Source organism: Streptomyces sp. NPDC001153 (assembly GCF_053598315.1).
Genome location: NZ_JBSFJZ010000017.1, coordinates 1 through 112,296 on the forward strand (window position 1 = coordinate 1; position 112,296 = coordinate 112,296).

Sequence of the window (112,296 nt, forward strand, 5' to 3'; positions counted from 1 at the left end):
ATAAAACACTCCCCTCGTGCCCGCCCCCACACGCGCCCCGCCTCCCCCCAACGCCCCCCCCTCACCCCACCCCCCACCCCGGGCGGGGGGGGGGCGCCCCCACAACCGGGCCCCCCCCCCCGCCCGTTGAGCAGGACTTCTCGAACAGTCAGGGATTTCGGCTAGGAAACCACCGCCGTGTTCGCCGAGTTGGAGACCCGCCCGGTGCTCTCGTCGTCGCCGACGGCGATGCCGCGCCGCTTGGAGACGTACACGGCGACGACGATCACCACGAGCGCGAGGAGCGCGATCGTGATCCGCACGCCCAGGTTCTTGTCGTTGCCGTAGGAGAACTTGATGACCGCGGGCGCGATGAGCAGGGAGACCAGGTTCATGACCTTCAGCAGCGGGTTGATCGCCGGCCCGGCGGTGTCCTTGAAGGGGTCACCGACCGTGTCGCCGATCACCGTGGCCGCGTGGGCCTCACTGCCCTTGCCGCCGTGGTGGCCGTCCTCCACCAGCTTCTTGGCGTTGTCCCAGGCGCCGCCGGAGTTGGCGAGGAACACCGCCATCAGCGTGCCCGCACCGATCGCGCCGGCGAGGTAGGAGCCGAGCGAGCCGACGCCGAGCGTGAACCCGACGAAGATCGGCGCCATCACGGCGAGCAGACCTGGCGTGGCCAGCTCCCGCAGGGCGTCCTTGGTGCAGATGTCGACGACCTTGCCGTACTCGGGCTTCTCGGTGAAGTCCATGATCCCGGGCCGCTCACGGAACTGCCGCCGCACCTCGAACACCACCGAACCCGCCGAACGCGACACGGCGTTGATGGCCAGTCCGGAGAAGAGGAAGACGACCGCGGCGCCCGCGATGAGGCCGACGAGGTTGCTGGGCTGCGAGATGTCCAGGGACAGACTCATCGGCGCACCCGGCCCGGTGAGTTTCGCCCCGACGTCCTGCACGTTGGTGGTGATCGCGTCGCGGTACGACCCGAACAGCGCCGACGCGGCGAGGACAGCGGTGGCGATGGCGATGCCCTTGGTGATGGCCTTGGTGGTGTTGCCGACCGCGTCCAGGTTGGTGAGCACCTGTGCGCCCGCGCCCTCGACGTCGCCGGACATCTCGGCGATGCCCTGCGCGTTGTCGGAGACCGGCCCGAAGGTGTCCATGGCGACGATCACGCCGACCGTGGTGAGCAGGCCGGTGCCGGCCAGCGCGACCGCGAACAGCGCGAGCATGATCGACGTACCGCCGAGCAGGAACGCGCCGTACACGCCGAGCCCGATGAGCAGCGCGGTGTAGACGGCGGATTCCAGGCCGACCGAGATGCCGGACAGGACGACGGTGGCCGGTCCGGTGAGGGAGGTCTTGCCGATGTCCCGGACCGGGCGGCGGTTGGTCTCGGTGAAGTAGCCGGTCAACTGCTGGATGACGGCGGCCAGCAGGATGCCGATCGCCACCGCGACCAGGGCGAGGATCCGCGGATCGCCGTCCTTGCCCCTGATCGCCGCGTCCGTCACGCCGTGCAGAGCGGAGTACTTCGAGGGCAGGTAGACGAAGACCGCGACCGCGACCAGGGCGAGCGAGATCACCGCGGAGATGAAGAAACCGCGGTTGATCGCCGTCATGCCGCTGCGGTCGGCGCGCCGCGGGGCGACCGCGAAGATGCCGATCATCGCGGTGATGACGCCGATCGCGGGCACGAGCAACGGGAAGGCGAGTCCCGAGTTGCCGAAGGCGACCTTGCCGAGGATCAGGGCGGCCACCAGGGTCACGGCGTACGACTCGAAGAGGTCGGCCGCCATGCCCGCGCAGTCGCCGACGTTGTCGCCCACGTTGTCGGCGATGGTCGCGGCATTGCGCGGATCGTCCTCCGGAATGCCCTGTTCGACCTTGCCGACCAGGTCGGCGCCGACGTCGGCGGCCTTGGTGAAGATGCCGCCGCCCACACGCATGAACATCGCGATCAGGGCGGCACCGAGGCCGAAGCCCTCCAGCACCTTCGGCGCATCGGCCGCGTACACCAGCACCACGCAGGAGGCGCCCAGCAGGCCGAGCCCCACCGTGAACATGCCGACGACGCCGCCCGTGCGAAATGCGATCTTCATCGCGGTGTGCGAGACGGTGGTGAGATCCTTTTGCGGTTCGCCCGGTCCCGGGGTGGCTTCCCGGGCCGCCGCGGCGACCCGTACGTTGCTGCGCACGGCGAGCCACATGCCGATATAGCCGGTGGCCGCCGAGAACGCCGCACCGATCAGGAAGAACACCGATCGTCCGGCACGCTGATTCCAGTCGTCCGCGGGCAGGAGCATGAGCAGGAAGAAGACGACCACGGCGAATGCGCCGAGCGTGCGCAACTGCCGGGCGAGGTACGCCTTCGCGCCTTCCTGGACCGCCTCGGCGATCCGCTTCATGCTGTCGGTGCCCTCGCCCGCGGCCAGCACCTGACGCACCAGGATCCCCGCGACCACCAGTGCGGCGAGCGCGACCGCCGCGATGACGGCCACGATGATCCGGTTGTCGCCGGTCAGAACTGCGGCTGCGAGGGATGTGGGATGACCCGATTGAGGGGTAGAAAGCCCCGCCATTCGTCCTCCTTGACGCTTGGGCTGAGCTCAAGATGTGGGGATTCTAGGTACCTCAGTGTGATCTAAACAGGGCGCGGTAAACGGAATTCGCCTCCGCCGACCCATCAGTAAATGATCGAGATCCCACCCGACCACCCGAATGGAGTAATGCCTCCGAGGCATTTTTAATGATCGTGAATTTATTCACGAATTCGGGATGTGCGCCTTGCGCTGGAAAAACACCGAGGGCCCTGCTCGGCAGGGCCCTCGTGAGGTGGTGCGGCGCGGCGTTCAGACCAGCGCCGTGGCCGGCGGTGTGGTCGGCCAGGTCATGCGGATCAGGCCGCCGTCGTGTCCGGTGGTGACCTGGACGTCGTCGACGAGGCCGCTGATGACCGCGAGGCCCATCTCGTCCTCCTCGACCTCCGCCTCGCCATCCTGCGCGGCGCCGGGCGTGTCGCCCGGGGCGGCGTGCGGCGCCTCGTCGCCGACTTCGATGGAGAACTGTTTCTCCTCTTCGATCAGCGCCACCTTCACGGGCGCGCTGATGCCGCTGCTCTGGTGCAGTCCGACGGCGCGGGAGCAGGCCTCGCCGACGGCGAGCCGGAGCTCGTCGAGGACGGCCTCGTCCACTCCGGCCCTGCGTGCCACCGCGGCCGCCACCAACCGGGCGGTCCGGACGTGCTCGGGCAGCGCGCTGAAGCGGAGTTCGACGGTGGCCATGCATCCCCCTCGCGACTACGGGCGTGCGGTCGGGGGCAGGGCCGCCGGGAGCCCGCACCCCTGATGTGCTTCTGTGCCCCGGGCCGCTTCAGGGCCCGGGACGGAACCGGTCGACGCCCCGGCCGCCGGCGCGGCGGACCGGACGCCATCGGCCGGCGTCCGGGCTCCGAAGGGAGCCCGGCGCCGGTCACCGCTCCAGGGTCAGTCGGTGGCCGCCACCGCTTCCTCGACCGAGGTGTGGATCGGGAACACCTTGGTGAGGCCGGTGATACGGAAGATCTTGAGAATGCGCTCCTGGTTGCAGACCAGGCGCAGCGAGCCCTCGTGGGCACGCACTCGCTTCAGGCCGCCGACCAGCACGCCGAGTCCGGTGGAGTCGAGGAAATCCACGCCCTCCATGTCGACGACGAGGTGGAAATTCCCGTCGTTCACCAGCTCGACCAGCTGCTCGCGCAGCTTGGGCGCGGTGTATACATCGATTTCGCCACCGACCTCGACGACCGTACGATCGCCGACGGTACGGGTCGACAGGGACAGGTCCACGGATCCTCCAGCACCTTGCTATCGAGCGGTCGCCCTTAAGGACACCTCGGCTTGCGGCCCCAGGGACGCAACGCCAGCCGCGATGGCATTCAATCACTTACCGGCAGGTGTGCACGACGCCTTGACTCCATTGTCCGTCACGCCAGTGACACACTCGGTGCCGATGGCCAAGAATCACCGATCCGATCGATCCCCGGCGGACCCGGCGTCCCGCCCGTCTCCGGGCGCGGTTCTGGACCGGCTCGCCTCCGGGCCGAGCCGGGCTGCGCGCATCACTCATACGGAGCACTTGCCCCCGCGCGCGGGCCGCCATGCCGTCTGGCCTGACCGAATCCGGTCCGAGGTGATCGCGGCCGTCCAGGCGTGCGGCATCGAACACCCCTGGGCGCACCAGGCGCTGGCCGCCGAGCACGCCCTGGACGGTGACTCGGTGGTCGTCGCCACCGGCACCGCCTCCGGAAAGTCCCTCGCGTACCTCGTGCCCGTCCTGTCCACCCTCCTGGACGGCTCCGAGGCTCCGAACGGCCGAGGCGCCACCGCCCTGTACCTCGCGCCCACCAAAGCGCTCGCGGCGGATCAGTGCCGTTCGGTGAAGGAACTTTCACAACCGCTCGGCACCTCGGTGCGCCCGGCCGTGTACGACGGCGACACCCCGTTCGAGGAACGGGAGTGGATCCGCCAGTACGCCAACTACGTCCTCACCAACCCCGACATGCTGCACCGCGGGATACTCCCCTCCCACCCGCGCTGGTCCTCCTTCCTGAAGGCCCTCAAGTACGTCGTCATCGACGAGTGCCACACCTACCGGGGCGTCTTCGGCTCACACGTCGCCCAGGTGCTGCGTCGGCTGCGCCGCCTGTGCGCCCGCTACGGCGCCTCGCCCGTCTTCCTGCTGGCCTCGGCGACCGCCGCCGAGCCCGCCGTGGCCGCCCGCCGGCTGACCGGCCTGCCGGTGCTCGAGGTCGCCGACGACGCCTCCCCGCGCGGGGAGCTGGTCTTCGCCCTGTGGGAGCCCCCGCTCACCGAGCTGCACGGCGAGAAGGGCGCGCCCGTACGGCGTACCGCCACCGCCGAGACCGCCGATCTGCTGACCGACCTCACCGTGCAGGGCGTGCGCTCGGTGGCCTTCGTACGGTCCCGGCGCGGCGCCGAGCTGATCTCGGTGATCGCCCAGGAGAAACTGGCCGAGGTCGACCGCGCCCTGGTCCGGCGGGTCGCGGCCTACCGCGGCGGCTACCTCCCCGAGGAGCGCCGCGCCCTGGAACGCGCCCTGCACTCCGGTGAACTCCTCGGCCTCGCCGCCACGACGGCCCTGGAACTCGGCGTGGACGTCTCCGGCCTGGACGCGGTGGTCATCGCCGGCTACCCGGGCACGCGCGCCTCCCTGTGGCAGCAGGCGGGCCGCGCGGGCCGCTCCGGACAGGGCGCGCTCGCCGTGCTGGTGGCCCGCGACGACCCGCTGGACACCTTCCTGGTCCACCACCCCGAGGCCCTGTTCGCCCAGCCGGTGGAGTCCACCGTCCTCGACCCGGACAACCCCTACGTCCTCGCCCCGCACCTGTGCGCCGCCGCCGCGGAACTCCCGCTGACCGAGGAGGACCTGGACCTCTTCGGCCCTGCCTGTGCGGACGTGCTGCCGCAGCTGGAGGCCGCGAAGCTGCTGCGCCGGCGGACGAAGGCCTGGCACTGGACACGCCGGGAGCGGGCCGCCGACCTGACCGACATCCGCGGCGCGGGCGGGCGCCCGGTGCAGGTCGTGGAGTCCGGCACCGGTCGCCTGCTCGGCACGGTCGACGCGGGCGCCGCGCACTCCACGGTCCACGAGGGCGCGGTCCACCTCCACCAGGGCCGCACCTACCTGGTCCGCCGGCTGGACCTGGAGGACTCGGTCGCCCTGGTCGAGCAGGCCGATCCGCCGTACTCCACGGTCGCCCGCGACACCACGTCGATCTCCGTCCTGGAGACGGACACCGAGATCCCGTGGGGCGCGGGCCGCCTGTGCTACGGCTCGGTCGAGGTCACCAACCAGGTGGTCTCCTACCTGCGCAGACGCCTCATGACCGGCGAAGTGCTCGGTGAGACCAGACTCGACCTCCCTCCTCGTACGCTGCGCACGCGCGCGGTGTGGTGGACGGTCACCGAGGACCAGCTGGACGAGGCCCGGATCACCCCGGAGATCCTCGGCGGCTCCCTGCACGCCGCCGAGCACGCCTCCATCGGCCTGCTCCCCCTCTTCGCGACCTGCGACCGCTGGGACATCGGGGGCGTCTCGGTCCCGCTGCACCCGGACACCCTGCTGCCGACGGTCTTCGTGTACGACGGCCACCCCGGCGGCGCGGGCTTCGCCGAGCGCGCCTTCCACACCGCCCGCACCTGGCTCACCGCAACCCGCGAGGCCATCGCCTCCTGCGAGTGCGAGGCCGGCTGCCCGTCCTGCATCCAGTCCCCCAAGTGCGGCAACGGCAACGACCCACTGCACAAGAGGGGGGCGGTACGGCTCCTCACGGTGCTGTTGCGGGGGGCACCGGAGGAGAAGCCGGCGGAGCAGCCGACGGGCGTGTCGGCTGTTCGGGAACAGCCGGCGGAGGGGCTGGCTCCGGCGGAGCAGCCGACGGAGGAGCCTGCTCCGGGGCCGGCACCGCGGGGTTGAGCGCGTGCGGCGCGGGGCTCTCCGGCACGAGGGGTCCGCGATGGGTGCGGGCTCCAGCGCGGGGGCTTTCCGGCGCTGGGTCTCCCGGCGCGGGGCCTCCCGGCGCGAGGACTTTCCGACGCTGGGGCTCCCGGCGCGGGGCCTCCCGGCGAGGGAGCCCGGCACGGGGCTCCGGGCACGGCTCACCTCACGGTGCCGCTTCGAGCCCCGCTCCTCCCGGTACTGCGGCTTCCAGCCCCCGTCCTCGCCCGTACGGCGGCTTCCGGCACCGGTCCTCCCCGTACGACGGCTTCCGGCACCGGTCCTCCAGGTACAGGGTCTTCCGGTGCCGGTGCACCGGACGCAGGGGATTTCCCGCGCTGAACCTTCGGCACTGATCCGCTCGGCACCGGTCCCGCCGGCCCCGCTCTGGCCCTGGCCTCCGCCGCGAACGGCCCTCTTCCCGAGGCCGCCGTCACGTCCGAGGTCTCGCCGACGACCGTGCACCGGACCAGCCGTACCCCCTGGGCCGCCGCCACCCGCTCGGCCCGCGCGCAGGCCGCCGCGCCGCCCTGCTCCCAGTGGGCCGCCGCCGCGAGCGCCGCCAGATCCGCGCCGCCGGCCGCCCGGTGCCGGACGACGACGGCCTGCCCCAGCGCGAGCACGGCGCCGAACACCGCGCACAGCACGGCCATCGCCCCCAGACTCCACACGGTGGCGGACCCCCGGTCCGAGTGGTGCCGTTCCCTCGCCCCACAGCCCCTCACTGCTCCGCCTCCCCGGTCGCCGCGGTCTCCTCGGCCGGTGCGACGGCCTGCTCCCGCAGCTCGAACGGCAGTCCGCTCAGCACCGGCGGTCTGGCCACCACCGTCACCCGTACCTGGTCGCCCTCGCGACCGACCGTCACCCGGGCGCCGCGCGGCGCGGCCTGCCGGGTCACCGTCACCACGGCGTCGGCCGGGTCCTGACGGGCGGCGGCCCGGGCGCCGATGCGGGCGGCGTCCACGCACTGGATCTGTGCGGCCACCACGAGCAGCCCCCAGACCAGTGCCATCGTGAACGCCACCAGCACGCACAGCACCACGGCCGCCTCCGCGGTCACGAACCCCCGGTCGGCTCCTCGCTCACATCCGCGCACTGAGGGCCTTCTTCACGATGTCCTGCAGCTCCGCCCGGACCTGGCCGCTGGTGACGACTTCGTAGAGCAGCAACGCGAAACCGACGGCCGCGATGATGCCCATCGCGTACTCGGACGTCACCATTCCGGCGTCCCCGCGGCCCTTCCGCCGCAGCCGTACCGTCGCTTCCTTGGTCTTCCTGTGCATTCCAGCCCCCTTGGGATTCAGGTCTTTCGTGGTTCTCCGCGATTGCTCGGCTCGGTGGCCGCCTGGGCTCGTTCGCTCTCGTACGCCTCACCTGCCTCCCATCACGCCGCCCGCGAGTCCGATCACGACGGGCAGGACGCCCACCGCGATGAAGGCGGGCAGGAAGCACAGGCCCACCGGGGCGGAGATCAGTACGGCCGCGCGCCGGGCCCGGGCCGTGGCGGTGCGGGCCCACTGTGCGCGTGCGTCGGAGGCGAGGCGGGCGGCCGGACCGGCCGCCGGGAGCCCGGACTCGTCGGCCCGCTCCAGCAGCCGCGCCAGCGCTGCGGCACCTGGCAGCTCGGCCAACCGCCGCCAGGCCTGAGCCGGTTCACCGCCGAGCCGCACCTCGGCCGCACCCCGCGCCAGCGCCTCCCCGACCGGCCCGTCGAGCGCCTCCCCCACCGCCTGTGCGGCGATCACCGGTGCGGCTCCGGCCGCGACACAGGCGGCCAGCAGATCGGCGGCCAGCGGGAGTTGGCGTGTGGCGGCGGCCGTGTCGACGGGCTCCGCCCGGCCGGCGGCCGCCTCCCGGCTCCGCCACCACCACAGCACGACTCCGGCGCCCAGCCCCAGCACGGCGCCGGTCACACCGCCGACCAGGACCCAGGCACCGCACATCGCCCCCGCCAACGGCAGCCACCGCCGCGCTACGCCCGCCGACGCGAACCGCCGCCTGGGCACCGGCACTTCGAGACCGAGCAGCTCGGTCACCCGTCGCCGTGCCCGACGCCTCCTGCGGACCAGCTCCAACCGCCGAACCGCCCAGCCGAGGACCAGCACAGCACCCCCGGCCGCCCCCAGCCTGTGGACAACTTCCCCGCTCATACCGCCCGCTCTCCCCACACGTCCCAGCCGACCCGCCCCGTCACGCACCTCGTCCCGCACACGCCGCTCCGCTCCCCCGCTGACCGCTCCCGCTCCACACGCCCTTGACAGCACGCTTCCTCGCACGCTCCCGCCCGCCTGTCCCGCCACGTCGCCCGGTACGGGACGCCCCCATTGCCCACGCCTTGGCCCGCGCATACCGCCCCGGCCGCCAGGCCCCGCACCCCCCGACTCCCCACCACCGCGCCACACCTGCCGGCCCGCCACCAGTTCCCGGACGTCCCGGCCCACGCACCGCAGTTCGCTCCCCACCCCGGATGCCCTGGCCGGCGCATCCCTCGCGCGCCCGCCCCGAAGACCACCGCGTGCCCCCTCACCCCGCTCCCGCTCCCGCTCCCGCTCCCCGCACGATCCGCACGGCCCACCACATCCCGGCCACCTCGAAGGCGGACCCGATCGCCAGGCAACCGAGGCCGGCGCCCGTGTGGAGCAGGACGTGGAGCGGGGCCGCGCCCATGGCGGAGCCGAGGAGCAGGCCGAGCGCGGGGAGCACGGCGAGCAGCACCGTGGTCGCCCGGGCACCCGCCAACTGGGCGCGCAGATCGGCACGCTGGTCCCGCTCGGCGCGCAGGGCCGCCTCCAGCCGGTCCAGGCCCGCCGCGAGCCCGGCGCCCCGGTCCACGGCCACCCGCCAGCACGCGGCGAGCCCGAGCAGCCCCTCGGCGCCCGGCTGCCGGGCCGCCGCGGTGAGCGCGCCGGGCACGTCACCGCCGAACCGCGCCGCCGCGACCACGGCCGCCTGCGCCTCGGCGAGTCCGCCGGAGTCCCGCGCCGCACGCAACAGCGCCTCGCCCGGCTGCCGTCCGGCGCGCACCTCCCCGGCGAGCGCCCCGCACAGGGCGATCACCGCGTCCGCCCGCCCCTCCCGGACCTGCCGGGCCTGCCGGGCCAGCCGCACCCGGCGCAGCACCGGCACCCCGGCCGCCCCCGCGACGACCGGAATCACCGAGGCCCCCAGCAGCCCCAGCAGCAGGCCGGCCGCCGGCGCCCACCACTCGACTCCCAACCGTCCGCGCAGCCTTCGCAGTTCCGTTAGGGCCCGGTCCCAGGAGGGTGGGCCGCTCGTCACCGCTCCGCCGCCCGCGAGCAGCAGTCGCGCCCGCCGCATTCCGTAGTGCCGCCCGCTCAGCAGCCAGGCCAGCGCGCCGAGACAGATCAGCGCCGCGCCCATGGACGTCTCACCGATCCCGCCGATCACTTCCGTCACCTCTCTCACTCGCCCTCTCGGTTGCTCTCTCAGTTGCCTTCTCAGTTGCTCTCTCGGTCGCTCTCTCGCCGGTCTGTCTCACTGAGCCTCGAACTCGTCATCCGCACCGAGCAGTTGGCGCAGCCGCTCCCAGCCCCGCTCCCGTACGAAGGCCCGCTCGCCCCGGCGCAGCGCCGGCACCGTCCGGACCAGCCCCGTGGCGTCCCGCTCCAGCACGTGCACCTCGGCGATCCGGCGCCGCCCGGACCGGTCCCGTACGAGGTGCAGGACCACGGAGAGCGCGGCCGCGAGCTGGCTGTGCAGCGCGGCCCGGTCGAGCCCGGCGGCCGTGGCCAAGGCCTCCAGGCGGGCGGGGACGTCTCCGGCGGCGTTGGCATGGACGGTGCAACAGCCGCCCTCATGGCCCGTGTTGAGGGCTGCGAGCAGGTGCACGACCTCGGGTCCGCGGACCTCTCCGACGACCAGCCGGTCGGGCCGCATCCGCAGCGCCTGCCGGACGAGGTCCTCCAGGGTGACCAGGCCCGCGCCCTCCTGGTTGGCGGGCCGGGTCTCCAGCCGGACGACATGCGGGTGGTCCGGGCGCAGTTCGGCCGAGTCCTCGGCGAGCACGATCCGCTCACCCGCCCCGACCAGCCCCAGCAGGGCGCTGAGCAGGGTCGTCTTGCCGCTTCCGGTGCCGCCGCTGACGAGGAAGGACAGCCGGGCCGTGAGCAGCGCCCGCAGGATGCGGTCGCCGCCGGGCGGCACCGTGCCTGCCTCGACCAGTTCCTCCAGCGTGAACGCCCGGGGCCGTACGACCCGCAGGGCCAGGCAGGTGCAGCCGACGGCGACCGGCGGCAGCACCGCGTGCAGGCGGGTGCCGTCGGGCAGCCGCGCGTCCGCCCACGGCCGGGCGTCGTCCAGCCGGCGTCCGGCCACCGCGGCCAGTCGCTGCGCGAGGCGTCGTACGGCCGCCGCGTCGGGGAAGGTCACCGGGGTCAGCTCCAGGCCGCCGCCGCGGTCGACCCACACCCGGTCGGGAGCGGACACCAGGACGTCGGTGACGTCCGGGTCGGCGAGCAGCGGCTCCAGGGGGCCGGTGCCGACGAGTTCGGACCTCAGCTGCCGGGCCGCGCCGAGGACTTCGGCGTCGCCGAGCACCCGGCCCTGTTCGCGCAGGGCCTGGGCCACGCGCGCGGGGGTGGGTTCCGCGCCGCTCTCGGCCAGCCGGCGCCGGACGCCGTCGAGCAGGGCCGCGCCGTCCGCGCGGTCGAGTCCGGGGAGGGTCATCGGCTGCCTCCGGCCTCGGCCAGCGCGCGCTCCCAGAAGTTCGTACAGAAGCGGGCGAGCGGGCCGCGTCCGGTCGCGCCAGGGGGTTTCGCGCCGCCCCGCGGGCCCAGCAGCGGCGGGTCGACCGGTACCTCGCCGGCCAGCGGCAGGCCGAGCAACCGAGCCACCTCCTGGTCGTCCAGGCCCGGCGCGTACGGCCCGCGTACCACCACGCGCAGGTCGCGGACGACCATGCCGACGGCGGAGGCGACCCGACCGGCGGCCGCGACCGCACGCAGTTCGGCGGGGACGACAAGCAGTGCCAGGTCGAGCTGGGCGAGGACTTCGGCGACCCCGTCGTCGAGGCGGCGGGGCAGGTCCACCACGACCGTGCCACCGCGTCGGCGGGCCGCGGCGAGGACCGCGCGCACCGCCTGCGGCGGGACGGCGACGCAGTCCCCGCGGTCCCAGCTCAGCACGCGCAGGGAGTGCAGTTCGGGCAGCGACTCCTCCAGGGCGCCGCCGCCGACGCGGCCGCGCGAGGCGGCGAAGGCGGGCCAGCGCAGTCCGTCGACGCTCTCGCCGCCGAGGAGTACGTCGAGTCCGCCGCCGAGCGGATCGGCGTCCACGAGGAGGGTGCGCAGTCCCTCGCGCGCGGAGGTGACGGCGAGCGCGCACGCGAGCGTGGAGGCGCCGGCCCCGCCCCGGCCGCCGATCACCCCGACGGTGAGGGCCGGGCGGCCGACTCCCTCGGCGACGTCGGCGATGCGGTCGACCAGCCACTGCTCGCCGTCGGGAAGCATCAGGACGTGGTCGGCACCGATCTCCACGGCGCGTTTCCACACCCCCGGGTCGTCCTGGTCACGGCCGACCAGCACCACTCCGCGCCGGCGCGTGGCCCCGCCGACCCGGCGGACGGCGTCGTCGCCGACCAGCACCAGCGGGGCCAGCTCCCAGCCGTCGCCGTGTTCGGGGACGCCGTGGTGGACCTCGGGTGTGGCGCCGGCGGCCGCGCACAGGCGCAGCAGGTCGTCCAGGAGTTCGGCGTCCTCGGTGACGATGAGCGGCCTGCCCGGCCGGTCCGGGGAGCCGGGCGGCGGGTCGTGGGTGACGGCTGCGGTCACGGGTGTTCCCCCTTCGCTGCGTGGGCCGCGCAGCCCCTGCGGCCACGCGATTCCCAAAGGTGTGAAGAACCGGCAAGCGGCCCCCCATATGCACGGCCGACAGAAACCGGCCATAGGCGCTCCGGCAATCGGAACCGGCCATGAACTCGCCGTGGCCGAGCGCGCTGGAATCACGGTGCAGCGGTCCGCGAAATCATGTGGATCTTGGTCGAAAACTGTGGACAAGTCAGGGGCTGTGAATATCGCCGTCACCCATACCGGTGACCTCTGTACCGATCCCTGTGCGACTTCCACAGAGCAGCGCGGCGATTACCCGGAGTAACGGATCACGGGCGGGCCGAAGCGGCGGCCGTGGCGGTGCCGTACCGACCCCGCGGTCGCGTGAACAATGAGGAGGAGGGTAGAAAACCCATCCGGACATGCGACGACCCCCGCCGGGGGGGAGAGCGGGGGTCGTCCCCACGGCCGACTCGGGGGGGGAGGAGTCGGACCGGGTTAGCACGGTCGCGAACGATCCGTGACTTCCATGGTGTACCCGAGAGCCCTCTCAGGCAAACCCACACGCCCCACCTTACGCCGAATGGTGGGCGCCTATGCTCAGGGGCGTGGAAAACCACTCCTTGCCCCGCGCGGCAGCCTTCTTTGACCTGGACAAGACGGTCATTGCGAAGTCGAGCACGCTCACCTTCAGCAAGTCCTTCTACCAAGGCGGGCTGATCAACCGCAGGGCCGCACTGCGCACCGCATATGCCCAGTTCGTCTTCCTGGCCGGCGGCCTGGATCACGACCAGATGGAGCGCATGCGCGAGTATCTGTCCACCCTGTGCCGCGGCTGGAACGTGCAGCAGGTGCGGGAGATCGTCGCCGAGACCCTGCACGACCTGATCGATCCGATCATCTACGACGAGGCCGCCTCCCTCATCGAGGAGCACCACACGGCCGGCCGGGACGTGGTGATCGTGTCGACCTCGGGCGCCGAGGTGGTCGAGCCCGTCGGCGAACTGCTCGGCGCCGACCGGGTGGTGGCCACCCGCATGGTCGTCGGCGAGGACGGCTGCTTCACCGGGGAGGTGGAGTACTACGCCTACGGCCCGACCAAGGCCGAGGCGATCCGGGAGCTGGCCGCGTCCGAGGGCTACGACCTCGACCGCTGCTACGCCTACAGCGACTCGGTGACCGATCTGCCCATGCTCCAGGCGGTCGGATACCCGCACGCGGTGAACCCGGACCGTGCCCTGCGTCGCGAGGCACTCGCGCGCGGGTGGCCGGTTCTGGAGTTCCGCCGGCCGGTCCCGCTGAAGAAGCGGCTGCCCTCGTTCTCCGTCCCGCCCCGCCCGGCGCTGGTCGCGGCGGCGGCCATAGGAGCGGCGGCCGCGACCGCCGGCCTCGTCTGGTACACCAGCCGGCGCCGGAGCACCGCCTGACCCGCGCCCGTTTCACTCCCGTTTGATACGGAAAGTAAAGAACCACAGGCAGGGGTTCCGCTTCCTCCCGGCTCGCGGTACAAAGACCTTAGGCCCGCGAGACCACAGGACATCCGAGAGGATCACCTACCACTACGCAGTTGGCCCACGGACCTCGCATGAACACCGGGCACCCACGCGACGTCGACCCGTCGATTACGGGCCAGCAGCACCAGGTGACGGGCAAAGTCCCCGACCTGATGGGCACATATCGAGGACGCTTGGTAACCCGGTGAGCATGCCAGCGGCGGTACGAGACGACTCGTACCGCCGCAACCGTTTCAGGGACCGCTTCTCAGGCCGCTCCGCGCTGCAGCGCCTCGCACACCGCCGTCGACTCGCGCGCACCCAGTTCGATCGCCCGGCCGCAGTGCGCGATCCAGGCCGCCATGCCCTCGGGGGTGCCGGAGACGTATCCGTCCAGCGCCGCCAGATAGGAGGCGCGGCCCAGTTCGGCGTGGCCGACCTCGGCCGGGCAGATCGCCTTCGGGTCCAGGCCGCTGCCGATCAGCACGATCCGCTCGGCCGCGCGCGCGACCAGTCCGTTGTGGGACGCGAAGGGCCGTAGCGCGAGCAGCTCGCCGTGCACCACGGCGGCCGTGACCAGCGCGGGCGCGGACGACCCGGCGATGATCAGGTCCGCGAGCCCCTCCAGTCGGCCGGAGACCTCCGCCGCGTCCGGCAGCGGCAGCTCGAGCAGCGGTTCGTCCACCGTCTCGCCGGCCTGGCGCGGCCTGCCGACCTCGTCGTCGTTGCTCGCCGCGGCCACCAGGTGCAGCCGGGCCAGCACCCTGAGAGGCGACTGCCGCCAGATGGACAGCAGCTGCCCCGCCTCCGCCGACAGCCTGAGGGCCGCGCCCATGACGCGCGCCTCGGCATCGCCGCCGAAGTCGGTACGCCGCCGTACCTCCTCCAGGGCCCAGTCGGCCCCGGACAGCGCCGCGGAGCCGCGGGCAGCGCGCAGGGCCGCCTCGGAGGTGATCTCGGCGCTGCGGCGCCGCATGACCCGGTGCCCGTAGACCCGGTCCACGGCCTTGCGCACGGATTCCACGGAGTCGGCCACGCCGGGCAGCGAGCCCAGGGCCGCGAGCGGGTCGGCGTTCGCGCCTGTCGTACTCATGAGTACGACACTACGCACCCCGTCGGCCGACCCCTCGAAGGAGTGGTCTTCTTCACTTCCGCCTGACACGTACAGCTATCGACCGACTACGCTTGGTGAACATGAAAATTGCTTTCGTCGGGAAGGGCGGCAGCGGCAAGACCACGCTCTCCTCCCTCTTCATCCGCCACCTCGTGGCGGCCGGCGCCCCGGTGGTCGCCATCGACGCGGACATCAACCAGCACCTCGGGCCCGCACTCGGTCTCGACGAGGCGGAGGCCGCCGCGCTGCCCGCCATGGGCGAACGGCTGCCGCTGATCAAGGACCATCTGCGCGGCAGCAACCCGCGCATCGCCTCCGCCGCCACGATGATCAAGACGACCCCGCCCGGCGAGGGCTCGCGGCTGGTCCGGGTGCGGGAGCCGAATCCGGTCTACGACGCCTGCGCGCGGCCGGTGGAACTCGATGGCGGCGCCGTCCGTTTGATGGTCACGGGCCCCTTCACGGACGCCGACCTGGGGGTCGCCTGCTACCACTCCAAGACGGGAGCGGTGGAGCTGTTCCTGAACCACCTCGTCGACGGCCCCGACGAGTACGTGGTGGTCGACATGACCGCCGGTTCGGACTCCTTCGCCTCCGGCATGTTCACCCGCTTCGACATGACGTTCCTCGTCGCCGAGCCGACCCGGAAGGGGGTCTCCGTCTATCGCCAGTACAAGGAGTACGCCCGCGACTTCGGCGTGGCCCTGAAGGTCGTCGGCAACAAGATCCAGGAACAGGACGACATCGACTTCCTGCGCGCGGAGGTCGGGGACGACCTGCTCGTGACCTTCGGCCGCTCGGACTGGGTGCGCGCCATGGAGAAGGGCCGGCCGCCCCGTTTCGATCTGCTGGAGGAGGCCAACGCCCGCGCCCTGCACACCCTGCAAGCCGCCACCGACGCCACCTACGAGCTGCGGGACTGGGAGCGCTACACGCGCCAGATGGTGCACTTCCACCTGAAGAACGCCGAGGCGTGGGGCAACGAGCGGACCGGGGCCGATCTGGCGGCGCAGGTCGACCCCGCCTTCGTGCTCGGCGAAAGCCTCGGCACGGAGGTCACAACCGCCGTGTGACGCCTACGGCTTCGTGTGGCACTTGCGGCTTCGTGTGACGGCTAGGGCCTACGGGCGGCGCCTACGACCTACGGGTGACGCCTACGACCTACGGGTGACGCCTACCGCGTGACCGCCGGCGCCCCGGGCACGCCCTTGGGCGCCGGGGCCGGGCGGCCGGAGAGGAAGGTCGCCCAGCCCTGCCGGGGTACCTCACCCACCTCCAGGGTGCGCAGCCTCTCCAGGGTCTTCGGGTCCTGGGCGTCCAGCCAGTCGACCAGCTGATGGAAGGAGACACAACGCACGTCGGGCTTGTTGCACACCTCCCTCACGGTGTCCTCGACGGCACGCATGTAGGTGCCGCCGTTCCAGGACTCGAAGTGGTTGCCGATGATCAGCGGGGCGCGGTTGCCGTCGTAGGCCCGGTAGAAGCCCTTGATCAGGCCGTCTCGCATCTGGTCGCCCCAGTAGTCGAACTTGTCCGGGTCGCCCTGGGTCTTGGTGCCGGACTGGTTGACCATGAAGTTGTAGTCCATGGTCAGCTGCTCAAAGGTGTGCCCGGGGAAGGGCACCAGTTGCATCGACAGGTCCCACAGGCCGTCCTTCTTCTTGGGCCAGACCTGGTTGTTCACCCCGCTGGAGTCATAGCGGAAGCCCAGCTGGCGAGCCGCCTTCATGAAGTTCTTCTGGCCCTCCAGGCAGGGGGTGCGGGCGCCGATCAGCTCCTTGTCGTAGTCGAAGGGCAGCGGGGCCGACCCCTTCATGCCGGTGTTGGTCTTCCAGGTCTTCACGAACTGCTTGGCCTGGGCGATCTCGCTCTTCCACTCGTCCACCGACCAGGTGCCGACCCCGCCGTCGGGCCCGCAGAAGTGGCCATTGAAGTGCGTGCCGATCTCATTGCCCTCGAGCCAGGCCAGCCGGGCCTGCTTGACGGTGTCGGCGATGCCCTTCTCGTCGTTGAAGCCGATGTCGGAGCTGCCCGGCTCATGCTGCGGCGGCTTGTACAGCTCGCGCTTCTCCTTCGGCAGCATGTACACACCGCTGAGGAAGTACGTCATGGTCGCGTGGTTCTCCTTGGCGACCTCGCGGAAGTGCGAGAACAGCTTCTGGCTGTCCTCGCCCGCGCCGTCCCAGGAGAACACGACGAACTGCGGGGGCTTCTGACCCGGCTTCAGCCGCTCGGGCCCGGGCAGATGCGGCTGAGAGCCGGTGTAGGCGGTGGATCCGTCACCGATCAGCCGGAGCACGCTCTGGGGCGCCGGGGCCGCCTTCTGCGGGCCGGGCGCTCCTTCCTTCGAACCGTGGGCGCCGGTCGCGCAACCGGCGAGCGACGAGGCACAGGCCGCGACGACCATGGCGCCGACGGCGATCCTCTGGGTGGCGGCCATGTTCCGCCCACCTTCTTCCTTCTCTCAGGCAAAGGCCGACGAGGGCCGTTTTCTGGTGATGTGCCGGGCTTGGACCGGCAGTGCGGCCAAGGTCGCATGAGCCCGAGAAGGAATTAGTACGACAAGCCGATCAAATGATTAGTTCACCCATGCAAGGGATTGACTGGTCCATTTGCCATGAAAAGTTATGTATGTCCTTTACGGAGGATTACGGTTCCTTTACCAAGCGTTGCTCCATCCCGCCGCCCCGGAGGAGACGGGACCATGTCTGCCTGCGCACCCCCGCACACCCAGCGCCCACACCCGGACCCGCACCCGCCGCACGGCCCACCGCCGAGCCGCCGGCCCCGCTTCCCCGTGGCGGGCGCCGACCTGTCGGCGGCCGTCGCGGTCTTCCTGATCGCTCTGCCCCTGTCCCTCGGCATCGCCCTGGCCACCGGTGCCCCGCTCCAGGGCGGCCTCGTCGCCGCCGCCGTGGGCGGAATCGTCGCCGGCCGGCTCGGCGGCTGCCCGCTCCAGGTCAGCGGCCCGGCCGCCGGACTCACGGTGGTCACCGCCGACCTGATCCACCGCTACGGCTGGCGGGCGACCTGCGGCATCACCGTCCTCGCCGGAGCCGCCCAACTCGGCCTCGGCTGCCTGCGGGTGGCACGCGGCGCGCTCGCGGTCAGCCCGGCGGTGGTGCACGGCATGCTCGCCGGTATCGGCATCACCATCGCCGTCGCCCAGCTGCACATCGTCCTCGGCGGCAGCCCCGACAGCTCCGTCCTCACCAACCTGCGGGCGCTGCCCGCGCAGCTGGCCCACCTGCATCCGGCCGCCGTCTCGATGAGCGCGCTGACGCTCGCCCTGCTGCTGGCCTGGCCACGCCTGCCCGGCCGCGCCGGCCGGATGCTCGGACGCGTACCGGCCGCCCTCGTCGCCGTCGCCGGGGCCACCGCCACGGCGGCCCTCACCGGCCTGGCCCTGCCCAGAGCCGACCTGCCGTCCTGGCGCAGTCACGCCCTGGCCGGGCTGCCCGAGGGCCCGGCGCTGGGCCTGGCCGCCGCCGTGCTCACCACCACCCTGGTGTGCAGCGTGCAGTCGCTGCTCGGCGCGGTGGCCGTGGACAAGCTGGTCGCGGCCCGACCCGACCCGCTCCCCCGGGCCGGCCGCTCCCACCTGGACCGGGAGCTGCTGGGCCAGGGCGCCGCCAACGTGGTCTCCGGGGCACTCGGCGGACTGCCGGTGGCCGGGGTGGCCGTGCGCAGTACCGCCAATGTGAACTCGGGTGCCGTGAGCCGGAACTCCACGATGCTGCACGGCGTTCTCGTAGTAGTCGCCGCGCTGCTGATGGTCCCGGCCCTGGAGGAGATCCCGCTCGCCTCCCTCGCCGCCCTGGTCATGGCCATCGGTATCCAGATGGTGTCCCTGCACCACATCCGCACGGTGACGCGCCACCGCGAAGTGCCGGTCTACGCCGCGACCACACTCGGCGTGGTGCTCCTCGGCGTCCTGCAGGGCGTGCTCCTCGGGGTCGCCGTGGCGGTCGCCGTCGCCCTGCACCGCCTCGCCCGCACCCGCATCACCCATGACGAGAAGGGGGAAGTCCATTACGTAAGGATCCGAGGTCAGTTGACCTTCCTCGCGGTGCCCCGGCTCAGCCGGTTCCTGCATCTCGTACCCCAAGGCGCCCACGCCGTCGTGGAGTTGGACGGTTCGTTCATGGACCACGCGGCGTACGAGTCACTGCAGGACTGGCGCAGCTACCACACCGCGCGCGGCGGTACGGCCGAACTGCCGGGTCGGCGCGGCGGAATCCGGACCGCCGAGCCGCCCCCGACCACCGAGCCGAGCCCAACCGCAAAGCAAACCGCGCCCACCGATGCGCCCCAGACCGCCGGGCCAACCCCGTACGCCGGACCGGCCCTTACCGCCGGGCCAACCCCGTACGCCGGACCGACCCCTGCCGCCACGCAGACCCCGCCTACCGGACCGAGCCCCTCCACTTCCACCGGGCCCGCCCCGTCCGCCGCCTGCCGGTGCCGGCCCTGGACGCCCTGGCGCACTCACCGGGCCTGCTTCCCGGAGGCCGTCGCCGCCCCCGACGGACGGGAGGCCGGACATGAACTGGTCAGTGGGATCGGCTCGTTCCAGCGCAACACCGCACCGCTGGTGCGGGAGGAGCTGGCGCGGCTCGCCCGGGAGGGCCAGCGGCCGGCGCAGCTCTTCCTCACCTGTGCGGACTCCCGGCTCGTCACGTCGATGATCACTGCCAGTGGTCCCGGCGACCTGTTCGTCGTCCGCAACATCGGCAACCTGGTGCCGATGCCGGGCGAGGAGCACGGCGACGAGTCGGTGGCGGCCGCCGTCGAGTACGCCGTGGACGTACTGAAGGTGCGGTCCATCACGGTGTGCGGGCACTCCGGGTGCGGGGCGATGCAGGCGCTGCTGAGCGCCGGGCCCGGGGGTACTGCGACGCCGCTGAGGCGGTGGCTCCGGCACGGCCTGCCGAGCCTGGCCCGGATGGCCGACGACCGGCGCACCCGGCCACGGCTGGCCGGGCGGGCACCAGCCGACGCGGTGGAGCAGCTGTGCCTGACCAACGTGGTCCAGCAGCTGGAGCACCTGCGGGCGCACGCCCCGGTGGCCCGGGCGTTGGCCGGGGGCCGGCTGGCGCTGCACGGGATGTACTTCCACGTGGGCGAGGCGCAGGCGTATCTGCTCGGTCGAAGCGGGACGGTGTTCGAGGACGTGAGAGAGGGCGGGAGAGAGGACGGGAGCGCTACGGAAGAGTTGCGCAGTCCGTTGTGAACGATCACCCCGAGACAGGTCTAAACCAATTTGGCCGCGGACTCTTGTCACCGGACCCCCGCGTCTGATGAGCTGTGGCCTGGGACACAACGGACACCCTTCGAAAGGGAGATGTCGTGAGTAACGAAAGCCTGGCCAACCTGCTCAAGGAAGAACGCAGGTTCGCGCCCCCCGCCGACCTGGCCGCGCATGCCAACGTCACCGCGGAGGCGTATGCACAGGCCAAGGCTGACAGGCTCGGCTTCTGGGCCGAGCAGGCCCGTCGGCTGACCTGGGCCAAGGAACCGACCGAGACGCTGGACTGGTCGAACCCGCCGTTCGCGAAGTGGTTCAAGGACGGCGAGTTGAACGTCGCCTACAACTGCGTGGACCGGCATGTGGAGGCAGGGCACGGGGACCGTGTCGCCATCCACTTCGAGGGCGAGCCCGGCGACAGCCGCTCGATCACCTACGCCGAGCTGAAGGACGAGGTCTCCAAGGCGGCCAACGCCCTGCTGGAGCTGGGCGTCCGCAAGGGCGACCGGATCGCCATCTACATGCCGATGATCCCGGAGACCGCGATCGCGATGCTGGCCTCGGCCCGGATCGGCGCCGCGCACTCGGTCGTCTTCGGCGGCTTCTCGGCGGACGCGCTCGCCACCCGCATCCAGGACGCGGACGCCAAGGTCGTCATCACCGCCGACGGCGGCTACCGGCGGGGCAAGCCGTCCGCCCTCAAGCCCGCCGTGGACGAGGCGATCGGCAAGGTCGACAACGTCGAGCACGTGCTCGTGGTGCGCCGTACCGGCCAGGACGTGGCGTGGACCGAGGGCCGGGACGTGTGGTGGCACGAGCTCGTCGAGCGGCAGTCCGCCGAGCACACCCCGGAGGCGTTCGAGGCGGAGCACCCGCTGTTCATCCTCTACACCTCCGGCACGACCGGGAAGCCGAAGGGCATCCTGCACACCTCCGGCGGCTACCTCACCCAGACGGCGTACACCCACTGGGCGGTCTTCGACCTCAAGCCGGAGACGGACGTGTACTGGTGCACGGCCGACGTCGGCTGGGTCACCGGCCACTCGTACATCGTGTACGGCCCACTGGCCAACGGCGCGACCCAGGTCATGTACGAGGGCACGCCGGACACCCCGCACCAGGGCCGGTTCTGGGAGATCGTGCAGAAGTACAAGGTCACGATCCTCTACACGGCGCCGACGGCGATCCGGACGTTCATGAAGTGGGGCGACGACATCCCCGCCAAGTTCGACCTGTCCTCCCTGCGCGTCCTCGGCTCGGTCGGCGAGCCCATCAACCCCGAGGCGTGGATCTGGTACCGCAAGAACATCGGCGCGGACGCCACGCCCGTGGTGGACACCTGGTGGCAGACCGAGACCGGCGCGATGATGATCTCGCCGCTGCCCGGCGTCACCACCGCCAAGCCCGGCTCCGCGCAGACGCCGTTGCCCGGCATCAGCGCGACCGTCGTCGACGACGAGGCGAACGAGGTGCCCGACGGCGGCGGTGGCTACCTGGTGCTGACCGAGCCGTGGCCGTCGATGCTGCGCACCATCTGGGGCGACGACCAGCGGTTCATCGACACCTACTGGTCCCGCTTCGAGGGCAGGTACTTCGCCGGTGACGGCGCGAAGAAGGACGACGACGGCGACATCTGGCTGCTGGGCCGGGTCGACGACGTGATGCTCGTGTCCGGGCACAACATCTCCACCACCGAGGTGGAGTCGGCGCTCGTCTCCCACCCCTCGGTCGCCGAGGCGGCCGTCGTCGGTGCCGCCGACGAGACCACCGGCCAGGCGATCGTCGCGTTCGTGATCCTGCGCGGTACGGCCGCGGAGACCGAGGCGCTCGTCGGCGAGCTGCGCGACCACGTGGGCGCCACGCTCGGCCCGATCGCCAAGCCCAAGCGGATCCTGCCGGTGGCCGAGCTGCCCAAGACCCGCTCCGGCAAGATCATGCGCCGTCTGCTGCGGGACGTGGCCGAGAACCGCCAGCTCGGTGACGTCACCACGCTGACCGACAGCACGGTCATGGACCTCATCCAGGCCAAGCTGCCTGCGGCGTCCAGCGAGGACTAGGCGCAACGACGGCAAGGGCGCCCGGTGATGACACCGGGCGCCCTTTTTCGTTCGTCTCACTAACCTCTGGCGTCAAAATACAGTAAAATGGCGACTTCAGGGTGTGCCGGGAAGTCTGGTCGGCGACGCCGTCGGCGACCCCGCGCGACGGCGTGATCATCGCCGTACGACCCGGAGGTCCCCGCCGTGGCCGCGCCCAGCACCCGTAAAGCCCCCCGGAAGGCACTCGGACGCCTCTCCCTGCCCGAGCGGGCCTTCGTCGTGGACGCGCTGCGGACCGAGACCGTCGGCGGTGTCCTGCTGCTGCTCGCCGCCGTGACGGCGCTGATCTGGGCGAACGTCCCCGCCCTGCACCACAGCTACGAGTCCGTCAGCCACTTCCGCCTCGGCCCCGGCGCGCTCGGCCTGGACCTCTCGGTGGCGCACTGGGCCGCCGACGGCCTCCTCGCGGTGTTCTTCTTCGTCGCCGGCATCGAGCTCAAGCGCGAGCTGGTCGCCGGGGACCTGCGCGACCCCGCAGCGGCCGTCCTGCCCGTGGTGGCCGCGCTGTGCGGCATGGCCGTACCCGCGCTCGTCTACACCCTCACCAACCTCACCGGGCACGGCTCGGCACAGGGCTGGGCGGTGCCCACCGCCACCGACATCGCCTTCGCGCTCGCCGTCCTAGCGGTCATCGGCACCTCCCTGCCCAGCACCCTGCGCGCCTTCCTGCTCACCCTCGCCGTGGTCGACGACCTCTTCGCGATCCTGATCATCGCGGTCTTCTTCACCGACCGGCTGAACTTCGCCGCGCTCGGCGGGGCCGCCGCCGCACTGGCGGTCTTCTGGCTGCTGCTGCGCAAGGGCGTACGCGGCTGGTACGTGTACGTGCCGCTCGCTGTGGTGATCTGGGCGCTGATGTACAACAGCGGCGTGCACGCGACCATCGCCGGTGTGGCGATGGGCCTGATGCTGCGCTGCACCACCCACGAGGGTGAGCAGCACTCGCCGGGAGAGCACATCGAGCACCTGGTGCGGCCCCTGTCCGCCGGGCTCGCCGTGCCGATGTTCGCGCTGTTCAGCGCCGGGGTGACGGTCTCCGGCGGGGCGCTCGGGGACTTGTTCACCAAGCCGGAGACGCTCGGCGTGGTGCTCGGGCTGCTCGTCGGCAAGGCACTCGGCATCTTCGGCGGCACCTGGCTGACCGTCCGCTTCACCCGCGCCTCCCTCAGCGAGGACCTCGCCTGGGCCGACGTCTTCGCGGTGGCCACCCTCGCCGGCATCGGCTTCACCGTCTCCCTGCTCATCGGCGAACTCGCCTTCGCCGGCGACGCCGTCCTCACCGACGAGGTCAAGGCGGCCGTCCTCACCGGATCGCTCCTCGCGGCGCTGTGCGCGACGGTGCTGCTGAAGATGCGCAACGCCCGGTACCGCAGGCTGTGCGAGGAGGAGGAGCGCGACGAGGACCTCGACGGCATCCCGGACGTCTACGAGCAGGACGAGCCGGCCTACCACCTGCGCATGGCCGAGATCCACGAGCGCAAGGCCGCCGAACACCGGCGGATCGCCGCCGAGAAGACCGCCGCGGCGCGCCACGGGCTTCAGGAAGTGCCGGGCGGGGCAGGCGAGGAGGACGACCGTCGGGCATGATCTGACGAGACGGTACAAAACAAGACGGCCACACGAGCGGGCCCGCCGGCCGCGTACGACAGCGCTACGACGGCAGTACGACAGCGGTACGACGGCACGGCACGCCCGCGGCACGAGAGACCTCGTAAGGGAGAACGCGATGAGCGCACCCGACGGCAGCCCGGTCGGCGCCGAACGCAGCATCGGCCAGCTGTTCGCCTCGGCGACGACCGAATTGTCGGCGCTGGTGCACGACGAGATCGCCCTGGCCAAGGCCCAGCTGAAGCAGGACGTGAGGCGCGGCGCGGTCAGCGGCGGCGCGTTCTCGATGGCGGGCATGGTGCTGCTGTTCTCCCTGCCGATGCTCAACTTCGCCCTCGCCTACGGCATCCGGACCTGGAGCGGCTGGAACCTGGCGATCTGCTTCGTGCTGTCCTTCGCGGCCAACGTGCTGGTCGCCGGTCTCCTCGCACTGATCGGCACAGTGTTCGCGAAGAAGGCCAAGAAGAGCCAGGGTCCGCAGAAGGTGGCCGCCTCGGTGAAGGAGACGGCGGGCGTGCTGCAGAACGCCAAGCCGCACCCGCGCGCGGAGCTGCCCGAGGACCGGGCCCCCGCGGCCATCGAGACTGTGGCACGCTCGTCGTCATGACGGACCCCGCCCCCTCGGTCGTACGGATCGAAGGTCCCTGGACCCACAAGGACGTCGCCGCCAACGGCGCGCGCTTCCACATCGCCGAGCTCGGCGACGGCCCCCTGGTCCTGCTGCTGCACGGCTTCCCGCAGTTCTGGTGGACCTGGCGGCACCAGCTGGTCGCGCTCGCGGACGCGGGCTACCGGGCGGTGGCGATGGACCTGCGGGGCGTCGGCGGCAGTGACCGCACGCCCCGCGGGTACGACCCGGCCAACCTCGCGCTCGACGTCACCGGCGTGATCCGCTCGCTCGGCGAACCGGACGCGGCGCTGGTCGGCCACGACCTGGGCGGCTATCTGGCGTGGACGGCGGCGGCGATGCGGCCCAAGCTCGTACGGCGGCTCGCGGTCGTCTCGATGCCGCATCCGCGGCGCTGGCGCGCGGCGATGCTGCGGGACGCCCGGCAGACGGCCGCCAACTCCTACATCTGGGGTTTCCAGCGGCCGTGGCTTCCGGAGCGTCAACTCGCCGCGGACGGCGGTGCCTTGGCGGGCCGGCTGATCCGGGAGTGGTCCGGGCCGCAGCCGCCGGAGGAGGCGGCGGTGGAGACCTATCAGCGGGCCATGTGCATCCCGTCGACGGCGCACTGCTCGATCGAGCCGTACCGCTGGCTGGTGCGCTCGCTGGCCCGCCCGGACGGCATCCAGTTCAACCGCAGGATGAAGCGGCCGGTGCGGGTGCCCACGCTCCATCTGCACGGCTCGCTGGACCCGGTGACACGTACCCGCAGCGCGGCGGGATCGGGCGAGTACGTCGAAGCGCCGTACCGCTGGCGCCTGTTCGACGGCCTCGGCCACTTCCCGCACGAGGAGGACCCCGCCGCCTTCTCCACGGAGCTCGTCAACTGGCTGAAGGATCCCGAGCCGGACCGGTGACGGTCACCCGTACCGGTGACGGACACCGGTGACCGTGCGGTGACGGTTCGATGCGTGGAGTATCCGGTTCCTGGACAGTTGTCCCTCGAACGGCCACATGCCTGCCGCATACGCCAATTGGGCGGCGCTCAGGCGGTTATCGACCTTCGGGCAGGGGCACACGTCGGGGTATGGGCTGGACGCACGACTACAGTGACGCACCCCGCAACCGCCGCTCCGCCGCCGGTGTGGGCGCGCCTCAGCGAGGCAACCCGCAACTCGCCGAAGGGGACCTCCGCGTGGGGATCCCGCGCATCCTGCGCCGCCGGGCCCGCTGGGTCTCGGTGCGTCTGCGCCACCCGCGCGGCTGAACGGCGCCCCGGCCGGCCGGGGCTCACAGTGCGCAGCTGTCCGTACCGACCTGCTCGTTCGCCGTACGTCCCCGCTGGATGTCGGGCTGGATCTCGTCCGCCGTGAGGGCGTAACCGGTCTGGGCGTCGTCGAGGGACTTGGCGAACACCACGCCGTAGACGTGGCCGTCCGGGGTGAGCAGCGGGCCGCCCGAGTTGCCCTGGCGGACGGTGGTGTACAGCGAGTAGACGTCGCGGCGGACGGTGCCGCGGTGGTAGATGTCCGGGCCGTTGGCCGTGATGCGCCCGCGCACGCGCGCGGCGCGCACGTCGTACGAGCCGTTCTCCGGGAAGCCCGCGACGATCGCGCCGTCGCCGCCGGCCGCGTCCTGCCCGGAGAACCGCAGGGCGCTCGCCTTCAGGTCGGGTACGTCGAGCACGGCGATGTCGCGCTTCCAGTCGTACAGGACCACCTTGGCGTCGTACTTGCGGCCCTCGCCGCCTATCTGCACGGTGGGCGCGTCGACGCCGCCCACGACGTGTGCGTTGGTCATGACCCGGCGGCCCGCGAAGACGAAGCCGGTGCCCTCCAGGACCTTGCCGCAGCTCTGGGCGGTGCCGGTGACCTTGACGATCGAGCGCTGGGCGCGCACGGCGACCGGGCTGTTCGCGAGGGCCGGGTCGGGCGGCTGGACGTCCTTGATCGGCTCGTTGGCGAACGGGCTGAAGACCTGCGGGAAGCCGTTCTGCGCGAGCACGGAGGAGAAGTCCGCGAACCAGGTGTCGGCCTGCGCGGGCAGCGCCCGGGAGACGCCGAGCAGCACCTTGGAGCCGCGGACCTCCCTGCCGAGCGTCGGCAGGGTGGTGCCGGCCAGGGCGGATCCGATCAGCCAGGCCACCAGCAGCATGGCGACGACGTTGACCAGGGCGCCGCCCGTGGCGTCCAGGGCGCGGGCCGGGGACCAGGTGATGTACCGGCGCAGCTTGTTGCCCAGGTGGGTGGTCAGGGCCTGGCCGACGGAGGCGCAGACGATGACGACGACCACGGCGACCACGGCGGCGGTGGTACCGACGTCCGCGTTGCCGGTCACGGCGTCCCAGATCACGGGCAGCGTGTACACGGCGACGAGGCCGCCGCCCAGGAACCCGATCACCGACAGGATGCCGACGACGAAGCCCTGGCGGTAGCCCACGACCGCGAACCAGACGGCCGCGACCAGCAACAGGATGTCCAGCACGTTCACGGGATCACCCTGTCATGACCGCCAGTCGAGTGGGACCTTCTTCTCTCGGTCCCAGGGGCGCTCCCAGCCCGCGAAATGCAGCAGGCGGTCGATCACCCCGGCCGTGAAACCCCACACCAGGGCCGATTCGACCAGAAATGCGGGGCCTCGATGGCCGCTGGGGTGGACGGTGGTGGCGCGGTTCGCGGGGTCCGTGAGATCCGCCACGGGGACCGTGAAGACCCGCGCCGTCTCGTTCGGATCGACGACGCCCACCGGGCTGGGCTCGCGCCACCAGCCGAGCACGGGCGTGACGACGAAACCGCTGACCGGGATGTACAGCGCGGGCAGCACACCGAAGAGCTGGACGCCGGAGGGGTCCAGGCCGGTCTCCTCCTCGGCCTCGCGCAGTGCGGCCCTGAGCGGCCCGTCGGTGTGCGGATCGCCGTCCCCGGGGTCGAGCGCGCCGCCGGGGAAGGACGGCTGACCGGCGTGCGAGCGCAGGGAGCCGGCGCGCTCCATCAGCAGCAGCTCCGGGCCGCGCTCGCCCTCGCCGAACAGGATCAGCACGGCCGACTTGCGGCCCGAGCCGTTCTCCGGCGGCAGGAAGCGGCTCAGCTGGAGCGGCTCGATGGTCTCGACGGCCCGCACCACGGGCGCCAGCCACTCGGGCAGCCCCTCCTTGCTGAGTGTCACCGCGCCGCCCCGCGTCTCACTGGCCCTCGCCATCGCCACCCCCGTCGCTCTGCCTGTCCAACGCACGGGGACCCCGAGATCGTTCCGTCACGCGGCCCCCAGTGGCGGGGCCGGCCTGCCGCCCGCGTCGAGGTAGGCCTGCGGGGGCTTCAGCCGCTGGCCGGGGAAGCCGCCCTTCTCGTACTTCAGGAGCTTGCTCGCCTTCTCCGGGTCGGTCTCGCCCTCGCCGTAGGCCGGGCAGAGCGGGGCGATCGGGCAGGCGCCGCAGGCGGGCTTGCGGGCGTGGCAGATACGGCGGCCGTGCCAGATCACATGGTGCGACAGGTCGGTCCACTCGCTCTTCGGGAACAGCGCGCCGACGGCCGCCTCGATCTTGTCCGGGTCGCTCTCCTCGGTCCACCGCCAGCGGCGCACGAGCCGCTGGAAGTGTGTGTCCACGGTGATTCCCGGTCGCCCGAAGGCGTTGCCGAGCACGACGAAGGCGGTCTTGCGGCCGACGCCGGGCAGCTTGACCAGGTCCTCCAGCCTGCCGGGCACCTCGCCGCCGAAGTCCTCCGCGAGGGCCTTGGAGAGCCCCATGACGGACTTGGTCTTCATCCGGAAGAACCCGCAGGGGCGCAGGATCTCCTCGACCTCCTCCGGGTTGGCGGCGGCCAGGTCCTCGGGGGTCGGGTACTTCGCGAAGAGCGCCGGGGTCGTCTGGTTGACGCGCAGGTCGGTGGTCTGGGCCGACAGCACCGTGGCGACCAGCAGCTGGAAGGGGTTGTCGAAGTCCAGCTCGGGGTGGGCGTACGGGTACACCTCGGCGAGCTCGCGGTTGATGCGGCGGGCGCGGCGGACCAGGGCGGTCCGGGACTCGTCCGCCGGCGGCTTCACGGCGACCTTCTTGACGGGCGCCGCCTTCTTCACGGCCACGGCCTTCCCCGTCGCCACGACCTTCTTGGCGGGGGCGACCTGCTTGACCGAGAGCGCCTTCTTCGCCGAGGCCGCCTTCTTGGCCGGCCCGGCTTTCTTGACCGGCGTGGCTTTCTTGGCCGAGGCCGCCTTCTTGCCCGGCGTCGCCTTCTTGCTCGGCGCGGCCTTTTTTGCCGTTTTTCCGGTTTTCTTACTGCCGCCGGAGCCCTGTTCGCCCACGGCGGAATCGCGACGTACTACCACCCGCTAAGCCCCCTTGGCCTGTGCTCTCACCGGCGATTTGGACACCCGGCCAGCCTAGAGCCCGGCACCGACATCCGCCCCGGACCCGGTGGATCGGCCCCCGATTGGACCCCTGACGCTTACCTCGGGACACCTGTGCGGCATCCTTGTGACAGATCACACTGTTTGGACCGTCCGGCAAAATGGGGAACACGGTCCCCTGGCACTCGGGGGAGCAAGATCCCCTGAGCAGGTCGACAAGGAGAGAACTCAGTGGACGACGTTCTGCGGCGCAACCCGCTCTTCGCGGCTCTCGACGACGAGCAGGCCGCGGAGCTTCGCGCCTCGATGAGTGAGGTGACCCTCGCACGCGGCGACTCCCTGTTCCACGAGGGCGACCCCGGGGACCGGCTGTACGTCGTCATCGAGGGCAAGGTCAAGCTGCACCGCACCTCCCCCGACGGCCGCGAGAACATGCTCGCCGTCGTCGGCCCCGGCGAGCTGATCGGCGAGCTGGCCCTCTTCGACCCGGGCCCCCGTACGGCGACCGCGACCGCCCTGACCGAGGTCAAGCTGCTCGGTCTCGGCCACGGCGACCTCCAGCCCTGGCTGAACGCCCGCCCCGAGGTGGCCGGCGCCCTGCTGCGCGCCGTCGCCCGCCGTCTGCGCAAGACCAACGACGCCATGTCCGACCTGGTCTTCTCCGACGTCCCCGGCCGCGTGGCGCGCGCCCTGCTGGACCTCTCCCGCCGCTTCGGCGTGCAGTCCGAGGAGGGCATCCACGTCGTCCACGACCTCACCCAGGAGGAGCTGGCCCAGCTGGTCGGCGCCTCGCGCGAGACCGTGAACAAGGCCCTGGCGGACTTCGCCCAGCGCGGGTGGCTCCGCCTGGAGGCGCGGGCGGTCATCCTGCTGGACGTGGAGAGGCTGGCCAAGCGCTCGCGCTGACGCCAGGCCGTACGACCCCGGGGTCCGCTTCCCGCGAACCGGGCCCCGCTGTCGTTGCCGCGGATGGCTGCCGATGCCCGCCGCGCCGGAAAACGCGCCGCACAGCCGCCTCACAGACGGCATGGTTGCCCCATGGCTGAAACGATCCGCCGGCCCGGACTCGACGACCAGGGCTGCATCGCGCGCGAAGGCTCCCTCGCGCGCGTGCCCGGCGTTTTCCGCCCCGTCGTGGCCGTGGCGCGCGACGGGCTGCTGGAGCTCTTCGGGACCCGGCTGCACAGCGCCTACCTGTACGGGTCGATCCCGCGCGGCACCGCGCGGGAGGGCCTGAGCGACCTGGACCTGCTCGTCGCACTCCGGGACGTCCCGGCCGACGCCGACCGGGACGCCGTACGGGCGCTCGGTGAGGCGGTGGACAAGGAGTTCCCGCAGATCGACGGCGTCGGCACACTGCTGTACGGCAGGGACCGGCTGCTGAGCGACCTGGAGCGGTACGACCTCGGCTGGTTCGTCGCCTGTCTGTGCACCCCGCTGCTCGGTGAGGACCTCGCCGAGTACCTGCCGCGGTACCGCCCCGACTCCCTGCTCGCCCGCGAGACCAACGGCGACCTGGCACTGTGGCTGCCCCGCTGGCGGAAGCGGATCGCGGACGCCGAGGACACCGAGGAGGCCCGGCGCCCCCTCGTGCGCTTCATGTCCCGGCATCTCGTGCGCACCGGCTTCACCCTGGTCATGCCCCGCTGGAACGGCTGGACCAGCGATCTGCACGAGATGGCCGAGGTGTGCGGCACCTACTACCCCGAGCGGGCCGCACAGCTGCGTGCGGCGGCGCGGTACGGCCAGGAACCCGTCGGCGATTCGGAGCTGCTGCGGTCGTACGTGGACGACCTCGGACCCTGGCTCGCCGACGAGTACGCGCGCGTGCACGGCGTGAAAGCCCCGCGACCGGAGGAGTGACGCCGAAGGACGGACGAAGGACCACCCGAGGCCCTGCTGTGAGGCGAGTCACAGCGCGGGACTGTCACGTGGTGCCGATCCCGAGTGCCTCAGTGCCGTCCGACGAGAGGAGCCGGGGCTGCCCCTGGCCGAGGACGCCTTCACCGAGCACCGTCCGCTGCTGTCCACCATCGCCTACGAGATGCTGGGCAGCGCCGCCGACGCCGAGGACGTGCTGCAGGAGAGCTACCTGCGCCGGCGGGAGGTCGATCCGGCCACGGTCGGCCACGCGCGCGCGTACCTGGTCCGTACGGTGACCCGGCAGGCACTCAACCACCTGTGCGCGGTCAGGACCCGGCGCGACGAGTACGTCGGCGCGTGGCTGCCGGAGCCGATCCGCACGCAGCCCGAGGTCGGCGAGGACGTCGTTCTGGCCGAGTCGGTGTCGACGGCCGTGCTGCTGGTCCTGGAGACGCTGAACCCGACCGAACGCGCGGTGTTCGTCCTGCACGACGTGTTCGGCTACCCCCACGGTGAGATCGCCGCAGCGATCGGCAAGGCCGAGGGCACCGTCCGGCAGATCGCGCACCGCGCGCGGCCACGTCCACGCGCGGCGCCGCCGCTTCGAGCCCGACTCCGCCGCCACCGGGGAGATCGTCGAGCGGTTTCTGCGGTCGGCCGCGGGCGGTGACGTGCAGGCACTGATGGATTTACTCGCGCCCGATGTCGTGGTGATCTCCGACGGCGGCGGAAAAGCCGTCGCCGCCCGCCGTCCGGTCACCGGTCCCGAGGACGTCGCCCGGTTCGTCCTCGGCGTGTACCGCACCGGCGCGGCGGCCGCCCGGGTGGAACCGGCCCGCTACAACGGCATGCCCGCGGCCCGGTTCCCTCACCGGCGGCGCGCTGGACTGGCTGGTGGCGTTCGAGATCCGGGATGGACGGATCACCGGCCTGTACGGCATCCGCAACCCGGACAAGCTGGATCGCGCCGACGTGGTGCGCCCGCTCGGCAGAGGAGCACGCGACACAGGAGCACCTACGGCGTCGGCGCGATCCGCAGCCACCTGTGGCTGATCGGCTGGTTCCGGGAGCGCATCACCCGATACGAGCCGCCGTACGTCACGGAGTACATCGTGGAGCGCAGCGTGCCGCCCGCCCGGCACGAGCTCGGCCGTATGACGTTCACCGAGGCGGACGGCGGCACCCTGGTCCGGTGGACCACCCGGGCGGAGATCCCGCTGCCCCTGCTCGGCCCCGCCCTCACCCGGTTCCTGGCCCGCCCGGTGATCACGCGCACCTTCGGCAACATCCTCGACGCCGCCGAGAAGGCGCTCGCCGGCTAGATCAGGCCGTGCTCTCCCAGGTAGTCCAGCTGGGCCCGTACCGACAGCTCCGCCGCAGGCCACAGCGAGCGGTCCACGTCGGCGTACACGTGGGCGACGACCTGGGCCGGGGTGCGGTAGCCGTCCTCGACCGCCGTCTCCACCTGGGCGAGCCGGTGGGCGCGGTGGGCGAGGTAGAACTCGACGGCTCCCTGGGCGTCCTCCAGGACCGGCCCGTGGCCCGGCAGGACGGTGTGCACGCCGTCGTCCACGGTCAGGGACCGCAGCCGGCGCAGGGAGTCCAGATAGTCACCCAGACGGCCGTCCGGGTGCGCCACGACCGTCGTACCGCGCCCCAGGATGGTGTCACCGGTCAGTACGGCCCGGTCGGCCGGGAGATGGAAGCACAGCGAGTCCGCGGTGTGCCCGGGCGTCGGTACGACCCTCAGCTCCAGGCCGCCCACAGTGATCACGTCACCGGCGGCCAGGCCCTCATCACCCAGGCGCAGCGCCGGATCGAGGGCACGCACGCGCGTGCCGGTCAGTTCCGCGAACCGGGCGGCGCCCTCGGCGTGGTCGGGGTGGCCGTGGGTGAGCAGGGTGAGGGCTATGCGCCTGCCGGCCTTCTCGGCGGTGTCGACGACGGTACGCAGATGGCCCTCGTCCAGCGGGCCCGGGTCGATCACCACGGCGAGATCGGAGTCGGGCTCGGCGACGATCCAGGTGTTGGTGCCGTCCAGGGTCATCGCGGAGGCGTTGGGCGCGAGGACGTTGACGGCCCGTTCGGTGGCGGGGCCGGACAGCACGTGGCCGCGGGGCTGGCCCGGCAGCGTGCTTGCGTCGGTCATGCGGGGCCTCCACCCGTCGTCTCGGCCGTCGTCGGAGCCGTCGGAATGTGCTTCGTGAACTCCTCGTGCCCCGGCCAGGACAGGACAATCTCGCCGTCCTGGAGGCGGGCGCGGGCCAGCACCGGTGTCATGTCGCGTCCGGGGGCCGCCGCGAGCGTCTCGGCGGCGGTGGCGTACGGCAGCAGCTGGCGCAGGGTGGCGATGGTGGGCGGCATCATCAGCAGCTCGCCCTTGTCGTAGCGGGCGGCGGCCTCCGCGGGGCGGATCCACACCGTGCGGTCGGCCTCCGTGGAGGCGTTCCGGGTGCGCTGGCCCTCGGGCAGGGCGGCCACGAAGAACCAGGTGTCGTAGCGGCGGGCCTCGAACTCCGGGGTGATCCAGCGGGTCCACGCGCCCAGCAGGTCCGAGCGCAGCACCAGACCGCGGCGGTGAAGGAACTCGGCGAAGGACAGCTCGCGCGCGACCAGCGCGGCCCGGTCCGCCTCCCAGTCCTCCCCGGTGGTGTCGCCGACGACCGACTCCGCGTCGGGGCCGGCGAGCAGGACGCCGGCCTCCTCGTACGTCTCCCGTACGGCCGCGCAGACGATCGCCTGGGCGCCCGGCTCGTCGACGCCGAGCCGCTCGGCCCACCACGCGCGCGTGGGGCCCGTCCAGCGCACCAGACGCTCGTCGTCGCGCGGGTCGACACCGCCCCCGGGATACGCGTACGCGCCTCCGGCGAAGGCCATGGAGGCGCGTCTGCGCAGCATGTGGACCGCGGGGCCGTCCGGTGTGTCCTTCAGGAGCAGCACCGTGGCCGCACGCCGGGGGGACACCGGGGTGAGGGCGCCGTCCGCGAGCGCGCGGATGCGGTCCGGCCACTCCGGGGGGTACCACTGACCGTTCGCCATGGGCGGAGGCTATCCCGTGTAGGGCGAATGTTCGAGAGGTGCCCGAGGTCAGAGGCGTTCCGGTGGGTTCCGGTGGGTCACTGGGCGAGTTCCACCTGGATCTCGACCTCCACCGGCGCGTCCAGCGGCAGCACCGCGACGCCGACCGCGCTGCGGGCGTGCACGCCCTTGTCGCCGAGGACCTCGCCGAGCAGTTCGCTGGCGCCGTTGACGACACCGGGCTGCCCGGTGAAGTCGGACGCCGAGGCGACGAACCCGAGGACCTTCACCACGCGCGCGATGCGGTCCAGGTCGCCGACCACGGACTTCACGGCGGCCAGCGCGTTCAGCGCGCAGGTGCGGGCCAGGTCCTTGGCCTCCTCCGCCGTGACCTCGGCGCCGACCTTGCCGGTGACCGGAAGCTTGCCCTCGACCATCGGCAGCTGGCCGGAGGTGTAGACGTACAGACCGGACTGCACGGCCGGCTGGTACGCGGCCAGCGGCGGTACGACCTCCGGCAGGGTCAGGCCCAGTTCGGCCAGCCTGGCCTCGACCGCGCTCATGCCTGCTTCTCCCGCTTCAGGTAGGCCACGAGCTGCTCGGGGTTGTTGGGCCCGGGCACGACCTGGACGAGCTCCCAGCCGTCCTCGCCCCAGGTGTCCAGAATCTGCTTCGTGGCATGGACGAGCAGCGGCACGGTTGCGTATTCCCACTTGGTCATGGGGCCGACTGTAGCCGCTGTGGCCGGTGGGGCAGGCGGCCGACCGCCGGCGGCGTTGTCCACAGGCCGGGCGGCCGGCTGTGACCTGCGTTATCCACAGCCTCCCGCGTGAGTGTCGAGCGGACTGGTTAGTCTCGAAGGCGTGAGCAGGCTCCAGGTCGTCAGCGGCAAGGGCGGGACCGGAAAGACGACGGTCGCCGCCGCACTGGCGCTGGCCCTCGCGACCGAGGGGAAGCGGACGCTTCTCGTGGAGGTCGAGGGCCGGCAGGGCATCGCCCAGCTCTTCGAGACGGAGGCGTTGCCGTACGAGGAGCGGAAGATCGCGGTCGCTCCCGGGGGCGGCGAGGTGTACGCCCTCGCCATAGACGCCGAACTGGCCCTTCTGGACTACCTCCAGATGTTCTACAAGCTGGGCGGCGCGGGCCGGGCCCTGAAGAAGCTCGGCGCGATCGACTTCGCCACCACCATCGCACCGGGCATCAGGGACGTCCTGCTCACCGGCAAGGCGTGCGAGGCCGTCCGCCGCAAGGACAGGAGCGGCCGGTTCGCGTACGACTACGTCGTCATGGACGCTCCGCCGACGGGCCGCATCACCCGCTTCCTGAACGTCAACGACGAGGTGGCGGGCCTGGCGAAGATCGGGCCCATACACAATCAGGCGCAGGCGGTGATGCGGGTGCTGAAGTCGCCGGAGACGTCAGTGCACCTGGTGACGCTGCTGGAGGAGATGCCGGTCCAGGAGACCTCCGACGGCATCGCCGAACTGCGCGCGGCACGGCTGCCGGTGGGCCGGGTCATCGTGAACATGGTCCGGCCGGAGGTGTTGGACGCGGCCGAACTGGAACTCGTACGGACCGTGGAGCGTTCCTCCGTTGCACAGGCGTTGTCGGCGGCCGGTCTGGGCGGGGCCCGGCGCGGCGGGAACGCGGAGAAGCTGGTGCACCCGCTGCTGGACCAGGCGGCGGAGTACGCCGAGCGGCACGCGCTGGAACAGGAGCAGCGCGCGGTCCTCGGCGAGCTGGGCCTGCCGCTGGGCGAACTGCCGCTGCTCGCGGAGGGCATGGACCTGGCGGGCCTGTACGAACTCGCCACCGAGCTGCGGAAGCAGGGGTTGACATGAGTCCGGACCCGGCCGAGGCACCGGAAGCACCCGACGCACCCGGGACAGCGCAGACGGCCGTGGGCCCGGCGAAGGCGGCGGGGCCGACGAAAGCCACGGGCCCGGCGAAGACCGCAGGACGGGAGAAGGCCGACAGGCCGGTGAAGGCCGGCGGGTGGGAGAAGGCCCACGGTCTCTCCCCCGCGCGCGTGCTGGACGTCGACCGGCTGCTGGACGACCCGAAGACCCGGATCGTGGTGTGCTGCGGCTCGGGCGGGGTCGGCAAGACGACGACCGCGGCGGCCCTCGGCCTGCGGGCGGCCGAGCGGGGCCGCAAGGTGGTCGTGCTGACCATCGACCCGGCCCGCCGGCTGGCCCAGTCGATGGGCATCGACTCCCTCGACAACGTCCCGCGCCGGGTGAAGGGCACCGAGGGCGAGGGCGAACTGCACGCCATGATGCTCGACATGAAGCGCACCTTCGACGAGGTCGTGGAGGCGCACGCGGACCCCGAGCGGGCGGCCACGATCCTGGCGAACCCCTTCTACCAGTCGCTCTCGGCGGGCTTCGCGGGCACGCAGGAGTACATGGCGATGGAGAAGCTGGGCCAGCTGCGCGCGAAGGACGAGTGGGACCTGATCGTCGTCGACACCCCGCCGTCCCGCTCGGCGCTGGACTTCCTGGACGCGCCGAAGCGGCTGGGCTCCTTCCTGGACGGCCGGCTGATCCGCCTCCTCACCGCCCCCGCCAAGCTCGGCGGACGCGCGGGCATGGCCTTCCTCAACGTCGGCATGTCGATGATGACCGGCACGCTCGGCAAGCTGCTGGGCGGTCAGCTGCTGAAGGACGTGCAGACGTTCGTGGCCGCGATGGACACCACCTTCGGCGGGTTCCGTACGCGCGCGGACGCCACGTACAAACTGCTCCAGGCGCCCGGGACGGCGTTTGTCGTGGTCGCGGCCCCGGAGCGGGACGCGTTGCGCGAGGCGGCGTACTTCGTGGAGCGGCTGGCCGCGGAGAAGATGCCGCTGGTGGGCCTGGTGCTGAACCGGGTCCATGGCAGCGGCGCCGGCCGGCTGTCGGCCGAGCGGGCGCTCGCCGCCGCCGAAAATCTTGAGGACTCCCGCATTGTGGATCAGGGGGGCGGGAAAGCTGGACTTCGTAACTCTCCCGACTCATACGGCAGTTCGCGATCTCCCGCATCCGAGGCCGCAACCGACACCCCGGCTTCCGAGGAAGGCTCCCCCGCCGATACGGAGCGCACCGTCGACCGGCTCACCGCGGGCCTGCTGCGACTGCACGCCGATCGCATGCAGCTGCTCTCGCGCGAACAGCGCACGCGTGACCGTTTCACCGCCCGTCACCCCGAGGTGGCGGTCGTCGAAGTAGCCGCGCTGCCCGGCGATGTCCACGACCTCGTCGGCCTGCGGGACATCGGCGCCCGGCTGGCTGCGGGCGCGACGGGGCGGACGGAGCTGCCGTAGCACGGCCAAGGCCCGACGGCTGCGGGGCCGCATGGCACCGGGCGTGGTGCACGGTCGTACGTGCGTGGGTGGCACACGCGCGGCCGGACGTGCACAAGGCGTGCACGGACAGCGGAACTACGCGTGCACGGACAGCGTGAGTCACCTGTGCGGACGGCGTGGGTGTGCGTACGCAGGAAGGGCGTCGGCGGCTCACGCACGAACGCGAGGCCGTGCCGGCCACCGGTTCAGCGGGCGAGGCACAAGGCGGACGGCACCACGAGTCCGGTCGTGGCTTCCCCAGGCGTAGGCCGGACCGGCGCTTCCCGCGCCCCGTCGTTCCCGTGCCGCTTCCCGCACCCCGGCGGCATGGATCCACTCGGCGTCCCCGGGCCTGTGCCCGACCCTGTTTTCCGTGGCGCGCGCCAGAAGTCTCCCGCGGCGTGTGCCAGAGCGGACCGGATCGGGGCCTTGTGCCCCAGGGATGTGCCGGAGGGAACGCCCTCCGCCTCCTCAGCTCACCGCCGCGTAGTTCTCGTACACCTCGTCGTTGTCGAGGGGCACGATGCCCGTCCCCCGCTCGTACTCCGAGCGGGCGGTCTCCAGGAGCCTGCGCCAGGAGGTCACGGTGGGCCGGCGGCGCAGCAGTGCGCGGCGCTCGCGCTCTGTCATGCCTCCCCACACGCCGAACTCGACGCGGTTGTCCAGCGCGTCGGCCAGGCATTCGGTGCGTACCGGACATCCGGTGCACACCGCCTTGGCCCTGTTCTGCGCTGCTCCCTGAACGAACAGTTCATCCGGATCGGTAGTGCGGCAGGCAGCCTGCGCACTCCAGTCGGTTACCCAGCCCATACCGGCGCCGTCCTCTCCCGAATCGAGGCTCCCCCACGGCGGCAGCGGCATATTCACCGCCGCCAGTTGAGGACGTTACGGAAGGTGGGCACAGCGCAACACCCCCTTCGGGCCCAATCTTGAATGGCCCGAACGGACTATGGGTTAACGGCAGATCACCCGCGGGAGTGAGCTGACGACATACGCGACCATCCCCGCAAACCGGGGCAGCTGTGGTGCGCCACAACGGGCGCCGGGTGACACACGAGGCGGATTCGGACACGTCCCCCTCAGGAGCCGGTCACGTCCCCGCGCCAAAAAACGGGCTACGCCCGGAACGATTCGGGGTCGCCGGACGTATTGATACGTGGCCGCACTGCTGTGACAGTTGAGAGCAGCTTAGGCCAAGGCCTGCGCGCGTGTCCGGCGAATGGAAACGTAGGGCGTCGCCCTTTGCCGTGCCGTGACGCGGCCGCTCTTTCGGAACGCTCATCAGTACGGATTAGGCTGCCCCCATGCCAAAGAAGCGCTCGGGCGCTGGTCTGTCGCCAACGCAGCAGGCCGCCAAGTTCCTCGGTGTCAGTGTGCTCGCCGGAGCCGTGATGGCGGGCATCGCGCTGCCCGCGGCCGGCGCGCTGGGCCTCGCGGCCAAGGGCACGGTGCAGAGCTTCGACGAGATCCCGGCCAACCTCAAGAGTCCCCAGCTCAGTCAGCGCACCACCATCCTGGACAACCAGGGCCAGCAGATCGCGAGCGTCTACTCCCGCGACCGTACGGTGGTGGACCTCAAGGACATCTCGCCGTACATGCAGAAGGCGATCGTCGCGATCGAGGACGCGCGCTTCTACCAGCACGGCGCGATCGACCTCAAGGGCGTCCTGCGCGCCCTGAACAAGAACGCGCAGGAAGGCGGCGTCGCCCAGGGCGCCTCCACGCTCACCCAGCAGCTGGTGAAGAACTACTTCATCGAGGAGGCCGGCGACGACCCGACGAAGGTCGCCCAGGCCACCCAGCAGACCCTCGGTCGCAAGATCAAGGAACTGAAGTACGCGATCCAGATCGAGGAGAAGCTCGGCAAGAAGAAGATCCTCGAGAACTACCTGAACATCACCTTCTTCGGCGAGCAGGCCTACGGCGTCGAGGCCGCCTCCCAGCGCTACTTCTCCAAGCACGCCAAGGACCTGAACCTCCAGGAAGCCGCCCTGCTGGCCGGCATCGTGCAGTCCCCGAGCCGCTACGACCCGGTCAACGACGAGGCGGAGGCCACCAAGCGGCGCAACACCGTGCTGCAGCGGATGGCGGAGCTCGGCGACATCTCCCAGAAAGAGGCCGACCAGGCCAAGCAGACGCCGCTCGGACTGCACCCGAGCCAGCCCAAGAACGGCTGCATCACCGCGGTCAAGGGCGCCGGCTTCTTCTGCGACTACGTCCGTGACGTCGTCCTGAACGACCCGGTATTCGGCAGGACCAAGCAGGCCCGGGCCAAGCTCTGGAACCAGGGCGGCCTGACGGTCCGCACGACGCTCGACCCGCAGGCGCAGGAATCGGTGCAGACGTCCATCAAGAACCACGTCTACCAGTCCGACGCGGTGGCGACGGCCGCGACCATCGTCGAGCCCGGCACCGGCAAGATCCTTGCCATGGGCCAGTCCCGTCCGTACGGCTTCGGCGCGAACGAGACGCAGATCAACCTCTCGGTCAACTCGGACATGGGCGGCGGCGCCGGCTACCAGCCCGGTTCGACGTTCAAGCCGATCGTCGCGGCGGCCGCGATCGAGGGCGGCAAGCCCCCGACGCAGAAGTACCCCTCGCCGTACGAGATGCCGTACCCGAGCCCCGTGCAGGCGTGTGACGGCAAGCTCTGGCGCAACGATCCGAACAACCCCGCCAAGCTGCAGAACGAGAACGAGTCGGAGCACGGCCCGTACGGCATGAAGGAGGCGACCGCCAAGTCGGTCAACACCTACTACGTGCAGCTGATCAGCGACATCGGCATCTGCCCGGTCACGGAGATGGCGAAGAAGATGGGCGTGCGGCGCGCGGACGGCCGAGCGATCGACCAAGCCCCCTCCATCGCGCTCGGCACCCAGGAGATGTCGCCGCTGACAATGGCGAACGCGTACGCCACCTTCGCCTCGCGCGGTATGTACTGCACCCCGGTCGCCATAGAGTCGATCACCCAGAAGGTCGGCAGCGAGGTGAAGTCCCTCCAGGTGCCGAAGTCGACCTGCTCGCGTGCGATGTCGGAGAAGACCGCCGACACCATCAGCACGATCCTCAAGGGCGTGGTCGAGGACGGTACGGGTCAGCAGGCCGGCCTCGGCGACCGCCCGAGCGCGGGCAAGACGGGTACGACGGACGAGCGCTACGCCGCCTGGTTCGTCGGCTACACCCCGAACATGGCGGGCGCGGTCTGGGTCGGCGACCCGGCCCACAAGCGCCAGATGAAGAACATCACCATCGGCGGCGTCTACAACGAGAAGGTCTACGGCGGCCAGGTCCCCGGCCCGATCTGGCGCGACATGATGACCGGCGCGCTCAGCGGCAAGCCCGTGGAGGACTTCCACCTGATCGACATCCCCGACGACAACAAGGGGGACGGTCAGGGAAAAGGACACGGGGGGAACGGCGGGGGGAAGAACGGGGACAGCACGGGCGGGATCGGCGGACTGATCGGCGGGCTGACGGCCGGGGGAACGACAGTCGGCGGCACCACGGGTGACACGACCGGCGGCCCCTTCCCGACGCCGACCATCTCCCTCCCGGGCAACTTCATCCAGGGGCAGGGGAACGGCGGAATCAATGGGAACGGAAACGGGGGCGTGCGGGGGTAACCCCTGATGTGAGTACGACCTGATGTGAGTACGGCGGCGGGGCCGCACCCCTCGGTTCGATCGAGGGGTGCGGCCCCGCCGCCGTACATATCGCCCCGTGGAGCCCAGGACATATCTGCCCGTAGTGGCCCCGGGGTGCCCCGGGACATGTCCGCCCTTGGCGCCCGGGGCACATCTGCACGTGGCGCCCGGGGTCGGGTCAGCCCTGGAGCAGCTTCTTCACCGCCGCGGCCACGCGGCCGCCCTCGGCCTGGCCGGCCACCTTGGGGTTCACGATCTTCATGACGGCGCCCATGGCCCGCGGTCCCTCGGCGCCGGCCGCCCTGGCCTCTTCCACGGCCTGGGCGACGATCGCGTTCAGTTCGTCGTCGGACAGCTGCTTGGGCAGGTACTCGGCGAGCACGTCGCCCTCCGCCTTCTCCCGCTCGGCCTGCTCGGCGCGTCCGCCCTGCGCGAACGCCTCCGCGGCCTCCCGGCGCTTCTTCGCCTCGCGGGTGATCACCTTGAGAACCTCGTCGTCGGAGAGCTCCCGCTTCTCCTTGCCCGCGACCTCCTCCTTGGTGATCGCGGCCAGCGTCAGCCGGAGCGTCGAGGAGCGGAGCTCGTCGCGCCCCTTGATCGCGGCGTTGAGGTCGTCGTGCAGCTTCGACTTGAGCGTGGTGGTCATGGGACCGATTGTCGCAGGTGTGCTGCGGTAAACGCCCGTTGATTTAAGGGGAACGCCCGTCGACCGACAGGCATCGGGTCTCGTCGGTGTCTGCGCGTCTGACACGATGGACGTATGCGCGCGCGATACGGAGTACCCCTGGGAATCATGGCGGCAGGCGCCGCCGGTCTGGCGTACGCGGCGGGCTTCGAGGCCCGCTCCTTCCGCCTGCGACGGGTGACGGTCCCCGTCCTCCCACCGGGTATGCGTCCGCTGCGCGTGCTCCAGGTCTCCGACATCCACATGGTGAGCGGCCAGCGCAAGAAGCAGCGGTGGCTGCGGTCGCTGGCGGGCCTGCGCCCGGACTTCGTGATCAACACGGGCGACAACCTGTCGGACCCGGAAGGGGTCCCCGAGGTCATGGACGCCCTGGGCCCCCTGATGGAGTTCCCGGGCGCGTACGTCTTCGGCTCCAACGACTACTACGGCCCCCGACTCCGCAACCCCGCCCGCTACTTGCTGGAGAAGACGAGCGGTCGGCACGGCCTGAACGGCAACCCGCCGGCGGTCGGCGTCGTCCACAACCCGTGGGAGGACCTGCGCGACGGCTTCGACGGGGCGGGCTGGCTGAACCTGACGAACACCCGGGGTGTCCTGAAGGTCGAGGGCGTGTCGATCGAGCTGACGGGCCTCGACGACCCGCACATCAAGCGCGACCGCTACGCACGGGTGGCCGGCGGCCCCTCGGCGACGTACGACTTCTCGATGGGCGTGGTGCACGCGCCGTACCTGCGAGTGCTGGACGCGTACGCGGCGGACGGCTACCCGCTGGTCCTGGCCGGCCACACGCACGGCGGCCAGCTGTGCATCCCCTTCTATGGCGCGCTGGTCACCAACTGCGACCTGGACACGGACCGGGTGAAGGGCCTGTCCACCCACACGGCGGACGGCCACACCTCCTACCTCCACGTCTCGGCGGGCTGCGGCACCAACCGCTACACCCCGGTCCGCTTCGCCTGCCCGCCGGAGGCGACGCTGCTGACGCTGGTGGAGCGATAGAGGAGCCGGGCCGGTCGCACACCACTCGGGCACCCGGAGATGCCTCGGTACCACTCGGGTGTACTGCACTCGGGGGTGTACCCGACCGCGGTCGTATCCCCATCGGGTCGTAACCCACCGGGCTTGTAACCCACCGGGCTCGTAACCCGCCTGCGGTCGTAACCCACCGCGGTCGTATCCCCATCGGGTCGTAACCCACCCGGACTACGCCACATGGCCCCGCCCCTCCCCCGCTCCTAGCGTGAGGGCATGACCGCCCCGATACCCAGGGAGATCCCGGACCTGCCCGCGGTCCCGGCCACGCCCCTGCTGCTGCCCTCCCCGGTCCCGGCCACGGCCGTGGTGGCGCCGGTCCGCCGCCCCATGGTCGCGCTCTTCCGCCTCCTGACCGCCCTGGCGGCGGCAGGGGGCGTGGCCCTGGAGCTCCTGCTCGGTACCCCGGCCCGCATCCTGAGCTACTTCGGCGTCCAGGCCGGCCTCCTGCTGGCCGTCGTCATGCTCCTGTCGGCATCACGGGCCCTGCGCGCCCGCCGCCCCCTCCCCTCCTCTGTGACAGGCGCCATACTCCTCTACGCCGTGATCTCGGCCCTCGTCTACCACCTGCTGCTGGCCCACACGACGCCCCCGTTCTCCATGACCGGCGCGACGACGGCCCCGGTGCGCTGGCACGGCCAGTGGGCGACCCTCCAGATCCTCCACACGCTGGTACCGGCGGCGGCCGTGCTGGACTGGCTGCTGCTGACGCCCTCGGCCCGCCTGCACCTCCGCCAGGCGGCCACCTGGCTCCTGTACCCCCTGGCCTACCTGGCCTTCTACCTGATCCGAGGGGCCTTCCTCGCCCCCACGAACCCCTCCCGCTACCTCTACCCCTTCCTGGACGCGGCCACCCACGGCTACCGCAGCACCCTGGCGAACGCCCTCCTGCTGGGCCTCGCGATGTACGCCCTGGCCGTCCTCCTCGTGGCCCTGGACCACACCCGCCCGACCCCGGTCCGCCGCCGCGTCTAAACCGGATTTCGTCTACAGCCACCGGTGGGCTAAAGTAAACGTCGTCGCCGCGAGAGCAGCGACATCGGGGTGTAGCGCAGCTTGGCAGCGCGCTTCGTTCGGGACGAAGAGGTCGTGGGTTCAAATCCCGCCACCCCGACGCTGGTCAGAGGCCGCATACCAAGATTGGTATGCGGCCTCTGACGTGCTCGGGGGGCCAAACAGGGGGCCAAAGACTTCCGATCAAGCCTCGTAGGCGGTCGCCTGGCGCCGCTGGGCAAAGATCACGTCCATGGCTTCCGCGCCCTCGGTGATGACCGGCCGGAGCTGCTTCCGGTAGACCGCCTCCATGGTCGCCTGACTGCTGTGCCCGACAAGCTGCGCGATGCGACCTTGGACCCACTGCTCGGAGGCGCTTACGCACGCCCGGGTACGCGGCGCGCCACCTCGAGCGAAGAACCGCACGCCTGCCCTCAGTGCGCTGGTCGGCTCGTGGGGGCGGAGGCGCAGGTGCGCGGTGCGAGCCGGGGAGCGGGCTCGGCGCTCGCCGGTGGGAGGCCGGTGAGGGCCATGTGTCCCCCGTGCGCTACGGTGACTCGTTTTTGTCGCGCACCTAGGGGGGTTCGATGCGGCGAATCACAGCAGCCGCGAGTGTCGTCACCGTACTCGCGTCACTTCTCCTGGCCGGCGCCTCGACGGCGTCGGCGGCCACCGGGTCACTCACCGTCACGACGCTGGACCGGAGCGGCAAACCGGTCTACGCCCAAGTGGAGGTCTTCAACCCGAAAACGTTCGACTTCCGCATCATCGAAAGCAACAAGGCGACGTCGCTGCCCGACGGCAGCTACGAGCTCGTCACGTCTTTCGGTGATGCCGGAGACGAGCGTGCCACCGTCGGCGGTCACAGTGTGACGGTCTCCGGGTCCACGAAGACCACGTTCGACGCCCGGCAGGGCCGCCCGGTCAATGTCTCGCTCAGCCCGAACCCGGGCACCGGATACGACCACACGGTCAGCGCGTACGTCTGCACCTCCGACAACGGCCCGGCGAACATGGGCACGTCGGCGCCGGCGGGTGACCTGTACGTCATCCCGACGAGCAGCAGGGCGTACGAGCTGTCCTACGGCACCACGTACCAGCCGCAGTCGGCGACCGGCGGGGACTTCTGGCTGGCGTCCGCCACGCACACGGGCGGCGTGCCGTCCGGGATGTCGGCGACGCTCAAGCAGTCCGGGCTGACGGCCCTGAAGGTGTCCGCCCGTTCGGGCCCCGACAGCGGACAGGCGCGGTTCTCGTTCGACTACCAGGCGACGACGAGCACCGACAGCTGCTCGATGTCCACGAACTCACTCCAGTTCCAGCGGGAGCTGCCCAACTACTTCACCGCTCACCTCCCGCCCGGCCAATGGGAGGTGGGCCAGCAGAGCCACGACTTCGTCTTCGACGGGTTCCACAACTACGTGGCCGGCAGGACGACCTCGCTGACCCTCGGCCACGCGGTCTGGGGCCCCGGCGGACGGCTGCCCAACACCTGGTACCACCAGCTGTACTTCGGGTCCATCAACCCGTTCGCAGACCCGACCCTCCCGGATGGCGGAACGCTGGGCACCGGCACCGTGACGCTGACCCACGCGGGCAGGACGCTCTACTCGCACACCTACGCCCACTCGGACGGCATCGACGCGCATCCGCGGATCCCCGAGGCGGGCTGGTACACCGTCAGTGAAGTCGGCCGACGCACCCTGCCGTCCGGTTCGCTGTCGACCACGTCCAGCCTCACCCTGCACTTCTACGCGGACCCCAGCAAGAACGACCAGATCCGGGACTACATCACCCGGTTCTGGCCCGACGCCCTGAACACCAGGAACCAGGCGGCCCCTGGGTCAATCACGACCGTCGTCCTCGGCATGCAGCGCAACGGCACCGACGACGGCACAGTGAGCCAGCTGTCGGACAGCGTGAAGTCCGTGCACGCCTGGTACACCACCGACAACGGCACCACCTGGCACGCCACCACCGCGAAGCCGTCCGGCGGCAACTGGACCATCGCCGTCCACAACCCGGCCTCCGGCCGCGTCGGCCTGCGCTCGACGGTCACCGACACCCACGGCGACAGCTCGACGACCACGGTGTACAACGCGTACGCCGTGAGCTGAAGGCCACCACCTCCCGCTGCCACACCGGCGGCCCGCCCGAGGGATTTCCCCGGACGGGCCGCCGCCCGGCGATCGGGGCAGGAGCAGGAGCAGGAGCAGGAGCAGGCCAGGATCGAACTCCTCGAGCGGGTGTCGAGGACCGACGTCATTCCTCGCTGTGCTGGGCGAACACCTGCTGCTGTTCGTCCCGCCAGTTCCAGTTGGCCGGCCGGGAGAAGGGCAGGCTTCGGGCAAGGCCGGAGAACTGGTCGGATGGCTCCCGGCTGGCCTTGTTCACCACGATCGCGGAGAGCATCGGTGCTCGTCCGTCCTCGTTGCGGTGGAGGCAGACATCCTTGAGCAGGTAGGTCATGACTCCGCGGTGAGGCGGGACGGAGTCGAAGCCCTGTGCCGCCAACTCGGCGCTCAGCTCCCCGTACGTGATGGTCTGCCCCTGCCGGGCCCGCTTCCGCAGGATCTCCACGGCCGCTTCGACCGCAGCCGGGTACTCCGGGTCCTTGATCTTCATTGCCCCTCCCCCATCGCCTGGACACTGCCCCGCCTGCGCAGCGTACCGGCGCGTGCCGGCCATGCTGCCCGGCGCAGCTCAGGCCGCGCCGACAGCGTCCCCGTCTGCGGACCATCGGCGCAGGTGAGCGGTACGGCGGCCCGGTCATCCGACCGGCGCGGCCTGCGCGCTTGCGGCTCGACGAGGCCGTTGCGGATCAGGGCCCGGTGGACCGTGCCGGGATAGCGTTGAGGTCATGGCCGTCGATGTCCTCACCGAGACCGTGATCGCCCGTCCCTGTGCGGAGGTCGCCGCCTACGCCGGGGATCCGACCAACGCGCCCAACTGGTACGCCAACATCGTCTCGGTTCGCTGGCGGACGTCACCGCCGCTCGCCGTGGGCTCGAAGCTCGACTTCGTCGCCCGCTTCCTGGGGCGCACCCTGACCTACACGTACGAGGTCGTCGAGCACTCCTCCGAACGACTCGTGATGCGCACCGCGCAGGGGCCGTTTCCCATGGAGACGACCTACACCTGGCAGCCGGTGGACGCTGACCACACCCGGATGACGCTGCGCAACCGCGGCGAGCCGTCCGGCCTTGCCAAAGTGAGCGCACCGATGATGGCTGCGGCTGTGCGGCGGGCCAACGTCAAGGATCTGGCCGCATTGAAAGGGCTGCTGGAAGGCGCCCACGCCTGACGACTGCAACCGACGCTCACCGGCTGGCTGCACTCCGCCCCCGAATCACTGTCGCCGGAACTCCTGATCGCCACGGTGCGGGACAGCGGGATGCGGGCCTCGTGGGCGTAGCGCCGCAGCAGACGTGCCTTGGCCGCACGGTCGACGATGTCACCGACCAGCCGCCCGGTGAACCTCCCGTCCGCGACCTCAAGGGTGTTGGCGGCGGCGAAGTCGAGGTCCAGGAGTTCCGTGAGGTGATCGGTCACCTGCGTGAAGCCGCCGGACACCACACCGACCCGGTGGCCGAGCCGCCGCAGGCTGCGCACCAGGGTGCGGGCGCCGGGCGTCAGCCGTACCTCGGAGCGCACCTGGTCCACCACCGAGGCGTCGAGACCGGCGAGGAGGGCCACTCGCGCACGCAGTGACTGGGCGAAGTCGAGCTCTCCGCGCATGGCCGCCTCGGTCACCTCCGCGACCTGCGGGCCGCATCCCGCGTGGCGGGCGAAGAGATCGACGACCTCGTCCTGGATGAGTGTCGAGTCGACGTCCAGTACGACGAGACGGCGGTCGTGGGGGGAGCGCGGACCGGCCGTCGTGTGCTCCATGCGCTCGACGGACAGACCCGTGCCCTCCTGACCGGCGAAGGGGGACAGTGCGGCGCGCAGCGTGCCCGTGTCCGTGCCGGACACGACGAACTCGACCGCGGACACGGGTGCGGTGGCGGCCCCGGTCAGCGGGGTGATGCGGTCGAGACGGCCGCCCGCGTCGGTGATCCGGCGGCAGATCGCGGCCGCGGTGCTCGCGCTGAGCCGCTGGGCCACTACGGTGGCGCGGCACCGTGACGTCCGCAGCGATGGCGGACTCCCGTGGCCGGAGGACACTTCGGCGTACAGCTCACGTGCCGCCGCCCAGTCCCGTACGGCGGTGCGCAGCAGGCCCTCGGCGTCCGTCCGTACGGTCAGGACGCGGGCGGACAGGGCGACGTGCTCGCGGGTACGCACCTTCTCGAGGTCCATGACGGTGGTCCCGAACGCGGCCAGACTGCTGAACAGGCTTGCCGCCATGTCGGCCTGGTCCCGGCCGAAGACACTCACGAGCAGGGTGGAGCCGGGCGGGGCACCGTTCGGGGACAGGGGCCCGGCGATGAGGTCTGACATGGGCTTGTCGTCCTCGCGATCGAGTCAGGCCGCCGCGGCCGGGCGCGCGGCGAGACGGCGGGCGGGGAGACGGGAGGACGGGGGACGGTGGTGGTCGGCGAAGGCGCGGCCGGCCACGTCGACCAACCGCCGCGCGAGCGGATCGGCTCCCTGCACGGGGTGGACGAGCGACAAGGGCACCGTCGGCGCGCCGTAGAGCGGGATGAACCGCACGGCGGGGTGCAGCCGGCGGCGCAGCACCAGCTCGGGGGCCACCCCGATGCCCCGTCCCGCCGCGACGAGTTCGAGCCACTCGTCGAAATTGCTGCAGGAGACCGTCGCCGACGGACGGTTGTCCTCCGGCCAGTCCTCCGTGGTGATGATGCCGCTCACCGTGTTCATCACCAGCGGCTGCTCGGCGAGTTCGGCCCAGGCCAGCCGCTTCCGCCGGGCCAGGAGCGAACCGACCGGCACCGCCGCGACCTGGCCCTCCTCCCCGAGCCGCACCACCCGCATGCCCGGCGTGCCGGCGTCGCCCCGCAGCAGTGCCACGTCGACGACACCGTGGCCGACCCCGGCCAGCCGCTCGTCGTTGCGCACCAGCGAGACGGGAACGCCGGTCTCCGACTCGAACCGCGCCATGGCCTCCTGCACCCAGCCGTCGGGCAGCAGCCAGGTGAATCCCAGCCGCAGCACGGCGTCGTCGGTGTGGCGGGACAGCGCGAGTTCGAGACGAGGGATGAGTTCGTGCAGCTCGGCGCGCAGTTCCTGGCCGGCGGGGCTGAGCCGTACCATCCTGGTCGTGCGGTCCAGCAGGCGGACGTTCATCGCCTGTTCGAGGCGGACGATGCTCCGCGTGAGACTGGGTTGAGTGGTCCCGAGGGTCGCGGCAGCCTGGGTGAAGCTGAGCGATTCGGAGACCGCGAGGAAGGCTCGCAGATGGCGGATCCCCACATCCGTCCAGGCCAACGCCAACTCCTTGTCCTTGTGGGTGCGATGAGTTCCGTGATGGCGCAGATGACCCAAGGAGACTAGGAGCCGGGCACGGACGCGGGAGAGTTTCCTCTTCCAAGGATTCCCGTCGTACTTCCCTGTGGGCGTGCGCGGTGTCCACGTCCACCACCGTCGCCGCCGTCCTGCTGCTCGGCGGGCTGACCTTCGCCGCCGGCTGGACGACCGCGGGCGGCCGGACGGACGCCCTCCCCGTGATCGTCTTCGGCGGCGCGCTGACCCTGTGGATGGGGGCGGTCGGAGCCCTGGTCAAGGACCTGTCCGACGTGCGCGGAGACGCCGCGGCCGGGCGGCGCACGGCGCTGATCCGCTGGGGCGAGCGGCGGGCGAGGGTCGTCTGCGCGCTCAACCCCGTGGCGCTCGGGCTCGCCTACCTGACGACCGCCGCCGCCGTCGTACCGTCGCTGCTCGTCTCCGCCGTGATCCTGTCGGCCGGGGCGCTGGTGACGGCCCACCTGGTGCGCACCACCTCCTCGGACGCCCCCCGTAGCCGCAGCCGGCTGCCCTACCGCGCGTTCATGCTGACGCAGTACGCCACCTGCCTGGTCCAGCTCACCACCGAACTGAGCTGAACCCCGGCCGTCGTCGAGTGCGGCCGCAGGGGCGGCCGCCGCTCCGACCGCCGACCGGCTGCCAGGTGTACGTGGCCGCGCACGGCCGCGGCATCCGGAGGCGGACCGGTCGTCCCCGCCGTCCGCCGTCCCGCCTGTCCCCGGGGCAGGGGCGCATGGCACACTCGGGCGACGGCGGCATTTACACGGCCGTAGAAGTTCTGCGCGACCGCAGAAGATGAGCGGGAGAACGACAGACCGATGAGCGCCCACACACAGGGACGCGGCCCCAGGCGGGCCAACGGAGTGCGCGAGGCCGAGTTCCTCTGCCTGCTGCAGCGGGCCGAGGACGCGCTGACCCCCGGGGAGGTCGCCGAGCGGCTCGGGGGCGAGCTGACCTACAGCAGCGTGGTGACGATCCTCACCCGCATGCACGGCAAGGGCCTGCTCAACCGCGCCCCCCGCGGCAGGGCCTACGCCTACGCCCCCGTCACCGACGACGCCGGCTTCGCCGCCCGCCGGATGCGCACCGTGCTGGAGGAGCGCCCCGACCGCGAGGCCGTCCTCGCCCGCTTCGCCGACGAACTGTCCCACACCGACGCCGAGTTGCTGCGCCAGCTGCTCGGCCCCGACCAGCACCCCGGCCAGTAGGTCCGGCAGGCACAGGAAGGGTCCGCCCGGAATGCACGTCGCCGTCTATCTGCCGCTGCTGCTCTCGCTCGTCGCCCCGTTCGGCGCCCGCCCGCTGGCCGAACGCTGCGAACCCCGGCTCGCCACCTGGCTGCTCACCGCCTCGGCCCTGGTCCTGGGCGCGGCGAGCACGATCTCCCTGGGCCTGCTGGCCGTGGTCGGCCTGATCCGCGTACCGCAACTCGCCGCCCTGGGCCACTGGTCCGCCGGCACCGCACAGCACGAAGACCCCGCCGCGCTGTCCGTCTCGCTGATCGCCGGCCTGCTGCTCGGCGGCGCCGTGCTCATGGCGGCGCGCATGCTGTGGCGGCGGGCCCGCTCACTGGCCGCCGCCGCGTGGGAGGCCGCCTGCATGCCCGCCCGGGACGGCCTGGTCGTCGTCCCCGACGACGCCCCCGACGCCTTCGCGATCCCGGGGCTGCCCGGCCGGGTCGTCGTCTCCACCGGCATGCTGCACCGCCTGGACGCGTCCGAGCACGACATCCTGCTCGCCCACGAGCGCGCGCATCTGACCGCCCACCACTACGCCTTCGTCGCCCTCGCCCAACTCGGCGCCGCCGCCAACCCCTTCCTGCGCCCCCTGGCCACCGCCGTCACCTACACCATCGAGCGCTGGGCCGACGAGACCGCGGCCGCCTCGACCGGTGACCGCAGGCGGGTCGCCCGCACGGTCGGCAAGGCTGCCCTCGCCGCGCACCGCACGCCCGCGCTCGCCCGCGTCGCCGGTGCGGCCCTCGGCATCCTCGGCCGCCGCGGCCCCCTCGCCAAGGCCGGCCCGGTCCCCCGCCGCGTCGCCGCCCTCCTGGCTCCGCCGCTGGGCCGCCACCCGGCGCTCACCGCGGCGACCGCGGCCGTCCTGACCGTGGCGACGCTCGCCACCGTGGAGGCCGCCCACGACTTCCACCTCCTGCTGAGGACGGTCGGCGTCTCCTGACGGCCGACCGAGCACCTCGATTGTGTACCCCGTGGTGGTATGCCGACGTGCCCACGGAGCCCTCTCCCACCTCCCTCCCCCGTTCGGCCCGCTCCCCGCGTTCCCGCTCCTGCGCTCCCGTAAGGTGAAGCCGTGACCCTCGCGCAGCCCGCCGCCGGCACGGCCGGGGCCCGCATCCGTCAGTCGGTGCGGGCCTCCGTTCTGGTCGCCGTCCTGCTCGGGCTGTTCCTCATGCACGGCGGCCCGGCCGCGGCCGCGGGCGGCTGCCACGGGACCATGCCGGACACGGACACCGCCGTCCCGCACACGGCACCTGCCCAGCCGGCCGCGCACATGGACGCGATACGACCGGCGACCGCGATGACGGGCGCACCCCCGGACAAGGGCCGAACAGCAGCCGCGATGACGGCCGCGCACCCCGCCGGCCACGCCACGGCCGCGGTCGCCAAGGACGCTCCGCGTACGGACGAGGCCATGCGGGGCGCGTTGTGTCTGGCCACGACGCCCCGGTCCGGGATGCCGTCGCCCCCGATCGCCGCGAGCGCCCTCGCGATCCCGGCCGCCGTCCTGCTGCCGTGGGCCCGGCGGGGTTCCCACGGCACCCGTCGCCGGGGTCCACCGGCCGGCGGGCGTCCCCTTCTGCTCCAGGTCTGCATCGCGCGGACGTGAGGAGACCTCCGGGACACGGCGGCCCCCGTCGCCACGGTCCCGCACGGCTCCTCCACGTTCACCCGCGCCGGCTCACGGCGCCCACCTGGAAAGACACCCCATGTCCCAGCGTTTCCGCACGTCCCGCCGCGCCCTCGCGGCGGCCGCCGCCACCGCGGCGCTCACCCTGACCCTCGCCGCCTGCGGCTCCGGCTCCGACTCCGGAAAGGGCCACGGCTCCGCCATGGCCGGCATGGACCACAGCGCCTCCCCCTCCCCCTCGGGCTCGTCCGACGACATGGCGTCGATGCCCGGCATGGGCGCCGCGTCCACCGGCAACGGTCTGGCCGCCGCCAAGGACGGCTACAAGATGACCTCCACGACCGCCACCCTCCCCGCCGGCAAGGCGGCCGACTACCGCTTCGCCATCACCGGCCCGGACGGCAGGCCGGTCACCGGCTTCGCCGTCGACCAGACCAGGCGGATGCACTTCTACGCCATCCGCTCCGACCTCAGCGGCTTCCAGCACCTGCACCCCACCATGGCCGCGGACGGCACCTGGACCGCACCGCTGGCCGCGCTGCAGCCGGGCACCTGGCGGCTGTACGCCTCCTTCACCCCGGACCACGGCACCGGCAAGGGCAAGGGCTTCGTGCTCAGCCGCACCGTCAAGGTGCCCGGCATGGAGATGACCTCGTCCCTGCCGAAGGCGTCCGGCACCGCCACCGTCGACGGCTACACCGTCACGGTGAAGGGCGACCCGATGGCGGGCATGGCCCACCAGCTGACCGCCACCGTCACCAAGGACGGCAAGCCGGTCACCGACCTCCAGCCGTACCTCGACACCTACGCCCACCTGACCGCCTTCCACCAGGGCGACCAGGCCTTCGCCCACCTCCACCCGGAGACGAAGGCCGACGGCGACCACGGCGGGCCGTCCCTGACCTTCCACGCCGAGTTCGCCCGGTCCGGGAACTGGCGGCTGTTCCTGCAGTTCCAGACCGGCGGCAGGCTGCACACCGCGGCCCTCACCCTGCACGTCGGCTGAACCGACGGTGCGCCCTGGCCGCGACCGCGGCCAGGACGCACCACCCCGCTGCCCGCGGGTCAGTGCCCGCTGATCGCGAGTTCGTAGTCACCGATCAGGTCGCCGAGCAGGGTTCCGGCCATCAGGTCACTGGTGACGTGAACTCGGGGGGGCGGGGCGAGGGTCACGGTCGATGTGCCGTGCTGAGGAGCGAGCGGCCCGCCCGGCACTGGCAGGGCTGCTCCCGTGTGCGGCGGCAGCGGACTACAGGCCCACATCCCGGCCCCGGATGTCCTCCAGGGACTCACGGCGGACCAGGAGGCGGGCGAAGCCGTCGCGTACGGCGACCACGGGCGGGCGGCCGACCAGGTTGTAGCCGGAGGCCATGGACAGGTGGTAGGCGCCGGCCACGGGGACGGCGAGCAGGTCACCGGGGCGGGTGTCGGCGGGCAGTTCCGCGTCGGCGGCCAGGACGTCCCCCGCCTCGCAGTGCCGGCCCACCACGGTGACCCGGGCGCGCTCCGCCGAGCCGGGCCGGCCGATCAGGCGCGGTGCGTACCGGACGCCGTACAGGGCCGGGCGCGGGTTGTCGCTCATGCCGCCGTCCACGGCCACGAAGACCTGGCCGCCCGTGTGCTTCACGGACAGCACGCGGTACAGCGCGATCCCGGCGGGGCCCGCGATCGCCCGGCCGGGCTCGATGATCAGGCGCGGCACGGGAAGTCCGGCCGTGGCGCAGGAGTCGGCGAGTTCGGTGCGGACCTTGCGGGCCAGTGCGGTGAGGTCGAGCGCCGCCTCGCCGGGGCGGTAGGCGATGCCGTGGCCGCCGCCGAGGTCGAGTTCGGGCAGCACCAGGCCGTGCTGCTCGTACAGGCGGGCCATCAGCCCGACCATGCGGCGTACGGCGACGAGGTAGGGCTTGACGCTGGTGATCTGCGAGCCCAGGTGGCAGTGCAGACCGGTGAGTTCGAGCTGTGGCTGGTCGAGTATGCGGGCGATGGCGTGCTGGGCGTGGCCGTCGGCGATGGACAGGCCGAACTTCTGGTCGTCGGTGCCGGTGCGGATCTTCTCGTGGCCGCCCGCACTGATCCCGGGCACGACCCGGACCATGACCCTCTGGTGGCCGTCCGGCCCCACGGCGGCGGCGAGCCGCGCGATCTCGGCGGGGCTGTCGATGACGATCCGGCCCACGCCGAGGCGCAGGGCGGTGTCCAGGTCGCGCGGGGACTTGGCGTTGCCGTGCAGCACGATCCGCTCGGGCGGAAAGCCGGTGGTGACGGCGAGCTCGAGTTCACCGGCGGAGCAGACGTCCAGGCCGAGGCCCTCCTCGTCCGTCCAGTGGGCCATGGCTCGGCACAGGAACGCCTTGGCCGCGTACAGGACTTCGGCGTCCGGGAAGGCGTCCCGGTAGGTACGGCAGCAGTCGCGGACCTCGGCCTCGTCCAGGACGTAGACGGGGGTGCCGAAGCGGGCGGCGACCTCGGCGAGCGCTACGCCGCCCACGGTGAGGTCGCCGTGAACCGGTTCGGCGGTGGAGGCGGGCCACACCAACAGGTCGGCGGCGGTGGCGGGTTCGTGGACCGTGGTCATCGTCGTCCTCCCCTCTCAGGCTGCGAAAGCGGGTGCCGGGGCGGACACCGGCCCGGGAGCGGGCGCGGTGAACTGGGGGTCCACCGTGAGGTGGGTGACGCCCAGCGGGGCGGTCAGGGCGCGCAGGGCCGGCTCGGCGAGGCGGATCCAGGCCTGGCCGGCGCCCAGGGTGGCGGCCAGCCGGCGCGCGGAGGTGAAGCCGACGGCCGTACGGTCGCCGAGCGGCGTGCGGAAGAGCCGGGCCGTACACCCGGCGGGCCCCGGCCGGACCGGAACGTACAGGGGTCCGGCCGGGAACGGATCGGAGGGCTCGGGGTCTTCGCCGTAGCGGAGTTCTGCCATGGGGTGCCTCCCGGAAGGCAGTGAGCGAGGTTCTGGAATGCCCCGGACGCGGGGAGGCGGACCGGGGCGCGGTGTCGACGGTATGCCCGGTTCCGGGGCTCCCGGGACGAGCCCTGACGTGACGCTGACGGCGATCCGGCGGGCCTTGACGGCACGCTGACGCCGCAGGTCACGGGCGGCGGAGGGGCCGTCAGAACGGCGTCAGGAACAGGCGTGCGCCCTGTTCGGGAGCTCCGGGGCGAGGTGTGATGGAAGGGATTTCCAAGGAGGAGCCGATGTCCGAGTACCGCCCGCCTTCGGCCACCCGGGTCGTGGTGGGAGTCAGCGGCTCACTGGGCGGAGCGACCGCCCTGGGCCGGGCCGCGTACGAGGCCAGGAGCCGGGGCGCCGAGCTCTGGCCGGTGCTGGCGTGGGAGCCGCCGGAGGGGGACGCTCTCTCCCGCAGGTTCCCGTCCACGACCCCCCTGGCCGAAGAATGGGAACGGCTGGCGTGCGAGCGGCTCGTCAGGGCGCTGCGCGAGGTGTTCGGCAGCACGGACACCGGGCTGCCCGGGCAGGCGCTCGTGGTACGGGGCGCCCCCGGACCGGCGCTGGTGCGGACCGCCGACCGCCACGACGACCTGCTCGTGGTCGGCGCCGGACAGCGGGGCCGGCTGCGCCGGGCACTGTGGCCGTCGGTCAGCCGCCACTGCCTCGCCCACGCCACGTGCCCCGTCCTCGCGGTCCCGCCGTCGCCGCTGCAGGCGGAACTGACGGCGGTACACCGGCGGAACGCCTGGGGGCTGCGGCTGAACACGCGGCACCTGGAGCGGGAGTTGCACAGGGTGCCGCCGGAGTCCTGAGGCCGTCGGGGGGAACTGTGCAGCCGACGGCACCGCACCTCCCCGGGGGCGCGGGGCTGTGCCGATGTGCGGCCCCGCCGCGTGGGCGCGACCAGCCCACCACTACCGGCGGCCGTCCGACAGGACAAGCCCCCCGGACCGTCCGCGCTGCGGAGCAGTCGGCACCGCGAGCACCATGGTGAGCCCGCCCCCCGGCGTGTCCTCGGCGACCAGCGTCCCGCCGACCGCCTCCGCGAACCCCCGGGCGACGGCGAGGCCGAGCCCGACACCGACCCCCCGCGGAGCGTCCCCGTACCGCTGGAAAGGCTCGAAGATGCGGTCCTTGGCCTCGTCCGGAACACCCGGCCCGCGGTCCACGACCCGCACCTCGACCCGGTCGGCGAGGGCACTCGCCGAGACCAGGACCCGCTCCCCCGGCGGGCTGTACTTGACCGCGTTCTCCACGACGTTCGCGACCGCCCGCTCCAGCAGGCCCCGGTCGACGTACACCATCGGCAGGGTCTCGGGGATGTCCAGTTCCACGCTGTCCTCGGGTACGCCGCCCAGCGCCATGGGCACGACCTCGTCCAGGTCGCTCTCGCGGATGATCGGGGTCACCGTGCCGGTCTGCAGGCGGGACATGTCCAGGAGGTTGCCGACCAGGTGGTCGAGCCTGTCCGCGCCCTCCTCGATGGCCTGCAGCAGCTCCGCCTGGTCCTGCGCGGACCACTCGACGTCGTCCGACCTGAGCGAGGTCACCGCGGCCTTGATGCCGGCCAGCGGGGTGCGCAGGTCGTGGCTGACGGCGGCCAGCAGGGCGGTGCGGATGCGGTTTCCCTCGGCCAGTTCCTTCGCCCGGTCGGCCTCGCTCTGCAGCCGCTGCCGGTCCAGGACCACGGCGGCCTGCGCGGCGAACGCGGCCAGCACCCGGCGGTCGGCGGCGGGCAGCACCCGGCCGCGCAGGGAGAGGGCCATGTGGTCGCCGACGGGGACGTCGACGTCGGCGTCCACCGGGATCTCGGCAGGCCGGGGTCCCACACTGCCGGCGCAGGTCCAGGGAGCGGTCTCGCCGCTGCGCTCCAGCAGGGCCACCGACTCCATGCCGAAGGTCTCGCGGACCCTCTCCAGCAGTGCCTCCAGAGTGGTCTCGCCGCGCAGGACGTTGCCCGCGAGGAAGGACAGGATCTCCGACTCGGCGCGCAGCCGGGCGGCCTGGTGGGTGCGCCGGGCGGCGAGGTCCACCACCGAGGCCACGGACACGGCGACCCCGACGAAGATCGCGATGGCGACGATGTTCTTCGGGTCGGCGATCGTGAGGGTGTGGACGGGCGGGGTGAAGTACCAGTTGAGCAGCAGGGAGCCGACCACCGCGGAGGCCAGCGCCGGGAAGAGCCCGCCGAGCAGGGCGGCGGCCACCGTCAGCGTCAGGTACAGCAGCATGTCGTTGGCGAGGCCGACATCCGGGGTGGCGCTGGTGAGGAGCCAGGTGAGGAGGGCCGGGCCGATGACTCCCACGGCCCAGCCCCAGATGACCCGGGAGCGGCCGAGGCGGGCGCCGCGCGCCACCGGCAGTCCGCGGCCCTTGCCCGCCTCGTCGTGCGTGATGAGGTGCACGTCGAGATCGGGACCGGACTCGCGGGCGACCGTGGCGCCGACGCCGGGCCCGAAGACGTACTGCCAGCTGCGGCGACGGGAGACGCCCAGCACGATCTGGGTGGCGTTCACGCCCCGCGCGAAGTCGAGCAGGGCGGCCGGTATGTCGTCGCCGACGACCTGGTGGAAGGTGCCGCCCAGGTCCTCCACGAGGGTGCGCTGGTCGGCGAGTTCCTTCGGGGAGGCCGAGGACAGGCCGTCGCTGCGGGAGATGTAGACGGCCAGCACCTCGCCGCCGGCGCCCTTCTCCGCCAGCCGCGCGGCACGCCGTATCAGGGTGCGCCCCTCGGGGCCGCCGGTCAGACCGACCACGATCCGCTCCCGCGAGCCCCAGATGGTGGACACCCGGTGCTCGCGCCGGTACTCGTTGAGGTACTCGTCGACCCGGTCGGCCACCCACAGCAGCGCCAGCTCGCGCAGGGCGGTCAGGTTCCCGGGGCGGAAGTAGTTGGACAGGGCCGCGTCGACCTTGTCGGGTTTGTAGATGTTGCCGTGCGCCATCCGGCGGCGCAGGGCCTGCGGGGACATGTCGACCAGCTCGATCTGGTCCGCGCGGCGTACGACCTCGTCCGGGACGGTCTCCTGCTGCCGCACCCCGGTGATCGACTCGACCACGTCGCCGAGTGACTCCAGGTGCTGGATGTTGACGGTCGAGATCACGTCGATCCCGGCGGCCAGCAGCTCCTCCACGTCCTGCCAGCGCTTGGCGTTGCGCGAGCCGGGGATGTTGGTGTGGGGCAGCTCGTCCACGAGCGCCACCTGCGGGCGGCGGGCGAGGACGGCGTCCACGTCCATCTCGGTGAAGACGCTGCCCCGGTAGGTGAGTTCCCGGCGCGGCACCTGTTCCAGCCCGTGCAGCATCACCTCGGTGCGCGGCCGGTGGTGGTGTTCCACGAAGGCGACCACGCAGTCGGTGCCCCGCTCGATACGGCGGTGTGCCTCCGACAGCATCGCGTAGGTCTTGCCGACGCCGGGTGCCGCGCCGAGGTAGATCCGGAGCCTGCCACGTGCCATGTCATCCCTCGAAGCGGTAGCCCATGCCGGGCTCGGTGATCAGATAGCGGGGCTGGGAGGGGTCCGACTCCAGCTTGCGGCGCAGCTGGGCCATGTAGACCCGCAGGTAGTTGGTCTTGTTGCGCTGCGAGACGCCCCAGACCTCCTGGAGCAGCTGTTTCTGGGTGATCAGCCGACCGGGGTTGGTGACCAGGATCTCCAGCAGGTGCCACTCGGTCGGGGTCAGCCGTACGTCCCGCCCGTCCCGTACGGCCTTCTTCGCGAGCAGGTCCAGGGTGAAGTGCTCGGTCTCGACCAGTGTCGTCTCGGGGACCAGCGGTGTGTCCTCGGTCCGGCGGACGGCGGCCCGCAGCCGGGCGAGCAGTTCGTCCATGCTGAACGGCTTGGTGACGTAGTCGTCCGCACCCGCGTCGAGGGCGGCCACCTTCTCGTCGGAGGCCTGCCGGGCGGACAGGACCAGGATCGGAACGCGGCTCCAGCCCCGCAGGCCCTTGATGATGTCGACGCCGTCCATGTCGGGCAGGCCGAGGTCCAGCAGCACCGCGTCGGGCTGACGCGAGGCGGCGAGCCGCAGGGCCGTGGCGCCGTCGGGGGCGGCGTCCACGCCGTAGTGACGTGCCTGCAAGTTGATGACGAGGGCCCGTACCAGCTGCGGGTCGTCCTCCACCACGAGCACCCTGGTCATGGGTGTGTGTCTCTCCTGTCATGCCTGCGGGAGTCGGCACCCTCGGATGCCGACTCCCGTCGCGGATCGCGTAAGGCCGTCACTTCGTGGCCACGAGGTCCTTGAGCGCGATGTTGAGCTCCAGGACGTTCACCCGCGGCTCGCCGATGAAGCCCAGGGTGCGGCCGGCCGTGTGGTCCCTGACCAGCTTTTCGACCTGGGCGACGGGCAGGCCGTTCCTCGCGGCGACCCGGTGCACCTGGAGTTCGGCGTACTCCGGGGAGATGGCCGGGTCCAGTCCGGAGCCGGAGGAGGTGACGGCGTCGGCGGGGACGTCGGCCGGCTTCACCGTGTAGCCGGGAACGGAGTTGTCCTTGACGACGGCGTCCTTGGCGGCGAGCACCTGGGCGCAGAGCGTCTTGTCCGCGGGTGTGTCCGGGCACTTGCCGTTCACCGCGCCGCTGTCGGCGGACAAGTTGGTGGCCCCGGACAGGATCAGCTGGTACCGCGTGTTGACGGAGTTGGTGCCGAGCCCGTTCTGCGGGCGGCCCTGGAACCACTTCAGGTCCGGGTCCGGGCTGGTCTGGCCCTTCTTCAGCGGCAGGTTGTACGACTGCCCGATCAGCGACGAGCCGACGACCTTGCCGTCCGCCTTGATCTCCGAGCCGTTCGCCTTGCCGCCGAACAGCCCCTGGGCGATGCCGGTGACGACCAGTGGGTAGATGACGCCCGTCACCAGGGTCAGCACGAGGAGGGCCCTGAGGCCCGCCCCGAGCAACCGGACGGTGTTCGTTACGGAGTTGTTCATGGTGATCAGCACGCCTTTGAAGAGTCACAGCCCGGGGATGAGGGAGATGAGCATGTCGATGATCTTGATGCCGATGAAGGGCGCGATCAGGCCGCCGATGCCGTAGATCCCGAGGTTGCGCCGCAGCATCTTGTCCGCGCTGACCGGCCGGTACTGCACGCCCTTCAGGGACAGCGGCACCAGCGCGATGATGATCAGCGCGTTGAAGACGACCGCGGACAGGATCGCGGAGTCCGGCGAGGACAGGTGCATGATGTTCAGCTTGTCCAGGCCCGGGTAGACCGCCGCGAACAGCGCCGGGATGATCGCGAAGTACTTCGCGACGTCGTTGGCGATGGAGAACGTCGTCAGCGCACCGCGCGTGATCAGCAGCTGCTTGCCGATCTCCACGATCTCGATCAGCTTGGTCGGGTTGGAGTCGAGGTCGACCATGTTGCCGGCCTCCTTGGCGGCCGACGTACCGGTGTTCATCGCCACGCCGACGTCCGCCTGCGCGAGCGCCGGGGCGTCGTTGGTGCCGTCGCCGGTCATCGCGACCAGCTTGCCGCCGGCCTGCTCGCGCTTGATGAGGGCCATCTTGTCCTCGGGGGTGGCCTCCGCGAGGAAGTCGTCGACGCCCGCCTCCTCGGCGATCGCCTTCGCGGTCAGCGGGTTGTCACCCGTGATCATGACGGTCTTGATGCCCATGCGGCGCAGCTCCTCGAACCGCTCCCGCATGCCCTCCTTCACGACGTCCTTCAGGTGGATGACACCCAGGACGCGGGCGCCCCTGTCGTCGTGGACGGCGACGAGCAGCGGGGTGCCGCCGGCCTCGGAGATCCGGTTGGCCATGCCGTCCGCGTCCTCGGCGACCGTGCCGCCCTGCTCCTCGACCCAGGCGATCACCGAGGCGGTCGCGCCCTTGCGGATCTTCCGGCCGTCGACGTCCACACCCGACATACGGGTCTGGGCGGTGAACTCGATCCACTCGGCGCCGACCAGCTCGCCCTGGTGCCGCTCGCGCAGCCCGTACTTCTCCTTGGCCAGGACGACGATCGAGCGGCCCTCTGGCGTCTCGTCCGCGAGGGACGACAGCTGGGCCGCGTCCGCGACCTCCGCCTCGGTGGTGCCCTTCACCGGCACGAACTCCGCCGCCTGACGGTTGCCGAGGGTGATGGTGCCGGTCTTGTCCAGCAGCAGTGTGGAGACGTCACCGGCGGCCTCGACCGCACGACCGGACATGGCCAGCACATTGCGCTGCACCAGCCGGTCCATGCCCGCGATACCGATCGCGGACAGCAGGGCGCCGATCGTGGTCGGGATCAGGCAGACCAGCAGGGCCACCAGCACCACCATCGTCAGGTGCGTGTGGGCGAAGTCCGCGAACGGCGGCAGGGTGGCCACCGCCAGCAGGAAGACGATGGTCAGCGAGGCGAGCAGGATGTTCAGCGCGATCTCGTTGGGCGTCTTCTGCCGGGCGGCGCCCTCGACCAGGTTGATCATCCGGTCGATGAACGTCTCGCCGGGCTTCGTCGTGATCTTGATGACGATCCGGTCGGACAGCACCTTCGTACCGCCGGTCACCGCGGACCGGTCGCCACCGGACTCACGGATCACCGGAGCCGACTCACCCGTGATCGCCGACTCGTCCACCGAGGCGACACCCTCGACGACGTCACCGTCACCGGGGATGACATCACCGGCCTCGCAGACCACCAGGTCACCGATGGTCAGCGCGGTACCCGGCACCTGCTCCTCGGAGCCGTCCGCGAGCAGCCGGCGGGCCACGGTGTCGGTCTTGGCCTTGCGCAGGGTGTCGGCCTGCGCCTTGCCCCGGCCCTCGGCCACGGCCTCCGCCAGGTTGGCGAAGATCACCGTCAGCCACAGCCAGGCGCTGATGGTCCAGCCGAACCAGTCGCCCGGGTGCTGGAAGGAGAAGATCGTGGTCAGCACGGAGCCGATCCACACCACGAACATCACGGGGGACTTGACCATCACCCGCGGGTCGAGCTTGCGGCAGGCTTCCGGCAGGGACTTCAGCAGCTGCCTGGGTTCGAAGAGGCCCGCTCCGACACGGCCCTCGGCGGGCTTGTGCCCGGTCGGCGCGTCCGTGTGGGGCGCAAGGGTGGGAGTGGACATGGAGTCCTCTTGCTTCTTGATGTCGGTCGTCATGACGCCAGCCCCTCGGCCAGCGGACCCAGCGCGAGGGCCGGGAAGTAGGTCAGACCGGTGATGATCAGGATCGCGCCCACCAGCAGACCGGTGAACAGCGGCTTCTCGGTGCGCAGGGTGCCCGCGGTCACCGGTACCGGCTTCTGCTCGGCGAGGGAGCCGGCCAGCGCCAGCACGAACACCATCGGCAGGAAGCGGCCGAGCAGCATCGCGAGTCCGGTCGTGGTGTTGTACCAGTCGGTGTTCGCGTTCAGCCCGGCGAAGGCCGAACCGTTGTTGTTCGACGCGGACGTGAACGCGTACAGCACCTCGGAGAACCCGTGCGCACCGGAGTTGAGCATCGAGTGCGGCGGGGTCGGCAGCGCCATCGAGGCCGCCGTGAACACCAGCACCAGGGCGGGGGTGATGAGGATGTAGCAGGCGGCGAGCTTCATCTCGCGGCCGCCGATCTTCTTGCCCAGGTACTCGGGCGTACGGCCGACCATCAGACCGGCGATGAACACCGCGATGACCGCCATGATCAGGATGCCGTACAGGCCGGAGCCGGTACCGCCGGGCGTGATCTCGCCCAGCATCATGCTCAGCATCGTGATGCCGCCGCCGAGGCCCGTGAAGGAGGAGTGGAAGGAGTCCACCGCACCGGTCGAGGTGAGCGTGGTCGCCACCGCGAAGATCGACGAGCCGCCGACGCCGAAGCGGACCTCCTTGCCCTCCATCGCCCCGCCGGCCGCCTGCAGCGCCGGGCCGTGGTGGGCGAACTCGGTCCACATCATCAGCGCGGTGAAGCCCAGCCAGATGGTGAACATCGTGGCGAGGATCGCGTAGCCCTGCTTCACGTTGCCGACCATCACGCCGAAGGTGCGGGTCAGCGAGAAGGGGATGACGAGGATCAGGAAGATCTCGAAGAGGTTCGTGAACGGGGTCGGGTTCTCGAAGGGGTGGGCGGAGTTGGCGTTGAAGTAGCCGCCGCCGTTGGTGCCGATCTCCTTGATGGCCTCCTGCGAGGCGACCGCGCCGCCGTTCCACTGCTGCGAGCCGCCCATGAACTGACCGACCTCGTGGATGCCGGAGAAGTTCTGGATGGCGCCGCAGGCGACCAGGATCACCGCGGCGACGACCGACATCGGCACCAGGATGCGCAGCGTGCCGCGCACCAAGTCCGACCAGAAGTTGCCCAGTTCACCAGTGCGCGAGCGCGCGAACCCCCGAACGAGAGCCACCGCAACGGCGATACCGACGGCCGCCGAGAGGAAGTTCTGCACGGCCAGACCGGCGGTCTGCACGACGTGACCCATGGTCTGCTCGCCGTAGTACGACTGCCAGTTGGTGTTGGTCACGAAGGACACGGCCGTGTTGAACGACTGCGCCGGGTTGACCGAGGAGAAGTGCAGCGAGCCGGGCAGCACGCCCTGCAGCCGCTGCAGCAGGTAGAGGAAGAGGACGCTGACGGCGGAGAAGGCCAGCACACCGCGCAGGTACGCGGGCCAGGTCATCTCGGTGTCAGGGTTGGCACCGATGGCCTTGTAGATCCACTTCTCGACGCGCAGGTGCCCCCGCGAGGAGTAGACCTTGGCCATGTAGGTGCCGAGCGGGATGTAGGCGAGGGCCAGCGCGCCTATCAGGGCGGTCAGCTGGAGTACGCCTGCAAGTACGGGACCCATGTCGTGTCTCAGAACCTCTCCGGGAAGATCAGGGCGAGGACGAGATAGCCCAGCAGGGCGACGGCCACGACCAGTCCGACGACGTTTTCGACGGTCACAGCTTCGTCACCCCCTTGGCGACGAGAGCCACCAGCGCGAAACCCGCGAGCACGGTGACGACGAAGGCCAGATCGGCCATCGCGAACTCCTGGAGTGAGGTTCGGTTGAAACGGACGTGTACGAGGAAAGCGCCTGTCTGGCCGGATCCGGTCACCCGTTGACGACCCTCTTACGGCCACGCTCACGGCTTTGACGGGTCCCTTACGACCGCTGATCCGTACCGGTCGGTAAGCAGGTGTGACAGCCGGTGACCCGTCTCACAGGCGGAAGCGCAGCCGGCAGATCACCGCGTCCGTCTCCCGCCGCACGGCGTGCGCGACGACCGCGCCCCGCTGGTTCTGCAGCATCCGCTGCCACAGCCGCTCCGGCTCCGCCTCCGGGATCAGCACGGTGACCCGGGTGCCGGGCTCGGCGGCGGCCACCTCACGGACGTACTCGGCGATGGGGCGGCCCAGGCTGCGCCGCGCGCAGGACAGCCGCACGAGGGGCACACCGGGGTCCCATTCCGCCCAGGACCGCTCCAGCGCGTGCAACTGGGTCCGGTCCTCGGGGTCCGGGTAGCACACGGTCACCGCACGGACCTCGTCACCGAGCGAGGCTGCCGCCGACAGGGCCTCCGAGGTCAGCCGGGACAGGGACGACACGGGAACGACCACCAGCGAGCGCTCGCGGTACGGGGCCTGCGGGATACGGCCGAGTCCGAGCCGCTCACCGATCCGGCCGTAGGCGCGGTGCACGGTGGTGAAGCCCAGCACCAGCAACGGCAGAGCGACGACGATCAGCCACGCCCCCTCGGTGAACTTGCTCGCCGTGACGACGACGGCCGCGACCCCGGTCAGCACCGCACCGAAGCCGTTGAGCAGCGCCTTCCCGCGCCGGCCGGAGCCCCGCTCCAGGCGCCAGTGCCGCACCATCCCCACCTGGGCGATCGTGAAGCCGACGAACACACCGATGGCGAACATCGGCACCAGGGTGTTGGTGTCGCCGCCGGAGAAGACCAGCAGCGCGGCGGAGACGACGGCGAGCGCGAGGACGCCGTGCCGGTGCACCTGGCGGTCGGCCTTCAGGGCGAAGACGTGCGGCGCGTAGTTGTCACGGGCGAGCAGCTTCAGCAGCACCGGCAGCCCGCCGAAGGAGGTGTTCGCCGAGAGCGCCAGCAGAATCATCGTCGCGAACTGGATGACGTAGAAAGCCCAGTTGTGGCCGAGCGAGGCGTCCGCGAGCTGGGCGAGGACCGTCACGCCCTCGACCGGCTGGAGGTGGAAGCGCCCGATCAGCACCGACAGGCCGATCAGCATCAGCCCGAGCACGGCGCCGAGGGCGACCTCCGCGCGCTGGGAACGGCGGACCCGCGGGACGCGGAAGGAGGGGACGGCGTTGGCGATGGCCTCGACGCCGGTCAGCGCGGAACACCCCGAAGCGAAAGCTTTCAGCAGGAGCAGGACACCGACGCTCGTGGCGTTGTCCGCGACGACCGAGGCATGCCCGGCCGCGGTGACCGTACTCACCGGAGCCGACCGCAACAGGCCCGCGACGATGAGTACGAAGATCGCGCCCACGAAGACGACCGTGGGCACGATGAACGCCTTCGCCGACTCCACGATCCCCCGCAGGTTGACCCCGGTGATCAGCGCGAGCACGGCCAGGCACAGCCACAGCCGGTCGCCGTAGAGGGCGGGGAAGGCGGAGGTCAGGGCGGCCACACCCGCCGTGACCGCGACGGCGACGTTGAGTACGTAGTCCAGCACCAGCGAGGCGGCGGCCACCAGGCTGGTCCGCGCCCCCAGATGCGTCTTCGCCACGGCGTAGGAGCCGCCGCCGTCCGGGAAGGCCGCGATCACCTGCCGGTAGGAGGCCACCAGCACCGCCAGCAGGGCCGCGATGGCGAGCGTGACCGGCAGCGTGAAGCCGAGCCCGTGCGCGCCCGCGGCGGCGAGCACGAGGACGATCGCCTCCGGCCCGTAGGCCACCGACGCCATCGCGTCCAGGGAGAGTGCCGCGAGCCCCGTGACGGCGGTCAGCCGGTGGCGCTCGCCGGTATCAGGCGGCTCCTCGCCGGCGGGGACGGCATCCGGCTCGGTGGTCAGGACGGACATGGGCGCGTGCTCCTATCGTGCTGCGACCGCGCACGAGGACTGAAGTGTGCGCGGGTGCACCCAGGTTCCGGCCGTTTCCCACCGCGTCCGACCGGTCCTTGCGGCATCTTCGCGCTCAACCGGCCCGCCTTGACGCGATCTTGACGGGTCGCGTCGTCAGAGCCGCATCAAGGTCCGCCGTTGTGCTTCCCCGGGTCACTACCGTCGGCGCCATGGGACGCCCTGACGCACCGGGTGAGGCGGCGACCGACCTGGACTGGACGCGGGAGCGGTGGAGCGCCGTCCGCTGCGCCGGCGCACTGCTCACCCTGCTGTTCCTGATCGACTGGGGCTCCGGCCGGACCGCCCTGTGGCGCGCCGCGCTCTGGTTCGCCCTCTCCGGGCTGCTCTTCGTCGTGCTGTGTCCCGCCCGGGTGTCCGCCGGCGGCGGCTGGCTCGCCTCACGCCGGCTGCTGCGCGAGCACCGGGTGCGGACGGAGCTGCTGGTGTCGGTCCGCTGCCTGGACGGGGTCTCCCCACGGCTGCTGCTGCGCGACGCCCTCGGCGGCCGCGTCGAGATCGACCCCCAAGTCCTGGTGCGCAACCCCCGGTTGTGGCTCCGCCTGGACGAGGGCGCGCGGAAGTCGGCGGCCGACGGCCTGCTGCTGTGCGGCACGACCGCCCTGGGGAGCCTCACCCGGCGTGTGGACCGCGAGACCGCCCGTGCCGTGTTCCGGGCCTCCGGCCTGGAGTGAGTCACGCTCCTCCCACGTTCTGCTCGGCCGGTTCGGCGCCGGCCGGCTGTGCCGCGAACGGCAGCGACACGACCATGGTCAGGCCGCCGCCGGGGGTGTCCTCGGGGCTCAGGGTGCCGTTCATCGCCTCGGTCAGGCCGCGCGCGAGGGCGAGGCCGAGGCCGAGGCCCGTGGTGTTGTCGGTGTCGCCGAGCCGCTGGAAGGGCTCGAAGAGGCGGTCGCGGCCGTCGGCCGGGAGACCGGGCCCCCGGTCCACCACCCGCAGCTCCACCCGCCCGGCCAGGGCACTCGCGGTGACCAGCACCTTCTTCCCGGGCGGGGTGTGCCGGGCGGCGTTGCCCACGAGGTTGGCGATCACCCGTTCCAGCAGCGGGGGGTCGGCCAGCACCGCCGGGATGTCCTCCACGTCCGCCACCTCGACCTCCGGCACGTCCGCCAGCGCCATGGGCAGCACCTCCTCCAGGGAGGTCGCGCGCAGGTTCAGGGTGAGCGCGCCGGCCTCCAGGCGGCTGAGGTCGAGCAGGTTCTCCACCAGGCGGTTGAGCTTGGCCATGGACTCGTCGGCGGTGGCGAGGAGTTCGTCGCGGTCCTCCTCGGAGAAGGCGACGTCCCGGCTGCGCAGGGACGTGACGGCGGCCCACCCGGCGGCCAGCGGGGTGCGCAGGTCGTGGCCGACGGCCCGCAGCAGCGCCGTACGCAGCCGGTCGGCGGCCTTCACCGGCTCCACCTCGGCCGCCGCCTCGGCCAGCCGGGCCCGCTCCACCGCGGAGCCGACGTGCGCGGCGAACGCGGCCAGCACCCGCCGCTCGGAGGAGGAGAGGGTACGTCCGCGCAGCGCGAGGAAGGCACCGGCGCCCGCCGGAACGGCCGTCACCGCGGGCGTGTCGGGCGGCTCGTCCACCAGGTCCGCCGACTCCATGCCGAAGGTCTCCCGGGTCCGCTCCAGCAGCGCCGGGATGGTCGCCTCGCCGCGCACGATGCTGCCGGCCAGCGACGACATGGTCTCCGCCTCGGCCGTCGCGCGGGCCGAGCGGCGCGACAGGCGCAGGGACCGGTCGACGACGGCGGCGACGGTGGCCGCGACGACCGCGAACACCGCGAGGGCGAGCAGCGCGTTGGGGTCGTCCAGGGTGAAGGCGCCGATGGGCGGGATGAACCAGTAGTTGAGCAGCAGGGACGCCGTCACCGACGCGATCACCGCGGAGGCGACCCCGCCTATGCAGGCCACGCCCACCACGGCGAGCAGGAACAGCAGGGCCTCACTGGTCAGGTTCAGCGTGCCGCGCAGCTGGGCGAGGACGGCGGTGAGCAGGACCGGCAGCACCAGTCCGGCCACCGGGCCCGCGATCAGCCGGGCCGTCGACAGCGTGCGGCGCCGGGACGGCAGCAGGGTGCCGCGCCCTGCCCGCTCGTGGGTGACCCGGTGCACGTCGATGTCGCCGGACAGCTCGGTCACCGTCTCCCCGGTGCCGGGCCCGGTCAGGAACCGGGCCAGCCGCCCCCGCCTGCTGGTTCCCAGCACCAGCTGGGTGGCGTTCTCGGCGCGGGCGAACTCCACCAGGGCGGTCGCCACGTCGTCGCCGACGACCGAGTGGTAGCTGCCGCCGAGGTCCTCCACCAGCCGGCGCTGCCGGGCCAGTGAGGCGTGCGAGACCCCGGCCGCGAGACCGTCGCTGCGGGCCACGTGCACCGCGAGCAGATCGCCGCCGGCGGACCGGTCGGCGATGCGGGCGGCCCGCCGTACCAGCGTGTCGCCCTCCGGCCCGCCGGTCAGGGCCACGACGACCCGCTCCCGGGTCTCCCACACTCCGCCGATGCCGTGCGCCGAGCGGTACTCCTGCAGCGCCTCGTCCACCCGGTCGGCCGTCCACAGCAGCGCCAGCTGCCGCAGGGCCGTCAGATTGCCGGGCCGGAAGTAGTTGGCCAGCGCGGCGTCGATCTTCTCCGGGGCGTAGATGTTCCCGTGCGCCATGCGCCGGCGCAGCCCCTCGGGCGGCATGTCCACCAGCTCGACCTGCCCGGCCCGCCGTACGACCTCGTCCGGCACCGTCTCGTGCTGCGGCACCCCGGTGATCTTCTCGACCACGTCGTTGAGGGACTCCAGGTGCTGGACGTTGAGCGCCGTGATCACGTCGATACCCGCGTCCAGCAGCACCTCGATGTCCTGCCAGCGCTTGGCGTTGCGGCCGTCGCCGGGGACGTTGCTGTGGGCGAACTCGTCCACGATCGCCACCTGCGGACGGCGCGCCAGCACCGCGGCCACGTCCATCTCCTCGAAGCCCCCGCCGCGGTAGGTGCAGGCGAGGCGCGGGACGGTCTCCAGTCCGTCGAGCATCGCCTCGGTGCGCGGGCGCCCGTGGCACTCCGCGAACCCCACCACCACGTCCGCGCCACGGGCGGCACGGCGGCGCCCCTCGTCGAGCATCCGGTAGGTCTTGCCGACCCCCGGGGCCGCCCCGAGGTAGACCTTCAGTCGTCCGGGCCGTACGTCACTCATCGCCGCCGACGCGCTCCGCTCACCATCCAACTCCCCTTCACGGGAGGGTTCCTGCTCCCAAGGAAGCCGCTTCGAAGGGCGGCCGGTGCGCGTGTTAGCGGTTCCTTGGCGCCGGTCCGGTGGACCTTGACACTGTCTTGACGTGACCTGGCCCGATACGGTGAGGGCAGGTGTGCCGGGAAGTCTGGTCGGCCGGGAGCCGGAGCGGCTTCCGCAACTCCAGGGGGACGGCATGCGCAGCGTCGGTACGGTTCTCGCCCTCGTGGTCCTCGCCACGGTGGTCGCCACCTTCGCGCGCCGCTGGCGCATCCCCGCCCCCTCCCTCCTCGTGGTCGCCGGCCTCGCCGTGGCGCTGCTGCCGGGCACCCCGCAGATCCAGATCAGCCCGCAGATCATCGGCCTCGTCGTGCTGCCCCCGCTGCTGTACGCGAGCGCCGAGGACATGCCCTGGCGGGAGCTGCGGGCGGTGTGGAAGCCGGTCGGGATCCTCGCCATCGGCCTGGTGCTCGCCTCCGCGGCGGCCGTCGCCGCGGTGGCGGTGCTGGTCACCCCCCTGTCCTGGCAGATGGCGTTCGTGCTGGGCGCGGTGCTGGCCAGCACCGACCCGGTGGCGGTGACCGCGCTCGGCCGCCGGCTCGCCCTGCCGCCCCGGGTCCAGGTCCTCGTCCAGGCGGAGAGCCTGTTCAACGACGCGACCTCCCTGGTGCTGGTCCGGGTGGCGGCGGGCATCGCCGTCGCCGCGGCCGCCGCCGACTGGGGCGCGGCGAGCGGCGAGTTCTTCCTGCTCGCGGGCGGCGGCACGGTGATCGGGGCGGCCGTGGCCGCCGTGGTCACCCTGATCCGGCGCCGCACCGAGGACCCGGTGCTGGAGACGGTGATCGCCCTGGTCACCCCGTACGCCGCCTACCTGCTGGCCGAGGTGGCGCACACCTCCGGGGTGACCTCGTGCGTGGTGGCCGGGGTGGTGCTGGGCGGCCGGGGCGACCGGCTCACCAACGCACGCATACGGCTCCAGCTGCACGCGGTGTACGGCACGGTGGTGTTCCTCCTGGAGAGCGTCGTCTTCAGCCTGATAGGGCTGGCCCTGCCCTCCCAGGTACGGGCCCTGGCGGACGGCGACCGGGCCTGGCCGCTGTACGCCCTGGCCGTCGCCGCCACCCTCGTCGCCGTACGCCTGCTGTGGCTGGCGCCCCTGTCGGCCGTGGTGCAGCGCAAGGGCGGGGCCGGCCGGCTGAACTGGCGGGTGCCGGTGGTGCTGACCTGGGCGGGCACCCGCGGGGTGATGCCGCTGGCCGCCGCGCTGTCCATACCCGAGGTCATGAGGAACGGCGGTCCGCTCACCGACCGGCCGCTGGTCCTGGTCCTGACCACCTCGGTCGTCGTGGTCACCCTCGTCGTCCAGGGTTTCACCCTCGCCCCGGTCGTCCGCGCCTCCGGCATCGCCCTGGAGCCCGCCCACACCGCGCGCGAGGAGGCCGAGGCCCGCTCCCACCTCGCCCACGCCGGCCTCGCCCGCCTGGAGGAGCTCGCCGAGCTGGAGGTCGTACCGGACGTCGTCCTGGACCGGCTGCGCCGCGGCCTGAACGCCCGCCTCGACGACGCCCGCGACGGCCTCGCCCGGACCAACGGCACCGGGGGCGTGGCCACCGAGTCCGCCGACCGGGTCTACCGGCAGCTGCGGCGCGACCTGATCGCCGTGGAGACCGGCGAACTGCAGCGGCTGTACGACGCGCATGCGATCAGTGACACCACGCGGCGGCGGCTGCAGCGGGCGCTGGACCTCGAGGAGGCCCGGCTGTCCGATGTGTGAGCGGCTCACCTGAACTCCGCCGGCCTTGGGCGCAGGCGGCCGGTTGCGTGTCGTACGTCGACGGGGTCGCGCCGGGGGCCTGAAGCTGCCGGGACCGCGCCTGCCGCTGCTCCGTGCGGTCCGGCGCCCGGGCAAGCCCCGCGCCCTCGGGGAACCCGCGGTGCCCTCGGCAGCCCGGTGGGCAGCCGCCGCCTCGGTGCCTGACGGGCGCCGGATCCCCCGTACGGCGCAATCGCTCCCCGCGCGAAGGCGGAGCCTCGAACCCCGATGTCCGGCCAGCGCTCGCCGCCGGTCCCCGCACAGGCTCGACAGCCCGGCGGCATGACCCATGGGCCCGCGCGGCACCGTCTGCTTACGCTGGTGCCGCCGTCGCGTGATGGCCGGAACCTCACGCTGAGCCGCACGTCGGGAGCACGCCGATGGCCACCTCCGAACACGCTCCTCATACCGGTCGGCTGCGCGCCTGGATGCTGCAGGGCCTGTCCGACATGGGCAGGGCCGGGGGCCACACCGGCCCGCACGCCGAGCCGGAGCCCCCGCACCGGGGCCAGCACTGGTACCGGGTGATGTGCCTGACCGGTGTCGACTACTTCTCCACCCTCGGCTACCAGCCCGGCATCGCGGCCCTGGCGGCCGGCCTGCTCTCCCCCGTCGCCACCCTGGTCCTCGTCGCCGTCACCCTCGCCGGCGCCCTTCCCGTCTACCGCAGGGTGTCCGAGGAGAGCCCGCACGGCGAGGGCTCCATCGCCATGCTGGAGCGGCTGCTGTCCTTCTGGAAGGGCAAGCTGTTCGTCCTGACGCTGCTGGGCTTCGCCGCCACCGACTTCCTGATCACCATCACCCTGTCGGCCGCCGACGCCTCCACCCACCTCATCGAGAACCCGCACCTGACGAGCACCCTGCACGGCCTGCAGATGCTGATCACGCTGCTGCTGGTGGCCCTGCTGGGCGCGGTGTTCCTCAAGGGCTTCCTGGAGGCGATCGGCGTCGCGTTCGCCCTGGTGGTGGTCTACCTCGCCCTGAACGCGGTGGTCGTGGCGGCCGGCCTGTGGCACGTGCTCACCGCCGGGCACGTGGTCACCGACTGGACCAGCGCCCTGACCGCCGCGCACGGCAACGTCTTCGCCATGATCGGCGTGTCCCTGCTGGTCTTCCCCAAGCTCGCCCTCGGCCTGTCCGGCTTCGAGACCGGCGTCGCGGTCATGCCCCACGTCCAGGGCGATCCGGGGGACACCGAGGAGAAGCCGAGCGGCCGGATCCGGGACACCAAGAAGCTGCTCACCACGGCCGCGCTGATCATGAGCGTCTTCCTGATCACCACCAGTTTCATCACCACGGTGCTCATCCCGGCCGCCGAGTTCAAGCCCGGCGGCAAGGCCAACGGCCGCGCGCTCGCCTACCTCGCCCACGAGTACCTCGGTGGCGCCTTCGGCACGGTCTACGACCTGTCGACCATCGCCATCCTCTGGTTCGCCGGCGCCTCCGCCATGGCCGGCCTGCTCAACCTGATGCCGCGCTATCTGCCCCGCTACGGCATGGCCCCGCAATGGGCCCGCGCGGTGCGCCCGATGGTCATCGTCTTCACCCTGGTCGCCTTCCTGGTCACCTGGCTCTTCGACGCCAACGTCGACAAGCAGGGCGGCGCCTACGCCACCGGCGTGCTGGTCCTGATGTCGTCCGCGGCGATCGCCGTGACCATCGCCTCCCACCGGGCGGCCCAGCGCGGCTGGACCGTCGCCTTCGCCACCGTGTCCGCGGTCCTGCTCTACGTCACCGTGGCCAACGTCATCGAGCGCCCGGACGGCGTGAAGATCGGTGCCTGCTTCATCGTCGGCATCATGCTCGTCTCCTTCCTCTCCCGGCTGGCCCGCGCCTTCGAGCTGCGCGTCACCCATATCGAGCTGGACGACATGGCGGAACGGTTCATCCGCGACATGTCGCACCGCCGCATCCGTTTCATCGCGAACAAGCCCGGCCGGCGGGACAAGACCGAGTACCGCGACAAGGTCGAGCAGATCAGGGCCGACAACGACATCCCGGCCTCGGAGGACTTCGTCTTCGTCGAGGTCACGGTCACCGACCCCTCCGAGTTCGAGGCGGGCCTGAACGTGCGCGGCGAGGTCCTGCACAACCGCTACCGCGTGCTGACCCTGGAGTCCTCCTCGATCCCCAACGCCCTCGCCGCGCTCCTCCTGCACGCCCGCGACGCCACCGGCTGCACCCCGCACATCTACTTCGAGTGGACCGAGGGCAACCCCTTCGCCAACTTCCTGCGCTTCTTCCTCTTCGGCCAGGGCGAGGTCGCCCCGGTCACCCGCGAGGTCCTGCGCGAGGCGGAACCGAACCGGCCCCTGCGCCCCCGCGTGCACACCGGCTGAGGAACGACTGCGCCGACCGGCGTCAGGATTCCGTCAAGATGCACCCGTACGGCGCTAGGACCCCGTATGCAGCGGCCGCCGCAGCCCGCACGGCCGCCTAGCGTCGGCCTCATGCGACGGAGCGGACCGCCAGGCTCGGCCGGCGACCGCCACTGGCGCGGCAGCGCCCGGCTGGCGCTCACCTGCGCCCTGACCTTCTGCGCCCTGTGCCTCCTGGTCGACTGGGACGCGGGCAGCCTGACCCCCCTGCGCGCCCTGCTCTGGGTCACCCTGTCGGCCGCGGTGTGCGCCGTCCTGCTCCCCCAGCGGGTCAGCGCGGGCCCCGGCTGGCTCGCGGTCCGCACGCCCTGGCGCCGGCACGTGGTCCGTACGGACGCGCTGGTCTCCGTACGGCAGTACGACGGCGTCTCCTCCCACCTGGTCCTGCGGGACGTCCACGGCCACCGCCTGGAACTCGACCCCCGCATCCTCGCGGCCAACCCCCTGCTCTGGCACGAACTCGACACCGGCGTCCACCGCTCCCTGGAACGCGGGACGCTGCGCCGGGGTGCGGAAGTCCTGTACCGCCTGGGCCGGCGCATCGACGACGAGACGGTGCAGGCGGTGCTCCGGGCCTCGGGGCTCTCCTGACTGACCGGCCGGGGCCCCCGCCCGGCGGGGATTTAGGCTTCCTTCTGTACAAGATTCGCTTCGGCTGTGAGGGACGCCGCGTTGAACTTCTGGTCGATCTATCAGCATGGCTTCGCCCGAGTCGCCGCGTGTACGGGCCACACCGTCATCGCCGACCCGCCCGCCAACGCCGAGGCGGTCCTGCGCCACGCGCGCCGGTGCGCCGAGGAGGGCGTCGCCGTCGCCGTGTTCCCCGAGCTGTGCCTGTCCGGGTACGCGATCGACGACCTGCTGCTGCAGGACGCGCTGCTCGACGACGTCGAGACGGCGCTCGCCACGATCGTCGCCGAGTCGGCGGACCTGCTGCCGGTACTGGTCGTCGGCGCCCCGCTGCGCCACCGCGACCGGATCTTCAACTGCGCGGTGCTCGTGCACCGCGGCCGGGTCCTCGGCGTCGTACCGAAGTCGTACCCGCCGAACTACCGGGAGTTCTACGAGCGCAGGCAGATCGCCGCGGGCGACGACGAGCGTGGCGGAACGATCCGGCTCGGCGGCGCGGACGTGCCGTTCGGCGTGGACCTGCTCTTCGCGGCGGCGGACGTGCCCGGGCTCGTGCTGCACGCGGAGATCTGCGAGGACATGTGGGTGCCGGTGCCGCCGAGCGCGGAGGCGGCGCTGGCCGGGGCGACCGTCCTCGTCAACCTCTCGGGCAGCCCGATCACGGTCGGCCGGGCCGAGGACCGCAAGCTGCTGTGCCGCTCGGCGTCCTCCCGCTGCGTCGCCGCGTACGTCTACGCGGCGGCCGGCCTCGGCGAGTCGACCACCGACCTGTCCTGGGACGGCCAGACCCTGATCTACGAGAACGGCGCGCTGCTGGCCGAGACCGAACGCTTCCCGCTGGGCGAGCAGTACGCGGTGGCCGACGTGGACCTGGACCTGCTGCGGCAGGAGCGGCAGCGGATGGGCACGTTCGGCGAGAACCGGCGCACCCACGCCGCGCGCACCGGCGACTTCCGGACGGTGTCCTTCGAACTCGCCCCGCCGGCCGCCGCCGACCTGGGCCTGCGCCGCCGCGTGGAGCGCTTCCCGTTCGTCCCGGCCGACGCCGAGCGCCTCGCCCTCGACTGCTACGAGGCGTACAACATCCAGGTCGCGGGGTTGCAGCAGCGGCTCGCGTCGATCGGCGGCCCGAAGGTCGTCATCGGTGTCTCCGGCGGCCTGGACTCCACGCACGCGCTGATCGTCGCCGCCCGCGCGATGGACCGCGCCGGGCGCCCGCGCAGCGACATCCTGGCCTTCACCCTGCCCGGCTTCGCCACCAGCGACCACACCAAGGACAACGCCCACCGGCTGATGCGCGCCCTCGGCGTCACCGCGGCCGAGCTGGACATCACGTCGACCGCACGGCTGATGCTGAAGGAGATCGGCCACCCCTTCGCCTCCGGCGAGCCGGTGTACGACGTCACCTTCGAGAACGTCCAGGCGGGCCTGCGCACCGACTACCTGTTCCGGCTGGCCAACCAGCGCGGCGGCATCGTGCTCGGCACCGGCGACCTCTCCGAGCTGGCGCTCGGCTGGTCGACGTACGGCGTCGGCGACCAGATGAGCCACTACAACGTCAACTCCGGCGTGCCCAAGACGCTGATCCAGCACCTCATCCGCTGGGTCGTCGGCAGCGAGCAGTTCGACGAGGAGACCGGCAAGATCCTCACCGCGATCCTCGACACGGAGATCAGCCCCGAGCTGGTGCCCGGCGAGGAGATGCAGTCCACGGAGTCGAAGATCGGCCCGTACGCGCTGCACGACTTCACCCTCTTCCACGTGCTGCGCTACGGCTTCCGCCCCTCGAAGATCGCCTTCCTCGCCTGGCACGCCTGGCACGACAAGGAGTCCGGCGCCTGGCCCCCCGGCTTCCCGGAGGCCGAGCGCGGCACCTACGACCTGGCGCAGATCCGGCACTGGCTGGAGGTCTTCATCCGCCGCTTCTTCGCCTTCTCCCAGTTCAAACGCTCGGCCATGCCGAACGGCCCGAAGGTCTCGGCGGGCGGCTCCCTCTCCCCGCGCGGCGACTGGCGTGCCCCGTCGGACGGCACGGCGCAGGCGTGGCTGCGGGACCTGGAGCGCTTCGACTCGAAGGAGACGAAGGCTTAGGCGCCCGGCGTCAGTTGTTCCAGGTCTCGTCGTACGGGTCGTGCGGCACCGGCACCGGTGTCGCCGAGGTGACCTTCAGATAGGGGATGGGGCCGTTGTTGACGGGGTCGCGGGCCAGGCGGGGACTGTAGGTGCCGGTGACCTCCAGCCAGGCGTCCGGCCGCAGGACCGGCGGCAGGGTGCCGGTCAGCGCGACCTTCACCGGCTGGGCGTCCGCCGCACAGCAGTTGAGGGCCATGCGGACCAGATACGGCGCGCCCGAGTGGTCCAGGGCGAGGAAGCCGGTGACGCGGACCTGGCGGCCGTGCAGGGAACGGCCGTGGTCGTAGGCCGCGCGGGAGGCGTAGTCGACCACGGAGAGCGGGGCGGGGTCGGCGGCGGGCAGCTTGCCGTAGGTGTACGGCTTCTGCAGGGCCGTGCCGGAGCGCAGGGCGCTGTAGGAGCCGAGGGCGGGCGGGGCGACGAGGATGAGGGCGAGCAGGGGGAGCAACAGCAGCCAGGAGACGCGGGGTTCGGGGTGGCTGTGGCCGTGCTCCCCGGTGGCGGCCCTGGCCCGCCGGCGCTCGTACCAGACCGTCGCCAGCGCAGCCAGGACGAGGACCGCGCCGGAGGCCAGCAGCAGCGGTTGCAGGGCCGCCTTGACGTAGCGGAGGTAGAGGTCGGTGCTGCCCGCGTGCAGCAGGGCGGCGCCGAGCAGGAACATGACGGCGGCCTGGGACTGGCGGTTCACAGGAGCACCGCCGAGGTCACCACGGCGCCCGCGACGGCCAGCACGAAGGTGGCGGGCGCGAAGCGGAGGGCGAAGGTACGGCCGAAGGTGCCGGCCTGCATCGCGAACAGTTTGAGGTCGATCATCGGGCCCACCACCAGGAACACCAGCTTGGCCGTCAGGGAGAACTGGGTGAGGGAGGCCGCGACGAACGCGTCCGCCTCCGAGCAGATGGACAGCAGTACGGCGAGCACGGCGAGGGCGAGCACGGAGAAGACGGGGTTTCCGGCCGCCGCGCGCAGCCAGTCCGCGGGGGTCGCCGCCTTCAGCGTGGCCGCGGCCATCGCCCCGAGCACCAGGAAGCCGCCCGCGTGCATGGTGTCGTGCCGTACCGAGCCCCAGAACGCCTCCCCCTTGGTCGCGCCCTCGTGCGCGCCGTGGGCCGGGGGGCGCAGCCAGTCGGTGCGGCCCAGGCGCTGCCACAGCCAGCCCATCGCGCACGCCACCAGCAGGCTCGCCAGGAACCGGGCGAGGACCATCGCCGGATCGCGGGGGAAAGCGACGGCGGTGGCGGTGAGGACGATCGGGTTGATCGCGGGGGCGGAGAGGAGGAAGGCGAGGGCCGCGGCCGGGGTGACGCCCCTGCGGACGAGGGCGCCCGCCACCGGGACCGACGCGCACTCGCAGCCCGGCAGGATCGCCCCCGCGACCCCGGCGACCGGCACGGCGAGGGCGGGGCGGCGCGGCAGGGCCCGCGCGAAGAAGGACGGCGGCACGAACACCGCGATCGCCGCCGACAGCAGCACACCGAGGACGAGGAAGGGCAGTGCCTGGACCGTCACCGCGACGAACACCGTCATCCAGCTCTGCATCAGCGGGGTGCCGAGGAGCCCGCGGATCGGGGACTGGGCGAGCACCGCGAGGAGCAGGGTCAGCGTCAGCACGAGCGGGGAGCTGAGCCTGCGGCTCTCCCCGCCGCCCGGATCGCCGGCGGGGCCGGTCTCCGCGCCGGGCGGGGCGTCTTCCGTGATGGCCACGTGCGATTACCTCCGGCTGGCTGTCCTGGTTCGCTCCCTCCCCTTCGGTACGCGAGTCGTCCCCAGGGTGTTCACACCGTTGCTGGAACCACTCCTCTCCTTGGGGCAGTCTTTTCCCTCGTGGGGAGCGTTCCGTATCAAGGTGGGCCCAGGGCCCCGCACATGGTGGTGTGCGGTGACGACGGGCTCGCGCACCGGCTGGCCGCCGAGTTGCGCGGAGTCTACGGCGAGCAGGTCACCCTCGTGGTACCGCCGAACGGGCGCACCGCCAGACCTCCGGTGGTCGGACGAGCCCGGTCCGCTTCGGCCGCGCTGTTCGACCGCGTGGTGAACGCCGCGGTCGGCCGCGGCGGCAACGGACCCGGCTCGGGGCCCGGCTCCGGAGCCGGATCCGGCTCCGGCTCCGGCTCGACCGCGACGGCCACGAGCACCGGCGGAGCCGGAAGCACCGCCGGCGGCGGCAACGGCGGTGAGGCCGAAGGGGTGCTGGAGGCCGCCGAGATCACCGAGTCCGTGCTCGCCCGGGCCGGAGTGGAACGGGCCGCCGCGCTCGCCCTCGTCTTCGACGACGACGAGACCAACATCCGGGCCGCGCTGACCGCCCGTCGGCTCAACCCGCGGCTGCGGCTCGTCCTCCGGCTCTACAACCGGCGGTTGGGCCAGCACATCGAGGAACTCCTCGACCAGGCGGCCGCGTTGGCCACCGGTGACGGCGAGGGCGGCACCGACGCGTCCACCACCGTGCTGTCCGACGCCGACACCGCCGCGCCCGCGCTGGCCGCCACCGCGGTCGCCGGCACCAGCAAGGTCGTCCAGACCGAGGGGCTGCTGCTGCGGGCCGTCGAACGGCCGTCGGCGGGCACCGGACTGTGCACGCTCGCCCTGCTCTCCCCGCCGGGCGCGGATCCCGAGGGCGGCGCGGACCAGGAACCCCGGCTGTTGCCGGACGACGACGAGGTGGGGCAGGCCGCCGGGCGGGCGGCCGTGGTGCTGGAGCAGGTGTCCTCGGCGGGCGGCCGGGAGTCGGCCGCGCCGGGACGCGGCGGCGTGCCGCCGCTCGCCTCGCTGTTCTCCCGGCGGCTGCGGTGGTCGCTGGCGGGCATGGTGGCGTGCGTGCTCGCGCTCGCCGTCGCGCTGTGGGTGGTCACGCCGGGGATCCACCCGCTGCGGGCCTTCTACTACACCCTCCTCGACCTGTTCGCGATCGACAACCCCGCCCTCGGGGCGCCGCTCGCCCGGCAGATCCTCCAACTCCTGTCCGGACTGGTCGGGTTGCTGCTGCTCCCGGTGCTGCTGGCAGCCGTGCTGGAGGCGCTGGGCACCTTCCGCACCGCCTCCGCCCTGCGGAAGCCGCCGCGCGGTCTCGGCGGGCATGTGGTGCTGCTCGGGCTCGGGAAGATCGGCACCCGGGTGCTGATCCGGCTGCGCGAGCTGAACATCCCCGTCGTGTGCGTCGAGTCCGACCCGGACGCGCGGGGCCTTGCGACCGCGCGGCGGCTGCGGGTGCCGGTGGTGCTCGGGGACGTCACCCAGGAAGGGGTGCTGGAGTCCGCGAAGATCCACCGGGCGTACGCCCTGCTCGCGGTGACCAGCGCGGACACCACCAACCTGGAGGCCGTGCTGTACGCGCGGAGCGTACGGCCCGATCTGCGGGTGGTGCTCCGGCTGTACGACGACGACTTCGCCACCGCCGTGTACCGCACCCTGCGGGCCGCCTACCCGCACGCCCTCACCCGGAGCCGGAGCGTCACGCATCTGGCCGCGCCCGCGTTCGCCGGGGCGATGCTGGGCCGGCAGGTGCTGGGCGCCATCGCGGTGGAGCGGCGGGTGCTGCTGTTCGCCGCGGTCGATGTCGCCGGGCACCCCCAGCTGGAGGGACGGACGGTACGGGACGCCTTCCGGGCCGGGTCCTGGCGGGTGCTGGCTCTCGAGGGGCGGACGGACACGGCACCGGACCATGTGCTGGACAAGGGGGACCGGGTCGTCGTCGCCGCCACCCGCAGAGGCCTCGCGGAACTGCGCTGACCCTCGGTCAGAAAGCCCCCAGGTGCCGGGCCGCGAAGTCCGTCTCCAGTCTCACCTGCTTGATCCGCTCGTCCACCACCAGGGAGCCGTGCCCGGCGTCGTAGCGGTACACCTCGTGGATCGCGCCTCTCGTCTCCAGCCGCTTGACGTAGTTGTCGATCTGGCGGATCGGGCAGCGGGGGTCGTTGACACCCGCCGAGATGTAGACCGGGGCCTTGACCGCGTCGACGTAGGTGAGCGGGGAGGAGGCCTCGAAACGCTCGGGGACCTCCTCGGGGGTGCCGCCCAGCAGGGTGCGGTCCATGGCCTTCAGCGCCTCCATCTCGTCGTGGTACGCGGTGACGTAGTCCGCGACGGGCACGACCGCGATGCCCACCGTCCACGCGTCGGGCTGGGTGCCGAGGCCGAGCAGGGTGAGGTAGCCGCCCCAGGAGGCGCCGGTGAGGACCAGCCGGGCGGGGTCGGCGAGGCCGGAGGAGACGGCCCAGTCGCGGACCGCGGCGACGTCCTCCAGCTCGATCAGGCCGACCCGGTGCCTCAGGGCGTCGGTCCAGGCGCGGCCGTAGCCGGTGGAGCCGCGGTAGTTGATGCGGATCACCGCATACCCCTGGTCGACCCAGGCGGCCGGGCCGGCGGCGAAGGAGTCGCTGTCGTGCCAGGTCGGGCCGCCGTGCAGGTCGAAGACCGTGGGCAGCGGGCCGGTGGCGCCCGCCGGCTTCTGGATCAGGGCGTGGATGCGGCCGCCGGGGCCCTCCACCCACACGTCCTCCACCGGCACCGACGGCGGGCAGGCCATGCCGGGCGGGTCCAGGACGATGCCGCCGGACGTCGAGCGGACCGCGGGCGGCTCGGCGGCCGAGGACCACAGGTACTCCACGCTGCCGTCGGGGCGGGCGGTGGCGCCGGAGACCGTGCCGGGCGGGGTCGGGATGCGGGTCAGCTCGCGGCTCGCCAGGTCGTAGCGGAACAGCTCGCTGCGGGCCTCGAAGCCGTGGGCGACGAGGAGGGCCGAGCCGTCCGGGTACCACTCGGCGCTGACGTCGCCAGGCAGGTCCAGGGCGAGGTCGGTCTCCTCGCCCGTCGCCACGTCCCACACCAGCGGCTCCCAGCGGCCCCGGCGCTGATGTCCGATGAGCAGCCGGGTTTCACCGTCGACCGGCGCGAAGCCCAGCACCTCCAGGCCCAGCTCCTCGGTGCCGCCCTTGGTGTCGTCCAGCTCGGCGACCGGCGTGCCGTCGGGGCGGAGCACGCGCAGCGCCGCGTGCATGGCGTCGCCGTGCTCGGTGTGCTCGACGGCGATCAGGGAGCCGTCGTGCGAGAGGCCGCCGACGCCCGCCGACTCGCGGTGCCGGTAGATCTCGACCGGGTCCTCGCCCTCGCGCGCGAGATGGATCGTCGTGCCCTCGTCGTCCGTGGAGCGGCCGACGACCGCCGTGCGCCCGTCCCGGGACAGGGCGAGCCCCGCCGGGTAGGACGGATCGAGGCCCGGGACGGCGGGCTCGTCCTGCCCTCCCTCGAAGGGCTGGCGGCGCCAGATGCCGAACTCGTCGCCGTCCTTGTCGTCGAACCACCAGATCCAGGCGCCGTCCGGAGAGAGCTCGCCGTCCGTCGTGCCGTTCGGCCGGTGCGTCGCCTGCCGCTGCCCGCCCGTCGCGCGGTCCCAGGCATACAGCTCGTACGTGCCCGTCGCGTTCGACACGAACAGGGAGCGGTCCGGTGCGTCCTCCGCCCAGTCGGGCAGCGACACCCGCGGCGCCCGGAAGCGCTTCTCCCAGTCCGGCATGCCGGCCGTGTCCCGCTCGCCCGGCCCGTTGCTCTCACTCATAGCCCCAGTCATGCGCCCATACTGCCTGGCCGCGCCGACAATTGGGTGGCGGGTGTGCGCAGCCTGTGGATAACTTTCCGATCATGAGCACGCAGATCGACCACCACTCCGCTCCCGACGGCTGGCGCGAGGACAACCGGGCCCTGTGGGACGAGCGCGTCCCCGTGCATCTGGCCGGTGAGTACTACGACCTCGACGGCTTCCGCGCCCACCCGGACGTCCTGCGGGACTTCGAGACGGCCGAGGTCGGCGACGTCACCGGCAGGACACTCCTCCACCTGCAGTGCCACATCGGGACCGACACCCTCTCCTGGGCCCACCGGGGCGCCGCCCGCGTCGTCGGCCTGGACTTCTCCGCCCCGGCCGTCGAGGCCGCCCGCTCCCTCGCCGCCGAACTGGGCCACGGCCCGGAGCGCGCCGCCTTCGTCACCAGTGACGTGTACGACGCGGCCGACGCCGTGCCCGAGGCCGCGTACGACATCGTCTACACCGGGCTCGGCGCGCTGTGCTGGCTGCCCGACATCCGCCGCTGGGCGCGGACGGCCGCCTCCCTCGTCGCGCCCGGCGGGTTCCTGTACCTCGCCGAGTTCCACCCGATCACCGAGACCCTGGACGACGCGACGGGCACGCGGATCGTGCGGGACTACTTCCGCCGCGACGCCCAGGTGTGGGACGAGCCCGGCACCTACGCCGACCGGGACGCCGTCACCGTCCACAACCGCAGCGTGGAGTGGCAGCACACCCTCGGCGACGTGGTCTCCGCGCTCGCCGCGACCGGGCTGCGGATCGAGTTCCTGCACGAGCACGACGTCTCCCTCTTCCCGCGCTTCGAGAACTTCGAGGTCCGCGACGGCTACCACCGCTTCCCGGCCGACCACCCGCGCATCCCGCTGGTCTACTCCCTCAAGGCGAGCAAGGTCCGCTGAGAGCGGGCAAGGGCCGCCCCGCGGGCCGGCGCCCGGCCGCGGCGCCGTACCGTGGAGGGCGTGTACCGGTTTCTGCTGACTCCCCGCTGGTGGGGCATCAACGTCTTCGTGCTGCTCGCCATCCCGTTCTGCGTCTTCATGGGGTCCTGGCAGCTGAGCCGGTTCGAGGGGCGGGTGCAGGAGCACCGCAGCGCGACCGAGCAGGCCGCGTCCGACCAGCACGAGACCGCGCGCCCGCTGGAGTCGATGCTGCCCGTCGACAAGGCCACCTCCGGCCGCCGGGTCACCGCGAGCGGGCACTACGGCACCCAGCTGCTGGTGCCCGGCCGGCAGCTCGACGGCAGGAACGGCTTCTACGTCCTCACCCTGCTGCGCACCGGCTCCGGCAAGGCGCTGCCGGTGGTGCGGGGCTGGCTGCCGGGCAAGGCGGAGGCGGCGAAGGCGCCCGCGCCGCCGGGCGGTGAGGTCACCGTCACCGGCGCGCTGCAGGCCTCCGAGACGCCCGGGGACAACGGGGTCAGCGCGGCCGGCGGGCTGCCGGCGGGGCAGACGGCGGCGATCAGCACGGCGTCGCTGGTGAACCTGGTGCCGGACAGGCTGTATGACGCCTGGGTGACCCTGGACAGGGCCGACGCCGGGATGAAGGCCGTGCCCGCGACGGCGCCGGACGGCACCGGGCTGGACCTGAAGGCCTTCCAGAACCTCGGCTACACGGGGGAGTGGTTCGTCTTCGCCGGGTTCGTGGTGTTCATGTGGTTCCGGCTGGTACGGCGAGAGGCCGAGGCGGCGCGGGACGCCGCACTGGGCCTGGTGCCGGAGGAGACACCGCAGCCGGTGACCAGTAGCTGAGCGCGAGCGCCCCGGAGGGGTTACGCCCCCGCCAGCACCCCGGTGTAGACGACCGTCCCCGCGCACTCGCCCGTCACCGTCGCCGTGACCGCAGGGGAGCCGCCCTGCGCGGTGTGCGTGATCTGTACGCTGCCGTCGGCCGCGCCGCCCCCGGTCATCAGCTGGGGCGTGGTGCCCGTCGAGCCCCCGCTGTCGGCCGAACCGCCGGTGGCACTCGCGCCCTGGGTCGGCGACGGGTCCGGGGTGGGGCCGCCGGTCTGGGAGCCGCCGGTGGTGCTGGTGCCACCGCCGGTGGTGGGGCAGGTCGCGGACGGCACGAAGGCGAACTTCTCCTCGTACGCCGCGCCCGGCCGCAGGACCAGCCCGGTGACCTCCAGCGAGGGGTCGGGCAGTCCGGTCGCCGCGTCCCCGTCCACATGCCGGGCGGTGCCGATCTTGGCCGGGTCGGCCGCGCCCACCGCGGTCGGGGTGATGGTGCCCGCGCCGGCGACGGTGCAGGCGGCGGAGGAGACGTTGACGACGCGGAAGGTGCCGTAGACCACGCCCGCGGTGTCGGGGGCGACGGCGGTGCCGGTGGCCGAGCCCAGCTGGCCCGTCGTGCACAGCGGGACGCCGCTCGAGGCGAGCGTGGAGGACGGGTTGGCGCCGCCGGTGACGCCGCCGGTGCCGCTGCCGCCGCCCTTGCCCTTCGTCCCGGACCTGCCGGGCTCCTGGCCGGGCTTGGCGGTCGTAGCGCCGCCGTCCTTCCTGCCGCCCGTGTCGCCGCCCTTGTCCTTGCCCTGCCCGGTGCCGCCCTGGGCCTGGGAGGACTGGCCGGCCATGGCGGTGTCGGGGTCGGTGCCGCCGGACTCAGAGACGTGCACGAGCGCGGGGATCGCGGTGCCGATGAACAGGGCCGCGGCGGCCATGCCTACGGCGGCCTGCCGCTTGCGGGCCCGCCGCGCGGGCACGGCCCGGCGCAGGTGCTCCAGCGTGCCGGTGCGTGGCTCCAGGTCGTCGACGGCGGAGTGCAGCATCCGGCGCAGGGCCGACTCGTCGGCACCGAGGCCGTCGAGATCCTTCCCGGTGCCGTCGAGCTCGAACCCGTCCGGATCGGCGCCGGGACCGTCCTGGCCCGGGCCGCGCCCGTCGGGACCCTGGTCGAGGCCCTCGGGGTCCTTCTCGTCGGGGCCGTGGTTCACAGTTCCGTTCCCAGCGTGCGATTGCGTGTCTTCTTGCTCATGCCGCCTCGTCGGCTCGTGCCAGGCGAAGGGCTCGTGACGTCGGTGGGAATGGCGTTCATCCGCATCGCCCCCTTCGGCGCGCGCGCTCATGCCGGTGTCCCCATGGCCACCCGCAGCGCGGCGATGCCCCGCGAGCCGTACGCCTTCACCGAGCCCAGCGAGATCCCGAGGGTCTCGGCGACCTGGGCCTCGGTCATGTCCGCGAAATAGCGCAGGACCAGGACCTCGCGCTGGCGGCGCTGCAGGCCCTTCATCGCCTTGATGAGGTCGCGGCGCTCCAGCTGGTCGTAGGCGCCCTCCTCCGCGCTCGCCATGTCCGGCATCGGCTTGGAGAGCAGCTTCAGGCCGAGGATGCGGCGGCGCAGGGTGGAGCGGGAGAGGTTGACGACCGTCTGCCTGAGGTAGGCGAGGGTCTTCTCTGGGTCGCGGACGCGCTTGCGGGCCGAGTGCACGCGGATGAAGGCCTCCTGGACCACGTCCTCGCAGGAGGCGGTGTCGTCCAGGAGCAGCGCGGCGAGGCCGAGCAGCGAGCGGTAGTGCGCCCGGTAGGTCTCGGTGAGGTGGTCGACGGTCGTACCGGCGGCCGTGGTCGCGGCGGTCTCGTCGGAGCCGTCACGCTGACCGGGTATGCGGGCGGGCCGCGCTGCGGGCATGGGCGCGATCACCGGCATGCCGCCGGGCGTGCGGGGCCGGAGAGCCGCACGGGGCGGCCGGAGGGCCGCCACGCCGCGGGCCGCGCTGAGTTCGAGTACCTCTGCCACGCCAGTTGGACACGTCTCCCCCCGCCAGGGTTGTACGTGCCGGGCGTCACATGTGCGACAACCGGCCGAGCCTCAAGTGACGTCATGCGCCCCGCTCTTCCCCTATGTCTGATATGGGCGGGTGTCCCCACACCCGGCCCGATCACGGCGTCCCCACGCCCGAAGAGTGACCGCAAAGACGCTCCCCGCCCTCCGCACGGTTGCGGGGACGGGGAGGAAATCCTCTGTTGCCTTGAGCAATGGTTCAAGTGGTTTGGACCATGTATCCGGGCCACACTTCTTACAGGGATCCTACAAAGCTCCTGCAAGTCCGGGGTCAGCGGTCGGCCCACTCCGCCGCGACCAGCTCCGCGATCTGCGCGGTGTTCAGCGCGGCCCCCTTGCGGAGGTTGTCGCCGCACACGAAGAGTTCGAGCGCGGTCGGGTCGTCCAGGGTCCGCCGCAGCCGGCCCACCCAGGTCGGGTCGGTGCCCACGACGTCCGCGGGGGTGGGGTACTCGCCGGCCGCCGGATCGTCGCACAGCACCACGCCGGGCGCGGTCGCGAGGATCTCGCGGGCGCGGTCGACCGTCACCTCGCCCTGGAAGCGGGCGTGCACGGTCAGGGAGTGGGTGGTGATCACCGGGACGCGTACACAGGTCACGGCGACCGGCAGGCGCGGCAGCCCGAGGATCTTGCGGGACTCGTCGCGGACCTTCATCTCCTCCGAGGACCAGCCGTCCTCCCTGAGCGACCCGGCCCACGGCACGACGTTCAGCGCGACCGGCTCCGGGAACGGCCCGGTGTCCTCCCCGACGGCCCGCCGTACGTCGCCGGGCTTGGTGCCCAGCTCGGTCCCGGCCACCAGGGACAGCTGGGCCCGCAGCGCGTCCACCCCGGCCCGCCCGGCACCGCTCACCGCCTGGTACGACGACACCACCAGCTCGCGCAGCCCGAACTCGGCGTGCAGCGCGCCCAGGGCGACGATCATCGTCAGGGTCGTGCAGTTGGGGTTGGCGACGATCCCGCGCGGGCGGACCCGTACGGCGTGCGGATTGACCTCGGGCACCACGAGCGGCACCTCGGGATCCAGCCGGAAGGCGGCGGAGTTGTCGACGACCACCGCGCCGCGCGCGGCGGCGATCGGCGCCCACTGCGCCGCGACCTCGTCCGGGACGTCGAACACGGCGATGTCGACCCCGTCGAAGGCCTCCTCGCTCAGGGCCACCACCTCGACCTCCTCCCCGCGCACGGCCAGCTTGCGGCCGGCCGAGCGGGGGGAGGCGATCAGGCGGATCTCGCCCCAGACGTCCGCGCGCTGGGACAGGATCTGGAGCATGACCGCGCCGACGGCTCCGGTCGCTCCCACGACCGCGAGCGTCGGCCTGCCGGTCATCGTCGTACGCCTCCGTACGTCGTGGAGACGGTCATCGGCCGGTGCCGCCGTAGACGACGGCCTCGTCGGTGTCGGAGTCGAGCCCGAAGGCGGTGTGCACGGCGCGCACGGCCTCGTTGACGTCGTCGGCGCGGGTGACGACCGAGATACGGATCTCGGAGGTCGAGATCAGCTCGATGTTCACGCCCGCGTCGCTCAGCGCCTCGAAGAAGGAGGCGGTGACGCCCGGGTTGGTCTTCATGCCCGCGCCGACCAGCGAGATCTTGCCGATCTGGTCGTCGTAGCGCAGCGAGTCGAAGCCGATGCCCGACCGGCTCTTCTCCAGCGCGTCGATCGCCTTGCGGCCCTCGGTCTTCGGCAGCGTGAAGGAGATGTCCGTCAGGCCCGTGGAGGCGGCGGACACGTTCTGCACGACCATGTCGATGTTGATCTCGGCATCGGCGATGGCCCGGAAGATCGCGGCGGCCTCACCCGGCTTGTCCGGCACGCCGACGACCGTGATCTTGGCCTCGGAGGTGTCGTGCGCGACACCGGAGATGATGGCCTGCTCCACCTGCTTGTCCCCAATCGGCTCACTGCTGACCCAGGTGCCCTGCAGCCCGCTGAAGCTGGACCGGACATGGATCGGGATGTTGTAGCGGCGGGCGTACTCCACACAGCGGTGGAGCAGCACCTTGGAGCCGGAGGCCGCGAGCTCCAGCATGTCCTCGAAGGAGATCCAGTCGATCTTCTTCGCCTTCTTCACCACACGCGGGTCGGCGGTGAACACGCCGTCGACGTCGGTGTAGATCTCGCAGACCTCGGCGTCGAGCGCGGCGGCGAGGGCGACGGCGGTGGTGTCGGACCCGCCACGCCCCAGCGTGGTGATGTCCTTCTTGTCGGCGCTGACGCCCTGGAACCCGGCGACGATCGCGATGTTGCCCTTGTCCAGCGAATCCCGGATCCGGCCCGGGGTGACGTCGATGATCCGCGCTTTGTTGTGGACCGAGTCGGTGATGACGCCTGCCTGGCTGCCGGTGAAGGACTGGGCCTCGTGACCCAGGTTTTTGATCGCCATCGCCAGCAGGGCCATGGAGATCCGCTCTCCGGCGGTCAGCAGCATGTCGAATTCTCGCCCGGCAGGCATCGGAGAAACCTGCTCGGCGAGATCGATCAGCTCGTCCGTCGTGTCGCCCATCGCGGAAACGACGACGACAACCTGGTTGCCGTTCTTCTTCGCTTCCACGATCCGCTTGGCGACGCGCTTGATGCCCTCGGCATCGGCTACGGAGGAGCCTCCGTACTTCTGCACGACAAGGCCCACGTGCGCTCCTCGCTCGGTTCGTTTGTGTCGGCTCAGTCTAACGAGCGCCCGAATTCCACCACCGTGCTCCCGCATGGTGAGACATCCGGTCGTCCGTGTCCGGCACCTGCCCAGCCGTCGCCGGACCACGCGGGAAAGTGCCCCGCGTCACAGTCGCCACTGCATTAGTTTTCCACCACAGCGGTGTGACATACGGGGGCGACATGACGGAGACGCTGCTCGCGGCGATCGTCCTGCTGGGCGGATGCGTGCAGTGGCTGACCGGGATGGGCTTCGCCCTGGTCGCCGTACCCGCCCTGGTCCTGCTGCTCGGCCCCGCCGACGGGGTGGTGCTCGCCAACTGCGCCGCCGGCGCGATCAGCGTGGTGGGGCTGGCGGGCGGCTGGCGCCGGGTCCGCCCCGCGGCGATGGTGCCCCTGTGCGCCGCGGCGGCCTGCACGGTACCTGCGGGCGCCTGGATGACCCGCCAACTCCCCCGCCCGGTCCTGCTGTTGGTGATGGGCGCCCTGGTGACGGCGGCGGTCCTCCTGGTCATGCGCGGCGCCCGGATACCGTCCCTGCGGGGCGGCAGGGGAGCGGTGACGGCCGGCGCCCTGGGCGGCTTCATGAACGCGGCGGCGGGCGTGGGCGGCCCGCCGGTGTCCCTGTACGCCCTCAACGCGGGCTGGACGGTACGGGAGTTCGTGCCGAACGCGCAGTTCTACGGCGTCGCCGTCAACGCCTTCTCGATCGCCGCGAACGGCGTGCCCCGCCTGCCCGGCGCGCAGTGGGCGGCCGTCTGCGCCGCGCTGACGACCGGCGCGGCGATCGGCCACGCCATCGCCGGCCGCATCCCGGAGCACCGGGCCCGCCACCTGGTCCTGCTGCTGGCCCTGGCGGGGGGCGCGACGGCGATGACGAAGGGGGTGTGGGGGGTGTGGCTCAGTCGCTGAACTCCTTGAGCGGCTCGGTGTCCAGGGTGATGTTCACGGGGTCGGGGAGCTTGACGGAGGCGCCGAAGGGCAGCTTCTCCTCGTGCCGGTAGCGGCCGTCCTCGGGCTGGTTGAACACCACGACCGAGCAGTCGTCACGGTCGATGAGGAGGTAGACGGGGATACCGGCGGCGGCGTAACCGTCGGGCTTCTCGACGCGGTCCCGGCGTGCCGTGTCGGAATCCCAGGAGGTGATCTCCACGGCCATCAGCACGCCGGTGGCCTCCGACCACTCGCCCTTGCCCTTGAGGCTGCCCTTGGGCACCAGTACGCCATCGGCGCGGGCCCGCCCCTTGCGATACGCCTCGGTCTTGAGTCCCCGCTCGGGATGGAGCCGCAGGTCCGGTCGCAGCTGCATGCAGCGTTCCAGGAGCCACATGTAGATCTCGCTGTGGTTGCCGTCCGGCATGGGCTTTACGACGACCTTCCCGTTCACGAACTCCAGCCACACGGTCTCCGGGGCATGGCGTTCCAGCTCCTCGAACTCCTCGGCAGTCATCTGCGGCCGGTCCTCGGTCCTGCGGCTCATGGCGTCGCCTCCTCGACTCCATGGTGCCCTGACCGGCGCGTCCTGCACGCTCATACGCCGCCCTTCCGCAGCGCCAGGCCACCGGGAGAGCGCAGACCGCCCGCCGCTCGGACCCGGGCGGCCCACTCATGCACTTCCTCGGCGCTGGGGAGCGGCCTCCCCAGAAACTTCTCCGGCAGCTGCGGGATGCGTTCGCCCTCTGGCGTCTCCAGACCCAGCTCCACGCGGCACTCCCGGCACAGTCCCTGGATGATCTCCGCGGTCCGCTCGTCCGCGTCACAGGTGCCGCAGACCCGGACCACCCGGTCGATGCGGGCGCGGAGCGGCGCCTTCTTCTGGCGCACCTTCGCCTTCTTCGGCGGCATGCAGTTCTCCAATCGCTTGCCAGCGAATCCGCCCGGGTTGGTCACTTCGGGCGGAAGTCCTTCGGTGAGGGCACGGGTGATGTCCTCCGGCGTCGAGCCACGCGACAGCCACTCCGCGGCAAGCGCTTCGAGAGACCGGCAGTCCCGTTCGGACAGCGGCATACGGCGGTCAGCGTCGCGAAGTCCGGCGAGGGTGCGGTAGGCGTCGCTGTGCTGTGGCTCGGCCGGCTCCACCGGCTCCCTCTCGTGGATCTCCTCCTCGGCCTCCTCGGGCCGGGCCAGCCCGGACCGGTAGCCGTCGGTCACGATCCTGCCGTTGCGCGACCGTGCGAACTCTTCCCACCAGGCCGCCGACCTGGGCGTACGCGACCAGTACGTACGCGTCACCCAGCGCATGGCGCCGTCTTCGACAGTGATGTGCTCCCGGATCCGATGCAGGTGTCCGGCATCGGTCAGCAGCGCCATCGCAGCGCGCGTCGCCTGCTGGCCGTACCGCGGGTGTTCGGCGGCGATCGCCTTGTAGCCCATCGCGTGGCCGTCTTGGAGGTGGTCGATGAAGACCGCGAGGTCGCGTTCACGGCCGTCCAGGTGTGCGAAGTCCGCGTCCGCGTCCGGGTTTTCGTCACCGGCGGAACGCTTCCCGTAACCCGTTTTGGCCATGGGGTGGGACGGGGACGGCAGGACGGGGCTAGGGTGGGAGTAAGCCACGATCGAGCTGCTTTCGATCCGTAGGTCCAGGCCCCGGAGCCGGTGTTGGCGCACCGACCGGGGCCGATCTATTTGCCGCGAACCTAGAGGCGCTTTACGTTCCGGCGCAAGCTGATCACGGAACGTCACCCATTCGGGGTAAGCCGCCTTAACTCAGGTACAGGCTTGGTTGGTTGGGAGGTTTTCACCCAGCCCAGAAACCCAGAAAAGGGCTCGAAGCCCGAGGCTCAAGCCCCGGGCTGAAGTGCGGAGATGAACGCCGACCAGGCGGGGGCGGGGAGGCGGATCTCCGGGCCGGTGGGGTTCTTGGAGTCGCGGATGTAGATGCGGGTGGCGAACGCGACTTCGACGCAGTTGCCGCCCTCGTTGTCGCTGTAGCTCGACTTGAACCACGTGAGCTGGTCAGTCATGGCGATCCACCATCCGCTCGATGAAACGGGACGACTCAGCGGGGCTGAGAGCCTGCGCGCGGATCATGCTAAGCCGCCCGGTCACCCGGCTGACAACCTCCGGATCGGCCGAAAGTTCGCTCGCGAGCGGACCTTCCGTGAAGGCGAACCGGTCGTGGTCACGGACCTCCAGCAGAACCATGGGGCCCAAGTGCGCGTCACTGAGCGCCCGTTCGAACGGCAGCACCTGCACGTCGACGTTCCGTAGACGGGACACCTTCAGCAAATGGCGCAGTTGGTCGTCGTCGACGAACGGCCCGCGCAGCACCGCCTCATGGAGAATGAAGCTGAGGGCCACCGGCGGCTTCCTCTCGGTGAGTATCGCCTGCCGCTCGATCCGCGCAGCGATCCGCTCCTCGACCGTCTCCTCGTCCAGAGGTGGGTAGCGGCTCTCGATCAGAGCACGTGCGTAGGCCCCCGTCTGCAACAGGCCGGGCACAAGCATGGTCTCGTACGACCAGAGACCGATCGCCTCCCTCTCCCGCTCCATGAACTCCTGCGCCCTGGGCGGGAACTTCTCCCTGCTCAAGTAGTCCTTCGCCGCGCTCAGCATCCCGTCCGCCCGGCACAAGTCGTCCGCCACGTCGAGGACTCGGGGCGTCGGCATGCGCACCCCCTGCTCCATCGCCTTGATGGTGTCCGGGGAGTAGTTCGACGCGGCGGCCAACTCCTCCCTCGAGACATTGGCCTTCGTGCGCCAGCGTTTCAACTGGTTGCCGCTGAAGCGCCACATGGGCGGCGACTGGGTCACCGTACGCACCTCCGACCGGTACACCTCGGCGTGTAGCAGCTGGGTCACTACCGAGGGTAGCCGCGTCGAAGCCACTGTGTGACCATGACGAACGGAATTCACCGGCCCGCCTGGGTCCCCCTCCGCGGGCACCGGCTGCGCGTGGCCGGCGTGCACTTCGACGCCGTGCGGATCGAGGGGAGATGGGGCGAGGCCGTCGCCGACTGGCTGATCGAGCGGGGCGATGGCGACGCGGGGCCCGTCGTGTGCGCGGGCGGCAGCGGGACGCGGTGGGTGTACTTCCTGCTGGCGCCCGGCGTCGTACACCGCTACGACTGGCCGCTCGGCGTGCAGTACTTCGGGCGGCGCGCCGAGCGGGCCGTCACGTACGTCGGCGTTCCGGCACTGGACGGCGACACCTGGCCGCTGCGCTGGTACAGCGAGCCGACGCCGACCGCGCCGTACGTCGACGCGGCGGCGCTGCTCGCGGTCACTTCGCCGACCGCGACCCCAGTTGTCCGCCGATCTCCTCGGCCATGACCCGGCCCGCCTCGAACTCCAGGGTCTCGTCGCCCATCGTGGCCTGGTCGGTGTCGAGGCCGTCCAGTTCCTCGAGGGGCTGGTTGAGGCGGACGTGGATGAGGACCGACTGCAGGGCGCGCAGGACGGCGGAGGCCGTGGGGCCCCAGTTGGAGAAGTAGGAGAACTGCCACCACCACAGGGCCTCCGTGGTGCGGCCCGCGCGGTAGTGGGCCATGCCGTGGCGGAGGTCGGTGATGACGTCGGCGAGGTCGTCGGAGATCCGGGCCGGCACGGGAGCCTTGCGGGGCTCGTACGGGTCGAAGACCTCGGAGTAGACGTCGACCGGCTCCAGGAGGCGGGCCAGGTTCTCGCGGAGCCCGTCCACGTCCGGCTCGGGGCCCAGGTCGGGCTCGTAGCGCTCCTCGGGGACGAGGTCCTCGTGGGCGCCCAGCCGGCCGCCGGCCAGCAGGAGCTGGGAGACCTCCAGGAGGAGGAAGGGAACGGTCGAGCCGGGCTCGTCGCCCCTCGCCACCTCCGTGACGGCCACCAGGAAGCTCTCGATCTGGTCCGCGATCTGGACCGCGAAGTCGTCCGGGTTCCGACCGGTCGCGTGCAGTGTGGCGTCAGACATCTAGGAGTCGTCTCCCCTCGAAGGCGCGGCCGAGGGTGACCTCGTCCGCGTATTCCAGGTCGCCACCCACCGGGAGGCCGCTGGCCAGGCGGGTGACCTTCAGGCCCATGGGTTTGATCATGCGGGCGAGGTAGGTGGCCGTGGCCTCGCCCTCCAGATTGGGGTCCGTCGCAAGGATCAGCTCTGTGACCGTACCGTCGGCCAACCGCGCGAGAAGTTCTCGTATACGCAGGTCGTCGGGACCGACACCCTCGATCGGGCTGATGGCGCCGCCCAGGACGTGGTACCGGCCGCGGAACTCCCTGGTCCGCTCGATGGCCACGACGTCCTTCGGCTCCTCCACCACACAGATGACGGAGGGATCCCGGCGCGGGTCACGGCAGATGTTGCACAGCTCCTCCTGCGCCACGTTGCCGCAGGTCGCGCAGAAGCGGACCTTCGCCTTGACCTCCAGGAGCGCCTGCGCGAGCCGCTTCACGTCCGCCGGCTCGGCCTGCAGGATGTGGAAGGCGATCCGCTGCGCGCTCTTGGGACCGACGCCGGGCAGCCGCCCCAACTCGTCGATGAGGTCCTGGACCACGCCTTCGTACACCGGACTGCCCTTCCCTAAGACCTTTCGGTACGTACCGTAGTTGGCCCGGCCTCAGAACGGCAGACCGGGGATGCCGGTGCCGCCGCCGAGACCCTGGGCCAGCGGGCCGAGTTTTTGCTGCTGCAGCGTCTGGGCGTTCTCGTTCGCCGCCTGTACGGCCGCCACGATCAGGTCGGCGAGGGTCTCGGTGTCCTCCGGGTCGACCGCCTTCGGGTCGATCTTCAGCGCGCGCAGCTCGCCGGCGCCGGTCACCGTGGCCCTCACCAGCCCGCCGCCCGCCTGCCCGTCGACCTCCGTGTTCGCCAGTTCCTCCTGCGCCCGCTGCAGGTCCTGCTGCATCTTCTGGGCCTGCTGGAGCAACTGCTGCATGTTGGGCTGGCCACCACCGGGGATCACGATCAGCTCCTCTTCGTTCTTCTCCTTGAGCACGAGCCTACGTGGTCCACGCCCCCGTCGCCCCGCCACTCTTTCGAGTGAGAAACGCGGCAGCCCTATACCTGATCAAGGCCCTCTTCCGAGCGGAAAAGCCGGGAAAGCTCCCTCTTCGCCACCCATTGGGCGGTAGGAAGGGTGCCGCGCGTCGGCATGGAATCGGCATGTGAAGCCACAGGGAAGCGACATAGGGAGTCACGCAGCGTGACCGGGCGTGCATCAGGGATCAGCAGGGATCAGTAGGGAGTGCCGGGTGGGTCAGCCGGAGATGCAGCCCGAGGGTCCGCCTCAGGACGGGCGGGGCGAGGGTGCGGCCGGGCTGCGGCCGGGCGATCTGACCGGGCGGGCCTTCCCGCTCGGGGACTGGGGCGAGCCCGCCGAACGGCTCGACGAGCTGTACCGATGGGTGGAGCGCGGGGCACTGCACACGGCGTCCTGGTATCTGCGGGACCGGATGTGGAAGCGGCGCGGCGCCCGGATCCTGCGCTCGGGCGCCGCGGCGGGCGCGGTGGCCGGGGCGGCGCTCCCCCTGCTGGACCTCACCGGGGCGGCCCACGGGGTCGCGCCCTGGGGCTGCCTGGCGCTGCTGCTCGCCGTCGCCTGCGTCGGCATCGACCGGTTCTTCGGCGTGACGTCCGGCTGGATAAGGGACGTGGCCACCGCGCAGGCGGTACAGCGGCGGCTGCAGGCGTTGCAGTTCGACTGGGCCTCCGAGAGCATCCGGGAGGTGCTGGGCCCGGCGGAGGGCACGGCGAGCGAGGCGGCCGAGCGGTGCCTGGGGGTCCTGCGGCGCTTCGCGGAGGACGTCACGGAACTGGTGCGCACGGAGACCACCGACTGGATGGTCGAGTTCCGCACGGGTTCCGCGCCGCTGGGCATGCAGGCGGCGGTGGCGTACGTGCCACGGCAGGAGGCCGCGGGCCCGGCGGGCCGCTTTCCGCTGCCGCCCGCGAACGGGACCCGGCCGAACATGCCACGACAGCGGCCGCCGGAGCCGCGGTAACGGTCCGCGGACCTCACCGCCTGGGGTACGTCACTGCCTGGTGTACGTCACTGCTTGGTGTACGTCAGGCTCTCCCCGCCGCCCGCCTTCGTCCGCTTCAGGCTGCCGTCCGGCAGCAGGGTGACCTCGGTGGCCTCGCCCGGAGTGCAGGAGGAGGCGGGCTCACCGCTGGTGACGGTGGACGGCCCGATCTCCAACGGCCCGTCCGCACCGGGCTGTTGGGCGAGCTTGGCGTCGAAGACACAGTGGTACGTGCCACCGCCGTCCGCCGGCCCGTCCGCGACCAGCGTCAGCACGCTGTCGCCCACCTGGCCCTGCCGGATGGTCAGCCGGCGGGTGTTGGTCCCGCCGGCGTTGTCGATGGTCGTCTCCCAGGTACCCAGGTAGGCGGCCGGAACCGCCCCGTCCGCGGGGGTGGAGGCCGAGGCGGAATCGGTCGGCGTCGGCCCGGCCGTGGTGGCCGCACCCGAGGTACCGGAGGTGCTGACGGTGGGCGCGGGGCTGACGGTCCCGCCGCCCTTGTCGTCGTGCCCGCCGTTCCTCATCAGCGCGTACACCGAGCCGCCCGCGCCCAGCGCCACCACCAGCGCGACCACGACGAGCAGCGCGGTCGACCGCCCGCTCCGCCGCTCCGGCTCCCGCACCCCACCGACGGGCGGCGGCCCGTACGGCGGCGTGGACCCGAGCCCGCCGCCATAGGGGGCGTACGGCTGCTGGGCCCCGCCCCACGCCCCGGCACCCTGCTGCGGATAGCCGTAGGCACCGCCCGACGGCGCGTACGGCTGGGGCTGCGGATGCTGCTGCGGATATCCGTACGCCCCCGGCGCGGCCCCGAACCCCGGCACCGCCGGCGGCGCCCCCGGCGGCGGAGTCCGCCCCGCCACGACGGTCGGCAGATGATTCACACCGCCCCCGCCCCCAGGCTGCCCCACCGCCCCCGGCCCACTCCCGTCATCGGCGACGGCAGCATGCTCGGGCGACACGACCCCGTCACCGCTCCCGGATGCGGCACCACCCTCAGCCGCCGGCGAGTCCGCCCCACCAGGGCCACCCGCACCCGACGACGCTGCCTGCACGGCACCCGAAGACGAACCCGCAGACGAACCCGCACCCGCCCCCGGCGGCGAACCCGCCCCCGAAGCCGTGGAGCCGTCCCCCTCCGGATCCTCGACCTCCAGCAACTGCACGGCATGCCGGCCGAGTTGCGCGACCAGCGCCCCCGGCAACCAGGGATCCCGGGACCGCCCCCCGGCCACGGTGTCCTCCGCCCCCGTCCGCTCCAGAATGGCATCCAGCGACGGCCGGGCCCCCGGGTCCTTGCGCAAGCAGTCCCGCACCAGGTCGCCGATCCCCTCCGGCACGCCCGCCAGATCCGGCTCCTCCTGGGCGATCCGGAACATCAGCGCGTGCACCCCGCTGTTGGCGGTCCCGAACGGCAGTGCCCCGGTCGCCGCGTACGCCAGCACCGACCCGAGGCAGAAGACGTCGCACGCCGAGGTGATCCGATCCCCCCGCACCTGCTCGGGCGCCATGAAGCCCGGCGACCCGACCAGCGACCCGGTCCGGGTCAGTCCCTCCCCGCCCAGCGAGGTGGTCTCCAGCGCCCGGGCGATCCCGAAGTCGATGACCCGGGGACCGTCGATGGTGACGAGCACGTTCGACGGCTTCAGGTCCCGGTGCACGATCCCCGCCGCGTGGATGTCCTTCAGCGCGTGCGCGAGCCCCGCCGCGAGGATCCGTACCGACCGCTCGGGCAGCGCCCCGTGGTCGTGGCCGACCACCTGCTGCAGGCTCGGCCCGGCAACGTACCCCGTGGCCACCCACGGCACCGCCGCCTCGGTGTCCGCGTCCAGCACGGGCGCGGTCCAGTACCCGCCGACCCTCCGCGCGGCCTGCACCTCCTGCCGGAACCGCGCCCGGAACTCCTCCTGCTCGGCGAGTTCCTGGCGAACCAGTTTCACGGCGACGGTACGGCCCCGGTCCGACCGGGCCAGATACACGTGCCCCATGCCGCCGGCGCCCAGCCGCGCCAGCAGCCGGTACCCCCCGATCCGCTGCGGATCCCCCGCCCCGAGCTTCTCCATGGCCGCCCGCCTTCCCCCGATCCGCCCCGTACGCCCCAGACACCCCATACACGCAACGCATACGACTACGACGCATACGTGTGCGGCAGACCGAGAATAATGCGGCCCTACGGGGGAGTCGCGCGACCTGCCGCCTACGGTTCCGTAACGGGCCTGCCCAGCCCGTCCAGGACCGCCGAAAAGCCGCTCCAGCAGCCCGTACCGCTTCGGCGAGTTCACGCTCTCCCATCGCCTCGGCCAGCCGGTCGGCGAAGGCCGCGTGCCCGGGGCCGATCCGGGCCACGGCGGCCCGCCCCTCCTCGGTGGGCACGAGGAGTTTGGCCCGCCGGTGCGCCGGGTTCGGCCGGTACTCGGCGAGTCCCCGCTCGACCAGCAGATCGGCGATGCGCTGCACGCTCTGCCGGGTGATGCCCATGGCCCGGGCGACACCGGCCACCGGCAGCGGCTCGGCCAGCACGGCGCCGAGCACCTGCCACCGGGCGGCGGTGAGCCCGGCCGGCCGCGCCAGCTCCTCGGCGACGGACAGGAACTGGCCGCCCAGGCGGAAGACACCGACGGCGCTCCGGCTGAGCAGCTCCTGCCGCTGCCTGCTCATGCGGCGCTCATGCGGCATGGGCCTTCTGCAGGACGGAGTACGCCTCCGCGTCGGAGTCGTGGTACAGCCGGTACCAGGCGTCCAGCACCTCGCCCTCGTACACCCCGAGCAGCCGGAACACCTCGCGGGCGAAGGCGACGGGTTCGGTGGGGCCCGCGGTGATCAGGAGGCCGTCGGTGACGGCGTCGGCCTCGGCGTACCGGTCGGCCCCGGCGCAGTCGCTCGCGGCCGCGAGGTAGTACGGGCTCGCGCTGGTGTGCGCCCGGTCGTCCAGCAGGCCCTCGCGGGCGAGGCCGGCGGTGGCACCGCAGATCGCGGCGACGGGCACGCCGGCGTCCAGGAAGGCGCGGGCCGCGCGCGAAGGGGGCGAGGGCGTCGGTCCCCGCCGCGACGGGGGAGGCTGATGTCCGGGTCCAGAGGTCGGCTCCCGGGAGGATCAGCAGGGAGCTGTCCTCGGGGCGGAGGGCGCCGAGCGCGAGGTCGGGCCGGATGCGCAGCCCGCCGATGCTGACGACCGGCTCGCGGCTCGGCCCCACGGTCAGGACCTCGTAGCCGGCGCGGGCGAGGTGGGCGGTCGAGGTGTCGACAACCTGTCGCGGAAACCCCTCGTCCAGGGAACAGGACGCCGATGTCGCTTCCGCATCGCGGACATTTACCCTCGGCCGCATGACCCCTCAGCCCAACCCCGACGCCGGCGCCGCAGTGAAGGCCGCGGACCGCGCGCACGTCTTCCACTCCTGGTCCGCGCAGGACCTCATCGACCCGCTCGCCGTCGCCGGCGCCGAGGGGTCGTACTTCTGGGACTACGACGGCAAGCGGTACCTGGACTTCACCAGCGGGCTCGTCTACACGAACATCGGCTACCAGCACCCGAAGGTCGTCGCGGCCATCCAGGAGCAGGCGGCGAGGATGACGACCTTCGCCCCCGCCTTCGCGATCGAGGCGCGCTCGGAGGCGGCCCGGCTGATCGCCGAGCGGACCCCCGGCGACCTGGACAAGATCTTCTTCACCAACGGCGGCGCCGACGCCGTCGAGCACGCGGTGCGCATGGCCCGGCTGCACACGGGCCGCCCCAAGGTGCTCTCGGCCTACCGCTCGTACCACGGCGGCACCCAGCAGGCGGTCAACATCACCGGCGACCCGCGCCGCTGGGCCAGCGACAGCGGCACGAACGGCGTCGTCCACTTCTGGGCGCCCTTCCTCTACCGCTCCCGCTTCTACGCCGAGACCGAGGAGCAGGAGACCGCGCGCGCCCTGGAGCACCTGGAGACCACGATCGCCTTCGAGGGGCCGGGCACGGTCGCGGCGATCATCCTGGAGACCATCCCCGGCACGGCCGGGATCATGGTCCCGCCGCCCGGCTACCTGGCCGGGGTCCGCGAGATCTGCGACCGCCACGGCATCGTCTTCGTCCTGGACGAGGTGATGGCGGGCTTCGGACGCACCGGTGAGTGGTTCGCCGCCGATCTCTTCGGGGTCGTACCCGACCTGATGACCTTCGCCAAGGGGGTGAACTCGGGTTACGTGCCGCTCGGCGGTGTCGCGATCTCGCAGGAGATCGCCGAGACCTTCGGCAAGCGGCCCTACCCCGGCGGTCTGACGTACTCCGGGCACCCGCTGGCCTGCGCCGCCGCCGTCGCCACGATCGAGGTGATGGCGCAGGAGGGTGTGGTCGAGAACGCGGGGCGCCTCGGTGAGACCGTCCTCGCCCCCGCCCTGGCCGAGCTGGCCGAGCGCCACCCGAGCGTCGGCGAGGTGCGCGGCACCGGCATGTTCTGGGCGCTGGAGCTCGTGAAGAACCGCGAGACCCGCGAGCCGCTGGTGCCGTACAACGCGGCCGGTGAGGCGAACGCCCCGATGGCCGCGTTCGCGGCCGCCGCCAAGCGGCACGGCGTGTGGCCCTTCGTGAACATGAACCGCACCCATGTGGTCCCGCCGTGCAATGTCACGGAGGCCGAGCTGAAGGAGGGCCTCGCCGCCCTGGACGCCGCGCTGAGCGTGGCGGACGAGTACACGGCGTAACCGGACCACGCCTGCCGCCGGGGAGGCCCGAACGCGTAAGGTGACGTGCTCGTAAGAAATCTCGTGAGAGACGCGCGAGCACGTCGTCCACGCGTGAGGAGTGACCCCGACCATGCCCGGCAACGGCGCCGTGACACGCAGCACCCTGCGCCAGCAGATCGCGGACGCGCTCCGTGACGAGGTGCTGGCGGGGCGGCTGCGGCCGGGCCGGGCGTTCACGGTCAAGGAGATAGCCGAGCAGTACGGCGTCTCCGCCACCCCCGTCCGCGAGGCGCTGGTCGACCTGTCCGCGCAGGGCATCCTGGAGGCCGACCAGCACCGCGGCTTCCGCGTGCCGGAGTACTCCGTCACCGACTACCGGAACATGATCGAGGCCCGCAGCCTGGTCACCGACGGCATGTTCCAGGCCCTCAGCACCGGCCACCCCGCCTTCCGCACCCCGCCCGAGGACCCCCGTACGACGGCCGCGCTGACCACGGTGCGCCGCCGCGGCGAGGAGGCCGCGCGGGCCGCCGCGGCCGGCGACCTGACGATCCTGATCGGCTACGACCTGCGCTTCTGGCGCGAGCTCAGCGCGCTGTTCGGCAATCCCTACCTCGGCGACTTCCTCAACCGCCTGCGCGTGCAGTCCTGGGTCTGCGCGGTGCAGCACCTGCTGCGCCTCCCCGACCTGCGCGGCCGCCTGTGGGCCGGGCACACGGACCTGGTCGACGCGCTGGCCCGCCGCGAGGCCGACACCGCCCGCGGCATCGTGGCCGCCTCCAACGCCCATTCGCTGGAGCTGCTGGAACACCTGACCAACGGGTAGATGACCAGTACCCTGCCCAGACCACCTTCTGCGGATCCTTCTGCGGACCCTTCTGCGCGAGGAGCTCTCTTTGGCCTGTGACCTGTGGCTGGTACCGCTCGTGGACGTGTTGTGCCACACGCCGGACAACCCGTTCGCCGAGGAACTCTCGCAGTACAACAACGCACTGGCGGCGGCCGGCCTCCCGCCGGTGCCCGTGTACCAGTACATGCCGGGCCTGTCCGGCGAGGTCGCCCCCGTGGCGGGCTTCGACTACGACGCCCTGCACTTCCTCCGCCGCGCGTACCTGCTCCAGGTCTGCGGCCTGCCGGTGACGCCCGTGGACGACCTCGGCGGCGACTACGAGCAGCTCCTGGAGATGTTCGAGTCCACGGCCCAGCAGTCCCACCTGGTCTGGCACTACGACCACGCCGGCGCCTACGTCCCGGTCGACTTCCCGCACCCGCTGTCCAACGACGAACTGCTCGCGGGCGGCGGCCCGTTGGGCTCTTCCCAGTCCCTGCTGCGCGAACTGGAGTACGTCGCCGGGTCGATCGGCATCGACCCGGCCAACCCCCCGGCCGCGCCGGCCCCGCCCACGGCCCCCACGGAACTGGAGGAACCGGCCGTCCCGGCGCCGTACGACCCCAGCCCCTTCGCCCGCGAGCGGCACGTGTGGCTGGGCCTGCACGCGGCGGCGACCCGCTCCCTGGCGCAGGGCTCGATGATCGTCTTCAGCTGAGCGTCACTTCGGCAGGGAGCGTGCGAGCTGGTGTGATTTCACCCACCTCTTCTTGCCGTGGGGGAAATGCCTGCCTACGTTCGGTGGCATGTCCCCCCACGGTCCCTCCTTCGACTTCAGCGTCGACCTGAGCTCGCACGAGATGCTCCGGCGTACCCACGTCATGGCCGCGCTCGGCCCCGGCTGGGACCCCGCGGCGGCGCTGCGCGGCGAGGAGGAGGCGCGTGCGCTGCTGTACTCCGGGCTGGACGCCGAGCAGCAGCGCATCTACGACGAGCTGGTGGCGGCCGGTGTGCTGCCGCCGGGGCCCGGCGATGCTGCCGCTTGATCCGCAGGCCGACCGAGGACGGCGCGCCTGGGGGGTGGACTGCCCGGACTGCGAGGACCGGGGCGGGTGGCGCTACCTGCTGTCCAACACCGGCAGCCTGCTGCACCTGCAGTGTCCGTCGTGCCACCACATCTGGTCGCACGAGACATACTTCGGCGCCACCCGCTCCGCGCCCTGACGGTCAGAAGACCGGTGTCCCCGCCTGCGTCAGCTTCCAGTTGGTGACGGCGAAGTCGGCCGGGTCGAGGGTCTTCTTCGCGGTCACGTAGTCGATCATCAGCTGGCGGATCTCGTTGGTCGAGCTGTAGGCGATGGGCGCCGAGGCGATGTGCGGGTAGCCCGAGCCGCCGTTCGCGCGGTAGTTGTTGACCGCGACGACGAAGACCTGGTCGTCGGCCACCGGGGCGCCGTTGTAGCTGAGGTTCTTGATCCGCGAACCCTCCGGCTGGGCGATGTCGATCTCGTAGTCGACGCCCGCCGCCGTGTCGTACATGTAGTCCCAGAAGTTGTTGGCGTTGGTGAGGGTCGCGGTGTCGACCTTCGTGCCGGCCGGGACCTGGTGGTAGTACTTCGCCCCGAACTCCAGGTAGTCCCGGAGCTGGGCGCCCGTCAGCTTCTTGCCGTACAGGGTGTTGTCGTAGATGTAGAGGCCGGCGATGTCCTTGATGGTGACGTTGCCCTGGGGGATGTCGGCCGTGCGGGAGAAGGGGGCCGCGACCGAGATCAGCGGGAGCGCGGCGTCCGACGCCGACAGGCCCGCCTTCACGCTCTCCATCTGGACCTTGTGGATGAAGTCCATGATCGGCACGTCCTTCCAGCAGGACTCCGCCGCCGAGAGGTTCGCCGTACACGTGCCGACCGCCGTGTTGACGTACTTGACCACCAGCTCGTGGTCGGCCTCCAGGAGCTTCTTGATCTCCGGGTCCTCGTCCACGGTGTTGGGGTTGAGGGTCTGGGCCGTCTTGCTCGTCACCTTCCACTGGCCGTGGTGGAGTTCGAGCTCGAAGTCGAAGACGCTGAGGCGGTAGCCCCAGCAGTACGGCTCCGACAGGAGCACCTCCTCGCCGGTCTCCGCGTTCTTCACCGTGTAGGACGGGACCTCGACGTGCGTGTGGCCCACCAGGATCGCGTCGATGCCCGGCACCTGCTCGGCCACCAGGTTCGACGCGTTCTCCACGTACGGGAGTTCGTCGCCGTAGGAGGACGAGCCGTCCAGGCCCGAGTGGTCCGTCAGGAAGACGACGTCACAGCCCAGCGCGCGCAGCCTCGGCACGTACTTCTTGGCCTGCTCGACCAGGCCCGGGAAGACCATTCTGCCGCTGACGTTGTCCTTGTCCCACAGCGCGATACCGGGGTTGGTCAGGCCGAGGATGCCGACCTTGATGTCCGGGGCGCCCGGCACACAGATGCGCTTGACGGTGTACGGCTTGAAGGCCGGGCGCAGGGTCTTCGCGTCGAGGGCGTTGGCGCCCAGCAGCGGGAAGTGGCACTGGCTCTCGAACTTGCGCAGCACCTCGATGCCGTAGTTGAACTCGTGGTTGCCGAGGGCGGCGGCGTCGTAGCGCATGTGGTTCATGGCCACGGCCATCGGGTGCCTGGGGCCCTTCTTGCCGTCGGTGCCCGTGATCGGGTCGACCCGCGCGAAGTAGTAGGCGAGCGAGGTGCCCTGGATGATGTCACCGGCGTCGACGAGGAGGACGTGGTCCTCGCCCTTGGCCTCGCGCTGCTGCTTGATGAGGGTGGCCACGCGCGCCACGCCCACGGAGTTGCCCGCCTTGTCGGTGTAGGGCGCGTCCTTGTAGTAGTCCCAGTCGAAGACGTGACTGTGCAGATCGGTCGTGCCGAGGATGGAGAACGACCAGGTGCGGGGCCGGTGTTCACGCTTCTGCTCGGCGGCCTGCGCGGTCCCGGCACCGACGGTTCCGGCGGCGGCGACGGCCGCACCGGTGGCGGCCGACTTCTTCACGAACTCCCGGCGGTTCATGGGACTGAGGGGCATTCAGGGCTCCTGGTTTGGCGGAAGGGGGCGACGAGCAGCGGCGGTGCAGTGCGGAGGCTACCCGCGTAGATGCTGCTAGCGCCCGCGATTGCCGGAAAACCAGGGAAAGGTCATGTCCAGGTCAAGGATGGGTCAGTGTGAACCCCGGGGAAACAGCCGGTGTCGGACACGGCCGACGAGCCCGGTGTTCAGACACGGCCGATGAGCCTGACCTCCGGCGGCCACAGCACCCCGCTCGCCATCAGCAGGGAAGGCCCGAGATGCACCGGGCACACGCGCAGCGGGGGCAGCTGGTACCGGGCGACCTCGAAGACCGCGGGGTCGGAGCAGTCCGTGCCCTCCGCATCGGCGCCTTCGCCGCCGTACGGTCCCCGGCACCGCATGTCCCGGTGAACGCTCATACTCCGATTGCACCGCGCGGGACGACGGAGCGCCCGCCGATCACGCCCGGAGGCGGACCGGCGGGCGCTCCCGCCCGGTACCCGAAGGCGCCTACAGGAACGAGTTGATCTCGATCGTCTCGTCCCGGCCCGGGCCCACGCCGATCGCGGAGATCGGGGCGCCGGACATCTCCTCCAGCGCCTTGACGTAGTTCTGGGCGTTCTTCGGCAGGTCGGCGAAGGACTTCGCCTTGGTGATGTCCTCGGACCAGCCGGGCAGCGTCTCGTAGACCGGCTTGGCGTGGTGGAAGTCGGTCTGCGAGTACGGCAGTTCCTCGACGCGCTTGCCGTCGATCTCGTAGGCCACGCAGACCGGGATCTGCTCCCAGCCGGTGAGCACGTCCAGCTTGGTGAGGAAGAAGTCGGTCAGGCCGTTGACGCGGGTCGCGTAGCGGGCGATGACCGCGTCGAACCAGCCGCAGCGCCGGTCACGGCCGGTGGTCACACCCCGCTCGCCGCCGATCCGGCGCAGCGCCTCGCCGTCCTCGTCGAACAGCTCGGTCGGGAAGGGGCCGGCGCCGACACGGGTCGTGTAGGCCTTGAGGATGCCGATGACGCGGCTGATCTTCGTCGGTCCCACACCGGCGCCGGTGCAGGCACCGCCGGCGGTCGGGTTGCTGGACGTCACGAAGGGGTACGTGCCGTGGTCGATGTCGAGCAGCGTGCCCTGACCGCCCTCGAACAGGACGACCTTGTCGTCCTCCAGGGCCTGGTTCAGGATCAGGACCGTGTCGGCGACGTACGGCCTGATCTGCTCGGCGTAGCCCAGCAGCTCCTCGACCACCTGCTCGGCGGCGATGGCGCGCCGGTTGTACAGCTTGGTGAGGATCTGGTTCTTGACGTCGAGGGCCGCCTCGACCTTCTGCTGCAGGATCGACTCGTCGTACAGGTCCTGGACCCGGATGCCGACGCGGTTGATCTTGTCGGCGTAGGTCGGGCCGATGCCGCGCCCCGTCGTGCCGATCTTCCGCTTGCCGAGGAAGCGCTCCGTCACCTTGTCGACGGTCACGTTGTACGGCGTGATGATGTGCGCGTTACCGCTGATCAGGAGCTTGGACGTGTCGACGCCACGCTCGTTCAGACCGCTCAGCTCGGAGAGCAGGACCGACGGGTCGACGACGACGCCGTTTCCGATGACCGGCGTACAACCGGGAGACAGGATTCCGGAAGGGAGAAGGTGGAGCGCATACTTCTGGTCGCCGACGACGACCGTGTGGCCGGCGTTGTTGCCGCCCTGGTATCGCACTACATAGTCCACCGAGCCACCGAGCAGGTCGGTCGCCTTTCCCTTGCCTTCGTCACCCCACTGAGCACCGAGCAGCACAAGTGCGGGCACGCGCGTACACCCCTTCCGGGTGGGGCATGTCCAAGGTCGGGGGCGTGGGCGTAAGGTTCACCGCCGCGTACCACAGCGACCGCCGTTGGTCGCCAACCGTCGGACCGGATGCCCCGGAATAGACGAAGCCCCTGGCGCAATAGCGCAAGGGGCTCTTGCACAAAGATGCTACCCGAGGAAGCGAGGCAGGACCGAGGTGGCGACTTTCGCGACGTCCGAACAGCTGCTGGTGATCATCGATCCGGCGGCACGGCAGACGGACGGGGAGTCCGTACGGATCGCGAAAGACGTGCTCAGCGCGGGTGCGGCGGCCAAGGTGTGCCTGCCGGAGGGGCCGGAGGAGTTCGCCCGCGCGCTGGGCCGGCGGGGTTCGAGGCGGCCGGTCGTGGTGGGCGACGGCCACGCTCTGGTGCGGGCCGTGACCCTGCTGCACCGGGCGCGCGAGCTGGCCGGATGTGCGCTGTCGGTGGTCCCGGTGGGTGACACCGGGCTCGCCGAGTCGCTCGGTGTGCCGGGCGGCGCGGTGGCGGCGGCGCGGGCCGTGCTGGACGGCGCCGAGCGGCGCCTGGACCTGCTGGTCGACGACAGCGACGGGGTCGTGCTGAGCGGGCTGGGCATTCCGCCGCGGCCGGTGGTGCGGGCGGCGGCCGCCGAGCCGGTGGCCGTGTCCTCGGGCCGGCCCTGGTACCGCTCCCTGGTCCGCACCCTCGCCCCCCGCCCGCCCCGCCTCGCCGCCGTACCCTCCCCCGGCCCCTCCCGGCTCCGGGTCGAGGTCGACGGGGAGACGGTGCTCGACCTGGGCCAGCCCGTGGAGGCCGTGTCGGTCACCCCGGGCACCGGCGGGCTCGCGGAGGTGGAGGTACGGCCACTGTCGGTGGGCGCGGAGGCGACGCCGGTCCGGGCGTCCGGGCGGACGGTGACGGTGACCGGCGCGGACTTCCGCTACCGGGCGGACGCGGGGGTGTCGGGACCGGTCCGCAGGCGGACGTGGCGGGTGGCGGAGGGGGCCTGGGGGCTGGTGCTGCCGTCAGCTTGAGGCGGGGCGCTGGAAGCCGGTGGTGTCGAGGGTGCAGTCGAAGGGCTCCGGGATGTGGAGCTGCCCGCCGAACGGCTTGCTGAGGCGGGCCTCGTACCCCTGGGGTGAGGGCGACCAGAAGACGGTGACTCGGTCTTCCTGCATGTCGAGAAGCAGATAGACCGAGACCCCGGCGCGTCCATAGACGAGGGACTTGTCCTGGTAGTCGTCGTCCCGAGTTGAGGGGGAGGTCAGTTCGCCGGCCAGGGAGAGGGCAGCGCCGTTCAAGTGGTTGCCGGTCGTCCCGAAGATGCGGCGGGGTGCGACGTGGATGTCCGGCCCGTAGGCACGCCCGTCCTGAGGGAAGACGAACAGCACCGGGCCGTCGCAGACGCGGTGCCCTGCCGGACGATGCGGGCCCAGTTGTTTGCAGATGGAATCCATCACCAGGGCGCAGTACCCGGGATGCCACGGCGACAGGACGATGTTCCCCCTGATGATCTCAGGCTTGTAGCCGGGCGGCACGATCAGCCGGTCCAGGTCGTCCAGTAGATGTTCGAAGCACGTCATCAGAACGCAGAGTAACGGACCGATCCCGTAACGCCACCATAGTCCAGGCAAAAATGAGGCGCCAATGGTCTGGTGACAAATATTTAACCGCGCCGACCCCTTCCCGCACCCCTACTCCGTGCACCATCCTGCTCCATCAGGACCCACCAGGACCCAGGGACCCGACACGGAAGGGGCCACCCGATGGCAGTGGACGAAGGCGTTGCCCCGGCGGCGGGCACGGCGGACGAGGAAACGGTTCATCGGCTCAAACCCAACGCCGTGGGGCTGCTCGGGGTGGTCTTCATGGCCGTCGCCACCGCCGCGCCGATCACCGCGATGACGGGCAACGTGCCCTTCATGGTGTCGTCCGGCAACGGCATCGGGGCGCCCGCGAGCTATCTCGTCGCAATGGTCGTCCTGGCAATCTTTTCCGTGGGTTTCACGTCGATGGCGAAGCACATCACGTCGACCGGGGCCTTCTACGGCTTTATCTCCTACGGCCTCGGACGGACCGCCGGCCTCGCCTCGGGGCTGCTCGCGACCTTCGCGTACGTCGTCTTCGAACCGGCGCTGATCGGCATCTTCTCCACCTTCGCCACCACCACGCTGAGGGACCAGACGGGACTGCACATACCCTGGTGGGCCTTCGCGATCCTGATGCTCGCGATCAACGCGACCGGCACCTGGTTCGGCATCAGCGTCGCCGAGAAGCTGTTGGTGGCGCTGCTGGCGACCGAGGTGACCGTGCTGGCGGCCATGGCGGTGTCGGTCGCCTTCCACGGCGGCGGCCCGCACGGGTTCACCTTCGCCCCGGTGAACCCGGTCAACGCCTTCAAGGGCACGTCCGCCGGGCTCGGCCTCTTCTTCGCCTTCTGGTCCTGGGTCGGCTTCGAGTCGACCGCGATGTACGGCGAGGAGTCCCGCGACCCGAAGAAGATCATCCCCAAGGCCACGATGATCAGCGTCCTGGGCGTCGGCGTCTTCTACGTCTTCGTCTCCTGGATGGCCATCACGGGCAACGGCGAGGCCGAGGCCGTGAAGGCCGCCTCCTCCGCCAACCCGCTCGCCCTGTTCTTCGGCCCCACCGAGCGGTACGTCGGCCACTGGGCCGTCGACGTCATGCAGTGGCTGATGATCACCGGTTCGCTGGCCTGCGGCATGGCCTTCCACAACTGCGCCGCCCGCTATCTGTACGCCCTCGGGCGGGAGGGCGTCCTGCCGTCGCTGAAGAACACCGTCGGCCGCACCCACGCCCGGCACGGCTCCCCGCACATCGCCGGCCTGGTGCAGACGGTGGTGAGCGCCGTGCTGATCGCCGCGTTCTGGATCGCGGGCAAGGACCCGTACAACGCGCTCTACGTCCTGCTGGCCATCCTCGGCACGATGGCGATCCTGGTGGTCCAGGCCGTGTGTTCCTTCGCGGTGCTCGTCTACTTCCGCAGGCACCACCCCGAGAGCCGCCACTGGTTCCGCACCGTCACCGCCCCGCTCATCGGCGGCATCGCGATGCTCGGCGTGGTCGTCCTGCTGGTGTCCAACATGGGGGTCGCGGCGGGCGCCGAGTCCGGCTCGCTGCTTCTGAAGGCGACACCCTGGCTGGTGGCGCTGGTCGCGGCGACGGGCGTGGGCTACGCGCAGTACCTGAAGCGGCGGGCGCCCGAGCGGTACGCGCTGCTGGGGCGGACGGTGCTGGAGGAGACCAAAGAGCGCTGAGCAGGCTCAGCGGCCGTACTTCCGCTCCCGGTGCACCCGCCAGCGTTCCATCATCTCCGCCACGTCCTTCTCCACGAACTCGAAGAAGTCCAGCGTCTCGGCGAGCCGGCGTCCCGCGGGGGTGTCGGCTCCGAGGCTGGACACCCCTTCCCGCAGGGCCTCCTCCCAGCGCTTGATGATCGCCTCGCGGTTGGTGAGCGCCTCGTACCACTGGTCGCTGTGCACCCGGTACCGCTCCCGGCGCGAGCCCGGCTCGCGTTCGCGGGAGACCAGGTGGACCTGGGCGAGGTAGCGGACCGCGCCGGAGACGGCCGCCGGGCTGATCCGGAGCTGTTCGCCCAGCTCGGCGGAGGTCAGGGCGCCGTCGTCGGAGGCGAGCAGCGCGCCGAACACCCGGGACGGCATGCGCGGCATGCCCGCCTCGACCAGCTGTGCCGCGAAGTGCTCCACGAACCGCGAGACCGACTCCGGGTCCCGCTCCGGCGTTCCTGTCCTCGACTCCGTCATGCCCCTCACTCTATCCGAGGTTCATGCACTTCCTTAACTTCACAAATTTCTGAAAGAAGCGTACGTTCGGTGGCATGACGAAGGCAATCACGGTCTCCGGGCTCCACAAGTCCTTCGGCCGTACACACGCGCTGGACGGCCTCGACCTGGACGTCGAGGCCGGAGAGGTGCACGGCTTCCTCGGCCCGAACGGCGCCGGCAAGTCGACCACGATCCGGGTACTGCTCGGACTGCTGCGCGCCGACGCGGGCGCCGCACAGGTGCTGGGCCACGACCCGTGGCGGGACGCGGTCGAGGTGCACCGCAGGATCGCCTATGTGCCCGGCGACGTCACGCTGTGGCGCAACCTCTCCGGCGGCGAGGTCATCGACCTCTACGGCCGCCTGCGCGGAGGACTCGACGCCCGGCGCCGCGCCGAGCTGATCGACCGCTTCGAGCTGGACCCGACCAAGAAGGGCCGCACCTACTCCAAGGGCAACCGGCAGAAGGTCGCCCTGGTCGCCGCCTTCGCCTCCGACGTGGACCTGCTGATCCTGGACGAGCCGACCTCGGGACTGGACCCGCTGATGGAGGAGGTCTTCCAGCGCTGTGTGGGGGAGGAGCGGGAGCGCGGCCGTACGGTCCTGCTGTCCTCCCACATCCTGAGCGAGGTCGAGGAACTCTGCGACCGGGTCAGCATCATCCGCAAGGGGCGGACGGTGGAGAGCGGGTCGCTGGCGGACCTGCGGCATCTGACCCGGACGAGTGTGAGCGCGGAACTCGCGAGCCCGCCCAACGGATTGGCCCACCTGCCGGGCGTGCACGACCTCGACGTCCAGGGCCGCCGGGTCCGGCTCCAGGTCGACACCGAGCAACTGGACGCCGTACTGCGCTCGTTGACCGCGTCCGGTGTGCGCTCGCTGACCTCGACGCCGCCGACCCTGGAGGAACTGTTCCTGCGGCACTACCAGGACGAGCCGGGCGAGGTGACGGTATGACGCGCCGACTGGCCGGTACGGGAGCCCTGTTGTGGTTCGCGCTGCGCCGCGACCGCGTGCTGATCCCGGTCTGGGTCGCGGTGAACGCGCTGATGGTCCTCTCCATGCCGAACACCCTGAAGACGCTGTACGGCACCCCGGCCGCCCGCGCCGACCTGATGCACCAGATGGCGGCCAACACCTCCCTGCGCGCCATGGTCGGCCCGGTCTTCGACGACTCCATCGGCGCGCTGACGGCCTGGCGGGTCGGGGTGTACGCGGGCGCCCTCGCGGCCGTGACGAGCCTGCTCGTCGTCGTACGGCACACCCGCGACGAGGAGGAGAGCGGGCGGCAGGAGCTGGTGTCCTCCGGGATGGTGGGGCGCCGGGCCCCGCTCACGGCGGCCCTGCTGACGGCTGCCGTCGCGAACGCGGCGCTGTGCGTCCTGCTCGTGGCGGGACTGGCCGGACAGGGCGCGGCGGGTGCCCTGGCGTTCGGGCTCGGGGTGGCGGGCGTCGGCATGGTCTTCGCCACGATGGCGGCGATCGTCGCCCAGCTGACGGAGAGCGCCCGGCTGACCCGGGGGCTGACGGCGGCCGTGCTGGGCGCGGCGTTCGTGCTGCGCGCGGCGGGCGACTCGGCGTCGGATGGGGGTTCGTCGGCGCTGACCTGGCTGTCCCCGCTGGGCTGGCTGGAAAACCTGCGGGCCTTCGCGGCCGAACGCTGGTGGGTGCTGCTGCTGTTCGCCGCCGCCGTGGCCCTCCAGGCGGTGGTCGCCTACGAGTTGGCCGGGCGCCGGGACATCGGCATGAGCTTCCTGCCGACCCGGCCGGGACCGGCGGCCGGCTGCCTCGGCACGGCGGGCGCGCTGGCCTGGCGCCTGCAGCGCGGCAGCGTGCTCGGCTGGTCGACCGGCTTCTTCCTGGCCGGTGTCGTCTACGGCGGGATGACGGACGGCGCGGCCAAGCTCGTCGGGGACAACGCCAAGGCGCGGGAGGTCTTCCAGCGGATGGGCGGCCAGTCGGGGCTGACGGACGCGTTCCTCGCCGCGATGGTCGGCATGCTCGGTCTGGTCGCCGCGCTCTACATCGTCTCCTCCGTGCTGCGGCTGAGCGGTGAGGAGACCTCCGGCCGGGCCGAACCGGTGCTGGCCGCCCCCGTGGGCCGGCTGCGCTGGGCCGCCGGTCACCTGATCATCGCCTTCGGCGGCTCGGCCCTGCTGATGCTCCTGACCGGTCTGGGCTTCGCCGTCGGCTACGGCCGGCAGATCGGCCCGGTGCTGGGGGCGTGCCTGCTCCAGGTCGCCGCGGTATGGGTCATCGGCGGGGTCGCGGTCCTGCTGTTCGGCGTGCTGCCACGGGGCGCGGTCGCGGCGTGGGGCGTGGCCGGTGCGGCCCTGCTGATCGGCTGGATCGGCCCCGCGCTGAACGCGCCGCGGGTGGTGCTGGACCTGTCCCCGTTCGGGCATCTGCCGAAGCTGCCGGGCGGGGGGATGGAGTGGGGGCCGGTGGGGGTGCTGCTGGGGCTGGCTGGGGTGCTGGTGGGGACGGGGCTGGCCGGATTGCGGCGGCGGGACATGGCCGCCTGAACGTCAGTCGACGTACTGCTTCAGCTTCTCGGTATCGAGCTCGATACCGAGGGGCTGAGGGACCAGCAGCTTGGCGCCGAAGGCCTCCTTGTGGGTGGTGCGATAGCCGACACCCCTGTCCGGATCGCTGAACAGAGTGACCGTGCAGTCGTCCCGGTCGACCAGGAGATAGAACGGGATACCCGCCGCACCATAGGCGACGGGCTTCTCCTGACGGTCACGCCGGTCGGTGTCCGAATCGTAGGAGGTGACCTCAAGGACGAGGAGCGCACCGCTGGGATCGGCCCACTCCCCGTGGCCGGCGAAATGCTCCTCGGGCACGAGGACGGCGTCCGGACGGACCCGGCCCTCGCGGTACTGCTCCACCCTCAGCCCCTGCCCCTGGTACAGATCCAGGTCGGGCCGAGCCTGCATGCACTGCCGCATCAGCCACAGCACGATGGTGTTGTGATCGCCGTCGGGCACCTTCTTGACCCCGATCCGTCCGTTGATGAACTCGAACCTGACGGCGTCGTCGGTCTCCTTGGCCGCGAATTCGGCGATCCTCTCGAACTCCTCCACGGACATCTGGGCCGTCTGCGACGTGCGCTCTGCCATAACCGTCATGGTGCACCCCCTCTCGGGTCAGGGCCAGTGTGGCGAGCCGTCGGCGAGCACGGGCCAGGTCGCCTCTGCGATCAGCCGAACGGGTGATCACCTGATCTCGACGCTCAGCCCTTCCAGCCCCCGGATCACGAAGTTCGGCTTGCGCCGCGGCTCCGCCGCCAGAGTCAGCGTGGGGGCCTGCTGCAGGAGGGCCGTCATCGAGGCGGCCAGTTCGATGCGGGCCAGTGGGGCGCCGATGCAGTAGTGGATGCCGGCGCTGAAGGAGATGTGCGGGTTGTCGGTGCGGGTCAGGTCCAGGCGGCCGGGGTCGGTGAAGACGGCCGGGTCGTGGTTGGCGGAGCCGAAGAGCATGGCGATCTC

The 112,296-nt window shown here is 71.7% G+C and carries 100 protein-coding genes, 1 tRNA gene and 5 pseudogenes (1 of these 106 only partly in view); 47 read left to right on the forward strand and 59 right to left on the reverse strand.

The features are described 5' to 3' along the window. Positions 1 to 161: 161 nt before the first annotated feature. From ACWDEN_RS20405 to bldG, 3 genes are all read right to left on the reverse strand, one after another. On the reverse strand, positions 162 to 2,564 hold the full coding sequence (locus ACWDEN_RS20405) for a sodium-translocating pyrophosphatase (RefSeq protein ID WP_450859819.1): 2,403 nt from the start codon (positions 2,562 to 2,564) through the stop codon (positions 162 to 164). A 270-nt stretch (positions 2,565 to 2,834) separates the two neighbouring features. Beyond that, positions 2,835 to 3,266, reverse strand: a complete 432-nt coding sequence (locus tag ACWDEN_RS20410; RefSeq protein WP_351611192.1) for an ATP-binding protein — start codon at positions 3,264 to 3,266, stop codon at positions 2,835 to 2,837. Between the two features lie 201 nt (positions 3,267 to 3,467). Further along, positions 3,468 to 3,809 carry an anti-sigma factor antagonist BldG gene (gene bldG / locus ACWDEN_RS20415; protein ID WP_010986038.1) on the reverse strand — a complete coding sequence of 114 codons (342 nt, stop codon included), beginning with the start codon at positions 3,807 to 3,809 and terminating at the stop codon, positions 3,468 to 3,470. A gap of 82 nt (positions 3,810 to 3,891) precedes the next feature. Here bldG and ACWDEN_RS20420 point away from each other — a divergent pair, with 82 nt between their 5' ends. Further along, positions 3,892 to 6,459, forward strand: coding sequence for a DEAD/DEAH box helicase (locus ACWDEN_RS20420; RefSeq protein ID WP_450859820.1), 2,568 nt, complete (start codon positions 3,892 to 3,894; stop codon positions 6,457 to 6,459). A 380-nt stretch (positions 6,460 to 6,839) separates the two neighbouring features. Here ACWDEN_RS20420 and ACWDEN_RS20425 read toward each other — a convergent pair. The 7 genes and pseudogenes from ACWDEN_RS20425 to ssd all read right to left on the reverse strand — a co-directional run. After that, positions 6,840 to 7,205 (reverse strand): annotated as a pseudogene (locus ACWDEN_RS20425) (Rv3654c family TadE-like protein); the annotation flags it as partial. Next, on the reverse strand, positions 7,202 to 7,540 hold the full coding sequence (locus ACWDEN_RS20430) for a TadE family type IV pilus minor pilin (protein WP_351611188.1): 339 nt from the start codon (positions 7,538 to 7,540) through the stop codon (positions 7,202 to 7,204). The gene ACWDEN_RS20430 and the pseudogene ACWDEN_RS20425, both read right to left, overlap by 4 nt. Before the next feature lie 22 nt (positions 7,541 to 7,562). Beyond that, entirely contained in the window at positions 7,563 to 7,763 is a 201-nt protein-coding gene (locus ACWDEN_RS20435; RefSeq protein ID WP_351611186.1) for a DUF4244 domain-containing protein, read from the reverse strand. Between the two features lie 87 nt (positions 7,764 to 7,850). Next, positions 7,851 to 8,630: a type II secretion system F family protein gene (locus ACWDEN_RS20440; protein WP_351611184.1), complete on the reverse strand. Its 780-nt coding sequence runs from the start codon at positions 8,628 to 8,630 to the stop codon at positions 7,851 to 7,853. A 373-nt stretch (positions 8,631 to 9,003) separates the two neighbouring features. Next, on the reverse strand, positions 9,004 to 9,861 hold the full coding sequence (locus ACWDEN_RS20445) for a type II secretion system F family protein (protein ID WP_450859883.1): 858 nt from the start codon (positions 9,859 to 9,861) through the stop codon (positions 9,004 to 9,006). Between the two features lie 114 nt (positions 9,862 to 9,975). Beyond that, positions 9,976 to 11,166, reverse strand: a complete 1,191-nt coding sequence (locus ACWDEN_RS20450) for a TadA family conjugal transfer-associated ATPase (RefSeq protein WP_351618630.1) — start codon at positions 11,164 to 11,166, stop codon at positions 9,976 to 9,978. Continuing rightward, a complete protein-coding gene (gene ssd, locus ACWDEN_RS20455; RefSeq protein WP_450859821.1) occupies positions 11,163 to 12,269 on the reverse strand; it encodes a septum site-determining protein Ssd in 1,107 nt (368 codons plus the stop codon). The genes ACWDEN_RS20450 and ssd overlap by 4 nt, the downstream gene beginning before the upstream one ends. A gap of 593 nt (positions 12,270 to 12,862) precedes the next feature. Between ssd and ACWDEN_RS20460 the strand changes: the two genes are divergently transcribed. Next, a complete protein-coding gene (locus ACWDEN_RS20460; RefSeq protein ID WP_351618634.1) occupies positions 12,863 to 13,693 on the forward strand; it encodes an HAD family hydrolase in 831 nt (276 codons plus the stop codon). Positions 13,694 to 14,027: 334 nt separating this feature from the next. Here the strand turns inward: ACWDEN_RS20460 and ACWDEN_RS20465 are convergent, their stop codons facing one another. Continuing rightward, entirely contained in the window at positions 14,028 to 14,852 is an 825-nt protein-coding gene (locus ACWDEN_RS20465) for an oxidoreductase (RefSeq protein ID WP_450859822.1), read from the reverse strand. A 101-nt stretch (positions 14,853 to 14,953) separates the two neighbouring features. Here ACWDEN_RS20465 and ACWDEN_RS20470 point away from each other — a divergent pair, with 101 nt between their 5' ends. Then, positions 14,954 to 15,946, forward strand: coding sequence for an ATP-binding protein (locus ACWDEN_RS20470; RefSeq protein WP_351618639.1), 993 nt, complete (start codon positions 14,954 to 14,956; stop codon positions 15,944 to 15,946). Between the two features lie 101 nt (positions 15,947 to 16,047). Here the strand turns inward: ACWDEN_RS20470 and ACWDEN_RS20475 are convergent, their stop codons facing one another. Beyond that, positions 16,048 to 17,313 (reverse strand): hypothetical protein, encoded by a 1,266-nt coding sequence (locus ACWDEN_RS20475; RefSeq protein WP_450859823.1) that lies wholly within the window; start codon positions 17,311 to 17,313, stop codon positions 16,048 to 16,050. A 264-nt stretch (positions 17,314 to 17,577) separates the two neighbouring features. Between ACWDEN_RS20475 and ACWDEN_RS20480 the strand changes: the two genes are divergently transcribed. From ACWDEN_RS20480 to ACWDEN_RS20505, 6 genes are all read left to right on the forward strand, one after another. Then, a complete protein-coding gene (locus ACWDEN_RS20480) occupies positions 17,578 to 20,106 on the forward strand; it encodes a SulP family inorganic anion transporter (protein WP_450859824.1) in 2,529 nt (842 codons plus the stop codon). 116 nt (positions 20,107 to 20,222) lie between these two features. Continuing rightward, positions 20,223 to 22,178, forward strand: coding sequence for an acetate--CoA ligase (gene acs / locus ACWDEN_RS20485; RefSeq protein ID WP_351618647.1), 1,956 nt, complete (start codon positions 20,223 to 20,225; stop codon positions 22,176 to 22,178). A 186-nt stretch (positions 22,179 to 22,364) separates the two neighbouring features. Next, positions 22,365 to 23,807: a Na+/H+ antiporter NhaA gene (nhaA, locus tag ACWDEN_RS20490; protein WP_450859825.1), complete on the forward strand. Its 1,443-nt coding sequence runs from the start codon at positions 22,365 to 22,367 to the stop codon at positions 23,805 to 23,807. Between the two features lie 139 nt (positions 23,808 to 23,946). Beyond that, positions 23,947 to 24,435 (forward strand): phage holin family protein, encoded by a 489-nt coding sequence (locus ACWDEN_RS20495; protein ID WP_351618652.1) that lies wholly within the window; start codon positions 23,947 to 23,949, stop codon positions 24,433 to 24,435. Further along, complete coding sequence (locus tag ACWDEN_RS20500; RefSeq protein WP_351618655.1) at positions 24,432 to 25,352, forward strand: alpha/beta fold hydrolase; 921 nt, start codon at positions 24,432 to 24,434, stop codon at positions 25,350 to 25,352. Before ACWDEN_RS20495 ends, ACWDEN_RS20500 begins: the two co-directional genes overlap by 4 nt. A 170-nt stretch (positions 25,353 to 25,522) precedes the next feature. Continuing rightward, positions 25,523 to 25,702, forward strand: coding sequence for a hypothetical protein (locus ACWDEN_RS20505; RefSeq protein ID WP_351618658.1), 180 nt, complete (start codon positions 25,523 to 25,525; stop codon positions 25,700 to 25,702). A gap of 23 nt (positions 25,703 to 25,725) precedes the next feature. Here ACWDEN_RS20505 and ACWDEN_RS20510 read toward each other — a convergent pair whose 3' ends face one another. Genes ACWDEN_RS20510 through nth form a run of 3 tightly spaced genes read right to left on the reverse strand, consistent with a single transcriptional unit; the run spans position 25,726 to position 28,734 of the window. Beyond that, complete coding sequence (locus ACWDEN_RS20510; protein WP_351618661.1) at positions 25,726 to 26,925, reverse strand: MarP family serine protease; 1,200 nt, start codon at positions 26,923 to 26,925, stop codon at positions 25,726 to 25,728. A gap of 12 nt (positions 26,926 to 26,937) precedes the next feature. After that, positions 26,938 to 27,633: an NUDIX hydrolase gene (locus tag ACWDEN_RS20515; protein ID WP_351618664.1), complete on the reverse strand. Its 696-nt coding sequence runs from the start codon at positions 27,631 to 27,633 to the stop codon at positions 26,938 to 26,940. 54 nt (positions 27,634 to 27,687) lie between these two features. Then, entirely contained in the window at positions 27,688 to 28,734 is a 1,047-nt protein-coding gene (nth, locus tag ACWDEN_RS20520) for an endonuclease III (protein WP_450859826.1), read from the reverse strand. A 276-nt stretch (positions 28,735 to 29,010) separates the two neighbouring features. On the opposite strand from nth, the gene ACWDEN_RS20525 reads away from it, so the two are divergent. The 4 genes and pseudogenes from ACWDEN_RS20525 to ACWDEN_RS20540 all read left to right on the forward strand — a co-directional run bounded on the left by ACWDEN_RS20525 (position 29,011) and on the right by ACWDEN_RS20540 (position 31,964). After that, complete coding sequence (locus tag ACWDEN_RS20525) at positions 29,011 to 29,685, forward strand: Crp/Fnr family transcriptional regulator (protein WP_351618669.1); 675 nt, start codon at positions 29,011 to 29,013, stop codon at positions 29,683 to 29,685. A gap of 132 nt (positions 29,686 to 29,817) precedes the next feature. Next, positions 29,818 to 30,642 carry a nucleotidyltransferase domain-containing protein gene (locus ACWDEN_RS20530; RefSeq protein WP_450859827.1) on the forward strand — a complete coding sequence of 275 codons (825 nt, stop codon included), beginning with the start codon at positions 29,818 to 29,820 and terminating at the stop codon, positions 30,640 to 30,642. A 124-nt stretch (positions 30,643 to 30,766) separates the two neighbouring features. Further along, positions 30,767 to 31,695 (forward strand): annotated as a pseudogene (gene sigJ / locus ACWDEN_RS20535) (RNA polymerase sigma factor SigJ). Further along, complete coding sequence (locus ACWDEN_RS20540) at positions 31,695 to 31,964, forward strand: SRPBCC family protein (protein ID WP_450859884.1); 270 nt, start codon at positions 31,695 to 31,697, stop codon at positions 31,962 to 31,964. Before sigJ ends, ACWDEN_RS20540 begins: the two are co-directional and overlap by 1 nt. Here the strand turns inward: ACWDEN_RS20540 and ACWDEN_RS20545 are convergent. The 4 genes from ACWDEN_RS20545 to ACWDEN_RS20560 all read right to left on the reverse strand — a co-directional run bounded on the left by ACWDEN_RS20545 (position 31,961) and on the right by ACWDEN_RS20560 (position 34,381). Then, the gene (locus tag ACWDEN_RS20545) at positions 31,961 to 32,791 is read right to left on the reverse strand and encodes an MBL fold metallo-hydrolase (protein WP_351618675.1); all 831 of its coding nucleotides are present in this window, start codon (positions 32,789 to 32,791) and stop codon (positions 31,961 to 31,963) included. The two genes, ACWDEN_RS20540 and ACWDEN_RS20545, sit on opposite strands and share 4 nt — an antisense overlap. Beyond that, positions 32,788 to 33,681 (reverse strand): NUDIX hydrolase, encoded by an 894-nt coding sequence (locus ACWDEN_RS20550; RefSeq protein WP_450859828.1) that lies wholly within the window; start codon positions 33,679 to 33,681, stop codon positions 32,788 to 32,790. Before ACWDEN_RS20550 ends, ACWDEN_RS20545 begins: the two co-directional genes overlap by 4 nt. A gap of 77 nt (positions 33,682 to 33,758) precedes the next feature. Beyond that, a complete protein-coding gene (locus tag ACWDEN_RS20555; RefSeq protein WP_351618680.1) occupies positions 33,759 to 34,223 on the reverse strand; it encodes a RidA family protein in 465 nt (154 codons plus the stop codon). Then, positions 34,220 to 34,381: a DUF4177 domain-containing protein gene (locus ACWDEN_RS20560; protein WP_003975360.1), complete on the reverse strand. Its 162-nt coding sequence runs from the start codon at positions 34,379 to 34,381 to the stop codon at positions 34,220 to 34,222. The genes ACWDEN_RS20555 and ACWDEN_RS20560 overlap by 4 nt, the downstream gene beginning before the upstream one ends. Before the next feature lie 142 nt (positions 34,382 to 34,523). Here ACWDEN_RS20560 and ACWDEN_RS20565 point away from each other — a divergent pair, with 142 nt between their 5' ends. Together ACWDEN_RS20565 and ACWDEN_RS20570 are read left to right on the forward strand one after the other, a co-directional pair. After that, a complete protein-coding gene (locus tag ACWDEN_RS20565; RefSeq protein WP_450859829.1) occupies positions 34,524 to 35,501 on the forward strand; it encodes an ArsA-related P-loop ATPase in 978 nt (325 codons plus the stop codon). Further along, a complete protein-coding gene (locus ACWDEN_RS20570; protein ID WP_450859830.1) occupies positions 35,498 to 36,964 on the forward strand; it encodes an ArsA family ATPase in 1,467 nt (488 codons plus the stop codon). The genes ACWDEN_RS20565 and ACWDEN_RS20570 overlap by 4 nt, the downstream gene beginning before the upstream one ends. A 492-nt stretch (positions 36,965 to 37,456) precedes the next feature. On the opposite strand, the gene wblA is transcribed toward ACWDEN_RS20570, so the two are convergent. Then, positions 37,457 to 37,795, reverse strand: a complete 339-nt coding sequence (gene wblA, locus ACWDEN_RS20575) for a transcriptional regulator WblA (protein WP_063777071.1) — start codon at positions 37,793 to 37,795, stop codon at positions 37,457 to 37,459. A 494-nt stretch (positions 37,796 to 38,289) separates the two neighbouring features. On the opposite strand from wblA, the gene ACWDEN_RS20580 reads away from it, so the two are divergent. Further along, positions 38,290 to 40,608 carry a transglycosylase domain-containing protein gene (locus ACWDEN_RS20580; protein WP_450859831.1) on the forward strand — a complete coding sequence of 773 codons (2,319 nt, stop codon included), beginning with the start codon at positions 38,290 to 38,292 and terminating at the stop codon, positions 40,606 to 40,608. Between the two features lie 199 nt (positions 40,609 to 40,807). Here ACWDEN_RS20580 and ACWDEN_RS20585 read toward each other — a convergent pair whose 3' ends face one another. Next, the gene (locus ACWDEN_RS20585; protein WP_351602601.1) at positions 40,808 to 41,275 is read right to left on the reverse strand and encodes a GatB/YqeY domain-containing protein; all 468 of its coding nucleotides are present in this window, start codon (positions 41,273 to 41,275) and stop codon (positions 40,808 to 40,810) included. Positions 41,276 to 41,389: 114 nt separating this feature from the next. Between ACWDEN_RS20585 and ACWDEN_RS20590 the strand changes: the two genes are divergently transcribed. The 4 genes from ACWDEN_RS20590 to ACWDEN_RS20605 all read left to right on the forward strand — a co-directional run bounded on the left by ACWDEN_RS20590 (position 41,390) and on the right by ACWDEN_RS20605 (position 45,456). Further along, entirely contained in the window at positions 41,390 to 42,313 is a 924-nt protein-coding gene (locus ACWDEN_RS20590; protein WP_351602600.1) for a metallophosphoesterase, read from the forward strand. A gap of 249 nt (positions 42,314 to 42,562) precedes the next feature. Then, positions 42,563 to 43,321 carry a Pr6Pr family membrane protein gene (locus ACWDEN_RS20595; protein WP_351602598.1) on the forward strand — a complete coding sequence of 253 codons (759 nt, stop codon included), beginning with the start codon at positions 42,563 to 42,565 and terminating at the stop codon, positions 43,319 to 43,321. A 65-nt stretch (positions 43,322 to 43,386) separates the two neighbouring features. Next, positions 43,387 to 43,460 (forward strand) — tRNA-Pro (locus ACWDEN_RS20600). Between the two features lie 466 nt (positions 43,461 to 43,926). Then, a complete protein-coding gene (locus ACWDEN_RS20605; protein ID WP_351602597.1) occupies positions 43,927 to 45,456 on the forward strand; it encodes a hypothetical protein in 1,530 nt (509 codons plus the stop codon). 145 nt (positions 45,457 to 45,601) lie between these two features. On the opposite strand, the gene ACWDEN_RS20610 is transcribed toward ACWDEN_RS20605, so the two are convergent. Continuing rightward, on the reverse strand, positions 45,602 to 45,964 hold the full coding sequence (locus ACWDEN_RS20610) for a hypothetical protein (RefSeq protein WP_351602596.1): 363 nt from the start codon (positions 45,962 to 45,964) through the stop codon (positions 45,602 to 45,604). Between the two features lie 235 nt (positions 45,965 to 46,199). On the opposite strand from ACWDEN_RS20610, the pseudogene ACWDEN_RS20615 reads away from it, so the two are divergent. Then, positions 46,200 to 46,568: pseudogene (locus ACWDEN_RS20615) on the forward strand (SRPBCC family protein); the annotation flags it as partial. On the opposite strand, the gene serB reads toward ACWDEN_RS20615, so the two are convergent. Both serB and ACWDEN_RS20625 read right to left on the reverse strand, forming a co-directional pair. Continuing rightward, positions 46,472 to 47,782 (reverse strand): phosphoserine phosphatase SerB, encoded by a 1,311-nt coding sequence (serB, locus tag ACWDEN_RS20620; RefSeq protein ID WP_351602595.1) that lies wholly within the window; start codon positions 47,780 to 47,782, stop codon positions 46,472 to 46,474. The pseudogene ACWDEN_RS20615 and the gene serB overlap by 97 nt on opposite strands. A 24-nt stretch (positions 47,783 to 47,806) precedes the next feature. Further along, the gene (locus ACWDEN_RS20625) at positions 47,807 to 48,730 is read right to left on the reverse strand and encodes a LysR family transcriptional regulator (protein WP_450859832.1); all 924 of its coding nucleotides are present in this window, start codon (positions 48,728 to 48,730) and stop codon (positions 47,807 to 47,809) included. A 137-nt stretch (positions 48,731 to 48,867) separates the two neighbouring features. Here ACWDEN_RS20625 and ACWDEN_RS20630 point away from each other — a divergent pair, with 137 nt between their 5' ends. The 5 genes from ACWDEN_RS20630 (at position 48,868) to ACWDEN_RS20650 (ending at position 52,643) form a co-directional block, all read left to right on the forward strand. After that, on the forward strand, positions 48,868 to 49,344 hold the full coding sequence (locus ACWDEN_RS20630) for a UbiA family prenyltransferase (RefSeq protein ID WP_450859833.1): 477 nt from the start codon (positions 48,868 to 48,870) through the stop codon (positions 49,342 to 49,344). 240 nt (positions 49,345 to 49,584) lie between these two features. Continuing rightward, positions 49,585 to 49,974 carry a BlaI/MecI/CopY family transcriptional regulator gene (locus ACWDEN_RS20635; protein WP_450859834.1) on the forward strand — a complete coding sequence of 130 codons (390 nt, stop codon included), beginning with the start codon at positions 49,585 to 49,587 and terminating at the stop codon, positions 49,972 to 49,974. Between the two features lie 31 nt (positions 49,975 to 50,005). Further along, entirely contained in the window at positions 50,006 to 50,947 is a 942-nt protein-coding gene (locus ACWDEN_RS20640) for a M56 family metallopeptidase (RefSeq protein ID WP_450859835.1), read from the forward strand. Between the two features lie 132 nt (positions 50,948 to 51,079). Beyond that, positions 51,080 to 51,616 (forward strand): hypothetical protein, encoded by a 537-nt coding sequence (locus tag ACWDEN_RS20645; protein WP_450859836.1) that lies wholly within the window; start codon positions 51,080 to 51,082, stop codon positions 51,614 to 51,616. A 100-nt stretch (positions 51,617 to 51,716) separates the two neighbouring features. Further along, positions 51,717 to 52,643 (forward strand): hypothetical protein, encoded by a 927-nt coding sequence (locus ACWDEN_RS20650; RefSeq protein ID WP_351602585.1) that lies wholly within the window; start codon positions 51,717 to 51,719, stop codon positions 52,641 to 52,643. Between the two features lie 243 nt (positions 52,644 to 52,886). On the opposite strand, the gene lysA is transcribed toward ACWDEN_RS20650, so the two are convergent. Both lysA and ACWDEN_RS20660 read right to left on the reverse strand, forming a co-directional pair. Then, positions 52,887 to 54,212: a diaminopimelate decarboxylase gene (gene lysA / locus ACWDEN_RS20655; protein ID WP_450859837.1), complete on the reverse strand. Its 1,326-nt coding sequence runs from the start codon at positions 54,210 to 54,212 to the stop codon at positions 52,887 to 52,889. Positions 54,213 to 54,227: 15 nt separating this feature from the next. Further along, positions 54,228 to 54,554, reverse strand: a complete 327-nt coding sequence (locus ACWDEN_RS20660; protein ID WP_450859838.1) for an SAV_915 family protein — start codon at positions 54,552 to 54,554, stop codon at positions 54,228 to 54,230. 275 nt (positions 54,555 to 54,829) lie between these two features. Here ACWDEN_RS20660 and ACWDEN_RS20665 point away from each other — a divergent pair, with 275 nt between their 5' ends. Then, positions 54,830 to 55,396: a universal stress protein gene (locus tag ACWDEN_RS20665; RefSeq protein WP_351602577.1), complete on the forward strand. Its 567-nt coding sequence runs from the start codon at positions 54,830 to 54,832 to the stop codon at positions 55,394 to 55,396. 102 nt (positions 55,397 to 55,498) lie between these two features. On the opposite strand, the gene ACWDEN_RS20670 is transcribed toward ACWDEN_RS20665, so the two are convergent. From ACWDEN_RS20670 to ACWDEN_RS20705, 8 genes are all read right to left on the reverse strand, one after another. Beyond that, positions 55,499 to 58,042, reverse strand: a complete 2,544-nt coding sequence (locus ACWDEN_RS20670) for a sensor histidine kinase KdpD (RefSeq protein WP_351602573.1) — start codon at positions 58,040 to 58,042, stop codon at positions 55,499 to 55,501. Between the two features lies 1 nt (position 58,043). Beyond that, entirely contained in the window at positions 58,044 to 58,727 is a 684-nt protein-coding gene (locus tag ACWDEN_RS20675) for a response regulator (protein ID WP_351602571.1), read from the reverse strand. Between the two features lie 79 nt (positions 58,728 to 58,806). Further along, complete coding sequence (locus ACWDEN_RS20680) at positions 58,807 to 59,514, reverse strand: potassium-transporting ATPase subunit C (protein WP_351602569.1); 708 nt, start codon at positions 59,512 to 59,514, stop codon at positions 58,807 to 58,809. A 24-nt stretch (positions 59,515 to 59,538) separates the two neighbouring features. Further along, on the reverse strand, positions 59,539 to 61,665 hold the full coding sequence (gene kdpB / locus ACWDEN_RS20685; protein WP_351602567.1) for a potassium-transporting ATPase subunit KdpB: 2,127 nt from the start codon (positions 61,663 to 61,665) through the stop codon (positions 59,539 to 59,541). Beyond that, entirely contained in the window at positions 61,662 to 63,326 is a 1,665-nt protein-coding gene (gene kdpA, locus ACWDEN_RS20690; RefSeq protein WP_351602565.1) for a potassium-transporting ATPase subunit KdpA, read from the reverse strand. The genes kdpB and kdpA overlap by 4 nt, the downstream gene beginning before the upstream one ends. Before the next feature lie 8 nt (positions 63,327 to 63,334). Next, the gene (kdpF, locus tag ACWDEN_RS20695) at positions 63,335 to 63,424 is read right to left on the reverse strand and encodes a K(+)-transporting ATPase subunit F (protein WP_037770757.1); all 90 of its coding nucleotides are present in this window, start codon (positions 63,422 to 63,424) and stop codon (positions 63,335 to 63,337) included. After that, positions 63,421 to 63,579, reverse strand: a complete 159-nt coding sequence (locus ACWDEN_RS20700; protein ID WP_351602563.1) for a hypothetical protein — start codon at positions 63,577 to 63,579, stop codon at positions 63,421 to 63,423. Before ACWDEN_RS20700 ends, kdpF begins: the two co-directional genes overlap by 4 nt. 103 nt (positions 63,580 to 63,682) lie before the next feature. Next, positions 63,683 to 65,521, reverse strand: a complete 1,839-nt coding sequence (locus ACWDEN_RS20705) for an APC family permease (protein WP_450859839.1) — start codon at positions 65,519 to 65,521, stop codon at positions 63,683 to 63,685. A 212-nt stretch (positions 65,522 to 65,733) separates the two neighbouring features. Between ACWDEN_RS20705 and ACWDEN_RS20710 the strand changes: the two genes are divergently transcribed. Then, positions 65,734 to 66,255 carry a hypothetical protein gene (locus ACWDEN_RS20710; RefSeq protein ID WP_450859840.1) on the forward strand — a complete coding sequence of 174 codons (522 nt, stop codon included), beginning with the start codon at positions 65,734 to 65,736 and terminating at the stop codon, positions 66,253 to 66,255. Between the two features lies 1 nt (position 66,256). Here ACWDEN_RS20710 and ACWDEN_RS20715 read toward each other — a convergent pair whose 3' ends face one another. After that, a complete protein-coding gene (locus tag ACWDEN_RS20715) occupies positions 66,257 to 68,752 on the reverse strand; it encodes an ATP-binding protein (RefSeq protein WP_450859841.1) in 2,496 nt (831 codons plus the stop codon). Positions 68,753 to 68,984: 232 nt separating this feature from the next. Here ACWDEN_RS20715 and ACWDEN_RS20720 point away from each other — a divergent pair, with 232 nt between their 5' ends. The 4 genes from ACWDEN_RS20720 to ACWDEN_RS20735 all read left to right on the forward strand — a co-directional run bounded on the left by ACWDEN_RS20720 (position 68,985) and on the right by ACWDEN_RS20735 (position 75,700). Further along, positions 68,985 to 70,562: a Na+/H+ antiporter gene (locus tag ACWDEN_RS20720; protein ID WP_351602615.1), complete on the forward strand. Its 1,578-nt coding sequence runs from the start codon at positions 68,985 to 68,987 to the stop codon at positions 70,560 to 70,562. Positions 70,563 to 70,981: 419 nt separating this feature from the next. Then, positions 70,982 to 72,940 carry an amino acid transporter gene (locus tag ACWDEN_RS20725; protein ID WP_450859842.1) on the forward strand — a complete coding sequence of 653 codons (1,959 nt, stop codon included), beginning with the start codon at positions 70,982 to 70,984 and terminating at the stop codon, positions 72,938 to 72,940. Between the two features lie 111 nt (positions 72,941 to 73,051). Next, positions 73,052 to 73,570: a hypothetical protein gene (locus tag ACWDEN_RS20730; RefSeq protein WP_351602553.1), complete on the forward strand. Its 519-nt coding sequence runs from the start codon at positions 73,052 to 73,054 to the stop codon at positions 73,568 to 73,570. A gap of 81 nt (positions 73,571 to 73,651) precedes the next feature. Continuing rightward, entirely contained in the window at positions 73,652 to 75,700 is a 2,049-nt protein-coding gene (locus ACWDEN_RS20735) for an NAD(+) synthase (RefSeq protein ID WP_450859885.1), read from the forward strand. A gap of 10 nt (positions 75,701 to 75,710) precedes the next feature. Here ACWDEN_RS20735 and ACWDEN_RS20740 read toward each other — a convergent pair whose 3' ends face one another. Then, on the reverse strand, positions 75,711 to 76,430 hold the full coding sequence (locus ACWDEN_RS20740; protein ID WP_450859843.1) for a TIGR03943 family putative permease subunit: 720 nt from the start codon (positions 76,428 to 76,430) through the stop codon (positions 75,711 to 75,713). Next, positions 76,427 to 77,446: a permease gene (locus ACWDEN_RS20745; RefSeq protein WP_351602547.1), complete on the reverse strand. Its 1,020-nt coding sequence runs from the start codon at positions 77,444 to 77,446 to the stop codon at positions 76,427 to 76,429. Before ACWDEN_RS20745 ends, ACWDEN_RS20740 begins: the two co-directional genes overlap by 4 nt. Positions 77,447 to 77,608: 162 nt before the next feature. On the opposite strand from ACWDEN_RS20745, the gene ACWDEN_RS20750 reads away from it, so the two are divergent. Continuing rightward, the gene (locus ACWDEN_RS20750; RefSeq protein WP_450859844.1) at positions 77,609 to 79,471 is read left to right on the forward strand and encodes an NAD-binding protein; all 1,863 of its coding nucleotides are present in this window, start codon (positions 77,609 to 77,611) and stop codon (positions 79,469 to 79,471) included. Positions 79,472 to 79,478: 7 nt separating this feature from the next. Here the strand turns inward: ACWDEN_RS20750 and ACWDEN_RS20755 are convergent, their stop codons facing one another. Next, a complete protein-coding gene (locus ACWDEN_RS20755; protein ID WP_450859845.1) occupies positions 79,479 to 81,296 on the reverse strand; it encodes a prolyl oligopeptidase family serine peptidase in 1,818 nt (605 codons plus the stop codon). A gap of 83 nt (positions 81,297 to 81,379) precedes the next feature. Between ACWDEN_RS20755 and ACWDEN_RS20760 the strand changes: the two genes are divergently transcribed. Together ACWDEN_RS20760 and ACWDEN_RS20765 are read left to right on the forward strand one after the other, a co-directional pair. Next, the gene (locus ACWDEN_RS20760; RefSeq protein ID WP_450859846.1) at positions 81,380 to 82,222 is read left to right on the forward strand and encodes a class I SAM-dependent methyltransferase; all 843 of its coding nucleotides are present in this window, start codon (positions 81,380 to 81,382) and stop codon (positions 82,220 to 82,222) included. 60 nt (positions 82,223 to 82,282) lie between these two features. After that, positions 82,283 to 83,071: an SURF1 family protein gene (locus ACWDEN_RS20765; protein ID WP_450859847.1), complete on the forward strand. Its 789-nt coding sequence runs from the start codon at positions 82,283 to 82,285 to the stop codon at positions 83,069 to 83,071. A 20-nt stretch (positions 83,072 to 83,091) separates the two neighbouring features. Here ACWDEN_RS20765 and ACWDEN_RS20770 read toward each other — a convergent pair whose 3' ends face one another. The 4 genes from ACWDEN_RS20770 to ACWDEN_RS20785 all read right to left on the reverse strand — a co-directional run bounded on the left by ACWDEN_RS20770 (position 83,092) and on the right by ACWDEN_RS20785 (position 87,733). Further along, positions 83,092 to 84,252 (reverse strand): hypothetical protein, encoded by a 1,161-nt coding sequence (locus tag ACWDEN_RS20770; protein WP_351602537.1) that lies wholly within the window; start codon positions 84,250 to 84,252, stop codon positions 83,092 to 83,094. Positions 84,253 to 84,380: 128 nt separating this feature from the next. Continuing rightward, complete coding sequence (locus tag ACWDEN_RS20775; protein ID WP_351602535.1) at positions 84,381 to 85,055, reverse strand: SigE family RNA polymerase sigma factor; 675 nt, start codon at positions 85,053 to 85,055, stop codon at positions 84,381 to 84,383. 316 nt (positions 85,056 to 85,371) lie between these two features. Next, positions 85,372 to 86,430, reverse strand: a complete 1,059-nt coding sequence (locus ACWDEN_RS20780) for an aspartate-semialdehyde dehydrogenase (RefSeq protein WP_450859848.1) — start codon at positions 86,428 to 86,430, stop codon at positions 85,372 to 85,374. 31 nt (positions 86,431 to 86,461) lie between these two features. Then, positions 86,462 to 87,733, reverse strand: a complete 1,272-nt coding sequence (locus ACWDEN_RS20785; protein WP_351602530.1) for an aspartate kinase — start codon at positions 87,731 to 87,733, stop codon at positions 86,462 to 86,464. A gap of 203 nt (positions 87,734 to 87,936) precedes the next feature. Here ACWDEN_RS20785 and ACWDEN_RS20790 point away from each other — a divergent pair, with 203 nt between their 5' ends. Further along, positions 87,937 to 88,665, forward strand: a complete 729-nt coding sequence (locus ACWDEN_RS20790; RefSeq protein WP_351602528.1) for a sulfite exporter TauE/SafE family protein — start codon at positions 87,937 to 87,939, stop codon at positions 88,663 to 88,665. Here ACWDEN_RS20790 and ACWDEN_RS20795 read toward each other — a convergent pair. From ACWDEN_RS20795 to ACWDEN_RS20810, 4 genes are all read right to left on the reverse strand, one after another. Beyond that, the gene (locus ACWDEN_RS20795) at positions 88,655 to 89,233 is read right to left on the reverse strand and encodes a Uma2 family endonuclease (RefSeq protein WP_351602526.1); all 579 of its coding nucleotides are present in this window, start codon (positions 89,231 to 89,233) and stop codon (positions 88,655 to 88,657) included. The genes ACWDEN_RS20790 and ACWDEN_RS20795 overlap by 11 nt on opposite strands. 50 nt (positions 89,234 to 89,283) lie before the next feature. After that, positions 89,284 to 90,306 carry a hypothetical protein gene (locus tag ACWDEN_RS20800; protein ID WP_450859849.1) on the reverse strand — a complete coding sequence of 341 codons (1,023 nt, stop codon included), beginning with the start codon at positions 90,304 to 90,306 and terminating at the stop codon, positions 89,284 to 89,286. A 227-nt stretch (positions 90,307 to 90,533) separates the two neighbouring features. Further along, a complete protein-coding gene (locus ACWDEN_RS20805; protein WP_450859850.1) occupies positions 90,534 to 90,716 on the reverse strand; it encodes a DUF397 domain-containing protein in 183 nt (60 codons plus the stop codon). Further along, positions 90,709 to 91,488, reverse strand: coding sequence for a helix-turn-helix domain-containing protein (locus ACWDEN_RS20810; RefSeq protein ID WP_450859886.1), 780 nt, complete (start codon positions 91,486 to 91,488; stop codon positions 90,709 to 90,711). Before ACWDEN_RS20810 ends, ACWDEN_RS20805 begins: the two co-directional genes overlap by 8 nt. Positions 91,489 to 91,590: 102 nt before the next feature. Between ACWDEN_RS20810 and ACWDEN_RS20815 the strand changes: the two genes are divergently transcribed. Then, positions 91,591 to 92,025: a hypothetical protein gene (locus tag ACWDEN_RS20815; RefSeq protein WP_351602520.1), complete on the forward strand. Its 435-nt coding sequence runs from the start codon at positions 91,591 to 91,593 to the stop codon at positions 92,023 to 92,025. On the opposite strand, the gene ACWDEN_RS20820 is transcribed toward ACWDEN_RS20815, so the two are convergent. Genes ACWDEN_RS20820 through ACWDEN_RS20830 form a run of 3 tightly spaced genes read right to left on the reverse strand, consistent with a single transcriptional unit; the run spans position 91,976 to position 93,626 of the window. Further along, positions 91,976 to 92,638, reverse strand: a complete 663-nt coding sequence (locus ACWDEN_RS20820; protein ID WP_351602518.1) for a DUF5063 domain-containing protein — start codon at positions 92,636 to 92,638, stop codon at positions 91,976 to 91,978. The two genes, ACWDEN_RS20815 and ACWDEN_RS20820, sit on opposite strands and share 50 nt — an antisense overlap. Next, on the reverse strand, positions 92,631 to 93,230 hold the full coding sequence (gene recR / locus ACWDEN_RS20825) for a recombination mediator RecR (RefSeq protein WP_199211360.1): 600 nt from the start codon (positions 93,228 to 93,230) through the stop codon (positions 92,631 to 92,633). The genes ACWDEN_RS20820 and recR overlap by 8 nt, the downstream gene beginning before the upstream one ends. Positions 93,231 to 93,281: 51 nt before the next feature. Further along, positions 93,282 to 93,626, reverse strand: a complete 345-nt coding sequence (locus tag ACWDEN_RS20830) for a YbaB/EbfC family nucleoid-associated protein (RefSeq protein ID WP_055705749.1) — start codon at positions 93,624 to 93,626, stop codon at positions 93,282 to 93,284. Between the two features lie 289 nt (positions 93,627 to 93,915). Between ACWDEN_RS20830 and ACWDEN_RS20835 the strand changes: the two genes are divergently transcribed. Further along, on the forward strand, positions 93,916 to 94,665 hold the full coding sequence (locus ACWDEN_RS20835; protein WP_351602515.1) for an SLATT domain-containing protein: 750 nt from the start codon (positions 93,916 to 93,918) through the stop codon (positions 94,663 to 94,665). Between the two features lie 47 nt (positions 94,666 to 94,712). Here the strand turns inward: ACWDEN_RS20835 and ACWDEN_RS20840 are convergent, their stop codons facing one another. The 3 genes and pseudogenes from ACWDEN_RS20840 to ACWDEN_RS20850 all read right to left on the reverse strand — a co-directional run bounded on the left by ACWDEN_RS20840 (position 94,713) and on the right by ACWDEN_RS20850 (position 98,012). Beyond that, positions 94,713 to 96,749, reverse strand: coding sequence for a serine/threonine-protein kinase (locus ACWDEN_RS20840; RefSeq protein WP_450859851.1), 2,037 nt, complete (start codon positions 96,747 to 96,749; stop codon positions 94,713 to 94,715). A gap of 379 nt (positions 96,750 to 97,128) precedes the next feature. Continuing rightward, positions 97,129 to 97,362: pseudogene (locus ACWDEN_RS20845) on the reverse strand (MarR family transcriptional regulator); the annotation flags it as partial. Next, a pseudogene (locus tag ACWDEN_RS20850) lies at positions 97,352 to 98,012 on the reverse strand (DJ-1/PfpI family protein). The pseudogenes ACWDEN_RS20845 and ACWDEN_RS20850, both read right to left, overlap by 11 nt. Between ACWDEN_RS20850 and ACWDEN_RS20855 the strand changes: the two are divergent. The 5 genes from ACWDEN_RS20855 to ACWDEN_RS20875 all read left to right on the forward strand — a co-directional run bounded on the left by ACWDEN_RS20855 (position 98,011) and on the right by ACWDEN_RS20875 (position 101,401). Next, positions 98,011 to 99,366 carry an aspartate aminotransferase family protein gene (locus tag ACWDEN_RS20855; protein WP_351602507.1) on the forward strand — a complete coding sequence of 452 codons (1,356 nt, stop codon included), beginning with the start codon at positions 98,011 to 98,013 and terminating at the stop codon, positions 99,364 to 99,366. The pseudogene ACWDEN_RS20850 and the gene ACWDEN_RS20855 sit on opposite strands and share 2 nt — an antisense overlap. Positions 99,367 to 99,478: 112 nt before the next feature. After that, entirely contained in the window at positions 99,479 to 100,174 is a 696-nt protein-coding gene (locus ACWDEN_RS20860; RefSeq protein WP_351602505.1) for a GntR family transcriptional regulator, read from the forward strand. 70 nt (positions 100,175 to 100,244) lie between these two features. Next, positions 100,245 to 100,895: a hypothetical protein gene (locus ACWDEN_RS20865; RefSeq protein ID WP_351602503.1), complete on the forward strand. Its 651-nt coding sequence runs from the start codon at positions 100,245 to 100,247 to the stop codon at positions 100,893 to 100,895. A gap of 88 nt (positions 100,896 to 100,983) precedes the next feature. Then, positions 100,984 to 101,223, forward strand: a complete 240-nt coding sequence (locus ACWDEN_RS20870; RefSeq protein ID WP_351602501.1) for a DUF6400 family protein — start codon at positions 100,984 to 100,986, stop codon at positions 101,221 to 101,223. Further along, a complete protein-coding gene (locus tag ACWDEN_RS20875) occupies positions 101,210 to 101,401 on the forward strand; it encodes a hypothetical protein (RefSeq protein WP_351602500.1) in 192 nt (63 codons plus the stop codon). Before ACWDEN_RS20870 ends, ACWDEN_RS20875 begins: the two co-directional genes overlap by 14 nt. Before the next feature lie 3 nt (positions 101,402 to 101,404). Here the strand turns inward: ACWDEN_RS20875 and ACWDEN_RS20880 are convergent, their stop codons facing one another. The 3 genes from ACWDEN_RS20880 to ACWDEN_RS20890 all read right to left on the reverse strand — a co-directional run bounded on the left by ACWDEN_RS20880 (position 101,405) and on the right by ACWDEN_RS20890 (position 104,998). Further along, positions 101,405 to 103,222 carry a bifunctional metallophosphatase/5'-nucleotidase gene (locus ACWDEN_RS20880; protein WP_450859852.1) on the reverse strand — a complete coding sequence of 606 codons (1,818 nt, stop codon included), beginning with the start codon at positions 103,220 to 103,222 and terminating at the stop codon, positions 101,405 to 101,407. 188 nt (positions 103,223 to 103,410) lie between these two features. Next, a complete protein-coding gene (locus tag ACWDEN_RS20885; RefSeq protein ID WP_351602497.1) occupies positions 103,411 to 103,623 on the reverse strand; it encodes a hypothetical protein in 213 nt (70 codons plus the stop codon). A 91-nt stretch (positions 103,624 to 103,714) separates the two neighbouring features. Then, complete coding sequence (locus ACWDEN_RS20890) at positions 103,715 to 104,998, reverse strand: adenylosuccinate synthase (RefSeq protein ID WP_351602495.1); 1,284 nt, start codon at positions 104,996 to 104,998, stop codon at positions 103,715 to 103,717. 196 nt (positions 104,999 to 105,194) lie between these two features. Between ACWDEN_RS20890 and ACWDEN_RS20895 the strand changes: the two genes are divergently transcribed. Next, positions 105,195 to 106,034 carry a diacylglycerol kinase family protein gene (locus ACWDEN_RS20895; protein WP_351602493.1) on the forward strand — a complete coding sequence of 280 codons (840 nt, stop codon included), beginning with the start codon at positions 105,195 to 105,197 and terminating at the stop codon, positions 106,032 to 106,034. Here ACWDEN_RS20895 and ACWDEN_RS20900 read toward each other — a convergent pair. Next, the gene (locus ACWDEN_RS20900; protein WP_450859853.1) at positions 106,026 to 106,583 is read right to left on the reverse strand and encodes a Uma2 family endonuclease; all 558 of its coding nucleotides are present in this window, start codon (positions 106,581 to 106,583) and stop codon (positions 106,026 to 106,028) included. The genes ACWDEN_RS20895 and ACWDEN_RS20900 overlap by 9 nt on opposite strands. A 183-nt stretch (positions 106,584 to 106,766) precedes the next feature. Here ACWDEN_RS20900 and ACWDEN_RS20905 point away from each other — a divergent pair, with 183 nt between their 5' ends. Continuing rightward, positions 106,767 to 108,278, forward strand: a complete 1,512-nt coding sequence (locus tag ACWDEN_RS20905) for an APC family permease (RefSeq protein WP_351602489.1) — start codon at positions 106,767 to 106,769, stop codon at positions 108,276 to 108,278. 6 nt (positions 108,279 to 108,284) lie between these two features. Here the strand turns inward: ACWDEN_RS20905 and ACWDEN_RS20910 are convergent, their stop codons facing one another. Next, positions 108,285 to 108,785, reverse strand: coding sequence for a GbsR/MarR family transcriptional regulator (locus ACWDEN_RS20910; RefSeq protein ID WP_351602487.1), 501 nt, complete (start codon positions 108,783 to 108,785; stop codon positions 108,285 to 108,287). A gap of 74 nt (positions 108,786 to 108,859) precedes the next feature. Here ACWDEN_RS20910 and ACWDEN_RS20915 point away from each other — a divergent pair, with 74 nt between their 5' ends. Together ACWDEN_RS20915 and ACWDEN_RS20920 are read left to right on the forward strand one after the other, a co-directional pair. Beyond that, positions 108,860 to 109,762: an ABC transporter ATP-binding protein gene (locus ACWDEN_RS20915; protein WP_450859854.1), complete on the forward strand. Its 903-nt coding sequence runs from the start codon at positions 108,860 to 108,862 to the stop codon at positions 109,760 to 109,762. Further along, positions 109,759 to 111,330, forward strand: coding sequence for an ABC transporter permease (locus tag ACWDEN_RS20920; protein ID WP_450859855.1), 1,572 nt, complete (start codon positions 109,759 to 109,761; stop codon positions 111,328 to 111,330). The genes ACWDEN_RS20915 and ACWDEN_RS20920 overlap by 4 nt, the downstream gene beginning before the upstream one ends. 3 nt (positions 111,331 to 111,333) lie before the next feature. Here ACWDEN_RS20920 and ACWDEN_RS20925 read toward each other — a convergent pair whose 3' ends face one another. Both ACWDEN_RS20925 and ACWDEN_RS20930 read right to left on the reverse strand, forming a co-directional pair. Then, entirely contained in the window at positions 111,334 to 111,936 is a 603-nt protein-coding gene (locus tag ACWDEN_RS20925; protein ID WP_351602484.1) for a Uma2 family endonuclease, read from the reverse strand. 87 nt (positions 111,937 to 112,023) lie between these two features. Next, positions 112,024 to 112,296, reverse strand: the final stretch of a protein-coding gene (locus ACWDEN_RS20930; RefSeq protein WP_450859856.1) for a cytochrome P450. 951 nt of this gene lie beyond the right edge of the window; the window shows 273 of its 1,224 coding nt (coding positions 952-1,224); its start codon lies off the right edge, out of view; the stop codon is at positions 112,024 to 112,026.

Excerpts from the sequence above, each read along its gene's own strand:
- ACWDEN_RS20405 (WP_450859819.1), bottom strand. The coding sequence starts at position 2,564 with ATGGCGGGGCTTTCTACCCCTCAATCGGGTCATCCCACATCCCTCGCA.
- ACWDEN_RS20410 (WP_351611192.1), bottom strand. The coding sequence starts at position 3,266 with ATGGCCACCGTCGAACTCCGCTTCAGCGCGCTGCCCGAGCACGTCCGG.
- ACWDEN_RS20420 (WP_450859820.1), top strand. The coding sequence starts at position 3,892 with ATGGCATTCAATCACTTACCGGCAGGTGTGCACGACGCCTTGACTCCA.
- ACWDEN_RS20435 (WP_351611186.1), bottom strand. The coding sequence starts at position 7,763 with ATGCACAGGAAGACCAAGGAAGCGACGGTACGGCTGCGGCGGAAGGGC.
- ACWDEN_RS20440 (WP_351611184.1), bottom strand. The coding sequence starts at position 8,630 with ATGAGCGGGGAAGTTGTCCACAGGCTGGGGGCGGCCGGGGGTGCTGTG.
- ACWDEN_RS20445 (WP_450859883.1), bottom strand. The coding sequence starts at position 9,861 with ATGGGCGCGGCGCTGATCTGTCTCGGCGCGCTGGCCTGGCTGCTGAGC.
- ACWDEN_RS20450 (WP_351618630.1), bottom strand. The coding sequence starts at position 11,166 with ATGACCCTCCCCGGACTCGACCGCGCGGACGGCGCGGCCCTGCTCGAC.
- ACWDEN_RS20460 (WP_351618634.1), top strand. The coding sequence starts at position 12,863 with ATGCTCAGGGGCGTGGAAAACCACTCCTTGCCCCGCGCGGCAGCCTTC.
- ACWDEN_RS20465 (WP_450859822.1), bottom strand. The coding sequence starts at position 14,852 with ATGAGTACGACAGGCGCGAACGCCGACCCGCTCGCGGCCCTGGGCTCG.
- ACWDEN_RS20470 (WP_351618639.1), top strand. The coding sequence starts at position 14,954 with ATGAAAATTGCTTTCGTCGGGAAGGGCGGCAGCGGCAAGACCACGCTC.
- ACWDEN_RS20475 (WP_450859823.1), bottom strand. The coding sequence starts at position 17,313 with ATGGCCGCCACCCAGAGGATCGCCGTCGGCGCCATGGTCGTCGCGGCC.
- ACWDEN_RS20480 (WP_450859824.1), top strand. The coding sequence starts at position 17,578 with ATGTCTGCCTGCGCACCCCCGCACACCCAGCGCCCACACCCGGACCCG.
- ACWDEN_RS20495 (WP_351618652.1), top strand. The coding sequence starts at position 23,947 with ATGAGCGCACCCGACGGCAGCCCGGTCGGCGCCGAACGCAGCATCGGC.
- ACWDEN_RS20500 (WP_351618655.1), top strand. The coding sequence starts at position 24,432 with ATGACGGACCCCGCCCCCTCGGTCGTACGGATCGAAGGTCCCTGGACC.
- ACWDEN_RS20505 (WP_351618658.1), top strand. The coding sequence starts at position 25,523 with ATGGGCTGGACGCACGACTACAGTGACGCACCCCGCAACCGCCGCTCC.
- ACWDEN_RS20515 (WP_351618664.1), bottom strand. The coding sequence starts at position 27,633 with ATGGCGAGGGCCAGTGAGACGCGGGGCGGCGCGGTGACACTCAGCAAG.
- ACWDEN_RS20530 (WP_450859827.1), top strand. The coding sequence starts at position 29,818 with ATGGCTGAAACGATCCGCCGGCCCGGACTCGACGACCAGGGCTGCATC.
- ACWDEN_RS20545 (WP_351618675.1), bottom strand. The coding sequence starts at position 32,791 with ATGACCGACGCAAGCACGCTGCCGGGCCAGCCCCGCGGCCACGTGCTG.
- ACWDEN_RS20550 (WP_450859828.1), bottom strand. The coding sequence starts at position 33,681 with ATGGCGAACGGTCAGTGGTACCCCCCGGAGTGGCCGGACCGCATCCGC.
- ACWDEN_RS20555 (WP_351618680.1), bottom strand. The coding sequence starts at position 34,223 with ATGAGCGCGGTCGAGGCCAGGCTGGCCGAACTGGGCCTGACCCTGCCG.
- ACWDEN_RS20560 (WP_003975360.1), bottom strand. The coding sequence starts at position 34,381 with ATGACCAAGTGGGAATACGCAACCGTGCCGCTGCTCGTCCATGCCACG.
- ACWDEN_RS20570 (WP_450859830.1), top strand. The coding sequence starts at position 35,498 with ATGAGTCCGGACCCGGCCGAGGCACCGGAAGCACCCGACGCACCCGGG.
- wblA (WP_063777071.1), bottom strand. The coding sequence starts at position 37,795 with ATGGGCTGGGTAACCGACTGGAGTGCGCAGGCTGCCTGCCGCACTACC.
- ACWDEN_RS20580 (WP_450859831.1), top strand. The coding sequence starts at position 38,290 with ATGCCAAAGAAGCGCTCGGGCGCTGGTCTGTCGCCAACGCAGCAGGCC.
- ACWDEN_RS20585 (WP_351602601.1), bottom strand. The coding sequence starts at position 41,275 with ATGACCACCACGCTCAAGTCGAAGCTGCACGACGACCTCAACGCCGCG.
- ACWDEN_RS20590 (WP_351602600.1), top strand. The coding sequence starts at position 41,390 with ATGCGCGCGCGATACGGAGTACCCCTGGGAATCATGGCGGCAGGCGCC.
- ACWDEN_RS20595 (WP_351602598.1), top strand. The coding sequence starts at position 42,563 with ATGACCGCCCCGATACCCAGGGAGATCCCGGACCTGCCCGCGGTCCCG.
- ACWDEN_RS20605 (WP_351602597.1), top strand. The coding sequence starts at position 43,927 with ATGCGGCGAATCACAGCAGCCGCGAGTGTCGTCACCGTACTCGCGTCA.
- ACWDEN_RS20610 (WP_351602596.1), bottom strand. The coding sequence starts at position 45,964 with ATGAAGATCAAGGACCCGGAGTACCCGGCTGCGGTCGAAGCGGCCGTG.
- serB (WP_351602595.1), bottom strand. The coding sequence starts at position 47,782 with ATGTCAGACCTCATCGCCGGGCCCCTGTCCCCGAACGGTGCCCCGCCC.
- ACWDEN_RS20635 (WP_450859834.1), top strand. The coding sequence starts at position 49,585 with ATGAGCGCCCACACACAGGGACGCGGCCCCAGGCGGGCCAACGGAGTG.
- ACWDEN_RS20640 (WP_450859835.1), top strand. The coding sequence starts at position 50,006 with ATGCACGTCGCCGTCTATCTGCCGCTGCTGCTCTCGCTCGTCGCCCCG.
- ACWDEN_RS20650 (WP_351602585.1), top strand. The coding sequence starts at position 51,717 with ATGTCCCAGCGTTTCCGCACGTCCCGCCGCGCCCTCGCGGCGGCCGCC.
- lysA (WP_450859837.1), bottom strand. The coding sequence starts at position 54,212 with ATGACCACGGTCCACGAACCCGCCACCGCCGCCGACCTGTTGGTGTGG.
- ACWDEN_RS20660 (WP_450859838.1), bottom strand. The coding sequence starts at position 54,554 with ATGGCAGAACTCCGCTACGGCGAAGACCCCGAGCCCTCCGATCCGTTC.
- ACWDEN_RS20665 (WP_351602577.1), top strand. The coding sequence starts at position 54,830 with ATGTCCGAGTACCGCCCGCCTTCGGCCACCCGGGTCGTGGTGGGAGTC.
- ACWDEN_RS20670 (WP_351602573.1), bottom strand. The coding sequence starts at position 58,042 with ATGGCACGTGGCAGGCTCCGGATCTACCTCGGCGCGGCACCCGGCGTC.
- ACWDEN_RS20675 (WP_351602571.1), bottom strand. The coding sequence starts at position 58,727 with ATGACCAGGGTGCTCGTGGTGGAGGACGACCCGCAGCTGGTACGGGCC.
- ACWDEN_RS20680 (WP_351602569.1), bottom strand. The coding sequence starts at position 59,514 with ATGAACAACTCCGTAACGAACACCGTCCGGTTGCTCGGGGCGGGCCTC.
- kdpB (WP_351602567.1), bottom strand. The coding sequence starts at position 61,665 with ATGACGACCGACATCAAGAAGCAAGAGGACTCCATGTCCACTCCCACC.
- kdpA (WP_351602565.1), bottom strand. The coding sequence starts at position 63,326 with ATGGGTCCCGTACTTGCAGGCGTACTCCAGCTGACCGCCCTGATAGGC.
- ACWDEN_RS20705 (WP_450859839.1), bottom strand. The coding sequence starts at position 65,521 with ATGTCCGTCCTGACCACCGAGCCGGATGCCGTCCCCGCCGGCGAGGAG.
- ACWDEN_RS20710 (WP_450859840.1), top strand. The coding sequence starts at position 65,734 with ATGGGACGCCCTGACGCACCGGGTGAGGCGGCGACCGACCTGGACTGG.
- ACWDEN_RS20715 (WP_450859841.1), bottom strand. The coding sequence starts at position 68,752 with ATGAGTGACGTACGGCCCGGACGACTGAAGGTCTACCTCGGGGCGGCC.
- ACWDEN_RS20720 (WP_351602615.1), top strand. The coding sequence starts at position 68,985 with ATGCGCAGCGTCGGTACGGTTCTCGCCCTCGTGGTCCTCGCCACGGTG.
- ACWDEN_RS20725 (WP_450859842.1), top strand. The coding sequence starts at position 70,982 with ATGGCCACCTCCGAACACGCTCCTCATACCGGTCGGCTGCGCGCCTGG.
- ACWDEN_RS20730 (WP_351602553.1), top strand. The coding sequence starts at position 73,052 with ATGCGACGGAGCGGACCGCCAGGCTCGGCCGGCGACCGCCACTGGCGC.
- ACWDEN_RS20750 (WP_450859844.1), top strand. The coding sequence starts at position 77,609 with ATGGTGGTGTGCGGTGACGACGGGCTCGCGCACCGGCTGGCCGCCGAG.
- ACWDEN_RS20755 (WP_450859845.1), bottom strand. The coding sequence starts at position 81,296 with ATGAGTGAGAGCAACGGGCCGGGCGAGCGGGACACGGCCGGCATGCCG.
- ACWDEN_RS20760 (WP_450859846.1), top strand. The coding sequence starts at position 81,380 with ATGAGCACGCAGATCGACCACCACTCCGCTCCCGACGGCTGGCGCGAG.
- ACWDEN_RS20780 (WP_450859848.1), bottom strand. The coding sequence starts at position 86,430 with ATGACCGGCAGGCCGACGCTCGCGGTCGTGGGAGCGACCGGAGCCGTC.
- ACWDEN_RS20790 (WP_351602528.1), top strand. The coding sequence starts at position 87,937 with ATGACGGAGACGCTGCTCGCGGCGATCGTCCTGCTGGGCGGATGCGTG.
- ACWDEN_RS20795 (WP_351602526.1), bottom strand. The coding sequence starts at position 89,233 with ATGAGCCGCAGGACCGAGGACCGGCCGCAGATGACTGCCGAGGAGTTC.
- ACWDEN_RS20805 (WP_450859850.1), bottom strand. The coding sequence starts at position 90,716 with ATGACTGACCAGCTCACGTGGTTCAAGTCGAGCTACAGCGACAACGAG.
- ACWDEN_RS20810 (WP_450859886.1), bottom strand. The coding sequence starts at position 91,488 with ATGTGGCGCTTCAGCGGCAACCAGTTGAAACGCTGGCGCACGAAGGCC.
- ACWDEN_RS20815 (WP_351602520.1), top strand. The coding sequence starts at position 91,591 with ATGACGAACGGAATTCACCGGCCCGCCTGGGTCCCCCTCCGCGGGCAC.
- ACWDEN_RS20820 (WP_351602518.1), bottom strand. The coding sequence starts at position 92,638 with ATGTCTGACGCCACACTGCACGCGACCGGTCGGAACCCGGACGACTTC.
- ACWDEN_RS20840 (WP_450859851.1), bottom strand. The coding sequence starts at position 96,749 with ATGGAGAAGCTCGGGGCGGGGGATCCGCAGCGGATCGGGGGGTACCGG.
- ACWDEN_RS20855 (WP_351602507.1), top strand. The coding sequence starts at position 98,011 with ATGACCCCTCAGCCCAACCCCGACGCCGGCGCCGCAGTGAAGGCCGCG.
- ACWDEN_RS20860 (WP_351602505.1), top strand. The coding sequence starts at position 99,479 with ATGCCCGGCAACGGCGCCGTGACACGCAGCACCCTGCGCCAGCAGATC.
- ACWDEN_RS20870 (WP_351602501.1), top strand. The coding sequence starts at position 100,984 with ATGTCCCCCCACGGTCCCTCCTTCGACTTCAGCGTCGACCTGAGCTCG.
- ACWDEN_RS20875 (WP_351602500.1), top strand. The coding sequence starts at position 101,210 with ATGCTGCCGCTTGATCCGCAGGCCGACCGAGGACGGCGCGCCTGGGGG.
- ACWDEN_RS20880 (WP_450859852.1), bottom strand. The coding sequence starts at position 103,222 with ATGCCCCTCAGTCCCATGAACCGCCGGGAGTTCGTGAAGAAGTCGGCC.
- ACWDEN_RS20885 (WP_351602497.1), bottom strand. The coding sequence starts at position 103,623 with ATGAGCGTTCACCGGGACATGCGGTGCCGGGGACCGTACGGCGGCGAA.
- ACWDEN_RS20900 (WP_450859853.1), bottom strand. The coding sequence starts at position 106,583 with ATGACGTGCTTCGAACATCTACTGGACGACCTGGACCGGCTGATCGTG.
- ACWDEN_RS20905 (WP_351602489.1), top strand. The coding sequence starts at position 106,767 with ATGGCAGTGGACGAAGGCGTTGCCCCGGCGGCGGGCACGGCGGACGAG.
- ACWDEN_RS20910 (WP_351602487.1), bottom strand. The coding sequence starts at position 108,785 with ATGACGGAGTCGAGGACAGGAACGCCGGAGCGGGACCCGGAGTCGGTC.
- ACWDEN_RS20915 (WP_450859854.1), top strand. The coding sequence starts at position 108,860 with ATGACGAAGGCAATCACGGTCTCCGGGCTCCACAAGTCCTTCGGCCGT.
- ACWDEN_RS20920 (WP_450859855.1), top strand. The coding sequence starts at position 109,759 with ATGACGCGCCGACTGGCCGGTACGGGAGCCCTGTTGTGGTTCGCGCTG.
- ACWDEN_RS20925 (WP_351602484.1), bottom strand. The coding sequence starts at position 111,936 with ATGACGGTTATGGCAGAGCGCACGTCGCAGACGGCCCAGATGTCCGTG.